The sequence below is a fragment of the Thiopseudomonas sp. SA1F2-1K genome, from assembly GCF_057443035.1.
Window position 1 is genome coordinate 639981 of the sequence record NZ_CM172014.1, and the last position, 113586, is coordinate 753566.

The following is a 113586-nucleotide window of genomic DNA, read 5'->3' on the forward strand; positions in this document are numbered from 1 at the left end:
CCGCTTTTTCCGGTAGGTACTTTTTCAACTTTGCCGCCTTTCTTTAAAAAGGCTGCCATTTTCTTGGCTAAATCATCGCTACTTACTTCAACTTCTTCAGACTTCGTTTTAGCATTTCCACGAGTGTTGCTCATGACGATCCCTCCAGTGAAGACTCAGATGAAGCCGCCATTATAGCAAAAATCTATTTTTAATTCAAAAAATGATAGATTTCATATATTAAAGATGCTAGGCCTTTAGCATAAAGGGTTATTAATTAAGCAAAAACAGAGCCGGAGTGGCTAAAAAATCATCAGCATTCTTGACCTTCAGTCGGCCGCGGCTTATCGTGCGCGCAGAATTTTTGTTTACAAGGTGAAGATCGACTCGTTGCGATCTTCTTAAAAGGGAAGTGAAGCCCAAACTCACGCTGCCCCCGCAACGGTAAATAACTCTAAGGCGCCTCAAAACCACTGGCTGATGCATAGCTGGGAAGGGAGGACACCGCCTGTTATAGCCCGGAGACCTGCCTTGTAGCCGTTGATAGATGTTGCGGAGGGCGACATCGTCATAAGTAGCTGGGCCTGGCCTGGCTATTTGTGTTTTTTTGCCCTCCTCAAAAAGTCACTTTTGAGGACCTGTTACATGAAACGCTCTCGCTTGGCACTTGCCATTGCCGCCTTACCTTTAGTTGCTGCTGCCGAATCTTCGCTGGATTATGAGCAGGCGCTTAAACTCCCCAACACTGTGGTTACTGCTAGCCGCACGGCTCAAGACAGTAAAGAAACCACCGCTGCCGTCACCGTATTTACCCGCGATGATATCGAACGCCTACAGCCGGTTAACGTCGCAGATTTACTAAGCCGAGTGCCTGGGGTGCAGGTGCAGCAAAGCGGTGGTCGGGGAAGTTCGACCAATATTATGATTCGAGGCACCAGTAACGCCCAAAGTTTAGTGTTAGTGGACGGGGTGCGGGTAGGCTCAGCCTCGGCAGGTGGCGCAAGTTTGCAGCACCTTAACCTTGAACAAATTGAGCGCATCGAGGTACTGCGCGGTGCTCGCTCGGCAGTGTATGGTTCAGACGCAATTGGTGGGGTGATTCAAATCTTTACCCGCCGTGGTAGCGAAGGGCTACAAGGCCGAGTACGGGTAGCAGCCGGTAATAAAGGGTTGTGGGAGCGAAGCTTGGGCTTATCCGGCGGCGACCAACAAACGACCTTTAACCTAAGTGCTAGCTTAGATGAGATGAGTGGTTTTGATCGTACTCATAAGTCATTTGATTCTGATGCTGATCATGATGCGTACCGTAACAAAGCCTTTAGCTTTAGCTTGGCCCATGCCTTTACTGATCGGGTGAAAGCTGGGGTTAACTTCTTAGAGCAGCGGGGTAAGGCAGAGTATGACAGTACGTATATGGATTCATCTGAGCCGTATGACAAGTTTACAGTGAGTTCAGTCTCGACTTATCTTGATGTGCAAGCTACTGATCAGTGGAATACAAAGCTAACCTTGGGTCACAGTGAAGATAAGTCTAGTAACTACGATAAGTTGTTTGCAGGCGAGGATGACTTTAATACGTACCGAGACTCTGCTACCTGGTTAAATACATTGACGTTGACAGAACAGCACAGCTTATTATTTGGAGCTGATTACCTCAAAGATAAGTTACGGAGTACAGGGGACTTTACTAAAACCTCGCGCTGGAATCAGGCTGCCTTTATACAGCACAATTTCCGAGGTGAGCTATTCAGTACCGAGCTAGGTTTACGTCACGATAAAAACCAGCAATTTGGCAATAAAAATACTTGGGATGCTGCTTTTACTTTGCCTTTCAATCAGGATCATTCTATAACGCTGTCGTATGCTGAAGGCTTTAGAGCACCTACCTTTAATAATCTATATGGTCCTGTAGGCTGGGGGAGTAACCCAGATTTAAAAGCAGAAAAATCGAAAGGTTATGAGCTGCAGCTACATAGCCAGTTGGCAGAAAATCTACGTTTAGAGGCTTCACTGTACCGTATAAATATTAAAGACATGATTGCAAGTGTGGGTGTTTACCCTAACTCTAAAATGGAAAACGTTGATAAAGCCCGCATCAATGGCTTTGAAGCGTCTTTGCTGCATAAAATTTATGATTTAGATGGCTCATTAAATATCAGCATTATTGACCCCCGTGATCGTAAATCAGGTAAGCAGCTAGGTCGTCTTGCTAAGCGTACGCTGAGTTATGATTTAGATAAACAGTTAGGTGCTTTTGGCGTGGGTGCTACTTGGAAACTAGCAAGTAATAGTACGGACTCATACACTAAAGATAATATTGCAGGTTACGGTACGCTAGATTTGCGGGGCAGCTGGCAAGCCAATGATGAGCTGGGTTTTGATCTGCGTTTAGGCAATATCTTTGATAAAGGTTATACCCGTGCTCAGTATAGCTATCAAGGTAGTAACTATGGCTACCGCGAAGATCCCTTTACCATTCGCTTAGGTTTAACCTGGACACCTAACTTGTAATAGTTCGCTAAGTAAAAAATGGCAGCCCATAAGCTGCCATTTTTTATGCCTAGAATTTGTCGAGCTGGATTAACGGGGCAGTAATAACGACTGATCAATCGCAATAAAACTATCGGCAGCACGCACTAAGGATAATGCGGTCAGCGGCGGCACACCATAAACCACGGTCTGGGTTTGGTGGCGTTGTTTGAGTTTTTCTAGCAGTAAATCAAAATCGCCATCGCCGGAAGCCAATACCAGAGTGTCAGCTAAGGGCGCGTACTCTAGCGCATCTAAGGTGATGCCCACATCCCAGTCGGCTTTAGCGCTGCCATCGGCGCGTTTAACAAAGGGTTTGAGTTTTACCTCAAAACCAATGGCCCGCAAAATATTTTGAAACTGCCGCTGTTTTTCATTGCCGCGTTCGGTGGCATAGGCAATGGCTTTAACCACTTGGCGATTAGCCGTTACCTGTTGCCAAAACTGGTTGTAATCAAAACTGGCTTGATAGGCTTGGCGGGTGGTGTAGTAGATATTTTGCACATCCACCAAAATGACCACTTTTTCCATGCTAAAGATCCTTAAGTAAGCCGCCAGCAACTAGGGGCAGTGGGTTGAGTGCGGCAGGTAAATAAAAAAGCCCGCGGTGAGGCGGGCTTGGTGAGGGCTAGCCCCCTTTGCGCTGCTGTAACAGTAAGCTATTAAAACCACTGGCAGATAAGGTTTTTTGTGCTGCTTTCACTTGATCTTGGCTGGCGTAAGGACCAACTAACACACGGTGCCAAGTTTTATCGGCAACGACCCCTTGTTCAATGCGCACACTTTGGCCGGTCATTAGAATTTGTGCGCGAACACTATCGGCTTTATCGCGGGTAGGGAAGGAGCCTGCTTGTAAGTAGTACAGCGTGGTCGGTTCTGGCTTAGGTTTGGCCGGTGGTGGCGGTGGAGTTTTACCCTCTAAAATCGCCAAGGCTCTTGCAGCATCGGCTTTGCGTGCCTCTTCACGGGCTTGCTCTTGCTTGGCGGCTTCTTCCGCTTTAGTCGGCGCCGGTGGTGCTTTTTCTGGTAAGGCTTCGGCCGGCACAATCACTTCTGACTCAGACAGCAACGTATAAAACTCAAACTTAGGCTTGGTTGTGTCTGGGCTCGGAGCATCTGTTTTGGGCGTAGCAGGTTGAGTTGTGCCTGCGGTTTCATCCGTTGGGCGCTGAATTGCCTCATCACCCGGTTTAAGATTGCTCAGCAAGTTGATCAAAAACATAATCATGCCGCCTAAGGCAATCCAAATAATCGGCGACACAGGTTTTTTCACCGGGGTGGCCGCAGAGCGACTGGCTCCTCTGCGGGCGGTAGTTTTTTTACGGGCAGCCATTGCTTACATACGCTCCAAAGTATTTAAACCGAGTAATTCAAGTCCTTGTTTTAAAGTACGTCCGGTTAAGGCCGCTAGTCGTAGACGACTGTGCTGAGTACTTTCTTGCTCGGCGGTTAAGATGGGACAATTTTCGTAGAAACTTGAGAATTGTCCAGCTAAATCGTACAGGTAGGTGCACAAGGTATGAGGAGTGCCTTTATCGGCAACTTGCTGCAGTACCTCGGCAAAACGCGCCAGACTGCTGGCCAAACTTAGTTCCTGCTCAGCTGCTAATTGCATGCTGCCAGGCAGGGCTGCATCCATAGTTAAACCGGCTTTACGAAACACACTGGCAACCCGAGTGTAAGCGTAGAGTAAATAAGGTGCGGTATTTCCTTCAAAGCTCAGCATTTGCTCAAAGTTAAAGCTGTAGTCGCTGCTGCGGTGTTTGCTGAGGTCAGCATATTTGACTGCGCCAATTCCCACCGCGTGAGCCACTTGTTGCAGCTCATCTTCATTGAGTTCGGGGTTCTTTTGTTTAACTAATTGATAGGCGCGCTGCTCGGCTTCATCTAATAAGTCAATGAGCTTAACGGTGCCGCCATCACGGGTTTTAAACGGACGGCCATCAGCCCCGTTCATGGTGCCAAAGCCCATGTGCTCTAATTGCATCGCTGGGCGTACAAAGCCCGCTAAGCGGGCTAGGCTAAAGACCATTTGAAAGTGCAGTGCTTGGCGTTGGTCAACAAAATACAGTACTCGATCGGCCTGCAGTTGATTATTGCGGTAGCGCATTGCCGCAAGGTCAGTGGTGGAATACAGATAGCCACCATCGGCTTTTTGCACAATGATCGGTAAGGGATCGTTGTCGGCGTTTTTAAACTCATCCATAAACACGCACTGGGCACCGGCATCTTCGGTGAGTAAGCCTTGATTTTTTAGCTCTTGTACAATAGTGGCTAAATCAGGGTTATAAAAGCTTTCACCCTTTACATCGTCCATGCTCAGCTTAACGTCTAAGCGATCATAAACGGCTTGGCAGTGATTGAGTGAGACCTCATTAAAGCGCTGCCATAGGCGCAGGCAATCCTCATCCCCAGCTTGCAGCGCAACTACAAGTTGACGGGCACGGTTGGCAAACTCAGGTGACTCATCAAAGCGTTGTTTCGCTGCACGGTAAAACTCTTCAAGGTCAGCTAACTCAGCTTGGCTATCAGCACCTTGCTCTTGCATATAAGCCAGCAACATCCCAAATTGAGTGCCCCAGTCGCCGACGTGGTTTTGGCGAATGACGTGATCGCCTAAAAACTCTAAAACCCGGGCTACCGCATCACCAATAATAGTTGAGCGTAGGTGGCCGACGTGCATTTCTTTGGCTAAGTTGGGTGAGGAAAGGTCAATCACCACCGTTTCCGCCGGTGATTTTTTAGCAATGCCTAGGTGCTCATCGGCTAAGGCGGCATCAAGGCGCTCGGCTAAGGCTTGGCTATTTTGAAAAAAGTTTAAAAAGCCAGGTCCGGCAATTTGCACTTGGCTAATTTGTGGATCTTGGGGTAGAGCTTGAATAATTTTTTCGGCCAGATCGCGGGGTTTCATTTGCGCCGGCTTCGCCAACATCATCGCAATATTACAAGCAAAATCACCGTGCGCTTTATCGCGGGTGTTTTCTACTTGAATATTGGGAGTCAGCTCCTTCGGTAAAACTCCTTGCTCAGTCAGTTGATTAAGGGCGTGTTGAACGAGATGACGGATGTGGTTTTTCATAAATAGGCTCTAAATAGTCGATGACGCACGATGCTAAAAACGGGCTATTATCGGTGGCTTTGCCCTTGCTCTTCAAGTCGGATTAATTAAAACAGCTCGATTGGGTCAACATCAACAGACCAGCGTACGCTTCGGGCACTGGGTAAAGGCTCTAAATTATGCACTAAGGCGTTCACTAAACGGTGCAATTGGGTGCGCTGGGTACTGAGCAGTAGCAACTGTGCGCGATGGCGGCCTTGGCGGCGCTCCATGGGGGCAGGTACTGGGCCTAGCAATTCAACTTCAGGGCAGTCTAGGCTCAGCTGCAGCTGTTCAGCCAAGGCATGGGCCCGCTCAAGAAATAAATGCCCTTGCTCTGGCTTCACTGATTCTGCGCGCAGTAACACCAGATGACTAAATGGCGGCATCAGGGCGTGGCGACGTTCTTCTAGGGCTTGCTTGGCAAAGGCAAAGTAACCTTGCTCGGTGAGTTGCACCAATAGCGGATGATCGGCAAGGTGGCTTTGGATAATCACACGGCCCGGTTCAGCCGCGCGTCCGGCGCGTCCTGCAACTTGCAGAATCTGTTGCGCCATGTATTCACTGGCGCGAAAATCGGCAGAAAATAATCCACCATCGGCATTCAAAATGGCCACCAAGGTCACTTTCGGAAAGTGATGGCCTTTAGCCAGCATTTGGGTGCCTAGCAAAATACAGGGTTGGCCTTGGTTAATAATTTCAAGCATGCCTTGCAGGGCGCCCTTACGTGCGGTGCTGTCTCGATCAATGCGTAACACCGGAGTATCCGGAAACATAATGGCTAAGCGTTCTTCGGTGCGCTCGGTGCCGCTGCCAATGGGGCGTAAGTCCAGATGCTGACACTTAGGGCAATGGTGTGGACGTGGCTCGATATGGCCGCAGTGGTGGCAGCGTAATTCGTTATAGCGTTGATGCAAGGTTAAGCGAGCATCGCAGGCGTGGCAGTGGCTAATCCAACCGCAGTCGTGGCACATCAAGACTGGAGCAAAGCCACGGCGGTTTAAAAACACCAGCACCTGTTGGCCTGCAGCCAAAGTCTGGCGCATCTCTTTTTGCAGCGCTTGGGAAATACCCGCATCCAGTGGCAAGTGTTTAATATCTAATCGAATAAAACTAGGCTCAGCCGCTTGGCCAGCGCGTTGCGTTAGTCGGAGCAGGGTATAGCGGCCTTGCTCGGCATTGTAGAGGCTTTCTAGGGATGGGGTCGCCGAGCCTAAAACAATTGGAATCTTCGCTTGCATGGCCCGCACAATCGCTACATCACGGGCGTGATAGCGCAAGCCTTCTTGCTGCTTATAGGAGCTGTCGTGCTCTTCATCAATAATAATCAGGCCTAATTTGGGCATGGGAGTAAAAAGCGCCGAGCGGGTACCAATAACAATATCCGCCTCACCGCTGTTCGCTTCGATCCAACCGTCTAAACGCTGGCGATCATTCACTTCAGAATTAAGCAGAGCAACCTTGGCCTTAAAGCGTTGGCTAAAACGCTGAATGGTTTGTGGGCCTAAGTTAATTTCTGGAATTAACACCAGCACTTGCTGGCCTTGGGCCAAGCAATGTTTAATTGCTTGTAGATAAACTTCGGTTTTGCCGCTTCCGGTCACCCCGGCCAATAAGAGCACCTGAAATTGCTGCAATTTATCTAAAATGGCTGCTAAAGCAGCTTGTTGCTGCCCATTGAGCGTTAACTCTGGTTGGGCAAGCGTTGGACGGGGCTTTTGCGCTAGGTTAAATACCTGCTCGCGGCAGACGGCAAGCTGTTTGCTGGCCAGTTTATCGAGCAAGTCTTTGCTTAACCCAAATTGCCCCAGTTGCGTATGGGCAAGACCTTGGGAGTGCTGCAATAGGGTGGCAAGGGCGTGCTGCTGTTTGGGCGCTTTAGCAATGGCAGGATCGGTAACCTGGGCCTCGGGGAGGGCGTGCCAGAAGAGACTAGGTTTTTTGCTGGCGGCTTCGCCTTGGCGCAGTAACACCGGCAACGCCCAGTTAAAGGTATCACCGAGGCTGTGGTGATAATACTTGGCGCTCCATTGGCAGAGGCTAAATAAGCTTTTGGGAATAAGCGGCGTTTGATCGAGCACAGCCACAATCGGTTTTAGTTTATTTTGCGGCACTTCGCTGTGGCTAACCACTTCAACCAAAATGCCAATCAGCTCGCGGTTAGCAAAGGGAACCTTGATTCTAATGCCCGGTTGTAACTGCATGGGATCTACGGCATTACCCGGTAAGTAATCAAAGAGCCGTCGCAACGGTGAAGGTAAAGCAAGACGCAGATACAAAGCAGACACAGTTAACTCCAAACACCGCCAGAGAGCATAAAGCCCACAAAGTGGGCTTTAGTTGAACATCCATGGCGCATGTTAAGCTTCGCTTAGCACATGGGGGGCAAATAGTTCATAGCCGGTTCGGGTGACTAACTCAGATTTAGGCATAATCCTAAAAGCCAAGGTAGATGGGCTCATATGAAACTTATTCTGTTCTTTGTAGCTACTGACCCACATACAGGCAATCAGATTTGAATACTGATCTAGCGGATAGTGCTCAAGATACGCTTGATACACCGGCGCACCGCCATAGTATTCGGTTTCATCATAAAGCAGCTGCTGATTTGCATCGATTACCTGAATCCCATCGCCACCACGTCCCAACGCATCTTTAGCAATGTAACGCTTGCCTGCTAAGCGGCTAGGGTCAAGGTACGTCGGTACTAAGGCAAAGTTGTCGCTGACACTGAGTTCATTGTGTTCAATAAGATCGGTAACAAACGCCAGAAAGCCTTTATTTGACATAAACCAGCGCCAGGCCGGCTCGACAAAGCGCACTTTTTGATACCAGTATTCCCATCCAGTAAAGATCGATGAATGGCCTGATTCGAGTAACTCTTCCCAAGGAATCAGCGCATAGATTAAATCTAGGTTATAGCGTGTGCCATGCTCATCGGTGATATTAAAACTGTTGTCGAGCAACTCAAAGTCCAGCTGATCTTTATTTAAAATAAAGGTTTTGCGCTCTCCCTCTTTTGAGAGCAGGCTGGCCATGTATTCAATGGTGGCGGTATCTTCAGAAACAATATCTAAATTCTCGCCTAATGCGGCAACGGTTCTGGCTTGGCGAAAGCCCTCATTTACCACCGCTTGTGACTCTTCCCAGTGGCTATTAAAGGTATCGCGCTCTAACAGCTCACCGACGGCATTGGTAAAGTACAGGGAGTCGGCGTACATCGAAGGGGTGTCGCCATTAAACTCGATGACTTGCAGCTGACCTTCAGCATTAACCATCATATCAAAGCGCCCTGATACCGCAGGCTGGCGCTCTTGCCAGGTGGCGCGGGCATAGTCGATAAAGTAAGGATGCTTGCTGAGGGTAGGGCCCAGCATCCATTGCTTAATCTGCTCATTGGGCAAACTAAACAGTTTAGTCAGGGCCGTTTCAAACACCTGGCACACTTCGTCCATTTGCGCTTCAAACGACTGGGCGGCGTTGAGGTCGACTTCTAGGGTATTTTGCAGTGAGCGTACTAAGTCAGTGCGGTACTCTTGTAACGACTCATCAGTACAGGTCGCAATGGTGTAGGGAATCTCATGCTCAAAGTAGTCTGCAAGTATTTGCTCAATCTCTGAATCCGAGAGTGCCGAGCCAATGTTACGAATAATGGCGCCCATAGTTTAGCCCCCAAACGCAGAGCGTGAGGTAGAGCGACCAGAATTAGATTTATTAAAGGCCCGTTGGTTGGTGCTGGCTTTACTGCCGGTAGCACGGTTGGATGAAGACACTGAAGAGGCGCGATTAGCACCGCTGGCCATGGATTGTGCGCGGCTGCGGCTTTGTTGATAACCGGCAGCTGAAGTGGTTTTGGATTTGCCCATACCGCTCATGGCGTTGGCAATTAAACTACCTAACAGCACCCCGGTACCTGCAGCGAGCATAGTACTGATAAAACGATCAGAGTCACTGGTGGCGTTCGGGTTTTCACGGATCAGCTCAACCACACGGTTGCCACTTTCATCTTCGGTGAAGTACGCATCAACAATGCTAGGGTCTTTAGCCTGCGCTTCGGCTAAGTAGGCGCGGAGTTCTTCTTGCTCTTCGGTGGTGGCTAAGGGTTCGGCGATGTATTGTTGATCGAAGTTATCGTCATTGCCGCAACCAGCCAAAATCGACAGTGAGGCGGCAAGAATAGAAAGCTTTAAAGTAGATGAAGAATATTTACGCATGAAGAAACCTTTACTAATAGATGTTAGTTAACTAGATGGGGCTATTTTGACAGAGCTCAAGCGAAAAAACACCGACGCTTTAGCTTAAGGCGGATTAGTCGCAGGATTAACGGTAACGATCCATGAGAATTCCGACCCGATTGACATAGGCTTGGGTCTCAGCGTAAGCCGGAATTCCGTTATAGCGCATGACTGCGCCGGGCCCTGCGTTATAGGCCGCCGTGGCTAAGCGGGTGTCATTATTAAAGCGCTTGAGCATTTGCGCTAAATACTTAACCCCACCTTTAATGTTTTGCTCGGGATCATAGGCATCAATGACACCTAACTCAGCGGCCGTGGCTGGCATTAATTGCATTAAACCCTGAGCGCCAACCCGTGAGCGTGCATTGGGGTTAAAAGCCGACTCAGCATGGATGACTGCCTTTACCAAAGCAGGATCAACATTATAGTATTTAGCGTAACGCTGAATGTGATGATCATATTGCTGGGTGTGCAGGGCAGTGGTACGCCAGTTGACGCTAGAGTTCACATTACAGGCGTAGCAATCAAAGCGTAACACTTCAAATTGGGTGTTTTTCGGCCGATTATCGCTAAAGGCAACCACCCCATTGTGGCGGTATTTATAGACGGTGGTGGTACCAGAGCTAGCTTTTGATGAACTTTTGGGCGCATTGGTAAACTCGACGCGACCATCGGCATGCACAATTTTTTGAATTGTACTGGCATGGGCCGTTAGCCACGGCATTAGACCTAGGCAAGCGATGAGAGGTAAGGTGAGTTTCATTGCAGCTTAAGCTTTCCTAGCGCTGTTGAAGCTATATTGTGGGTTAATAGCCAAATCCAGAGAGTGAGCGAAGCAAGCGCTAATTTTAGTCGTTGTGCGCGCGAGGATCAATCACAGTAGCTGTCAGTGTGATGCACAATACCTTTTAACAAGGCTAGCGGATACCTCGAGCCGGCTAAAAAATCATCAATGGTTCTTAAGAGTAGTGGGCTACGCCATAAGGGCTTTAATGCCAGTAATTCTTCACGGGTTAGCCATTGGGGCTGAATAATTTCCGCTGATAATTCGGCATCGGCCATTTGCTTTATTGGTGTGGCCGCAAAACAGACTCGCTGATAAGTGACGCCATTAGCTGCTTGGTAAAGATAGATCCCAATTAGGTGGGTAATAGTAACTTGCCAGCCGGTTTCTTCTAAGGTCTCACGCAGGGCGGCTTGCACTAGACTTTCGTCTTGCTCAAGGTGGCCGGCCGGTTGGTTGATTACCTCTTGTCCGCGACTGATTTCACGTACACATAAGAAGCGATTCGCTTGATGCACCACACAGGCAACGGTGATATGGGGAGTGAATTTCATAGGCGTAGTTAAAGCGTCACAATTACATGGAAGAATGGAGAAAATTGCTCGACAAAAGCAATAATCTTTAGCGAATCTAAGAGCTTACACTAAATGCTAAGTCGATTAAGCCTTAGAGTTTATTTGGACTCTATGGCATAATGAGTCGCTGTTAAAAGCTAGAAAAAATGTAGTGCTTAGAATTTATCACTACATTTGTCCTACAGATAAAGCATGTATCCTTTAAACACAGGCTTTGACTGAAGTAACACGCTAAGGGAGCAGCGTTTAGCCAACGCAAAGCTGAACACTGCATGATCAAGATTTCATCTGTCAGGCTATACGCGTGACAGTAAACGACCACGTAAAGACGGAGTCCAGCATGGGATACCAAAAGATCCAAGTGCCAGCCGGTGACAAAATCACTGTAAATGCCGATATGTCCTTAAATGTACCGAATAATCCAATTATTCCATACATCGAAGGTGACGGAATTGGTGTAGATATTAGCCCTGTAATGATTAAAGTGGTCGACGCTGCAGTAGAAAAAGCGTACGACGGTCAGCGTAAAATTTCTTGGATGGAAGTTTACGCGGGTGAGAAAGCAACTCAGGTTTACGACTCAGAAACTTGGTTGCCACAAGAAACATTAGATGCAGTACGTGACTACGTTGTATCAATCAAAGGTCCGTTAACCACACCAGTGGGTGGTGGTATTCGTTCATTAAACGTTGCATTACGTCAGCAGTTAGACCTGTACGTGTGTCAGCGTCCAGTACGCTGGTTTGACGGTGTACCTAGCCCTGTTAAGCGTCCGCAAGATGTAGATATGGTGATCTTCCGTGAAAACTCAGAAGATATCTACGCGGGTGTTGAGTGGCAAGCGGGTACCCCAGAAGCAGAAAAAGTAATCAAGTTCTTAACCGAAGAAATGGGCGTGACCAAAATCCGCTTCACTGAAGGCTGTGGTATTGGTATTAAGCCTGTTTCTGAGCAAGGAACTAAGCGCTTAGTGCGTCAAGCCCTGCAATACGTAGTGGACAATGATCGTGATTCATTAACCATCGTGCACAAAGGTAACATCATGAAGTTCACTGAAGGTGCCTTCAAAGAGTGGGGTTACGAAGTAGCGCGCGATGAGTTTGGTGCAGAATTGCTAGATGGCGGCCCTTGGATGCAATTCAAGAACCCAAAAACTGGCAAAAATGTTATCGTTAAAGACGCCATTGCCGATGCGATGCTACAACAAATTCTGCTGCGCCCAGCAGAGTACGATGTGATTGCAACCCTTAACCTGAACGGTGACTACCTCTCTGACGCACTGGCAGCAGAAGTAGGCGGTATCGGTATTGCGCCAGGTGCTAACCTGTCTGATAACGTGGCAATGTTTGAAGCAACGCACGGTACTGCGCCTAAGTATGCGGGCCAAGATAAGGTGAACCCAGGTTCATTGATTCTGTCTGCAGAAATGATGCTGCGTCACATGGGTTGGACTGAAGCTGCTGATCTAGTGATCAAAGGCATTAACGGTGCAATCGGTGAGAAAACGGTAACTTACGACTTCGAGCGTTTAATGGATGATGCAACTTTATTATCCTGCTCTGAGTTTGGCGATGCGATGATTGCTAAAATGTAATCTCACTCGTTAGAGTTAAAAACGCCCTGGCTTGTCTGGGGCGTTTTAGTTTGTAATTGAAGAACTTAGGCAGATAGCCGTCACTGAAATAAAAGGTCGTGGTTATGAGTGATGATGATTTTTCTCTGTTTGCCGAGCAAATGCGGGGCGTACGTCGAATCAAGGTGGATCAAGCCGATACTGGTAAAGTTAAGCAAGATCGGCAAAATATTCAGTTAAACCGCCAGCGGGCGCTCACGGCCACCGAAGTAACGGTGGTGGATGGTTTATCAGATCAGTTTATTTTAGATGTCACCCCAGAAGAGGAGCTGTTTTGGAAGCGCGAAGGGGTGCAAGATGCCCAGTTTCGGCGCTTAAAAGCCGGCTTGATTCCCTTTGAAGGGGGGATTGATTTGCATGGAATGCGCGTTGAGCAAGCACGTACGTTGTTGTGGGATTTTTTAGCCGAAGCTAAGCAGTTTGAAGTGCGTTGTGTGCGCATTACCCATGGTAAGGCGGCTAAGCTTGATGGCTCTAAACCCATGCTAAAAAGCCACGTTAATACCTGGCTAAGACAGCATCCACAGGTGCTGGCTTTTTGTTCCTGCCAAGCTAAGCACGGCGGGGCTGGCGCAGTCTATGTGTTACTCAAGCGCAATATGATGGATGGGCGTGAAGAAAGCCTGTTGTAGAATTAAATTGTTCAAATGATTCAGCATTAGCCGTTCTGGGCTTAATCCGTGCTTTTATATAGTTATTTTGCTACGGGTTACCTATACTGGCGCTATTTTATTGGGGAGCGGCGAGTATGTCGGGTAATAGTATTGGGCGGTTGTTTACAGTCACCACCGCCGGTGAAAGTCATGGGCCTGCTTTGGTGGCAATTGTGGATGGTTGCCCGCCTGGCTTGCCTTTATCTACTGAAGATTTGCAGTTGGATTTAGACCGTCGTCGTCCCGGTACTAGTCGCTATACCACTCAGCGCAATGAAGCCGATAGTGTGGAAATTTTATCAGGGGTATTTGAGGGTAAAACCACCGGTTGTCCAATTGGTTTGCTGATTCGCAATACCGATCAAAAGTCTAAAGACTACTCAGCGATTAAAGATTTATTTCGTCCAGCCCATGCTGATTACACCTATCATCATAAATACGGTGAGCGTGATTATCGTGGTGGTGGGCGCAGTAGTGCCCGTGAAACTGCGATGCGTGTGGCTGCAGGAGCGATTGCGAAAAAATACCTAGCGACCCAAGGGATTAAAATTCGTGGCTTTATGAGTCAGTTAGGGCCAATTGAAATTCCTTTTCAAAGCTGGGAGTTTGTTGAGCAAAACCCATTTTTTAGTCCCAATGCTCAATTAGTGCCTGAGCTTGAGCGTTATATGGAGCAGTTACGCCGTGATCAGGACTCCGTGGGAGCAAAGATTACTGTGGTTGCTGAAGGGGTCAAGCCTGGGCTTGGTGAGCCAGTGTTTGATCGCTTAGATGCTGAGCTAGCCCACAGTTTGATGAGCATTAATGCAGTAAAAGGTGTTGAGATTGGTGATGGCTTTGCCAGTGTTTCCCAGCGTGGCACCGAGCACCGTGATGAGCTGACGCCTGCAGGCTTTGTCACCAACCATGCCGGTGGCATTTTAGGCGGCATTTCTTCAGGGCAACCGATTGTTGCACATTTAGCCCTTAAGCCAACCTCAAGTATTACTACGCCAGGCCGCACCATCACCAAAGACGGTGAACCAGTCGAGATGATTACTAAAGGTCGGCATGATCCTTGTGTAGGGATCCGGGCGACGCCTATTGCTGAGGCAATGATGGCAATTACGTTAATGGATCACTTACTGCGTCAACGCGGGCAAAACGCCGAAGTGCAGGTGAGTACTCCCATTTTAACTCAGCAATAATTAGTCAATGGCCCAGCCTGAGTTGCCGTATTGGCGCCTATCAAGCTTTTATTTCTTTTATTTTGCTTTATTAGGCGCCACTGCACCTTTTCTGCCACTGTACCTCGATTACCTTGAGTTTAGTCCCGAGCGCATCGGAGAATTAGTGGCTATCCCGATGTTGATGCGCTGTTTAGCGCCTAATCTATGGGGCTGGCTTGGTGATAAGACAGGGCAACGCTTGCTGATTGTGCGGGTTGGGGCTGCTTGTACCTTAGTTTTTTTTAGCCTGATTTTTTTTCGACAAGATTATTATGGGTTAGCCCTGGTGATGCTGGGGCATGCTTTTTTCTGGCATGCGATTTTACCGCAATTTGAGGTCATCACCTTTAGCCACCTAGGAGCGGACACCGCGCGTTATAGCTCGCTGCGGCTGTGGGGCTCGGTAGGCTTTTTGTTATTTGTAATTGTCTTTGGCTATGTGTTCGCTGGAGTAGGGCTGGGAATTTATCCGCTGACGGTGGTTAGCGTGATGCTGGGGATTTTCCTCAGCAGTTTATTGGTGCCAGAGCCACCAAAGATGCAGTCCAATGAAGCACGCCATCCAGCAAGAAGCTCATTTAAAGACTTTTTACGCGAGTTACAGCAGCCTAAATACTTGGCGTTTTACGGTTTAATTGGGTTAATGCAGCTGTCGCACGGCCCCTACTATACGTTCTTAACTTTGTATTTAGAGCAGTTAAACTATCCAAGAGCTTGGGCAGGATGGTTTTGGTCATTAGGGGTATTGGCAGAAATTGGTATCTTTATGTTGATGCCACGCTTACTGAGTCGCTTTAACCTAAGCCAAGTATTAGTTGCTAGTTTGGCGATTGCCGCTGTGCGCTGGTTAATTTTAGGAACAGCGGCTGAATACCTTGCTTGGTTATTAGTTGCGCAACTGATGCATGCGGCCACCTTTGGTAGCTTTCATGTTGCGGCGATGCAGTTCATTCAAAAAAATATGCCCACGGCATTTCAAGGGCAGGCCCAAGCTTTTTATGTGTCTGCTTCAGGTGCAGGGGCGGCTTTAGGTGCATTATATGCGGGCTATAGTTGGAGCAGCTTAGGCCCTACCGTTACCTATTACATTGCCGCTATTATCGCGCTGCTGGCCGTTGGGCTGGCGCTGCGCTTTTTACCACAGGAGCCGACTTGTGAGTCGATTAATAACCCGTGAAGCCATGGCTCAAGCATTGATTGAGGCCGGTCACTTTTTGTATCAGCAGGGCTGGTCGCCGGCCACTAGCAGTAATTACTCGCATCGGATTAACTCAGAGCAAGCACTGCTAACGGTTTCTGGTAAGCATAAAGGCCAATTAACTGCCGATGATTTGCTGGCGGTGGATTGGCAGGGCGTAAGTTTAGAGCCGGGCAAAAAACCTTCGGCCGAAACCTTGCTGCATACCCAGCTTTATCAGTGGCAGCCAGAAATTATGGCGGTGTTACATACCCATTCGGTGAATGCCACAGTGCTTTCTCGGTTAGAACAGGGTAATCAACTGCTATTAGAGGGCTATGAGCTGCAAAAAGCCTTCCACGGGATCACGACCCATGAATCAACCCTTTACCTGCCAATTTTTGAAAATAATCAAACGATTCCAGAGCTAGCTCAGCAAGTGGCTGCTTGGTTAGCGACTGAGCCTAGCTGCCCTGGGTACCTAATCCGTGGTCATGGTTTATATGCATGGGGGGCCAGTATGCAAGAAACGCTGCGTCACTTAGAAGCGTTTGAATTTTTATTTGCTTGTGAGCTAAAGCTACGAAGCGTGCGTTAATTAATGATTTATACAGTAGGAATTTAGCATGAGTTGCTTAGCTATTTATTTACCGAATGAGCCCATTCAGCCAATTAAACTGCTCAATCATCTAGAAGATATTCAAGTCGAGCTGGGTAAGGTGGGGGTTCGCTTTGAGCAGTGGCAGACGGTTTCAACTATTCAGGCTGGAGCTGAGCCGACAGCAGTATTAGCCGCTTATGCCGAGCCGATTCAGCGCTTGCAGCAAGAGCAAGGCTATCAAACTGTTGATGTAATTAGCATGGATGAAAAGCATCCAGAGCGTGAAGCCTTACGTCAAAAGTTTTTAAGCGAGCATCAGCACGCAGAAGATGAAGTACGGTTTTTTGTGGCCGGCCAAGGCTTATTTAGTTTGCATATTGCAGACTTAGTGTATGTGGTGCTGTGTCGCCGTGGTGATCTGATTTCAGTGCCGGCTGGAGTTAAGCATTGGTTTGATATGGGCGAGCGGCCGCACTTTGTGGCGGTGCGCTTATTTAATAATCCAGAGGGTTGGGTGGCTAACTTTAGCGGTGATGCGATTGCCGATGAGTTTCCGCGGCTTGAGGATTTTTTATGACCATTAAAGCCATTGTCACCGATATTGAAGGCACCACCAGTGCGGTGAGCTTTGTGTTTGAGGTGTTATTTCCTTACGCTAAACAGCATTTACCTGTTTTTTTGCAGAGTCATCAGCAAACAGTAGAAGTGGCGCAACAGATTCAAGCAGTCCGAATCGAGGCCAAAGAGCCTGAAGCTGATTTAGCAAGGGTGACCGAGCTACTGCTGGAGTGGATTGAGCAAGACGTTAAAAGCACGGCGTTAAAAGCATTGCAAGGCATGGTCTGGCAGCAAGGGTATTTATCAGGGGAAATTAAAGGCCATGTGTATCCCGATGCGGTACAGCAATTGCGTGCTTGGCATACTCAAGGGTACCCACTTTATGTTTACTCTTCTGGCTCAGTACAAGCGCAAAAATTAATTTTTGGTTGCTCTGTGGCCGGTGATCTAACGCCATTATTTTCGGGTTACTTTGATACTACCGTAGGGCATAAGCGTGAGGTGGAATCCTATCTGGCCATTAGTCAGCAAGTTGGAGTAGCACCTGAGCAAATTTTATTTTTATCCGATGTAGTACAAGAGTTAGATGCTGCAACTGCCGCAGGAATGCAGGTTTACGGCTTAGCCCGTGAGGGCGGTGTATTGGGCGATTACCCAACAGTGGATAGCTTTGCGCAGATTCAGTTAAGTTAAATCCGAGTGATTTACTGGGTCTTTATTCTTGCACGCAGAGTGCGTACACTAACTGCATTGTTTAAGAGGGTTTATTGATGAGTGAAATTACAATTACTGAGTCAGCTCAAGAATATTTAGCTAACTTACTGAAAGATCAAAATACCCCAGGTATTGGTGTGCGTATTTTTATTACCCAGCCGGGCACACCTTATGCTGAAACCTGCTTAGCCTATTGCCGTCCTGGTGAGCAAAAACCAGAAGATAAACCCATGGCTTTTGCTGAGTTTACCGCGTGGATTGATGGCGTCAGTGAAACTTTTTTAGAAGATGCGGTGGTTGACTATGCCAGCGATCGTATGGGTGGTCAGCTAACCATTAAAGCACCCAATGCTAAGGTGCCAATGATTAATGATGATAGCCCTTTAACTGAACGAGTTAATTACTATTTGCAAACCGAGATTAATCCCGGTTTAGCTAGTCATGGTGGGCAGGTAAAGTTAATTGATATTGAGGATGGGGTGGTGATTTTACAGTTTGGTGGCGGTTGCCAGGGCTGTGGTCAGGCAGATTTTACCCTTAAAGAAGGGATTGAAAAAACCTTGCTTGAGCGTATCCCAGAGCTTAAAGGGGTGCGTGATGTAACCGATCATTCTAATCGTGAAAACGCTTATTACTAGTGGCTGTGCCTTAGCTTAACTAGAATAACCCGCGCCCTGCCATGCAGGGCGTTTTTGTAGCTGCTAACTAAATCTAGTAACTAATTGAATTGTAATGTATTTTGTATGACTAACTCAGGAGGCTAAGCATCGCTATAAGCTAAGCAAGCAGTGCCGAGTGCTCAAGAGTAGGCTGACCTCAAAGGCCTAGTGCAATCCTAGATGGAGGCTGTCATGACTAAATCAGAATTAATTGACCGGATTATTAACCAGCATCCGCATTTAATGGTGCGTGATGTGGATCAAGCGATTAAAGAACTGTTGGAGTTGATGTCAAAAACGTTAGCTCAAGGCGAGCGCATTGAAGTGAGAGGGTTTGGTAGTTTTTCATTAAATTATCGAGCCCCACGTATGGCGCGCAACCCTAAAACGGGTGAGCGAGTGCCTTTGGCGGCTAAGTACGTGCCGCACTTTAAGCCCGGCAAAGAATTACGCGAGCGAGTGAATGACTAAGCCAGACGAACATAAAGTCACTGCTGCTATACTGCCAGTGGTGAACTAACCTTTAGCGCAGAATGAGCAGATAGGACGGATGATGAAAAAGTTTAAACAAGTTATTTTGTTAGTGGTGGCACTGCTGTTAGCAGCGGTGGTGATTTTATTTATCTTAGAGAACCGTGCGCCAGTTAGTGTGCATCTCTTTAAATACAGCACACCTGAATTACCAGTTGCTTTGTATATCACTTTTTCTCTAATTTTGGGCTTGATTTTAAGCCCGATATTTACTTGGTTACCGCTTAGTCGTTTGCGTTTGAGTAATCGTAAACTACGTAATGAAGTAAAAACTTTAACTGAACAAAATCATGCCTTAACTAAGCGGTTAGTGCAGCCCACGACTGCAGAGTTAATTGTGGTTGAAAAACCATAAATAATCCTTTGATTTGCGCTTGGTTACAGAGTTTTAACTGAACTTTTATGCTTATAAACAGCCTTTATCTGTACGAATTACACAACAGAATGCAATAGGGAAGGACTATGAAGAAATTACGTTATGCTGGACTTTCGCTAGCAGTGGCATTAGCCGTTGCTGGTTGTAACGCAGGGTTTGGCACCAAGGACAGTAACAGCCAGAATGCTCCTGAGCAGAAAGTATCAGCTAGTAAAGTTACGCCTCTAGCCTGGGATAAAACCCAGCCCTTTGCGAGCTTTAATGCATCTCAAGCCGAGCAGCAGCAACAAGTGAATTATGTGCTGCAAAATGCTCAGCGTTTAGAGTTAGAAAAACTCTATATTGCCGCTAATACCGCCTTTAAGTTAGAGCGTTTAGAGGATGCAGGGTTACTATTTTATGCGGCAATTTTACGCACTGAATCTGATATTGATAAGTATCCGCCAGCGGGTAAGGGTGAAGCCTCGCCTGTGCCTTATCTGAATTTTTTAGCAGTGAATAGTGCGGCACGCATCGATCAGGCCTTATCGTTTAACCCTGATCAATATGACGCTGTGCTAAAGCGGTTTTCCGCTTGGAACTGTCAAGCGCCGAGTGATTATAAGCCGAGTTGGGAATACTCAGCAGTCAACCCCAATGCGGAGTCTTGTGAGGTAATTAAGCGTAAGCGCGTAGTTCCTATGCAACGTTTAGCTAAGTTGTTTACTAATCCAGAGTATCGCGCCAATGTGGAAAAACTGCGGGATTACTTGATGTTAGATCAACAGCAGCAAATGCAAGAACAAGCGATCGCGACACGTAATCAACGTTTACAAAGCATGCTAGATTATGAAAAACAGCAAAATACCCCAGGTATAGCGGCTGCATTATTACGCAGTCAACAGCAGGATGGACAAGAAACCAAGCAATAAAAGCTAAGTCTAAGTAAAGCGTCACTCGATCAATTAAAAAGCGGTGATTACCGCTTTTTAATTAGATATTTAGAGGTGAATCTAGTGATTCATTGCTTATCGTTTAAGCAAGGCCGGTTTCTCGTCAGGCGCGTTAAACAGTAAAAACAAAGCAGTTAAAATTTCAGGGATTTGCTCAATCATACTGTCAACCAACTCATCATCCTTTAAGAAATCGGCAAACTCTGGTTCATCATCAAATAAACCAGAGGCGACCATGATCGGGAGCAAGAGCTCACTGACTTCATCTTCTGATTTAGCAAACCATGCTTGTTCTTCCATAAACACGCCCTCCATAAAGCCAATGCACCAGCTGCGCAGGTCACTGAGATCTGGGTCGTCGCCAAGATACAGCTCGCACGGCAACTCCATATCGTCATCGCTGGCTAGTTGACGCGCAATCTGATTTTTTAGCTGAACTAACGCATCTTCAATTTGGGCTTTCTCATTGGCATCTTGATAAGCGGGTTCTTCAGCAAATAGCTCATCAATCCATTCTCGTTGCGGCATCTTTACCGGAGAAATGCACAAGGCGGTTAAGTAGCCATTAGACGCCATAAAATCGAGCGCTTCATCATGCAGGTCGTCGGCGTCTAGAAAAACTTGCAGTTGGTTTAGTTGCTCAGAAAAAGACATGTAATGCTACCTAGTGGTTTGAAAATTGAATGTAGATGCTGATTGTAGTCGAGCACCCGCTGTAGGGCTAGAGAAAAGCATAAATAGCCGTTATTCCGGTTTTCTGCTCCAGCCCATGCGAACTAAGGCCTCGATAATTTGCTCGGCTGTTTGCTCACCCAATAAACGAGCAATGGTTTCACCATCAGGGTGAATCAGGTAAGTGACTGGCAAGCGATCCGTCGCTTCTAGGCGAAAACGAGCAGCGGGGTCCTCTTGAAAAACCCTAAACTGAATGCCCATTTGCTCGCTGGCTTGCTTTAAAAAATCACCTTGGAGTTGATCATAATTAACCCCAAATACTTTGACGTTACTGGCCGCTAAGGAGTCAGCCAGTTGGTTGAGTTGAGGAATTTCTCGCCGGCAAGGTGCACACCATTCTGCCCAGTAATTAATGACCAGCCAGCGCCCGGCTAAATCAGTCACCAAAATGGGCTCACCCGTTTGATCGTTACCCATATCAAGAGGTTGCATGCAGGCTGATAACAGTAAGGCTATGCAGCCGAGCAGTAACTTTTTCATCCAAAAGTCATCCTATAAGTGCTAGATGGGAAGGCATAGTGTAAAACGATTGGCGAATTTCTTCAGGGGCGAGGCACCTTAGCGGATTAAACGGTAGAATAGCTATAACAATTTAACTAAGCCTTTACGTAAGCTAAGAACACACTTTAGGAGGCACTATGAGCGACATTATTTTGTATCATAATCCACGCTGCAGTAAGTCACGGGCGGCCGTTGAGTTTCTTGCAGAACGGCAGATCACGCCAGAAGTGGTGCTATATCTTGAGCAGCCGTTAAGCGAATCGCAGCTGACTGAACTATTAAGTAAGTTGGGCATGAGTGCACGGGAGTTAATGCGTAAAGGCGAAGCCATTTATCAAGAGCTTAATTTAGCCAATCTTGAGTTATCGGAGCAGCAATTGATTCAAGCGATGGCGGCGCATCCTAAACTGATTGAACGCCCCATTTTAGTGGTTGGTGAGCGCGCAGTGATTGGTCGTCCCACTGAAAACTTTGTGGAGATTTTGCCGTGACTACGCCCTATGTTTTAGTGTTGTATTACAGCCGCTTTGGGGCAACCGCAGAAATGGCCAAATACATTGCCCGTGGTATTGAACAAGCAGGGATTGAAGCCCGAATTAGAACAGTGCCGGCTGTTTCTACAGAGTGTGAGGCGGTGGCACCGAGTATTCCAGCAGAGGGCGATATTTATGCCAGCTTAGAAGATCTGCAGCATTGCGCAGGCTTGGTGCTAGGCAGCCCGACTCGGTTCGGTAATATGGCAGCGCCGCTTAAATACTTTTTAGACGGCACCAGTAGTTTGTGGCTGACCGGTGCTTTAGTGAATAAGCCCGCGGCAGTGTTTACTTCGACCTCAAGCTTACATGGCGGGCAGGAAACAACGCTGCTGAGTATGATGTTGCCTTTGCTGCACCATGGCATGTTAATTACCGGGGTGCCCTACAGTGAACCGGCTTTACTCAATACGCAAGCGGGTGGCACACCCTATGGCGCCAGTCATTTAGCTGGAGCAGATTCTAAGCGTGCGCTTGATCAAGATGAAATTGCTATCTGTAAAACCTTAGGTGAGCGGGTTGGGCATCTTGCCCGACAGTTGGAGCGATAAAATGGCTAAGGCTAAAAAAGCGTTACCTTCGCTAGAGTGGCTGCAGCCACGGCTTAAACTAAGCCATCGCTTGAGCATTATCTTTGTTCTAGGTTTAGTGGTTTTATTGGCAGTGTGGAATTTGTTTTATGCCAATCTGCATGGGGCCCGTACTTGGGTCATTATGCTGATTGAATTAGTGCCACTGGCGATAGTTTTGCCCGGAATTTTGCTGGGCAATGCACGGGCCCATGCCTGGATGTGTTTTATTGTTAACCTGTACTTTATTAAAGGAGTAGTTGCGACGCTAGATCCCAGTCGTTTTTGGCTAGGGATGATTGAGATCTTATTGAGTGTGGGGTTATTTGTGAGTGCTATGCTCTATACGCGCTGGCGTTTTCAATATAACCGCAAACTGCAGGGCGAGTAATCTAGAGTTTCAACCAGCGAGCAGTTAGTTCGCTGGTTGAAACTCTGTGTTATTAGTTGCCTTCGAGGTAGCGCTCTACGTCTAACGCAGCCATACAGCCAGCACCGGCCGAGGTGATGGCTTGACGATACACATCATCTGCGACATCGCCTGCGGCAAATACACCGTCGATACTGGTTGCTGTGGCGTTACCTTCGCGGCCGCTTTTGACTACCAAGTAGTTATCTTTCATTGCAAGTTGGCCTTGGAAGATATCAGTGTTTGGGGTGTGGCCAATGGCAATAAAGATTCCAGTAATGCTCAGCTCACTATGACTGCCATCATTATTTAGTAAGCGCACCCCGGTAACTCCACGGTTATCGCCCAGCACTTCTTCTACTTGAGCATTAAGTTTTAACTCAATTTTACCTTCAGCAACCTTGGCTTGTAGTTTGTCTTGCAGAATTTTTTCTGCGCGGAAGGTATCGCGACGATGGATTAAGGTGACCTTTTCGGCGATGTTGGCTAAATACAGCGCTTCTTCGACGGCTGTATTCCCGCCACCCACCACTGCCACCTGTTGCCCACGATAGAAAAAACCATCACAGGTAGCGCAAGCTGAAACACCTTTACCCATAAATTGCTCTTCTGAAGGTAGCCCTAAATAGCGGGCACTGGCACCGGTGGCAATAATCAGTGCATCACAGGTGTAACTGCCACTATCACCAATTAAAGTAAAAGGCTTTTCTTGTAGCTGCGCCGTATGAATATGATCAAAAACTATTTCTGTTTCAAAACGTTCGGCGTGTTTTTGCATGCGCTCCATTAAAGCCGGACCGGTCAGTCCTTCAAAGTCTCCTGGCCAGTTATCTACTTCAGTGGTAGTGGTTAGTTGGCCGCCAGCTTGCAGGCCAGTAATCAGTAGTGGTTTGAGGTTTGCTCTAGCTGCATAGACCGCCGCGCTATAGCCAGCAGGGCCTGAACCTAAAATAATGACACGTGCATGACGAGTTGTAGACATTAAAACACTCCAAAAATAAAGATAAATCCTAGTGCTGCAGCCGTTAGGGCAGGGAGCAGCTAATAACTAATGATGTGTCGCTGATCCACTTTTTGCTTTGATACTTAAACGTTTAGGTTAAGCAAGTATTAACCGTTCCCGTAACAAACCGCAGCTAAAGCCTGTACATGCAGTTATTCTAACAAAATCAGGAGTCAGGCATAATTAGCCCTCTAGATTACACCAATGCTTATCGATAAAAAGGCGCTGATACCGATTGTCGCAGGCTATAACCGCATAAGGATAAACCCATGAGTACACCGGTACTAAGTGGCCCTGAGTATTTCAAACGGGGCTTTAGCTACATTAAACAACCCGGCTTGCGCCGCTTTGTGGCGATTCCACTGCTGATTAACCTGAGCTTTTTTATTGCTATGGTGTACTACTCAACGCATTTTTTTAACAGCTGGCTTGCTCGCTTAATGGCGACTATTCCCAGTTGGTTGAGCTTTCTTGAATACCTGATGTGGCCTATTTTTGTATTACTGATTGTGTTGGTGATTTTTTTTACCTTTACCACCTTGGTCAATTTAATTGCCGCGCCTTTTAATAGTTTTTTATCGGAAAAAGTTGAAGTAATCGAGCGTGGTGAAGATCATTTTCCGCCTTTTGATACTGCTGAGTTGCTGGCGATGGTGCCACGCACCATGGCGCGGGAGCTGCGTAAGTTGGCGTATTTTTTACCACGAGCGCTGGGCTTATTAATTTTATCTTTTATTCCTGGGGTTAATATTTTAGCCGCACCACTATGGCTGCTGTTTAACATTTGGATGATGGCAGTGCAGTACATTGACTACCCAGCGGACAATAACAAACTGGCTTGGAACGATATGCTGCATTGGTTACGGGCAAAGCGCTTACAAAGTTTAAGTTTTGGTGGCATTACTTATTTGGCCATTATGGTGCCCATTTTTAACTTACTGGCAATGCCAGCAGCTGTGGCTGGCGCTACCTTATTTTGGGTACATGAAGAAGGACGGATTTTACCACCAGTAAAATCTACTGAGTGATTTGAGAGCTAGAGGTGGTGAGTCAGGAGTTGACGGGTAAAACGAAAAAAACTCTAACGACTGATGATTTTATCATTTGGAGCGCTTACTAGATTGCTTTAACTTTGGTTATGAAAATTTGAAATTATATAGCCAAAGATAATAAATTATGCGCTTTACTCGTTCAAGCTACAGATTAATTGCCGTCGCATTACTCAGCATTATGCAGTTTTGGATTATTTACCCAATCACCGAGTAATGCATCGGGCAACCATTTTGGGCGATAGGCCTTATTAGCTGGGTATCTAAGCCCTGGGCGCGACCAAAATAAGTCAGGCCCAGGGCTGAGCCATTATAGGCGCAGTATTTTCTCGCTGGGTTCAACCACCGAGGTAGGGATATTGAGCTTTTTCCCGTAAATGACCGCATAGGTCAGCACGTTATGTACGTACAAGCGCGTTTCATCAAAGGGAATGGTTTCCGCCCAGACATCATAGGGTAAGTGCTCAGCGCCACGTAGCCATTGGCGAACTCGTCCAGGGCCGGCGTTATAGGCCGCAGAAGCCAAGACTCGGTTACCATTAAACTGGCTAGCCACTTGATTTAAATAAGCAGTACCTAGCTGAATATTGGTGCTGGGGTTGAGCACCTGGGCATTGGAGGGCAGATTGATTTGGTAGCGTTTTGCTGTTTCACGGGCAGTAGCGGGCATTAATTGCATTAAGCCTAAAGCCCCGGCGTGCGAGCGAGCATCTTCCATAAAACCACTTTCTTGGCGCGTAATCGCCATAGCCCAGCTGGGGCTAATTGATTGGGCCTTGGCGTATTGAATCAAGCTGCTTTTGTAGGGAGTAGGGAAGCGAATCACTAAGTCGTCTAAGTGTTTGGCGAGGCCTAGTCCGCGAATGGCAGGAAAATACCAATTCATATTAAACGCCAGTTGCGCTTGTGCTTTGAGTTGTTCGGCTGACAGTTGGGAGCCAACGTGATACCACTCGCGTCTGGCATCAATCACTTCACCTCGGGCATAAAACTCTTGCGCGCGCTGAGTGCCAGGTAAGGCCTCCAGCGTTTTTAGTGTCGATTGACTGGCTTTAACGGGAATATGCGTCAGTACATAGGGTTGATGTAAAAAATCTGCGGCGAGAAAACTATAAAAATCCCGCTCTTGGGGAATGGCATTAAATAGCGGAGTGATCTGTTGGCTACGTGGATTGGCCAGCTGTTCGGTACGGGCTAACCAATAGCGCCAGCGATTGGTCTCGGCCAGATGTTGCGGAAAACGTTTAATTAATTGGTGCGCCTCAGACCAACGCTCTAGCCTAAGTAAAAGTCGGGTGCGCCATTCGGTTAAGCTGTCATCTTTTAGCTCGGGGTCATAGGTGGCCATGATGGGTAGGGCTTGGGCATCAAAGCGCTTGGCTAGGGTCAAAGCCACGGTACGGGAGACGCTGAGTTGCTGCTCGGGGGAGAAGCTAAATTGTCGGCTGTAGTCGGCGAGTAAGGGGATAGTGGTTTCAGGGCTTTGTCTGGCTAAGCGAGTGAGGCTAGCTAAGACAATTTCTCCCATCAGTGGGTGATTACTGGCAAATTGAGCACGGTCATTGAGGCGCTCGGGATTTTTACTTACCGCAATCAGTAATTGTGCCTGATTGTGGCTGTAGGCGAGCTGTTTAACTAAGTAATTAGCCAGCCCATAGTTACGTGCTTGAACCGCTAGCTTTAACCGCTCCCAGCGTTTCTCTTCAGTTTGTAAGCCAGCATCTTGCCAGGCTGCAAATAATGGATCGCAAGCATTGGGCTGCGATTGGCCACTTAGCCAAAGTTGGTCAGCTAAGGCAAAGGCTTGTTGTTTACGGCCTTGATAGAGATGGGACTGACCGCTTAGGCAGTCCAGCTCGGTAAAGTTAAGCTCTGCTGAGTAGTAGCGATCAAAGGTTTTCCAGTCGTAATTTTTCGCTAAATTACGCAGCCAGCGTAGTTTCAGCCAACGACTTTGGGGTAAATCATCGTGCGCCTTTAAAAAACGCTCTACTTCTTGCGTGCTGGCGCTATCTAGGCGCAAGCTGAGTTCTTCATAAGCCAAATAAGGGGTTAGTGGATAGTTTTTTAGTTGGCGCTGATTGGCCAAATACACCGTTGGATCTTTTTTATCCATGGCTGCTTTGGCTTGAGTATAAAGACTGCGCTGGCTGCTAATTGATGCCGCGCTAGCTGGCAGGCTAGTGAGCACTAAGCTACTGGCTAAACACAGGGTATAAAACGAAAGGGCAGCTTTATGCATGATAAAACCCTAATAAATTAACAAAGATGCAGCTAGCTTAACGGCTCCGTAGCAGGGTTAAAAGAGGAGATGATGAAGAGTAGGGGATTACTTTAGGGAGCAACAGATAGTGGCTCCCTAAGCTTTGATTAGACTAGTGGGTGTTCACAGGTAAGTAAGCGGCAATGGATTGCCAAAGCGGTAGGGCAATCAGCCGCCCAGTTGCCGTTAGCATGCAACGCTGGTCAGTTAGGTTTACCAGTTGTGCTTCGCTGAGCAGCGTAAGATGCTGCATTAACTGATAAAACGCCGTACTTTGTGCAGGGCTAAAGGCGTGCTGTAACTGAGTCAGTGTCAACTGATATTGGCAGAGCCAGGCTTGCTGTAAATCTGCCTGGTATTGTTCGCCGCTAGTTAGGGGCTGAGTGCGAGTAATACTTAGCTGTGGGGTGAGTGATAAAGCCAAATAATGGGCCATAGATGCAGTGTTAGCGCCTTCAAACTGTTGAATGCGGGTAACAGCTCCGACTCCGACCCCAATTTGATAACTTTTCTGGTGAGCGGTATAGCCCTGTTCAGCATGGGCTAAAAAGCCTTCTTCGTAAGCAATGGTTAGATCATCATCGCCTAAACTGAACTGTCCATTGCCTAGGTGGGTATAGTCGGCAGCGGTAAAGGTACTGAGTGCGCCAGAAAGATAAGGGCTGACGCTCAACTCAGCGTTAGCCGTTGCTGTTTGGGCAATAAATTGCAGGCGATCAGGCATTAACCAAGACAACTCATCCAGTAGGGGTTGCCAGTTTTCTAGTTTACTATCGTATTGGGGATAAAAAATCTGGCAGCCGATACTACGAAACTGAAAAGTACGCGCCGCTTCAATTAAGCGTCGGACATGGCGTAGCGGGTTTAACCCAGAGTGATCATTTAAATTAATACCAAGGGTGACATGGTTAAAGCCGATCTGGTGCAACTTAGAAATATCGCCCCAGTCATAACGGGCAGGATCTAAGGTGATGTGGTAATCATTAAAAAAATCGGTCTGTAGGCACAGCTTCTGCTCGATAAAATTCATTAACTCACCGAGTTGCGCGAGAGATAGAAAGTGACTGGAGCCATGTACTTCTAACTGTTTGATTACATTATGCTGGCTGAGCTGACTGGCGATTAAGGTTAGTTCGTTTTTTAGCGCTTGCAGATAGTCATGGCTAGAAGCAAGTGAAGCCACGCGTGGTGTAGTGGTAGTACAGCAGGAGCACGGGGTTTGGCAGCTAGGCAAGTAAATTTGTAAGCTAATCGGATGCTGGGTATCACGAGTATTGCGCAGTGCACGGTAGAGCGCCAACGAGTGGGGGGAATGAGAGGCTTTGGCAATGGCTAAGCGTGGCTTAGTCTTAGACGTCATCCAAGAAAATAAAGACTGCATAGATCAACACTCTGCTGCTGTTGTTATTTGAAGTCAGGCAACAGTAATCAAGCCTTGGTCGGCCCTTGTTGATTTGCATCAAGCGTCATTAGTCCGCCCGCTGCTGGGGGCTAGCGTTCTATTATTTGTTGATATGTGTCAGCTTTAATGGCCCATCAACCACATTTGATGTGGGCCGGGCAGGGTCCAAAGACCAAATAGAATTAACAGTAAGCCACTGAAAATACGCACCGCTTGGCGTTGTAAAAATTGCTTTAATTGTTCAGCAGCAAGTCCAGAAATAATTAATACCGGCCAGGTACCTAAGCCAAATAGCACCATTAATAAGCCACTATGTAGCGCATTACCTTGGCTGGCTGACCAAATTAAGGTGCTATACACCAAGCCACATGGCAGCCAGCCCCATAATGCGCCAAGGAGAATTGCTTTAGGTAAGCTGGTTACAGGTAATAAACGTTTGGTTAGGGGTTGAATATAGCGCCAAAGGTGTTGTCCTGCGCGCTCAAGGCGATTTAAACCAAACCACCAGCCGGCTAAATATAAGCCCATGGCAATGAGTAATAAAGCGGCAAAGATACGCAGCCCTAAAGCCAAAGGACTATTTTGTAGTGCCCAGCCACCTAGACCAAAAAGCACGCCAGCGATACCGTAGCTGCTCACACGACCGAGGTTATAACCCAGTAACAGCTTAAAGCGTTGAGCTTTGTGCTCGGGAGGAATGGCCATGGTTAATGCTCCCATTAAACCACCGCACATGCCAATACAGTGGCCGGCACCTAATAAACCAATGATGAGAGCTGAAGCGATTAACGGTAGGCTCAGCATGAAAATTACTCTTTCGTAACCGTTTTATGCTTCGCCGCTTGCTCATTAGAGTGATTAAGCGAGGCATTGGCTTGGGTGTGTTTGGGGTCTTCGTCATCAAATAAAATGCTATGGGCGGGGCCATCTAAGTCTTCGTATTGGCCATTATCGACCGCCCAAAAAAACAGCCGAATCACCACTGCAACAATAATTACTGCGGCTGCGACCATGACATAGAGCGCAATCATAATGTCTCCTAAGTGGTTTGAATGCGAGTTAAACGTAGCGCATTTAACACAACCAGTAATGAGCTAACAGACATTCCGATGGCTGCCCAAAAAGGCGTTACCCAGCCCACAGCAGCAAAAGGAATCACCAGCCCATTGTACAGGGTTGCCCAGCCGAGGTTTTCAATAATTATGCGGCGGGTTTTTTTCGCCACCGTTAAGGCATCGACTAAGGTGCTAAGGCGGTTGGAGAGTAAAATGGCATCAGCACTGGTTTTGGCTAGGTCAGTGGCGCTACCCATGGCGATACTGATATCGGCAGCGGCCAGTACCGGCACATCATTCACTCCATCTCCGAGCATCAAGACACGCTGCCCTTGACTGTGCAACTGTTCCAATACCGCCAGTTTTTGTGCTGGTGTTAAACCTGCTTGAGCATGCTTGATGCCTAATTGTTCGGCAATTTTAGCCACCATCGGTGAGCTATCACCCGATAGTAAGTAGGTGTTCCAACCTTGTTGATGGCAAGCATCAATCAGTTGTTGAGCGTCTTCACGCAGTTGATCATTTAATACAAACCATGCCAAGACCTGACGTTCATCGCCTAATAGCAGCCATTGACCTTCACTGTGTAAGGTCAATGGCGGTGTTTGCTGACTTAATTCGCTGACAAAGTCAGCGCGGCCAATGCGATAGGTTTGGCCATTAATCTGACCTTCTAAGCCTAATCCTGGAAAACTGGTGACCTGCTCTGCATTAAGCGCTGAGCGACCAAAGGCGCGGGCAATAGGGTGTTCTGATTGACTTTCAAGGGCCGCTGCTATGGCAATGACTTGTTGCTGTGAATACTCGCCAAGAGGATGGATCTCTGCCAGCTTGAGTTTGCCCTCAGTTAAGGTGCCGGTTTTATCAAAGATCACCGTATCAATGTGCTTTAACCCTTCTAGCACATGGCCGCGGGTGAGTAACAAGCCGAGCTTATGCAGGGTGCCAGTGGCGGTGGTCAGCGCGGTCGGGGTGGCCAAGGATAGGGCGCAGGGGCAGGTCGCTACCAGCAGTGACAACACCACCCAAAACGCCCGCTGGCTGTCAATTTGTAGCCAGATTAAACCCACACTGAGCGCAATTAAAAGTACACAAATTAAGAACCACTGGGCAAAGCGATCAGCTAACTCAGCAATTTTAGGTTTGGCACTTTGGGCGCGCTCTAGAAGGCGCACAATCGCTGACAGCCGAGTGTTATCACCGAGTGCTTTAACCATCACAGTCAGTGGCCCTTCAACATTTAAAGTGCCCGCAGTGACTGCTTCGCCAGCTTGTTTAGGCAGGGGCAAATATTCGCCAGTCAGTAACGACTCATCAATACTGGACTGGCCTTCGATAATGACGCCATCGGCAGGAATTAGGTGGCCTGGAGGAATAATGACACGGTCATCAATGGCTAACTCTTTCAGTAATACCCGTTGGGTTTGTTGGTTTTCATCGAGTCGTAAACACGAGGTGGGCAGCAGATTAACCAGCTGTGCGGTGGCGGCAGAGGTGCGCTCGCGGGCCCGTTTTTCTAAGTAACGGCCAGATAATAAAAATAGCGCAAACATACCGCAGGCATCAAAATATAACTCGCCTTGCCCCGTTAAGGTGGACCAAATACCAGCAAGATAAGCGCCACCAATTGCCAGTGATACCGAAACATCCATGGTGAGGTGACGGGTTTTAATATCACGCCAAGCGCCTAAGAAAAACTCACTACTGCAATAAAAAACAATAGGTGTGGTAAGAATTAAACTGGTCCAGCGTAAAATAGTGTCAAAACCTGCGGACAGGTCAATATTAAACTCAGGCCAAGTCGCCATAGTGGCCATCATCACCTGCATCCACAGTAAACCTGCGACACCGACTTTACGTAATGAACGTTTATTTTCTGCTGCCATGCGCTCAGTTGCGGTATCTGCTTGCCATGGATGGGCCACATAACCAATTTGATGAATCTTTTGCAGCAGCGTCGAGAGGGGGACTTGCTGTTGATTCCAGCGAATATGTAGCCTGTGATTTGAGACATTGAGCCGTGCTTCAGCCACACTCGATTCTTCGCGCAGATGTTTTTCAATTAGCCACCCACAAGCTGCGCAGCTGATGCCTTCAATCAGTAATTGGGCTTCACTTAAGTCGCCTGAGTGTTGCACAAAACTTTGTTGTAAATCAGCGCGATCAAGGAGCAATAATTCATCAGGAATGACGGCTGGCAAAGTTTCGGGGTTAGCTGAAGGTTCACTGCGATGCTGGTAATAGCTTTCGAGTCCATTTTCAACAATGGCTGTAGCCACACCTTGACAGCCAAGGCAGCAGAATTGGCGCTCTTGTTGCAAAACGGGGTAATGAAAATCACTGTGAGCTGGAATCGGCAGCCCACAGTGGTAGCAGGATGGCGTGGTGGTCATGCAACTAAGTCAAAGGGTAGGCGCACGCGGTTACTCTTCGCCTAACAAAATTTTACTCGAGAAGGTAACGTTCTCTTCTTCAAATAGACGCCAAGTGGCTTCTTGTTCTTTACCCAAAACTTCAACCATACGGCGTCCCGTTACATCATCGTCTGCTAATAAGCCACGATACAGACCGGGCTGATCAGGTAATGCTTGCAACACGATGCGCCGATCACGTTCAGGCTGGGTAGGGGAAATCAAGGTCAGCTCTAAATAGGGCGGCTGGCTTTCCCCTTCAAGGGTAAGTAAGGCTTCGCCGCGCTCTTGATCTAACGTCAGTTCTGCTTGAATCTTCAAGCTAGTAGCTAAGGATTCACGCTCGAGCGAGCGGTTAATTCCTTTACCCGCATCATAGTAGTTATCGACTACTAGGCTGGGTGGGTTTTTTAGCGAGATAAATAGCAGCGACAGTCCGAGTACAACGGAGGTGCTGAGTAACCCTAGGATAAACCACACCCAAGGCTCTTTGTACCAAGTGGATTTGGTCTGATCGGACTGTTGCATACTTACCTCTTTAACTAACGGAGAACGGCTGGCCCTAAAAAGCGGCTGCTGGTGCTGCGCTTAATTGTGGCGTCGTCTTCCGCTTCAACGTGGAATGTAATTTCATTAGCGCTTGAAGGCAGGTCTTCCGGAGCTACCGAAATAGATACCGGCACTGAAAGGAGTTCACCTTCAGCAGCTTTTACACTACTGCGACCTTCTAACTGAATGCCAGGTAAGCCTTCTGCGGTAATTTTAAATGAGTGTTCAGCCTGGGCTTTGTTAATAATCACCAAAGTATAAACGTTTTCGATCCGGCCCTGACGATTTTCACGGAACTGGGTGCGGTCTTTAATTACGTTAAACTCAACCAGTGGGCGGTTGATTACGGTGTAGGTAAACAAGCTCGCCATGGCGGTGAGGGCGAGAGCATACCCAATTAAGCGTGGGCGCAGCACTTTAGTCTTCTTACCCGACAGGTTGTGTTCAGTTGTGTAGCTGACTAAACCGGGCTCGTAGCCCATTTTCTCCATGATGCTGTCACAGGCATCGACACAAGCGGCGCAACCAATGCAGGCAATTTGCAGGCCATCTCGAATATCAATACCCGTAGGGCAGACGTGTACGCATAGCTTACAGTCGATACAGTCACCTAAGCCTTGAGCTTGGTAATCAGCCCCTTTTTTCCGCGGGCCACGTTTTTCACCACGGGCTTCATCATAGGAAACAATCAGCGTGTCTTTGTCAAACATGACGCTTTGGAAGCGTGAGTAGGGACACATATAAATACATACTTGTTCGCGTAACCAGCCAGCAAATAAGTAGGTAAAGAAGGTGAAAAAACTAACCCAGAAATAGGCCCAGCCACTGGCTTGTCCAGTGAGCAAATCTTTGGGCAGTTCTCGGATCGGCGTAAAGTAACCGACAAAGGTTAAGCCCGTGCCTAAGCCAATTAACAGCCAAAGGCTATGCTTAGCGAATTTGCGCAGGAATTTATTGGCCGACATTGGTGCTTTATCGAGCTTCATGCGTTGGTTGCGATCACCTTCAGTGATCTTTTCCACCCACATAAAAATCCAGGTCCAGACGCTTTGTGGGCAGGCATAGCCACACCAGACACGGCCGGCAAACACAGTAATAAAAAATAGGCCAAAAGCACAAATGATCAGTAGCCAAGCCAAGAGCACAAAGTCTTGTGGCCAGAAGGTAGCGCCAAAAATATAAAATTTGCGCTCGGGAAGGTTCCACCAAACGGCTTGGCGACCATTCCATTGCAACCAAACGGTGCCTAAAAATAAAACAAATAAAACGATGCCAGCACTGATGCGGACGTTGCGGAATAAACCAGTAAATGAGCGGGTGTAGATAGCATTACGCTTGGCATATAGCTCGGGGCCTTGATGCTCTTCTGGCGTAACGTTTTTTACGGGAATTTTATCAGTCATCAGGAGTACCACGGTGTTGTAAAACAATCTGGCCAGCTTAACGCTGGCCAGAATAAAAGTAACTACCTGTACATGATACGCCGACTACTGGAGTGCGGCGCGCGACGGCATGTCGCAGTAACTTAGTTCTCAGTATTACCTTGAGACAAGCTATACACGTAAGCAGCTAACAGGTGTACTTTGTCATTGCCTAAGAACTCTTCTTGAGCAGGCATGTGACCGTTACGACCCTCACGGATGGTTTTTTGTACCATCTCGAAGCTGGAGCCATACAGCCAGATATCATCGGTTAGGTTAGGCGCGCCTAAAGCGTGCATACCTTTACCTTCTGGACCGTGACAAGCGACACAGGTGGTTGAGAAAACTTGCTTACCGGCTTCAAGGTCAACCCCTTCTGGGTTCTTCAGGCCAGAAAAGCTGCGCACATAAGCGGCTACGTTTTTCACACCATCTTCACCAATCGCATCTTTCCAGCCAGGCATTACTGCGTTACGGCCTTTGAGGATGGTGGTTTTAATCACGTCAGGCTGACCGCCCCAGATCCAGTCGTCATCGGTTAGGTTAGGGAAACCATAGGCACCTTTGGCATCCGAACCGTGGCATACCGCACAGTGAGAAGCAAATAGGCGACCACCCATTTTTAGCGCTTCCTCATCTTTTGCCACTTCAGTGATTGGCATCTCAGCATATTTAGCAAAGATAGGGCCGTATTTCTCATCGGCTTTAGCCATTTCTTTTTCCCATTGTTTGGCGGCAGTCCAACCACCTTCGTAACCGGGTAACACGCCTTTCCAAGTACCTAAACCTGGGTAAAGGACGAGGTAACCCGCAGTGAAGATGAAGGTTGCCACAAACAACATAAACCACCAGCGTGGAAGAGGGTTATCGTACTCTTCAATGCCGTCATACACATGACCGAGCTTATGGTTGTTAGCATCAGGTCTTTGTCCCTTACGCGTGGCAAAAATTAGCCAGATAAGGGCTACCAAAGTCCCGATGGTTAATACAGAAATATAACCACTCCAAAAAGAAGTCATTGGTTTTTGCTCCTGGAAGTATCTTGGTCTAGCTTACCTGAATCGGACTGTTCGTCAGCGAAGGGTAAGTTAGCCGCATCTTCAAAACTCGACTTCTTTTTACCGAAAACCCAGTATAAAAGGCCGACAAACGCAATGAAGACGATGAGCGTGCCTAAGCCGCGAATAGTTCCGATTTCCATTTATGCTTACCGTTTATTCTTAATTGAAGTTCCAAGTACCTGTAGGTAAGCCACAATGGCTTCCATCTCAGTCTTGCCTTTTACGTTAGCTACTGCGCCATCAATGTCTTCATCGGTGTATGGAACACCTAACCAGCGCATGGCTTTCATCTTGGCGACTGTGTCTTTACCATCTAACTTGTTTTCCACAAGCCATGGGTAAGCAGGCATTTTAGATTCAGGTACCACGTTACGTGGGTTGTACAGGTGCGCACGGTGCCAGTCATCAGAGTAACGACCACCAACACGAGCTAAGTCTGGACCTGTACGCTTAGAACCCCATAGGAATGGGTGCTCATACACGCTTTCGCCAGCCACAGAATAGTGACCATAACGCTCAGTTTCTGCGCGGAATGGACGAATCATCTGTGAGTGGCACTGAACGCAACCTTCACGGATATAGATATCACGGCCTTCAAGTTGTAGTGCGGTGTACGGCTTTAGACCTTCCACAGGCTCATTCACTACGTCTTGGAAGAACAAAGGAACAATCTGGGTGAGGCCACCAATACTGACAGCGATCACCATGAAAAAGGCCAGAAGACCAATGTTCTTTTCAAGAAGTTCATGCTTAGACATTATTAATGAGCTCCTTCTACAGTGAAACGGCTAGCAGCTTCAGCTTCTTCACGTGAGGCTGAGCGCACGGTACGCCAAGTGTTATAGGCCATGAAGAACATACCTAATAAGAAGAAGGCACCGCCGATCATGCGAACAATGAAACCGTAGTGACTGGACTCAAGCGCTTGAACGAATGAGTACGACAGGGTTCCATCTTCGTTAACGGCACGCCACATTAGACCTTGCATAATACCGTTGACCCACATCGAGGCGATGTAGAGTACGGTACCAATAGTGGCTAACCAGAAGTGCAGGTTAATTAAGCCAACGCTATGCATTTGCGTGCGACCGAAAACGCGTGGGATTAAGTGGTAAAGCGAACCGATAGAAATCATCGCTACCCAACCTAATGCACCGGCGTGTACGTGACCTACGGTCCAGTCAGTGTAGTGCGACAGAGCGTTTACAGTTTTGATAGCCATCATTGGGCCTTCGAAGGTAGACATACCGTAGAAAGCTAATGAAACGACTAAGAAACGTAAGATAGGATCCGTGCGCAGTTTATGCCAAGCACCGGAGAGGGTCATCATACCGTTGATCATACCGCCCCATGAAGGCGCTAGTAGAATCAAGGACATTACCATACCTAAGGATTGTGCCCAGTCTGGCAGTGCGGTGTAGTGCAAGTGGTGCGGACCGGCCCAAATGTAAAGGGTGATCAGTGCCCAGAAGTGCACGATCGACAGGCGGTAGGAGTAAATCGGACGATTAGCTTGCTTAGGTACGAAGTAGTACATCATGCCTAAGAAGCCGGTGGTCAGGAAGAAACCTACAGCGTTGTGACCATACCACCACTGAACCATGGCATCTGTAGCGCCAGAGTACATGGAGTAAGATTTAAAGAAGGTAACAGGGATCGAAATGTGGTTCACGATATGTAGCATTGCGGTCACAATAATGAACGCACCGTAGAACCAGTTACCCACATAAATGTGCGAAGTTTTACGCTTGACGATAGTGCCAAAGAAGACTATGCCGTAGCTCACCCAAACAATCGCTAGCAGAATAGCGATTGGCCACTCTAATTCAGCGTATTCTTTAGTGGTGGTGTAGCCTAAAGGGAGCGTAATAGCTGCAAGCACAATAACCGCTTGCCAGCCCCAGAACGTAAAGGACGCCAGTTTGTCGCTGAATAAGCGAGTTTGTGAAGTGCGTTGTACCACATAATATGAGGTAGCAAAGAGCGCACATCCACCAAAGGCGAAAATTACGGCGTTAGTATGCAATGGACGTAAACGTCCAAAGCTTGTCCAAGGAAGATCAAAGTTAAGTTCTGGCCACACTAATTGCGCGGCGATCAGAACGCCCATGCTCATTCCTACAATGCCCCAGACCACCGTCATTATGGCGAACTGGCGTACGACCTTGTAGTTATAAGCAGTCTGTTCGATTGCTGTACTCATGCTAAAGATTCCACGGTTAATGGAGTTTTTGGGGTTACGTTTCGTAATGGGGCGGTTAAGCATCCTTTATGCCCCTAACTAAAACAGTGCTAATACAATTAGCGGGCTGTATTTAAACTAACTGACTAGAAAAAGTCTTGCGGTAGGTCAGCTAAATAGCCAATGCCATCTGGCACCGGCAAAAAACGACCGACTGCAACGATTCCTAACGATTAATTTATGGTCAGAGGTTAAAACCCATTACTTGCGGGCGCTATATTAGCCTATCTAGCGGGTGACGTCATGAGTAGTTACAAATATCCTTTTGTCGCCTAGGTTTTTTAATTGTTTTTTATTTGAGGTGACTATGTCACAGTCGTCTTTGGTGTTATTAGATCAGCCAAGTACTGGCAGCGTACAGGCTAACCTATTGTTAGCGCATGGGGCGGGAGCGCCGATGGACAGTGATTTTATGCAGCAGCTGGTGGCCGAGCTAGTAAAGCATGATTTACGTGTACTGCGCTTTGAGTTTCCTTATATGCAGGCGCGTAGAAACCAAGGGCAGCGCAGACCGCCTAATCCTATGCCAGAATTGCAGCAGTACATGCTAGAGGAGCTGGCGAGGCAAATGCAGCATTTTTCTGAGCCTTGGTTGTTAGCAGGAAAGTCGATGGGGGGACGGGTAGCGAGCAGAGTGGTCTCTCAGTCTAAGGCGCTAGGGGCGATTGCTTATGGTTATCCTTTTCATCCTATAGGTAAACCCGATAAGCTGCGAACGGAGCATTTGCCAGAGTTAACTAAGCCATTGTGTGTGATTCAAGGTGAGCGTGATCGCTTAGGTGCAAAAACGCTTATCGCGGCAATGGACTTGGGTGACAAGGTCAGTATTGATTGGTTAGTTGCAGCCGATCATGATTTAAAACCCTTGCAGCGCAGTGGTCTGACTCAGGCACAGCACTTGCAGCGTGCAGCTGCAGTTAGTAGTGAATTTATTCAGCGCTGTATAAAGAATAATAAGACGAATAAACAATAAGAGAGGTAAACAGTATGGTGGCGCAGCAGGTGGCTTTTTTAGGTTTGGGAGCGATGGGTTTTCCCATGGCGGGGCATTTAGCACGGCAAGGGCATCAAGTGACCGTATATAACCGCACTTTAAGTAAGGCGCAGGCTTGGCAGGCGGAATATCAAGGGCAGGTTGCTGCAACTCCAGCAGAAGCCGTGCGTGCAGCTGAAGTGGTATTTATTTGTTTTGGTGATGACGCCTCGCTAGTGGAATTGTTTACTGCTGAGCAGGGTGTGCTCGCTGGAATTCAGCCAGGTACACTGGTGGTTGATCACACCACAGCTTCTGCTGCCGCGGCTATACAGTTGGCAGAATTGCTGGCGGAAAAACAGGCGCGCTTTTTAGATGCCCCCGTTTCTGGTGGGCAAGATGGTGCAAAAAAAGGCTGTTTAACGGTGATGGTGGGTGGTGATGCAGCAGATTTAGCCAAGGCTCAGCCACTGCTGGCAGCTTATGCGCAAAAAGTTGAGTTGATGGGCGAGATTGGCAAGGGGCAGCTGACCAAAATGGTCAATCAGATTTGTATTGGCGGTTTGTTGCAGAGTTTAGCTGAAGCGATTCATTTTGCCGAGCAAGCAGGCTTAGATGTTGAGAAAGCCATGGCGGTGATTAGTAAAGGGGCGGCGCAGTCGTGGCAAATGGAAAATCGTCATCAAACCATGAGTGCGCGGCAGTTTGATTTTGGTTTTTCAGTTAACTGGATGCGCAAGGATTTCTCTATGGTGCTGGAAGAGGCGCGGCGTAATGGGGCGTCCTTACCAATTACCGCCTGTGTGGATCAGTTGTATGCTGAAGTCCAGCAGCTGGGCGGTGGGCGGATGGACACTTCGGCGTTAATGCTGCGCTATAAAAAGGCGGACTGATGGAGTGCCGAGTAGGATGTGGGGCGTGTTGTATCGCCCCATCAATTACCCAGCCTTTACCAGGTATGCCGCAAGGTAAACCAGCTGGGGTGCGTTGTGTAAATTTGGATGAACATAACTTGTGTCAATTATTTGGTACCAGTCAGCGCCCTGATTTTTGCGGTGGTTATCAAGCCGAGTTGGCGTTGTGCGGCGAAACAGCTGCGCAAGCACTGCAACTGATTGGTGCTTTAGAGTTGGCAACGGCTTAAGACTAAAGTTAAGGAGTGACTATTGAGTCTCTTTGTATTTTCTTGTGACTAAACTCTATGATTTATTCATCACCTAATGTGATTGGTTGAAAACAGGAGAATAACAATGTTTAAGAAAGTCATCGCTGTGACTGCTTTAACGCTAGTGGCTGGTACGGCGTTAGCTAATGAGTGGAAAGAAGAAAAAAACGCTGATGGAGTTCAGGTTTTTTTAAAGCAAGAAGCGGGTTCTAAATATAAAGCCTATCGTGGCGTCACTGTAATCAATGCCAGTTTAGATAAAGTGCTAGCGGTGCAGGCAGATGCCGCTAACTCCTGTCAGTGGATTCATGAGTGCAGCTCGCTGAAGGTGCTGAAAAAAGAAGGGCCTAGTGTTTGGACCTATACCCAGTTCTCTACCCCTTGGCCAGTTACACCGCGGGATTCGGTATTGAAAGTGACTGAGTCTAAGCAGGGCGACGAGGTAGTGCGCAAAATCGAAGGCTTGCCTAGCTATCAGCCTGAAACTAAAGGCTATGTGCGGGTAGCTAAGGTTGATGGTTATTGGAAGTTTAAGCCGTTATCGGCTAATCAAACCCAGGTGACCTATGAGGTGCATACTGATCCAGGTGGTAGTGTGCCGGCGTGGTTAGCTAATAAGTTTGTGGTTGAGGCGCCTTTTAATACCTTAGTTGGCATGCGCAATGCTGCGCAAAAGTAAGGCTTAAGCAAATTAGTGCTATTAAAAAACCCAGCCATTTGGCTGGGTTTTTTCGTGGAGTGCGTTTAAATTAGCGCTTTTCAAGATCCACATAGTCGCGCTGCGTATAGCCAGTGTATAACTGACGAGGACGACCAATTTTATAAGGGCCTGAGAGCATTTCAGTCCAGTGTGAGATCCAGCCCACAGTGCGTGACATGGCGAAAATCACTGTAAACATGCTGGTTGGAATACCAATAGCTTTCAGGATAATGCCAGAGTAGAAGTCAACGTTCGGATAGAGGTTGCGCTCTTTGAAGTAGGGATCGTTGAGTGCGTACTCTTCCAGTTTCATTGCCAGCTCTAGCTGTGGATCATTGATGCCCAGCTCTGCTAGTACTTCGTCACAGGTTTCTTTCATAACTTTGGCGCGAGGGTCAAAGTTTTTGTAAACGCGGTGACCAAAGCCCATTAGCTTAAATGGATCATTTTTGTCTTTGGCTTTAGCGATGAACTTGTCGATGTTAGAGACATCGCCAATTTCGTCGAGCATGCGTAATACTGCTTCGTTAGCGCCGCCGTGAGCAGGTCCCCACAGCGCGGCAATTCCGGCTGCAATACAGGCGAACGGGTTAGCACCAGAAGAGCCAGCTAAGCGTACAGTTGAAGTGGACGCGTTTTGCTCGTGGTCAGCGTGCAGAATAAAGATACGATCCATTGCGCGCGCTAAGGCAGGGCTGATCGGCTTAATTTCTGCTGGGGTGTTAAACATCATATGCAGGAAGTTTTCTGCATAGTTTAGGTCATTCAGTGGGTACATAATGGGTTGGCCCATTGAGTACTTGTAAACCATTGCCGCAATCGTCGGTAACTTGGCGATTAAGCGGTGTGCAGAAATTTCGCGATGCTTTGGATCATTAATATCTAAAGAGTCGTGGTAGAAAGCCGAGAGCGCACCAACGATGCCGCACATAATAGCCATTGGGTGAGCGTCACGGCGGAAGCCGTTGAGGAATGACTTGATTTGCTCGTGCACAATGGTGTGACTGGTGATGGTGTCGTCAAACTTGGCTTTTTGCTCAGCGGTCGGTAATTCGCCGTTTAGCAATAAGTAGCAGGTCTCAAGGTAGTCTGAGTGTTTGGCGAGCTGCTCAATCGGATAGCCGCGGTGTAACAAAATACCTTTATCACCATCAATGTAGGTGATCTTTGACTCGCATGAAGCGGTAGACATAAATCCTGGGTCGTAAGTGAAGTGGTCACTTGCAATTAGATTACGCACGTCAATTACGTCTGGACCCATTGTGCCGCTAAGAATTGGCAGTTCTACGGGGGCATTGCCCTCGATGATTAGCTGCGCTGTTTTGTCAGCCATGTGGCCTCCTAGTTATGCTTTAGTATCATCACGGCCCCCCACGCAGGGCCCGCAACATAATAGTGTGATTGACTCGATTGTCAATTTGAAGCGATAAAACACTGCTAAAGAGGTATGTCGCTTAAATAATATCAGGTATAGATATTTACGTTAATTGTCAAAAGCATGCAATCAACTTTTAGGTGTATGGATTCACGTTGTCATTTGGTGTGGATTTACCCTATACTGCGTGACGGACCTATATCAGCGTGAGCTGTGTATATAGGTTCAAACATCCATAATGGTAATCGGTTTTAAACCGTACTAAACCAACAACATGCCCTGTGGTTTGGGGCTCTCTAAGTGTGAATACGCCGTGAATAGCCAACGACCTGTAAACCTAGATCTTAGGACTATAAAACTCCCAATCACTGCTTACTCATCCATTCTGCACCGTATTTCCGGTGTGATCTTGTTTTTAGGTATTGCAATTTTGCTGTACGGATTGCAAAAGTCCTTAGCCTCAGAACAAGGTTTTGCTGAAGTCAAAGAATGTTTGGCATCGCCGCTGGCGAAGTTTGTCGTTTGGGGTCTTCTTTCTGGCCTCTTGTATCACTTGACAGCTGGTATCCGTCACTTGATTCAAGATATGGGCATCGGTAATACGCTGGAAGGCGGTAAATTAGGTGCCAAGATTGTGTTCATCGTAGCTGCAATCTTAATTGTTCTGGCAGGAGTCTGGATATGGTAACTAATGTAACTAACTTCTCGCGCTCTGGTCTGTTTGACTGGATGGCGCAGCGAGTATCAGCCGTTGTTCTAGCCGCCTATGCCGTATTTTTGCTCGGCTTTATTATTGCTAATCCCAATATGGGCTACGCTGAGTGGCAAGGTTTATTTGCTAACTCTGCGATGCGCATTTTTAGCTTGCTCGCTTTAGTCTCACTGGGCGCGCACGCATGGATCGGCATGTGGGCAGTAACTACTGACTACTTAACACCAATGACTCTAGGCAAATGGGCAACAGGAGTACGCTTCTTAGTTCAGGTGCTGTGCGGAATGTTAATGTTCGTACTGTTCGTCTGGGGCGTACAGATTCTGTGGGGAATGTAATTCATGGCTGGTATTCGTACTCTTTCTTATGACGCCATCATTGTCGGTGGCGGCGGTGCAGGTATGCGCGCTTCGCTGCAACTTGCCCAAGGTGGTCACAAGACCGCAGTAGTAACTAAAGTTTTCCCAACTCGCTCACATACCGTATCGGCGCAAGGTGGTATCACCTGTGCAATTGCTTCGGATGATCCAAACGACGATTGGCGCTGGCACATGTACGATACCGTCAAAGGTTCCGACTATATCGGTGACCAAGATGCTATCGAATATATGTGCTCTGTAGGCCCTGAAGCAGTATATGAGCTTGAGCATATGGGTTTACCTTTCTCACGTACTGAGAAGGGCCGTATTTATCAGCGTCCATTCGGTGGTCAGTCAAAAGACTTCGGTCGTGGTGGCCAAGCGGCACGTACCTGTGCTGCTGCTGACCGTACAGGACATGCGCTGTTACACACGCTTTATCAAGGTAACCTGCGTGCAGGAACTGAGTTCCTTAACGAGTGGTACGCAGTTGATTTAGTGAAAAACCAAGATAACGCGGTAGTGGGTATCATTGCGATCTGCATTGAAACCGGTGAGACCGTATTTATCCGCGCTAAAGCTGTGGTATTAGCTACGGGTGGTGCGGGTCGTATCTATTCCTCAACGACTAACGCCTTAATCAACACCGGAGACGGTGTGGGTATGTCGCTGCGCGCTGGTTATGCGATGCAAGACATGGAAATGTGGCAGTTCCACCCAACCGGTATTGCTGGCGCAGGTGTGTTAGTAACTGAAGGGTGCCGTGGTGAAGGTGGTTACCTGATCAACAAACACGGTGAGCGTTTCATGGAGCGCTACGCGCCCAATGCTAAAGACTTAGCTGGCCGTGACGTTGTTGCACGCTCAATGGTTAAAGAAATTTTGGCCGGTAACGGCTGTGGCCCGAATGGTGACCACGTATTACTGAAGCTGGATCACTTAGGTGAAGCTACTTTACACAGTAAGTTGCCAGGTATTTGTGAGCTGTCAAAAACTTTTGCTCACGTTGACCCTGTTTACGCGCCAATTCCAGTAGTACCAACCTGTCACTATATGATGGGCGGTATTGCGACCAATATTCACGGTCAAGCTATCCAGCAAGATGCCAACGGTAATGATCAAATTATTGAAGGCTTGTTTGGTGTGGGTGAGGTGACTTCAGTATCGGTTCACGGTGCTAACCGTTTAGGCGGTAACTCCTTGCTCGACTTAGTTGTGTTTGGTCGTGCAGCGGGGCTCTACTTAGAGAGCGCCTTACGTGAGGGCGTTGAAGCACGCTCTGCTAGTCAGTCAGATGTTGAGCAGTCACTTGAGCGTTTAGCTAAGCTCAATGAGCGCACTACGGGTGAAGAGGTTGCACCTTTACGTCGTGAGTTGCAAAACTGCATGCAGAACTACTTTGGTGTGTTCCGTACCGGCGAATACATGCAAAAAGGTATTCAAGAACTATCTGATCTGCGTGAGCGCATCGAAAACGTTAAAATTAACGATAAGAGTGGCGCATTCAACACTGCACGTATTGAAGCGCTTGAGCTGCAAAACTTATTTGAAGTGGCTGAAGCGACTGCAATTTCTGCAGAAGCACGTAAAGAATCGCGCGGTGCCCACGCTCGTGAAGACTACGAAGAGCGTGATGATGAGAACTGGTTATGCCATACCATGTACTTCCCGCAAGAGAAGCGTGTGGGTAAACGTGCAGTAAACTTATCACCAAAAACCGTTCCAGCCTTTGAGCCTAAAACTCGTACTTATTAAGGGTAATCGATATGTCGCTGCCCAAGACATTAAAAGTTAGCGTTTATCGCTATAATCCGGAGCAAGATAAAGCCCCGGCCATGCAAACGTTCGATGTAACGATTGATGGGAAAGATATGATGGTGCTAGATGTTTTAGCACTAATCAAAGAACAAGACGAAGGCTTTGCTTATCGCCGTTCGTGCCGTGAGGGCGTATGTGGCTCTGATGGAATGAACATGGCGGGTAAAAACGGCCTCGCTTGTATCACACCTTTGTCATCCGTGGTAAAGGGCGATGCATTAGTCATTCGTCCATTGCCTGGTTTGCCAATTATTCGTGACCTCGTAGTAGATATGAGCATTTTCTACCAGCAGTATGAGAAAGTGCAGCCATTCCTACAGAACAACACACCTGCGCCTAGTATTGAGCGCTTACAGACACCTGAGCAACGTGAAAAGCTCGATGGTCTGTATGAGTGCATCTTATGTGCGTGCTGTTCAACGAGCTGTCCATCATTCTGGTGGAACCCTGATAAGTTCTTAGGCCCTGCAGCCTTGCTGCAAGCCTATCGTTTCTTAGCAGATAGCCGCGATACGCAAACCCAAGAGCGTTTAGCACGTTTAGATGATCCCTTTAGTGTGTTCCGTTGCCATAACATTATGAACTGCGTGAACGTATGCCCTAAAGGATTGAACCCAACGCGTGCGATTGGCCATATCCGCAACATGTTGTTGCAGAGCGGAACTTGATCCAAAAAAATAAACCCTGCTAAATACGCTGATATACCTGTATTAGCAGGGATAATGAAAGCAGTGCTTATCCAGCACTGCTTTTACGAACATGACGACCAGCAGGAGCCTCTGGGTAAAGCTCAGACTATCTGCGGGATTCGTAGTGGCTTTATCGAAGTCGCTGCAATTGACTTCTATAGTCACTAGTTTCCTTACCGGTAGAGGCTCCTTATCCAAGGGTGACCTAGCATGCAAGAAAGCGTAATGCAGCGCATGTGGAGTAGCGCACATCTATCCGGTGGGAACGCTACCTATGTGGAAGAGCTATACGAACTCTACCTGCACGATCCAAACTCTGTGCCGGAAGAGTGGCGCACTTATTTTGATAAGCTGCCTGCCACAACAGGTGGTAGCACAGATGTCTCGCACTCAACAGTGCGTGATCAGTTTATCTTATTGGCTAAAAATCAACATCGCGCTCAGCCTGTTTCTGGTGCGGCAGTTAGTTCTGCCCATGAGAAAAAGCAAGTAGAGGTGTTGCGTTTAATTCAAGCCTATCGTATGCGCGGTCATCAGGCTGCTAAGCTCGATCCGTTAAATATTTGGGTGCGTCCAATGCAGCCTGATTTAACGGTTAGCCACTATGGCTTAACTGATGCCGATCTAGATAGCACGTTCCAAACCGGTGATTTAAACATTGGCAAGGAAACTGCCACTTTACGTGAAATTCAAGAAGCACTTTACAAAACTTACTGCGGTACCATTGGCGCAGAATTTACCCATATCGTAGATTCTGAACAGCGTCGCTGGTTTCAGCAGCGTTTAGAAAGTGTTCGTAGCCGTCCAACTTTTAGTCCAGAAGCTAAAGAGCACTTACTTGAGCGTTTAACTGCGGCTGAAGGCTTAGAAAAATATTTAGGCACTAAATACCCAGGTACTAAGCGTTTTGGTCTTGAGGGTGGCGAAAGTTTAATCCCATTAGTTGATGAGATTATTCAGCGTTCTGGCTCGTACGGCGCTAAAGAAATCATGATCGGAATGGCCCACCGCGGTCGTTTAAACGTGTTGGTGAATACCTACGGGAAAAACCCACGGGATCTGTTTGATGAGTTCGATGGTAAGCGAGTAGAAGGCTTAAGCTCGGGTGACGTTAAATATCACCAAGGTTTCTCATCCAACGTAATGACACCAGGTGGTGAAGTACACTTAGCGCTTGCGTTTAACCCATCACACTTAGAAATTGTTTCGCCAGTAGTTGAAGGTTCGGTGCGGGCTCGTCAAGATCGTCGCAATGACCCCTTAGGCGATAAAGTGGTGCCGATTACGATTCACGGTGACTCTGCATTTGCTGGTCAGGGTGTGGTGATGGAAACTTTCCAGATGTCACAAACCCGCGCCTATAAAACTGGTGGCACGATCCGTATCGTGATTAACAACCAAGTGGGCTTTACTACCAGTAATCCAGAAGATACCCGTTCAACCGAGTATGCAACGGATGTTGCAAAAATGGTTGAAGCACCGATTTTGCACGTTAATGGTGATGATCCAGAAGCGGTGTTATTTGTGACCCAGCTCGCAGTTGATTACCGCATGCAGTTTAAGCGTGACATTGTGATCGACCTGGTTTGCTATCGTCGCCGTGGTCACAACGAGGCGGATGAGCCAAGCGGTACTCAGCCATTGATGTACCAAAAAATCACTAAGCAGCCAACTACCCGCGAGCTCTATGCTCAGCAATTAGTAGCTGAAGGTGTGCAAACTGAGGCTCAGGTGGAAACCTACATTAACGAGTACCGTGATGCATTAGATAACGGTTTACACGTCGTTAAGAGCTTAGTGAAAGAACCTAATAAAGAGCTGTTTGTAGACTGGCGCCCCTACTTAGGGCATGCCTGGACGGCGCGTCACGATACCAGCTTTGACCTGAAAACCTTGCAGGATCTAGCATTAAAGATGCAAGAAGTGCCTGAAGGGTTTGTGGTGCAGCGTCAAGTATCCCGTATCTTAGAAGACCGCCGCAAAATGGCGCAGGGGGCACTGCCTTTAAACTGGGGCTTTGCTGAAACTGTTGCCTACGCCACCTTATTGTTTGAAGGTCATCCGGTACGTATGACCGGCCAAGACGTAGGCCGTGGGACCTTCTCACACCGCCATGCGAACTTGCATAACCAAAAAGATGGTGAAACCTATACTCCACTGAAAAACCTGTTTAAAGATCAGCCACGTTTTGATCTGTATGACTCGTTTTTATCAGAAGAGGCAGTGTTGGCTTTTGAGTACGGCTATGCCAGTACCATGCCTAATGCCTTAGTGGTGTGGGAAGCGCAGTTTGGTGACTTTGCCAACGGTGCCCAGGTGGTGATTGACCAGTTTATTACCAGTGCTGAAACCAAGTGGGGCCGTCTATCAGGGCTCACTATGCTGTTACCTCATGGTTATGAAGGTCAAGGCCCTGAGCACTCATCGGCACGTCTAGAGCGCTTCTTACAGCTATGTGCTGAGCACAATATTCAGGTGTGTGTACCTACTACGCCAGCTCAGGTGTATCACATGTTACGTCGTCAAGTGATTCGCCCACTGCGTAAGCCGTTAATTGCCTTAACGCCAAAATCGTTGCTGCGTCATAAATTAGCCACTTCAACCTTAGAAGATTTAGCTAATGGTTCTTTCCAAACCGTGATCAGTGAGATTGATCAGTTAGAAGCGGATAAGGTTGAGCGAGTGGTGATCTGTAGCGGTAAGGTGTACTACGATTTACTCGAAAAACGCCGCGAAGAAGGGCGCAATGACATTGCTATTATTCGTATTGAGCAGCTTTACCCATTCCCTGAGGATGATTTGCTGCAAGAAATGAATAAATACCCGAACTTAAAACAGTTTGTGTGGTGTCAAGAAGAGCCGATGAACCAAGGTGCTTGGTATTGCAGCCAACATCACATGCGTAATGTAGCCCGTGCCTATGGCCAAGGACTGGATCTGGCCTATGCTGGTCGTGATGCTTCTGCTTCGCCAGCTTGTGGTTACCCATCACAGCATGCTGAAGAGCAGCAAGCCCTATTAGAAGCAGCATTTAACGTAACTATTTAACGTAAGTGGCTGTCACAGGACAGCCGCTTTTACGTATTTGAATTGAGTAGGAATTTGATTATGGCGATTGAAATTAAAGCCCCCGCATTTCCAGAGTCGGTAGCCGATGGCACGGTAGCAACTTGGCACAAACAACCCGGTGATGCTGTTAAGCGTGACGAACTGATTGTTGATATTGAAACTGACAAAGTAGTGATGGAAGTTTTAGCTGAAGCGGATGGCGTTTTAGTTGAAATTGTTAAAAATGAAGGCGACACCGTATTAAGCAATGAAAAGCTTGGTGTGTTAGATGAAAACGCCACAGCGGCAGCTCCTGCTGCTGCAGTAAGCGCACCGGCTGAAGCAGCAGCGCCAGCGGCTAGCCAAGAAGCCATTTTGTCGCCAGCAGCACGTAAAATTGCTGCAGAAAATGCGTTAGATCCAGCTTCTATTGCTGGTACGGGCAAAGATGGCCGAGTAACCAAAGAAGACGCAGTAAGCGCTGCAGCAGCGAAGCCAGCGGCAGCACCAGCAGCGGCAACTAGCGTACCGGCAGCGATGGTGGCACAAGGTGATCGCGTTGAAAAACGTGTACCTATGACGCGTCTGCGGGCGAAAGTTGCTGAGCGTTTAGTTGAGGCACAATCAAGCATGGCGATGTTAACCACCTTTAACGAGGTGAACATGAAGCCAATTATGGATCTGCGTAATAAGTACAAAGATCTGTTTGAGAAAACCCACAACGGTACACGTTTAGGCTTTATGTCGTTCTTTGTTAAAGCGGCCACTGAAGCACTTAAGCGTCAGCCTGGGGTCAACGCCTCAATCGATGGCAAAGACATCGTCTATCACGGCTACCAAGATATTGGGGTTGCGGTATCAAGTGATCGCGGCTTAGTGGTTCCAGTATTGCGTAATGCCGAGTTTATGAGCCTTGCTGAAATTGAAAGCACCATTCGCGAGTACGGCTTAAAAGCCCGTGATGGCAAGCTGACTATCGAAGAAATGACGGGCGGTACCTTCACCATTTCTAACGGTGGTGTGTTTGGTTCGCTACTGTCAACGCCGATTGTTAACCCACCGCAGACTGCGATCTTAGGCATGCACAAGATCCAAGAGCGCCCAATGGCGGTAGACGGTGAAGTGGTTATTTTACCAATGATGTATTTAGCGCTGTCTTATGACCACCGCTTAATCGATGGTAAAGAAGCCGTGACATTCTTAGTCACAATGAAAGACCTGTTAGAAGATCCAGCGCGTTTATTACTGGATATCTAAACTTTGAAACGCAGCTAGCTTGCTAGCTGCGTTGTTCTTTTGCTTACACTTAACAGGTAAGAACATGTCAGATAAATTTGATGTAATCGTAATTGGTGGCGGCCCTGGTGGTTATGTGGCTGCGATTAAAGCTGCGCAACTGGGTTTAAAAACTGCTTGCGTAGAAAAATATATTGGCCGCGACGGCAAGATGGCATTAGGTGGCACCTGCTTAAACGTAGGTTGTATCCCTTCGAAAGCACTGTTAGACAGCTCATGGAAGTTCCATGAAGCGCAGTCGAGCTTTAGTGTGCACGGGATTGCGGTTGAAGGTTTAAAAATGGATGTTCCGGCGATGATTGGTCGCAAGGACAACATTGTTAAAAATTTAACCGGTGGTATTGCTGCGTTATTTAAAGCCAATGGTGTAACTGCCATCGCCGGACACGGTAAGTTACTGGCCAATAAGCAAGTGCAAGTCACCGCAGAAGATGGCTCAAGCACTGTGTATCAAGCTGATAACGTAATTATTGCCGCAGGTTCTAAGCCAATTGATATTCCACCGGCACCGGTTGATCAAGAGGTGATTGTTGACTCAACAGGCGCTTTGGATTTCCAAGCTGTACCTGAGCGCTTAGGTGTGATTGGCGCTGGTGTGATTGGACTAGAGCTAGGCTCGGTCTGGGCACGCTTAGGAGCCAAAGTCACTGTGATTGAAGCACAAGAGAAATTCTTGCCTGCAGTAGACGAGCAAGTTGCCAAAGAAGCTCAAAAAGTCTTAACCAAACAAGGTTTAGAGATTCGTTTAGGTGCGCGCTTAACTGGCAGTCAAGTGGCTAATGGTGAAGTTACCGTTAACTTTACTGATGCCCAAGGCGAGCAGCAGCTGACCTTTGATAAGTTGATTGTCGCTGTAGGTCGTCGCCCAGTAACAGAAAATCTACTGGCTGAGGACAGCGAAGTTACCTTAGATGAGCGCGGCTTTATCTACGTTGATGAAACCTGTGCTACCAGCGTGCCCGGTGTATACGCCATTGGTGATGTGGTACGTGGCCCGATGTTAGCGCATAAGGCTTCGGAAGAAGGCATTATGGCCGCTGAGCGCATTGCTGGCCGTAAAGCCCAGATGAATTATGACTTAATCCCGAGCGTGATCTATACCCATCCAGAAATTGCTGGTGTAGGTAAGACTGAGCAGCAGCTTAAAGCAGAAGGGGTGGCGGTTAATGTGGGCGTATTCCCCTTTGCTGCCAGTGGCCGTGCGATGGCAGCCAATGATACCAGTGGTTTTGTCAAAATCATTGCCGATGCCAGTACGGATCGTGTACTAGGTGCCCATGTGATTGGCCCAAGTGCTGCTGAATTAGTGCAGCAAGCAGCAATTGCCATGGAGTTTGGTACCAGTGCCGAAGATTTAGGGTTGATGGTGTTCTCTCACCCAACCTTATCGGAAGCTTTACATGAAGCGGCTTTAGCCGTTAATGGCGAAGCGATCCACGTTGCTAACCGTAAAAAACGCTAGGCGCATCTGGGGTAAACCAAAACGGGCAGCTCACGGAGGTGCCCGTTTTTTTATGGGCAAAATAGCCGCAATAAATTTGATGTGAAATTTGATGTGCCGCAAAACCCAAGCCGGGATAAGCGGTCACACTTGCTATCTGTATTAGACCTTAGTAGGTTTTGCATAGGCTTTGCTAATAACTAGCGAAAGTGCTTTCAGCCATCAGCAATAGGACGGTGTTAATGAATCTTCATGAGTATCAAGCCAAGCAACTATTTCGTGAATTTGGCATTCCGGTCTCCCGTGGGGTTGCAATTGATACCCCAGAACAAGCAGCAGCGGCTTGCCATGAATTGGGTGGTGAGCGTTGGGTCATTAAAACCCAAGTGCATGCTGGTGGGCGAGGTAAAGCAGGTGGCGTGAAATTAGTTAGTAGCCCGCAAGATGCTGAAAGTTTTGCCAGTCAATGGTTAGGTAAACGCTTAGTGACCTATCAAACCGACGCTGAAGGGCAGCCCGTCAATAAAATGTTGGTTGAGCAGTGCAGTGATTTTAGTCGTGAACTGTATTTAGGGGCTGTGATTGATCGAGCCAAGCAGCGAATTGTCTTTATGGCCTCGACTGAAGGGGGCGTTGAAATTGAAAAAGTTGCTGCAGAGCAGCCGGATAAAATCTTAAAAGCAGAGATTGATCCATTGTTGGGTGCGCAGCCTTTTCAAGGGCGAGCGTTAGCCTATCAGTTAGGTTTAGTGGGTGATCAAGTTAAGCAGTTTACTCATTTATTTACTAAGTTAGCGGCCTTATTTGTACAGTACGATATGGATCTACTGGAGGTTAATCCGCTGGTGCTGAAAACTGATGGCAATCTGCTGTGTTTAGATGCCAAAGTGAGCATTGATAGTAACGCGCTGTATCGTCAAGCTAAAATGCGAGCTTTTCAAGATCCATCGCAAGAAGACCCACGGGAACAGCATGCTGCGCAGTATGAGTTAAATTACGTAGCACTCACTGGTGATATTGGTTGCATGGTCAATGGTGCAGGGTTGGCCATGGGCACCATGGATATGATCAGTTTGCACGGTGGCTTTCCGGCAAACTTCTTAGATGTGGGCGGCGGTGCGACTAAGGAGCGAGTCAGTGAAGCGTTTAAAATTATTTTATCGGATCAGCAAGTAAAAGCAGTGCTAGTGAATATCTTCGGTGGTATTGTGCGCTGCGATATGATTGCTGAAGGGATTATTGGCGCGGTGCAAGAGGTTGGGGTAAAGGTGCCGGTGGTGGTGCGGCTAGAAGGTAATCATGCTGAGACGGGGCTTAAGGTATTAGCTGATAGTGGCCTAAATATTATTGCCGCCCAGGATTTATCCCAGGCGGCCGCATTAGCAGTAAAAGCCACTAAGGAGCAAGCATGAGCATTTTAATTGATCAACACACTAAGGTGATTTGTCAGGGCTTTACCGGCGCACAAGGCACTTTTCATTCTGAGCAAGCGATAGCTTATGGCACGCAAATGGTGGGTGGCGTCACGCCAGGTAAAGGCGGGACGATGCACTTAGGTTTACCGGTGTTTAACACGGTGGCTGAAGCCGTGGCAGCCACTGGAGCTACTGCTTCGGTGATCTATGTGCCGGCCGCATTTTGTAAGGACTCTATTTTAGAAGCTGCCTTTGCCGGAGTAGAGCTAATTGTTTGTATTACCGAAGGTATTCCAACGTTGGATATGCTGGAGGTTAAGCTTAAGTGCGATGAGTTAGGTGTACGCTTAATTGGTCCGAACTGTCCTGGGGTGATTACCCCAGGACAGTGTAAAATAGGCATTCAACCAGGTTCTATTCATTTGCCTGGTAAGGTTGGAATTGTTTCACGCTCTGGTACCTTAACCTATGAAGCGGTGAAGCAAACCACCGATGCCGGCCTTGGTCAGTCAACCTGTGTGGGAATTGGCGGTGACCCTATTCCGGGCAGTAGCTTTGTTGATATTTTGCGTTTATTTCAAGCAGATCCGCAAACCGAAGCTATCGTGATGATTGGTGAAATTGGTGGCACCGCCGAAGAAGAGGCTGCGGCTTTTATTAAGGCACATGTGACCAAGCCTGTGGTGTCTTATATTGCAGGTGTCACCGCGCCTGCAGGTAAACGTATGGGCCACGCCGGAGCCATTATTTCAGGCGGAAAGGGCACAGCTGAAGAAAAGTTTGCCGCCCTTGAAGATGCTGGAGTTAAAACCGTACGATCTCTTGCGGGAATCGGCCAAGCCTTAGCAGAAGTTACGGGCTGGGAGCTGAAGAACGCATAAGTTTCAAACCGTGCCTTTGTTATAATTTAAAGCCACCTACCCGGTGGCTTTTTTGGTGCCAAACATTCAGACCCCGAGTGATTTTGCCACCTGTCTATTTGCGCTTACCCAGCGCCTTCTTGATCCATCAGTTAACTTGGGATGAGTTAATACTCCATGATCACTGCGCAGCTTAGGATGAGTGCACGGTATATTACAGCGGTTTCTGCATGTCTCGTTTAAACAAGGGTGAATTATTGGCGTTGGGGTTTATGACCTTTGCGCTATTTTTGGGTGCCGGCAATATTATTGTTCCTGCCGCAGTCGGCATTAACGCCGGCGATCAACTGTGGTTGGCAGCGCTTGGTTTTTTATTAACTGGGGTGGGGCTGCCACTATTAACTGTGGTGGCGCTGGCGCGGGTCGGTGGCGGCATGGCGCAGCTCACCAGTCCGATGGGCAAAGTGGCCGGCACGCTATTGGCGATTGCGGTGTATTTATCAATTGGCCCGCTGTTTGCTACACCGCGGACGGCGGTGGTGTCATTTGAAATTGGCGTGGTGCCCTTTAGTGACGATAGTGCTTGGGCTTTGCTTATTTACTCCACGCTGTACTTTGCGTTAGTTACCTATCTGGTGTTAACCCCAGGCCAGGTGTTAGATCAGGTGGGGAAAATCATTACCCCAATTTTACTACTGGCATTAGTGGTGTTAGGTGCTGCCGCAATTTTTGCTCCAGCAGGACAGGTATTAGCGCCTGAAACGGCGTATCAAGCCAATCCCATTGTTAAAGGTTTTTTAGAAGGCTATCTGACCATGGATGCCTTGGGGGCGTTGGTTTTTGGGGTGGTGATTGCGACCGCGATTCGCAGCCAAGGAGTGACTGATCAGCGCTTAGTTACCCGTTACTCAATTATTGCTGGGATTATTGCTGCGCTAGGCTTGAGCTTGGTGTATTTGGCGCTCATTTACTTAGGCGCCACCAGCCATACTATTGCCCAGGTTAGCGATAATGGCGGACAAATTTTAGCCGCTTATGTACAGCACACCTTTGGCCCTATTGGTAACTTACTGCTAGCGATTGTGATTACTTTGGCTTGTTTAACCACTGCCACGGGTTTGTTGATTGCCTGCGGTGAGTATTTTAGCCGCTTAACAGGTTTTTCTTATAAAACAGTGGCCTTGGTTTTTATTGTGTTTAGCTGGGGAGTGGCGAACCAAGGTTTATCGCAGTTATTAAAATTTTCCGAGCCAGCGTTGGTTGGGTTGTATCCACTGGCGATTGTCTTGGTATTACTTAGTCTAGCCAATCGTTATTGGCGTTCAGAGTCACTGATTATGAGCAGTTGTCTTGGCTTAACCTTGGTGTTTGGTATTTGTGATGGGCTAAAGGTGGCCGGTTTAGGGCAGTGGGTACCAGAGGTCATGCAACAGTTGCCCTTCGCCGCGCAAGGCATGGGCTGGGTATTGCCGGTAGTGATTCTGCTATTTGTGTTGGTGGCCTCTGAGCGCTTACTAGGATCCCATAAGTCTGGTGCTGCCTTGTAGTTTGGACCACTGAATAAACACTAACGAAAAAGCCCCTTTAATCAGAGCCATCTAATAGATGGCTCTGATGTGATATTGAACGTTACTGCTGTTCACGCTCAATGGCTCGATAGCCAATATCTTTACGATAGAACGAGTCTGGCCAGTGAATTGTTTCCGCCAGCTTATAAGCATTGGCCTGTGCTTCGGCAACCGTGTCACCAAGCGCGGTGGCACAGAGCACCCGACCACCGTTTACGGTCACCTGCTGATCCACTAGCTGAGTGCCGGCATGAAACACCTTGCCTGGCAGTTGTGCTGCTTGCTCTAAGCCCGTGATGACGTCACCTTTACGGTAATCCGCAGGATAGCCGCCAGCTGCAATCACCACCCCTAGACTTGGGCGCGGATCCCACTGCGCTTCTACCTTATCTAAGGCTTTGGCCAGTGCCGCTTCAATCAAGAGAATAATACTGGACTCAAGGCGCAGTAAAATTGGTTGGGTTTCAGGATCACCGAAGCGACAGTTGTATTCGATAATTTTTGGAGCACCGGATTGATCAATCATCAAGCCCGCATACAAAAAGCCAGTGTAAACGTTGCCTTCAGCAGCCATGCCGCGCACGGTTGGGTAAATGATTTCATCCATTACCCGCTGATGTACGTCAGCCGTCACTACAGGTGCGGGAGAATAAGCACCCATACCGCCAGTGTTAGGGCCAGTATCGCCATCGCCAACTCGTTTGTGGTCTTGGCTAGTAGCCATTGGCAGTACGTTTTCGCCGTCGACCATGACGATAAAACTGGCTTCTTCACCGTCTAAAAAGTCTTCAATCACCACGCGCGAGCCGGCATCACCAAAGGCGTTGCCGGAGAGCATATCGGTAATGGCGTCTTCTGCTTCTTGCAGGGTCATGGCGACGATTACGCCTTTACCAGCGGCCAAACCGTCGGCTTTCACTACAATCGGTGCGCCTTTTTTGCGGACATAGGCCAGTGCTTCATCGACTTGGGTGAAGTTAGCGTAATCTGCAGTAGGGATATTGTGACGAGCTAAAAAGTCTTTGGTGAACGCTTTGGAGCCTTCCAACTGAGCCGCTTTAGCCGTTGGGCCGTAGATTGGCAGATTGCGTTCGCGGAATAAATCCACCACACCTGCTACCAAGGGGGCTTCCGGGCCAACAATGGTTAAGGCCACTTGGTTAGCTGCAGCAAAGTCAGCCAGCTGTTCAATGGCTAACACATCAATTGCTACGTTTTCGCACTTAGGCTCAGTGGCGGTACCGGCGTTACCGGGAGCTACGAATACTTTAGTCACGCGTTGATCTTGCGCGGCTTTCCAAGCGAGTGCATGTTCGCGCCCGCCATTACCAATAATTAGAATATTCATCAATTAAACTCCAAAATTAATGGCGGAAGTGGCGCATGCCAGTAAAGACCATAGCGATGCCGGCTTCATCAGCAGCAGCAATCACTTCCTCGTCACGCATTGAGCCACCTGGCTGAATGACTGCTCGAATACCGGCTTTAGCAGCATTATCAATGCCATCCCGGAACGGGAAGAACGCATCGGAGGCCATCACCGCGCCTGGCACTTCAAGGCCGGCGTGTTCAGCTTTAATTCCAGCGATACGCGCGGAGTTGACACGGCTCATTTGGCCTGCGCCAACGCCGATGGTTTGACGGTTTTTAGCATAGACAATGGCGTTAGATTTAACGAACTTGGCCACTTTCCAAGCAAAAATCAGGTCATGGATTTCAGCTTCGCTGGGTGCGCGCTGGGTAACGATTTTTAAGTCGTCGGCGGTAATCATGCCGATGTCACGGCTTTGGACTAATAAGCCGCCGTTAACTCGTTTGAAGTCCCAGCCAGCTGCACGTTCTGCTGGCCACTCACCGCACTCAAGTAGACGCACGTTAGCTTTAGCGGCTACCACTGCGCGCGCTGCAGCTGAAATTTTTGGAGCGATAATCACTTCCACAAACTGACGCTCAACAATGGCTTGGGCAGTATCGCCATCTAGTTCGCGGTTAAAGGCAATAATCCCGCCAAAGGCTGACTCGCTATCAGTGGCATAGGCGAGATCATAGGCTTTACGGATACCGCCCTCAGCCTCTGGAACAACTGCTACACCGCATGGGTTAGCGTGCTTAACAATGACGCAAGCCGGTTTAGTAAAGCTTTTGACGCACTCTAACGCTGCATCCGTATCGGCAACGTTATTGAAGGACAGCGCTTTACCTTGTAATTGCTTGGCGCTAGCGACCGAAGCTTCAATGGAGTTGGCTTCAACATAGAAAGCCGCCTGCTGGTGCGGGTTTTCGCCGTAACGCATGTCCTGGGCTTTAATAAACTGGGTATTAAAGGTGTTAGGGAAATCGCTGCGCTGTTCGGTGCTGAGTTGCTCGGCGCTTTGATCAATGGTGCCAAGGTAGTTGGCAATCATGCCGTCGTAACTGGCAGTGTGCTCAAAGGCCTGTAGGGCTAAGTTAAAGCGCTCGGCGTAGGTTAATCCGCCTTGTTTAAGGCTATCGATAATCCCCGCGTAGTTGGCTGCATTGACCACAATGGCTACGTCCTTGTGGTTTTTAGCTGCACTGCGAACCATGGTTGGGCCGCCAATATCAATATTTTCAATGGCATTGGCTAGATCGCAATCGGGGTTAGCTACGGTGGCAGCAAACGGATAAAGGTTAACGGCAACTAAATCAATTGGGGTAATGCCATGCTCAGCCATAACCGCTGTGTCTTTATCGCGACGCCCTAAAATACCCCCATGGATTTTGGGATGCAGCGTTTTAACGCGGCCATCCATCATTTCTGGGAAGCCGGTGTAGTCTGCTACTTCAATTGCCGGCACCTGATTATCTTTAAGCAGTTTGTAGGTGCCGCCAGTGGAAAGAATTTCTACGCCAAGGGCGCTGAGTTGCTGGGCAAACTCAACGATACCTGTTTTATCAGACACGCTGATCAGGGCGCGACGTACAGGTAGACGAGTGGTTTGGTCTGTCATGGATAGTCCTAATAGTTACGCTGCTTCAGAGCAGTAAAAGAAAAAGATGCACTTAACAAGACTTACAGTAAGTTATGTTGCTTGAGTTTTTTACGCAGCGTGCCGCGGTTTAACCCCAGCACTTCCGAGGCTTTAGTTTGGTTGCCTGCAACATATTCCATTACGGTGGCTAACAGCGGCGCCTCTACTTCGTTGAGTACCAAGTTGTATACATCTGTGACGTCGGCGCCTTCTAAATGCATAAAGTAGTCGCGCATAGTGCTTTCAACGCACTCACGTAAGGTGATGTTATTGGAAACGGTGTGAGGGGCAGTGGAAATTGTATCTGTCACCGAAGTTGTCTCGCTATCAAAGTTCGTGTTGTGTAATGTCATGCCGCTACCTTTAAACCTTGAGCATAAAGCGTTTGAAAGAAGTCTTGCACCTGCGCAGATTGCGCCTGCGGGCACTCCAGCTGATTAAAGTGGGATCTAAAGGCTTTAGCGTCGGGGTAGTCAGCTAAGTACCATTGCACATGTTTACGGGCAATGCGTAATCCTAAATGCTCACCGTAAAACTGATGCAATTCGGTGAGGTGTTGTAAAATCGTTTGTTCTACCTTAGATAAAGCTAAGGCAGGGGCCAGCTGGCCAGTGCGTAAATAGTGATTAATCTGCTGAAATAACCAAGGTTTACCTTGGGCCGCTCGACCAATCAGTAAGCCATCAGCTTGGGTGTAAGCTAAAACATAGTGCGCTTTTTCTGGGCTATCAATATCACCATTCGCCAATATCGGAATTTTTCGCTGCTGTTTCACTAAGGCAATAGTGTCGTATTCAGCACAGCCTTTGTACAGCTGATTACGGGTACGGCCATGGATGGCTAATGCACTGATTCCTGCGTCTTCGGCGATTTTGGCGATTTGAGGAGCATTTTTATGGCTTTCGTCCCAGCCGGTTCTGATTTTTAATGTGACCGGTACTGTTACGGCGTTGACCACCGCAGTTAAAATATCTGCCACTAATAATTCATCTTGCATTAAGGCAGAGCCGGCGGCTTTATTACACACCTTTTTTGCCGGGCAACCCATATTGATATCAATAATTTGCGCACCGATTGCTACACATTGCTGCGCGGCATGGGCCATCATTGCCGGATCATTGCCGGCAATTTGGACTGCGCGTGGCTCGGGGTCATCAGGGCGAATCAAGCGTAGACTCGATTTTCGACTATCCCACAAAGAGGTATCACTGGTAAGCATTTCGGCCACCACCATTCCTGCTCCCCACTGGCGGCACAGCTGGCGAAAAGGTCGATCGCTGACACCTGCCATAGGCGCTAAAATTAAGCGGCTAGCCAACATATAGGGACCAATATGTAGCTTTGACATTTAATAAGCCTATGTAATCGGGGGAGTAAAGGAGGGTACTGGGTAAAAAGAGACGGCATCATACCCGTTTTGTCGGCTTTTATAAAGTCAGTTTGGCTGAAAAATGAGCAGTTTGTTTAGGCTTAATAAAAGCTCATTTGGTACTGCGTGGCTTCTGCGCCTAAGTCTACTACATTCAAAGCGATATGGATTGGAGTTGCAGTAGGCATGTTAATTGCCCCACTTAGCTCTCCTGATAGGTAGTCTTTGGGTTTAAAGCTTAAAGTTAATAATGTGTGTCCTTGAGAGTTTTTAAAACGAAGTGACAAGCTAGGAAAAGGTTGTTTGAAAGTCGCTTGATTTTCTATGACGGCATTGAGTTCTAAAGTTGCAGGCTCTGTGGGGTGTGGGCGCACACTTAAGCTGTGAATAATAACTTTCTGTAGATCGACTAATGGTGGAAGTTCGCAATTTGTAATTAAACAGAAATAACCGAGTGCTGGTCGTAGTGCTGAGTGCTCTGCGAGCGAGGCTAAATTAGCGTAGCTCCACTGTAGTAGTAACAATATGGTGGCCAGTAGTGATCCTGCGCACCATAGTCTAGTTTGACGTTTAGTTGAAACTGGCTGATTTAAGTTTAAGGGAGTGTCGAAATGGAAGTCACTGGAAATATTAGGGCGGATTGGTGGCGATGGTAAATGAGAGGAAGTATTGGTTGCATTATTAGTAGTTGCTTTGTTTTCGCCATTAAAGAAAGGCATGTCGTCCCAATACAGCTCAGGCGCTTGTAAGATATGTTGGTTTTTCGTTTGGTGCAAATGCTGCTCTTGAAGTGATTGGAAGTCTTGACTGTAATCAATTTGATCAAGACTAGATATATTAAATGATGGTCTGGAGTCTCTTTTTGAGCTGTTGACTTGAGGGAGTGTCGCTTGATGATACGCTAGGTTATTATCTATTAGTTTTTCTAAGCTTGGAGCTGGCGTAAGCTGAGGAGTATTAGCTTCAAGTTGCTTATAAATGCCCTGAAGTAAGCAGTCACAATGAGGGCATTGTACCGGATGGGAATGCCCCGGCAAACCTATGGGGGGGTTTGCTTTAAACTGCAAGTTACAATCTGGGCATTCAAATAAAGGAGCTGTAGTCATAGCCGTTTTGTACCTTAGCAACAATCAATGAAAGTCCGTCAACATTAATAGATTTAAGCTTTTCGCGTACCTGAAATTAGCACCCAACCCTCTTGCTCTACGGTGGGATCCAGCTCAAATAGCTCGGCGTACGCCGCGCGCACTTCTGCGGCTTGTTCGGCCAAAATACCTGATAAGGCCAAGCGGCTGCCAGGGCGGGTATAGCTGCTGATCACCGGCGCTAAACTGACTAAAGGGCCGGCCAGAATATTAGCCACGACGGTATCAAAGTGTCGTGTAGGCATGGCTTCTGGCAAGTAGAGTTCAAAGGCGCTATCAGCAATTTGGTTGCGCTTGGCATTATCACGGCTAGCTTCAAGGGCTTGGCTATCAATATCGGTGCCAACTGCTTGTGTGGCGCCGAGCAATAAGCCAGCAATCGCTAAAATTCCAGAGCCACAGCCAAAGTCCAATATTTGTTGGCCGGTTAACGGCTCACCATCTAACCATTGTAAACACAAGGAGGTGGTAGGGTGGGTGCCAGTACCAAAGGCTAGCCCTGGGTCTAATAAAATATTAACTGCGCTTGGGTCAGGGGCTTCATGCCAGCTAGGAACGATCCATAAGCGCTGGCCAAACTGCATCGGATGAAACTCATCCATCCAGCTGCGCTCCCAGTCTTGATCTTCAATTTCTTCAAAGGCTAGGGTTGGGACAGTCTCACCATATAAAGCTAATAAAGCTGTCACTTGTTGCTCGGTAGCCGGTTGTTCGAATAGGGCTAATAAGTGTGTATGTTGCCAGAGAGGGGTAGTGCCAAGATCAGGCTCATAGATGGGTTGATCAGCGCCGTCAATAAAGGTCACTGAAACAGCACCCACTTCGAGCAGGCGATCTTCCCATTTAGTGGCTAATTCAGGGGTAATAGAAAGGCGAACTTGGAGCCAGGACATAGGATTACTCATGCTCAGAGGTGTATTCAGGTGCTGGGCTGGCGTCAGCTGTTGTGGCTGCGCTGGCTAGCTGTTGCTGTAATTGATACAGGTTCTGCACGGGATAGGCGTACTGCTGGATTAAAAAAGGTTGATGCTCCACGGGGCAGCTGGCTAAACGTTCAGCCCAAATGCTTTTTGCTTTGGCAATCTCTTCAGCGCTAAAAACCTGTTCAGCACTAGGCACTAGCAGTTGTTGGTCGCGCGCTTGCCACTGGTGCCAAGCGAAATAGTGCACGGGAAATAAACGGTAGTGACTAATAATTTCTTGGTCAATATATTTAGCAAGGGCTTTGGTGTCGGTAAAGGGCTGAGTAATTGGATCACTAAAGTGGATGTGCACACGGCCTTTATAGCCAGTAATGCCAAGGGCGATGCTTTGGTCATCTTCACCGGGTTGCTTGGTGTACTCGCCGGTGGTGGCTAAAATGTACAGTTCCCGCGCTTTGGCTAAATCACAAGGATCATATTCATAGCTAATAGCAATTGGAATCAGGCTCAGTGACTGCACCACCTCGCTAAAGGCTTCATCTTTACGGCTAATATGCAGCATTTTTAAAATGGCGGAATCGGTACGATCGTTACCGTCTTTAGCGCGACCTTCGGCTTGGGCAATCCACACTGATTGTCGGTCTTTGGTGATGGAGTGGTTGATATAGGCTGAAAGTTGTTGAAAAGCCTCAAGTTTCTCTTTGCGTCCAGTCACTGAGCGGCGCACGATAAAGCTTTTGTTTAGGCGCATTAAGTCGCTAACAAAGGGGCGTTGCAGCAGGTTATCGCCAATCGCAATCCGCGGCGTATCTAGCTGGTATTGAAACATGGCGTAGGTCGCTAGAGCCGGATCCATCACAATATCGCGGTGATTTGAAATATACAGGTGGGCGGTATCAGCAGTTAATCGTTCCATGCCACTGAGGGTGATGCCGTCAGTGACTTGCTCAATACTTTTTTCGATATAGTCCTCAATTAAACGCTGCAGCTGTTCAATTGAATGAATCAGGCGGGATTTCTCTTTTAACTGCCAAGAAATAATAGGCCGAATCAGCCAGCCGGCTACCTTTGCCAGTTTGGGGAAGCGGTAGTTAGCAATAGCTTGTAGAAACTCGGGATCATGCAGCAGACGAGTGAGCACCGTAGACAATTCAGAGTTGTCATAGGGGCGAATATCATCAAATTGGCCCATCATTCTCTCTTTCAAAGTTGTGTTAAGCAGCCGATTGACTTGGCTGACTGCCGGTAGCCGGCAGTGTAAAGTTGGAGGATAACAGCATATAAAAAAGTGCTCTATGTTACGCTGTTCAGCAACTATTGTGTACGTCTGACGCATTTTTATGCGTTGCTGCTCAAGTAATAGGCCTCGGTTAAGGCCAAAATTTAGCTATGAGCGAGTGATAAAATGAGGGCTATAAATGCAGTGCGTGTATGAGCCAGTTGACTTATTTCAGGCCGAGTTACTGTTAGGTATGTTGCGTAATGAAGGCATAAGTGCGCATTTAGTAGGGGCTGATTTAGTTGGTGGAATGGGGGAGTTACCGGCTTTAGGCTTGCTGCGTTTAATGGTTCCAGATCAGCAGGCAGAGAAGGCGCAACAAATGATTGAGCATTATTTATCTGCCACACCTTGTATTGATGACGAGCTGGATGAGCAGTTAGCTATTAGTCAGCCGGGCAGCTTGTTATGTTAATCCTAGGCAGGATAAGTATTGGGAGTTTACTGTGAGTCAACGCTTTGGCTTATTTCGCTGGGATGAGCAATTGGCGGCGCTGCCAGGTTTTCCTGAGCATCTGCGGGCGCACTGGAACTTAACCCCGAAAAAACAGATTTTGATTCTACGGCAGGCAGCTGAGCAAGTAATAGCTGAGTGTGCGTATTGGGGCTTTACCCCTAGTTGGATGCAAGACTTGTCACGGGCCAGTGCCCATGCTCGTTCTGAAACGGTGGCTTCGCAGCCATTATTTAAGCAGGCATTTGCCAAGCAGCGCTGTGTGATTCCGGCCAATGGTTTTTTTGAGTGGCGCGGTAAAGGCAAGCAAAGCAAGCCTTTTTGGTTGCAGCAACAGGCAGCCGAGCTGATGTACTTTGCTGGGATCTATACCGTATTTCAGGTGCAAGAGGTGAGTTATGTGAGTGTGGCTATGCTAACTCAGGCTGCAGCTTATTTGCGGCGTCCGGTTATTTTGACTGAGCAACAAGCTCGGGAGTGGATTGATCCGCAAGCTGATTTAGCAGCGCTGCAAGCGATGCTGTCGCTGCCATCGTCAATCACATTATTTGAGCGACGTGTGACTCCGCTAGTGACCGATCCTGAGTATGATGGGATTCGTTGTTTGGCTGAAGCTTAGCCGGTAAGCGTTATTGCTCTTCGTAAAAGCCTGACTCGACCAATTCACTGAGGGCCGCAATGGCCTCTTGTTGCGCTTCGCCTTTGGCGGTAATCACGATTTGCTGCCCTTTGGCCGCCGCCAGTAGCATTAAAGATAAAATATTTTTACCGTCTACCAGTTGCTCTAGCGAGGTGCCTGCTTGTATCTCGCAGGGAAAGCGGCGGGCTAGTTCAACAAACTTCATGGAGGCGCGCCCATGTAAGCCGCGTTGGTTAACAATAGTGAGCTGGGTTGTGAGCATAGGAATTAGTGCTTTGCATGCAGATCGCGATGTCTAATTTGTAAGTTGGGCAGCTTGCCATCCAGCGCTTTAGCTAATTGATCCACCAAATACACTGAACGGTGGCGGCCACCTGTGCAGCCAATGGCGACCGTGACATAGGCGCGATTGCTATCGGCGATGCGGGGTAACCATTTGCTTAAGTAAGCGTAGAGATCGGCGTACATTTCGCCTACTTCAGGCTGCTGGGCAAAGTATTCGTGTACCGGCGCGTCTTGGCCGCTATAGGCGCGCAATTCTGGTTCCCAATAAGGGTTAGGCAAACAGCGCACATCAAACACTAAGTCCGCATCAATTGGTAAGCCTCGTTTAAAGCCAAAAGACTCTAATAAAATCGAGGTGGTAGGTTCGGGTTTATCCAGTAACCGTAACTTAATGCAGTCGGCTAGCTGGTATAAATTAAGTTGCGTGGTATCAATGGTTAGGTCAGCTAGCTGCGCAATAGGCGCCAGCATCTGCTTTTCTGCCTCAATCGCCTCCGCTAACGACAGTGAACCTTTAGTCAACGGATGACGGCGGCGCGTTTCAGAAAAACGTTTAAGTAAGCTGGCATTGCTCGCATCCAAGTACAGCACATCACAATCAATATTGCGTTGCTTGATTTGTGCTAGCAGTTGCGGCAGTTGCTCTAACTGATGCGGTAAATTTCGCGCGTCAATTGACACTGCAACCTGTTGAGTAGCAGGGTCATTGGCCAGTAGGGTATTTTCTACCAGATTAAGCAGTAGCTCGGCGGGTAGATTGTCAATGCAGTAAAAGTTGTTGTCTTCTAGTACCGCTAGCGCTGTACTTTTTCCTGAGCCCGATCGACCGCTGACAATAACCAGCTGCATAGCTATACCTCAAGTAAGGATTGAGCATTAATAACTGTTTGATAGAGTGCCTGACTGCTGGAAGCGGAGCGCAGTTGCTCGCAGACTTCGGGCTGATTTAAGAGTTGAGCCACTTGGCGTAACAGCTCAAGGTGTTGATCAGTTGCATCGTCAGGAACCAGTAAGACAAAGAATAAGTCCACCGGTTCACCGTCAATCGCGTCAAAATCGACTGCTGTTTCTAGTTGCAGTAGGGCGCTGATCGGGGTGCTGCAGCCTTCCATGCGGCAGTGGGGGATAGCAATGCCATCGCCAAAGCCGGTAGAGCCTAGGCGCTCTCTGGCAATTAAGTTTTCGTAGAGGGTGTCTTCATCAAGTTGAGGACAGTCGCTTACGATTAAGGCAGCAATTTGTTCAAGGACACGTTTTTTGCTGCCACCCAGCGCGTTGACTTGGCAACGGCTGGGGGTCAGGATTTGTTCTAATCGGATCATGTGAGGTTAGTGCTCAACTGCACCTTTATTGCGATCAAGTAACTTTTCTTTGTGCTTAATCAGTTGACGGTCTAGCTTATCGACCAAGAGATCGATAGCTGCATACATATCCTCGTGCTCTGAGTTAGCAACCACTTCGCCGCCAGCAATTAAAATAGTGGCGTCGATTTTTTGCTTTAGTTTTTCAACACTCATAACAACACGAGCGCTGGTGATTTTATCAGAGTGTCGCTCAAGCTTGGCAAATTTATCGTTTACATAGTTTTTCATCGCTTCGGTTACGTCTAACTGATGACCAGAAATATTAACTTGCATAGGACTCTCCTTTTTGCTCTTAGAAAGAGGTCTAGAGGCTAGACCTCGTAGTTATTACACTCTTTTTAATTTCTATGTTGCTTTACTGTACTCTAAATTAACCTGTTGTGGGGTTAAAAGCGTTGCTTTCGGTCACTAGACGAAGGGATGTCTAGGCTTTCGCGGTATTTAGCCACAGTACGCCGTGCGACATTAATTCCTTCAGCTTCTAGAAGGTTTGCTAACTTGCTGTCACTTAAGGGTTTTTTGGGATCTTCTTGCTTAATCAGTGCTTGAATTTTGGCTTTGATTGCAATTGAGGAAGAGTCTTCTCCATCAAGGTTGTTGACATGGCTGGAGAAAAAGTACTTCAACTCATAAACCCCAAATGGAGTATGCATATATTTTTGTGCGGTGGCACGCGAAATGGTGGATTCGTGCATCTCTAGCACCTCGGCCACATCGGCTAATACCAGAGGCTTCATATATTGCGCGCCACGCTCAAAAAAATCATATTGAAACTCTAAAATCGCGTTGGCTACTTTAAGAAGCGTTTCGCCACGGTTTTGTAAACTGCGGATAAACCAGCGGGCTTCTTGCAATTGCTGATTAACAAAGCCTTGCCCTGTGTTGCCTGGCGCTAGACTTGAAGGTTGACTCAGCCGAATCCGCGGTAAGCTATTGGGGTTGAGTTCAACTTGCCAGCGATCTTGTACTTTGCTCAAAATCAAATCAGGCACGATATATTCAGTGCTAGCGGTTTCATACTGCAAGCCAGGCTTAGGATCGAGTGTTTTTAGCAGATTAACAATTTGGCTGAGCTGCTCTTGATTAATCCGCATGCGCCGAAGCAGAGGAGATAAGTCTTTTTCGCCTAGATAGTTTAGGTACTTACTGCAGAGTAACTGGGCTTGAGCAAGCCACGGAGTGGTTTCGGGAAGCTGAGCTAACTGCAAGCTCAGACACTCGCCTAAACTTCGCGCAAATACCCCTACAGGTTCAAACAACTGCAGCTGTTGCAATAATGATTCGGCTTCACTCTGACTAAGGTCAGTGAGTTGGTGCTGCAGTTGTTGCAGTAACTGCTCCCAGCTATCAATAAAGTAACCCGCCTCGTTAAGGTTATCGATTAAGGCGAGGGCGGCTACTTGCTGCTTATTAGATAGCTTAAGTAAGTTCAGTTGCCACAGTAAGTGGTCTTTTAAACTGGTGTCAGAGGCTGTATTAGCCCCATAGTCCCAGTCTTCATCGCTCGTACTTGGTAAATGGCTGGCGCTGGTTTGGTAAACATCGTCCCAGCTGGTATCAAGGGCCAGTTCGGTTGGAATTTTTTCTTCCCACTCTTGGGTCTCGGAGTGATCCGTATGGAGACTGTCTGGTTCTTGTTGGTTGGTGGTTTTTTCTGCCGGCGAGGAAGTGTCTAAGGCCTGTTCTTGAAAAGAGAACTCTTCATGCTCATCCACCGACTCGAGTAGGGCATTGCTTTCTAGCGCATCTTGAATCTCTTGCTGCAAATCCAGTGAGGACATTTGCAATAAACGGATCGCTTGTTGCAGCTGGGGCGTGAGCGCTAGTTGTTGAGAAGTAGAAAGAGTGAGCGAAGCTTTCATGAGTACAGAATCCGATTAAAGTAGCCATTAGCTTAAGCAAGATACATGCCTAAACAATACTACCTTTAGCGCTTTTAAAGCAAAGCGCCGGTTGTAAGCTGTGCGCTAGTTTTATTGTCTTGTTTCTTGTGTTTGGCAACTCAGAGCAAAATACCTATTTTTCTGTTTAAGTGTTTGATAATTAAGAGAATTTAAAATAAAGTTTGCGTTAGTGATTTACCTGTGTATAATGGCTCTCGCGGGATGGAGCAGCTTGGTAGCTCGTCGGGCTCATAACCCGAAGGTCGTCAGTTCAAATCTGGCTCCCGCAACCAGATACTAAAGCCCTAACTTTCAATAAGTTAGGGCTTTTTTTATGCCTGCGATTCCTGCCTTAAAAACCGCCTAAAAAACCTCTGTGATACTTCTGTGACGTATGTGTGACAAATCGCTCATACCAAATTTTACTAACTCAGTAAAAACGACCTTAAGTCTTTTTTTACACCATCTAAAATCTTATTTTTCCTACATATTACTGTGCCATCCTTGGCCATTTCCCGCCTATTCTGTCTTGACTGGTAAGTACTCCAACCAATCACTGAACTCACATTGAAATAGCTTGCATAGCTTGTCGAGAGCATCGAGCTCAATACGCTGCGCGGTTTCTTTATAAAGAAGAGTCACCGTATTTCGATTAATGATGGCTGTTCAATACAACTTGCCAAAGCGCGCTCAGGATTGTGTGTTTATCGGTGGCTTATGCATGACATTGGTAAAGTGCTGATGCATTACAACACCGGCAATGACAATAAAACGGGAGTTAATGGGGCTCTTCGCATTTGAGGGTGTGGAAAAAATCTGACCGGCTGGAAAAGGTGCCGGGGAACTTGGAAAATGTAAGCTCCTACACCAACAAAAACCAAGCCCCCGACATGAGCAATCTTACCTTTTCCAGCCCAGACCTTTCCAGCTTTTGCCAACTAAATATCCTCGGCCTGACTGCCACTGGACAACATCTTTGTGCAGAACGCGCCGTCATCGAATGCCGTTTCACCAAAGCACCTGAGCCGTGCCCCAAGTGCGGTGCTGCTGGCGTTTCACGCGGCACGGTCGATAGGTATCTTGCTCACACACCTTACGGGCAACGGCCAACTACATTGTTGCTGCGTATTCGGCGTTGGCGTTGTATTTGCGGCTGCTTCTGGCACGAAGATACCAGCAGTGCTGCGCCGCCACGCGCAAAGCTTTCCCATGGAGCGATACGCTGGGCATTGGCTGCCATCGTGCTGGATGACTTGTCGGTATCCCGTGTTGCGAGCCATCTGGACGTTGCCTGGCACACCGCCAATAGCGCTATTATCAACGAAGGTCAGCGCCTGCTTTTTAATGACTCGACACGTTTTGACGGTGTGACCGTGCTGGGCGTGGATGAGCATGTCTGGCGGCATACAAGCTGGGGTGACAAGTACGTCACCATCGTGGTTGACCTTACGCCCGTGCGTAACAAAACTGGGCCGGCCCGCTTGCTCGATGTGCTGGAAGGCCGCTCCAAACAAGCCTTTAAACAGTGGCTGAACAATCGTCCCAAGGCTTGGCGTGACCAGATTGAAAGCATTGCCATGGACGGTTTTACGGGGTTTAAATCTGCGGCACAAGAAGCCTTGCCCCAAGCCCAAACCGTGCTGGATCCCTTTCATGTGGTGCGCTGGGCAAGCAACATGCTGGATGAATGCCGCCGGCGTGTGCAACAAGACGTCCTAGGCCGTAGAGGGCGTAAAAACGACCCGCTCTACAAAAGCCGTCGAACGCTGCTGACCCGGATCAGCTACCTGTCTGACGCCAACAAAAAGCAACTGTTCCAGCTGTTTGCAGATGAGCACCACCTCGAAGTGGATTGCACTTGGAACATGTACCAACGGGTGGTCAGCGCCTACAACGAGCCGGATCGAAGGCGTGGTAAAAAACTCATGGAAGAGGTCATAAATATCATTACAGCCAGTGACTTGCCCAAAGCGCTCATCGAGGTGAAAGGCTTGGGAAAAACGCTGAAAAAATACGCGGATAGCATCCTGGCCTACTTCGACCGACCAGGAACCAGCAACGGACCTACAGAAGCTATCAATGGTCGGCTAGAACACTTGCGAGGCACTGCTTTGGGCTTTAGAAATTTAACCAACTACATCGCCAGGTGCCTGCTGAAATCCGGAGGGTTTAGAAACCAGCTACACCCTTAAATGCGAAGAGCCCATTTAAATGGGAAAATAGTGCAAAAGATAACGCTGCTGTACATGTTGTAATTATTGGCTTGTCTGCAAACCCCGCTGTTAAAAAACTCTTTAAGTTAGTTGGTGGAGAGTGGCATCCAAAATTAGTGTCAAATATCAGCCCTTATCTGCATGAAGGAAGTAATACAATTTCCCTTCCAAGGCGAAAACCACTGTCATGTGTAGCAGCTTTTGCAAATGGAAGTATTGCCGCAGACGGTGGGCATTTGATTTTGAATGCTCATGAAAGAGAGCATCTCATTGAAATAGAGCCTGAATCACAAAAATGGATTAGAGAATACCAGGGAGCTGAAGATGTGCTATCTGGAAGAACACGTTATTGCCTGTGGTTGGTTGATTGCACTAAAGAGCAGCTTCAAACCATGCCAGAAGTAGATGCTCGTGTAGAGCGAGTACGTCAAACTCGTCTAGCAAGTGCCAAGCTTCAGACGCAAAGAAAGGCTGAAACAGCACATCTTTTTACAGAGATAAGGCAGCCGAAAGAAGGTGACTATCTTGCTATACCGCGCACATCCTCAGAAACTCGCGACTATATACCAATCTCTTATAAAAACAGCTCAGTAATTGCTAATAACGATTTGCAGATAGTACCTGATGCTACCCTCTACGAGTTCGGTATCCTCACCTCTGAAATGCATAACGACTGGATGCGTACCGTAGCTGGACGATTAGAAAGTCGTTACCGTTATTCAGCCACTCTGGTTTACAACACTTTCCCTTGGCCTAATGTGACCGAGCCCAAGCGTAAGCATATTGAGTCTTTAGCTGAAGAGGTTTTACTTATCCGTGAGGATTACCCAGATAAGACCTTAGCGCAGCTGTACGACCCGGACATCATGCCCGAGCCTTTATTACAGGCGCACAAGAATTTAGATCGTGCGGTAGAGGCGTTATATAGAGAGAAGCCATTCCGTGATGCTTCCGAGCGCTTAGAGCATCTATTTGCCCGCTATGAAAAGTTAATTGCGGCAGAGAAAGAACAGGCGTTGGCAAAAAAGAAAAAGGGGAGTAAGTCGTAATGGCTAATTTGTTGACCGTTAATTACAAACAAACCGGCAAAAGCTCAAATCTCAATGCTATGGGCATGCGTGAAATGCAAGCGCGTGCTTATGAGGCACGTGATGCCCAGTACTTACTACTTAAAGCGCCACCCGCATCGGGTAAGTCGCGCGCACTGATGTTTTTAGGGCTAGATAAGCTCCATAAACAAGGGTTGAAAAAGGTCATTGTTGCTGTGCCTGAAATGTCGATTGGTGGCTCGTTTAAAGATACCAAGCTGACTGATGGCAGCTTCTTTGCCGACTGGGTTGTCCAGCCGAGTTATAACCTGTGCATTCCCGGTGGCGAGAGCAAAAAGGTTGAAGCGTTTATTCGTTTTTTAGCTGACCCGCACGCCAGTATCATTATCTGTACTCATGCCACATTGCGTTTTGCATACCAGAAATTACAGCCTGCAGACTTTAACAATACGCTACTGGCTATTGATGAGTTTCACCACACCTCTGCTGAGGGGGATAACCGTCTTGGCGAGTTAATTGACGGCGTGATGAAAGGTTCTAATGCCCATATTGTGGCCATGACTGGTTCATATTTCCGTGGCGACGCCGTACCTATTCTGCTGCCAGAAGATGAAGAACAGTTCACCCAAGTCACTTACTCGTACTATGAGCAGTTAAATGGCTACCAGCACTTAAAATCCCTCGGTATTGGCTACCACTTCTACACTGGTCGCTACCTTGATGCTTTGCATGAAGTGCTGGATACCAGCAAGAAAACCATCATCCATATCCCTAACGTCAACTCGGTCGAGTCCACTAAGGACAAATACTCGGAAGTGGATCATATTCTCGATGTGATTGGCGATGTGGTTGAGAAGGATATGCAAACCGGCATCATCACCGTGCGCACTAAGGATGGCAGACTCTTAAAAGTCGCAGACCTTGTTGATGACAACCCAATGCGAGTTGAGATACAAAACTATCTGCGTAGTATCAACAAAGCCGAAGACATGGACATTATCATTGCGCTGGGTATGGCAAAAGAAGGCTTTGACTGGCCTTGGTGCGAGCATGTTCTAACGATTGGTTATCGGTCATCTCTGACAGAGATTGTGCAGATTATTGGTCGAGCTACCCGTGACTCAGAGGGTAAAACGCATGCGCAGTTCACTAACTTGATTGCCCAACCTGATGCCGAGGATGACGATGTAAAAGTTTCAGTCAACAATATGCTTAAAGCGATCACTGTGTCGCTATTGATGGAGCAGGTGCTAGCGCCAGCGATTAACTTTAAGCCGCGCTCCAAGATGAAGCTGGGTGAAATGGTTGCGCCGGGTACAGTCATTATTGAAGACAGCTCTGCGCCGGTATCAGACAAGGTTGTTAAAGCGCTTGAGAACATGGACAACATCAAGGCTGCCATTTTGCAAACACCTGAAGTAATAGCACCAGCCATTACAGGTAATGATGACACTGAAGTGCTTGCGGAGGTTGCTATCCCCAAGGTGATCGAAAAGCTATATCCCGACATGGATGTAAGCGAGGTGCAAACGGTTGCCGATGCGGTTTATACGTCTATGGCCATTCAATCTACAGGTGGCCTATTTGATGAGACTGATTTACCGGCTGGTGCTGAGATTGCAGACGAGCCAGCTGATTATAAAGCGCCAATAACAGGTGAATCTTCTGCATCTAGTAAAGAGCCAAAGAAAAACCGCAAGTTTGTGCTAATTGGTAATAAATTTGTGAATATTGAACACCTGAATATCGACTTGATACGTGAGGTCAATCCATTTCAGGGTGCTTATGAAATTCTTTCTAAGTCTGTGACAACCACTGTTTTGAAAACCATTCAGGATACGGTTATTGGTATGCGCACCAATATGACCGAGGAAGAGGCTGTGATTCTTTGGCCGCGTATCAATGACTTTATAAAGGAAAAGAAACGTGAGCCGTCAGCGTCTTCCAGCGATGTCCATGAACTGCGCTTAGCTGAAGCGCTGGCTTATATCAAACGTAAAGCGCAAGAGCGTAAGGCGCAGGTTCAGCAATCATAGGGAGGTGTCTATGCTGTCAATTAAGCATGGTAAGCGTAAGAAACTATCGTTGGATGATATTTTTAATGGTCCAGATGAGTTTGGCCTTTTAAATGTTAAAGCTAAAAAAGTCAGTGGTGGCGCCTCGCTTGAGGTGTCTAAGTTTGAAGAGGTTAATGCCTTTATCGATAAAGAGGGGCGTCAACCAAATGCTGAGGGTGAGCTGGCAGAGAAGTTACTAGCTCGCAGACTGCAAAGTTATATCGATAATACGGACATGTATCCGGTATTGAGCTCATACGACCGGCACAACCTGCTAACCAATAAGGTACCAGCACCACACAGCACCACAGAGCCTTTTGCCCTAGATGCGATTGAATCAGGTGATGACAGTACGGTTGAGTCTTGCGAAGCAGAACAACCAATCTGTGCTGAAGAAGTTACCAGTCTCGATGATATTTTCAGCAGCGATATATTTGCGCAGTTGGATCACGGTGATCAAAGCTTGTTTGATATGACGCATGTGCCATTAACGTCTGATAGAGATATGCCTGATGAAATTGCACAGCAAACCCACTGCGCTGATTTTTATAAGTTTGAAAGTATCTTTAAAGACATTCAGGCCAAGCTAAAATCGGGTGAGTTACAGCACGTTCACTTCCAAAAAGAGCTACAGATACGTAAGGGTGATGCGTTTATCATGGATGGTGTCCTTTGCTTGATTGATGAGGTCGGCGAGTATAAAGAAGACAATTTTGGCCGCCCTAATCCAAGGTTGCGAATCATTTTTGAAAACGGTACTGAGTCAAACCACTTGCTGCGCTCGTTTGGCCGTAGGATGTATAAAGACAAAACCAGCAGGCGCATTATCCAAGATGCAGATTCGGTAGTAGATGCTTTTAATAATGTTAGCCACAAAGACAAACGAGTTGGCCAAATCTACTTTGTCACCACAATGAGTGATAACCCAGCTCTACGTGCAATACCGAATTTAATTAAAATCGGCTATACCGAGCAGACAGTTGAAGAGCGAACCAAAAACGCTGAGCGTGATACAGCGTTTCTTGAAGCCCCAGTGAAAATACTGGCCTCAATGGAGTGTTACAACTTGAATCCAAATAAGTTTGAATCACTCATCCATGGCTTCTTATATGCGCAACGCTTGAGAATGACGCTGGTTGGTCGGGACGGAAAAAGCTACCATCCGAATGAATGGTTCTCTGTTTCTTTAGAAGATGCCATGGAGGCTGCTAGGCGCATTATTGACGGCAGCATTGTCAAGTACCGGATGGATAACACCACTGGAAGATTGGTACGAAAGGCTGGTTTGGAATAAATGGTGTGATTCAAAGTGATTACTGCCAGCACAACCTCAACAATCTACAACTTAATTTGACAGACACCGGTTCGGCAGGCAGCGAAAGTCATGAATGTCGGCTGAGCTAAGTTATTACCGGCCGACAGGGCGCTGACCAGTAAGGCGCTTTAAATAGCCTATGAAAGCCTAAAGGAGTTATGTCTCATAGCGATCAAAGCAGTCATTATACGAGCCGTAAATTCCGGCAAACGCTCTGGCAGTGCCAAATCAAACAGAGCATGAGTCGACGCGGCAACTGCTGGGATAACGCGCCAATGGAATGCTTTTTTAGAAGTTTAAAAGTTGAATGGATGCCAACTTATGGTTACTACGCATTTACCCAAGCGCAGTGTCATATCGTTAAGTATTTAATCTGGTATTACAGCCAGCTAAGGCCTCATCAATATAATGGTGGCATGAGTCCAAATAAAGCTGAGGAAAATTACTGGATTAACTATAAGTCGGTGTGACCACTACAAGCATTGATCTATGCAAGCTATGAAGGCAGCTATGATTAAAGTAATGGAATAAGATCAACTCGACTTGTTAAAGAAGTAACCCGCGAAGGTGGTTAGCTAATAAACTTGCCTGCTCGCTATCTGTGTTGCTATCTTGTCTGAAATAACACACGCTTTTCCGGACAATAATTTATCATGATAAGGCCTAAAAGCATTGAAAATACTGTGCTTTATAGAATATACGGTAATGGTAGGGGGTGGTCTTTTTCTAGAAAAGATTTTGCCACCCTTGGCGAGCCCGGAACCATTGATCGAGCCTTAAGCCGTTTAGCTGACAAAGGCGTTATTCGTCGCGTAATGCGCGGTCTTTACGATTATCCTGCCTATAGCAAACTGCTTAAAAAAGAACTCAGCCCCGACATCGATCAAGTTGCACATGCGCTCGCGCGTAAGTTCGGCTGGCAGATTCAAGTCTCAGGTAATGCCGCGCTCAATATGATGGGCTTATCGACGCAAGTGCCGACTCAGTATCTGTATTTAAGTGATGGCCCGAGTAAAAGCTATCAGGTGGGTAGCAGAACAATTGAGTTCAAAAAAACGCGCTTTACTCAGCTGGGCTTAAAGTATCAGCAAAGTGAAATATTGGTGCAGGTCATTCAGGCTTTAGGTGATCAGCCATTCACCACAGAGCAACAGAATAAAATTCGTAATTATTTAGCTGCCACTAGCGGTATTAAGGATGTGGTTGAAAGTGGCGAGTTATCAGAATTACTGGTAAAACGGATTTTAAAAGACACCCAGTATGTGACGGGCTGGATCGTGCAACGTATTCGTCAGGTATTGTTAAGCAAGGACGCACAATGAAAACTATCGCCAAACTTACAGAGCGAGAACGCAGAGAGCTGTTCAGTGAAACTGCTAGCGCTATGAATATCACCGCTGCTGCGGCTGAGAAAGATTTTTGGATATGCTGGGTTTTATTGCATTTATTTGAAGATAAGCAACTTAGTCATTGTTTACGCTTTAAGGGCGGAACGAGTCTTTCTAAGTGCTATAACGCCATTGAACGGTTTTCTGAAGATATCGATCTGATTTTAGACTGGACACAGCTAACAGAAGAAAACCCAGAAGCAGCGCGCAGTAAAACCAAACAGGAGCGGCTTAATCAAGCGATTAACGCGCAATCAAAAAGTTATATTGCAGGCACCTTACTGCCTCGTTTGATCGAGCTAATGGGTGATACCTGTGAGTTATTTATTGATACTGATGATCCTCACACGATTAATATTGCTTATCCTCAAGCTTTTGTCTCGACATACTTAAGACCGCAAGTTCGTTTGGAGATTGGACCGTTGGCGGCGATGCTGCCTATGGAATGGTGTGAGGTAGAGTCTTATGCCGCAAAGTATTTTCCAGCTGTATTTAAGCAGACTCACATCTCTGTGCCGACCATCCTTGTGGCGCGCACATTTTGGGAAAAGCTGACTATCCTACATGCAGAAGCGCACCGCCCAAGTGATAAAACATTGCCCAGTCGTTATGCTCGCCACTATTACGATGTGTACAAACTGCTTAAAACGGGCTTGTCGCAACAGGCGCTTGAGCAAGTGAACTTGTTAAAGGAAGTTGTGACCTTTAAACAAAGGTTCTACCCTAGTGGTTGGGCTAATTATCAATGCGCTACTTTAGCCGGTTTGTTATTGCAACCGTCTGAGGTTCATATAGACGCATTAAAAGCTGATTACGAGCAGATGCAAGAAATGCTATTTGGTGAAAAGCCCAGTTTTGAAGATATTATTAAAGCTCTAATAGATTTGGAATGCCAATTACGAACGCTTGCGGAAGAGACTGTAATTAAATCTGTGTAACTGTTTATCATTGACCCCTAACGGGAAGGATAAACAGACGATGAACAAAAAAGACCTCGAAGCCTTTGCACGCGAAGCGGCAAAAGGTATTAAAACTGAAAAAGACCTGACAGACATGCGAGCCATGCTCACCAAAGTAATGGTTGAAGCAGCGCTTAGCGTTGAGCTTGACGAGCATTTAGGCTATCGCAAGCACGAGCAGTCCAGCTCAGAAAACAGCCGCAACGGTGTCACGCGCAAAACCGTGCGCACTGAAGACGGCCAGTTTGAGCTGGATACGCCACGTGACCGACAAGGTGATTTTGAACCGCAGCTGGTGAAAAAGCACCAAACTCGCTTTACCTCGATGGATGATAAAATCCTTTTTCTCTATGCCCAAGGCATGACGACACGAGAAATTGTCGATACCTTCAAAGAAATGTACGGCGCAGATGTGTCTGCAAGCCTCATATCTAAAGTCACTGATGCCGTTATTGATCAGGTAGTTGAGTGGCAGTCACGGCCACTGGATGCGGTTTACCCCATCGTTTATCTGGACTGCATTGTGGTTAAAATCCGCCAAGATAAGCATGTTATCAACAAAGCCGTTTATCTTGCTCTAGGCGTGAATATGGAAGGCCAAAAAGAGCTATTAGGCTTATGGCTGTCTGAAAATGAAGGCGCTAAGTTCTGGCTTAATGTGCTCACTGAGCTTCAAAATCGGGGCGTAAAAGATATATTAATTGCCTGTGTTGACGGGCTAAAAGGCTTCCCTGATGCCATTAATGCGGTCTTCCCTGAGACTCAAATTCAGCTTTGTATCGTTCACATGGTACGCAACTCAGTCAAATATGTGCCCTGGAAGGACTACAAGGCCGTCACCGCCGAGTTAAAGCAAATATACCAATCAGTCACCGAAGAAGAAGCCTTGCTCGCCCTGAGCCAATTTGCTGAGCACTGGGACGACAAGTACCCACAAATCAGCAAGTCATGGCGGACGCACTGGCATAACCTCAATACCCTGTTCAATTATCCTGCTGATATCAGAAAGGTGATTTACACCACCAACGCCATTGAATCGCTGAATAGCGTGATCCGCAAAGCCATCAAAAAACGTAAACTGTTCCCAACCGATGACTCGGCTAAGAAAGTCATCTATTTGGCAATCCAAAATGCGTCCAAGAAGTGGACCATGCCGATCAGAGATTGGAAACCGGCATTGAATCGATTTATGATTGAGTTTGAAGACCGCTTAAAAGATTATATTTAACCTTGGCAGTTACACAGAATCATTTACAGGGTCTTGCGGAAAAACATGAGTTGCGTTAACCGCATTGATCTTTCTCTATCTTTAGTAGCACCACTTAGATGAGATGAGTCATATTATGCAGCCCTCTTCGCATACTCGGAAGGGACTTGGTAATCCAGTGGGCTCACAACTTGCTCTCACAGTGGCTCAAAAACTATCAGTTTACTGAGCCACTCTATCTTCTTACCCCCACCACAATTACATTCCCGGATGCTTGATCCCAAGGCTGAATACTGTGGTAGTTGTGTTCGAATAAATGCACCTCAAAGTAAGGTTGTAAAATCTCCAGCAATTGCTCGAAGCTAACCGCGACCATGGTGTGTTGATCGTGCCAGTGATGCAGCTGCTGATTTTGGCAGCTGATCTGAATTTTTAGCTGTTGCTGCTGGCCTTGGCCGCTGTAGTGCCAAGCGGACTGAAAGCTTAATACCCCATCGGCATGAACTGTGCTGTAGCTGGCTACCAGTTGGTTGTCAATTTTGTCTTTATTGACCGCGTTAAAGCAAAAAACACCACCACTGGCTAAGGCGTTATAGGCTTGCTGGATGCAGGCGGTGAGCTTGGCCAGAGTGGCATTGTAGTGAATGGAATAAAGAAAGCAGGTAATTAAGTCTTGTTGGTCGGCTAAGACAAATTCACTCATATCTTGCAGGTGAAAGCGCGCTGTCGGGCAGCGTTGTTGCGCGCGATCCAGCATGGGCTGGTTGATATCTAAGCCTTGGGATTGAAAGCCAGCAGCTAAAAAATGCTGCACATGGGCACCAGTGCCACAGGCTAGATCTAAATGCCGCTGGCCACCATTGCCAAAAATCTGATTAAGGCGGCGTACCGCATCACTTTGAGCTGGGTAATCAATCTCAGCGCAGAGCACATCATAGTAATGTGAGAGATCAGTGTATAAAGCGGTCGTAGACATAGCGGCGCGCCATTCAAAGGGAATTTTGGACAGCGCATACTAAGCTAAATCTAAGATTTTACTAGCCTTCAACTAACAAATAATCAACCTCCTTAATCGCTGGCTAATCGGGTTAAACTAACGCCGAGTTAAGACTGCTAATGACGAGGTTTAAGGCGGGCTGATGGCATATAAATTAGGCATGTTTTATTTAGGTGGCGGCGCCACTGGCGCTAACTTAGAGCTGCATGATCTACAGTTTGTAGCGGTAGAAACAGTTGAGCAGGCTTATCCGCGCTTAAGGCAGGCATGGGTGGGGGACAAACATAAGTTGCACCTAGATGGTTATAGCTGGATTACTTGGGCGGATGGTTACGCTGTGAGTTTGAGTAAGAACAAGCCAGAAGGCCGGTTAAAGTTGTTTTTTGTCAATGTCGGAGGCTATCGCCAAGGGCAGTTGGCAGAGCTGCACGAGTTTGCCTTGTTTGTAGCTGAAACGCCCGAGCAGGCTAAGCAAAAAGCCCTTGAGCAACTCTTGCTAGGGGCGGACTTAAAGCATAAAGACAACCTGAAAGCGGTGGAGCATTGTCTGCTGCTTGAGTTATTTGATCAGTATTATGTGCACCTAACGCCGGATAGCAGCGGTCAGCCTGATCTGCCAGCTTGGCAAGGCTATCATCGACTCTAAAAGGGCTCAGAATTTTGAGCGTTACTCAACTAATACATAGAAACTGCTTTGGAGTTGTTGCTCATGCTATGGCTTGAAGGGATAGCAGTGTTGCTAGGACTGAGCTCGGTCACCCTGATGGCGCGCCAAAATCCGTTGGCTTGGCCGATAGGTTTGGCCATGGTGGTGTTATATAGCTTGATTTTTGCTCAAACGCGGCTGTATTCAGAAATGCTATTACAGCTGATTTATGCCGTGCTGCAGCTTTATGGTTGGTGGCAATGGCTGTATGGCGGAGCTCAACAGCAGCCGCGGCGCGTGACTCGCTTGCCTGCTGCTCAGATGGGGCGTGATTTACTGTTGGGGGCGCTGATTAGTTTATTGCTAGGCGGGGTAATGCTGACCTTGACTGATGCGCGCTTGCCTTGGGTGGACGCAGCGTTAACTGGTTTTAGTTTGGTCGCACAGTGGTGGATGGCTCAAAAGCGGGTGCAATGCTGGAATTTATGGTTGCTGCTAGATCTGTTATATGTGCTGATGTTTAGTTTAGCTGAACTGTATTTAACGGCGGGACTGTACCTAGTGTTTTGTGGCTTGGCGTTGTATGGAAGGCAACAATGGCGTAAGGAGTTAACCCAATGCGCGTCGTAGTGCTAAGTGGCCCAGAATCTTCGGGGAAAAGTCGATTAACCGCGTGGTTGCAGCAGCAGTTTTCAGCCGTGCGGGTGGATGAATATGTGCGCACTTTTATTAGCCAAAAACAGCGAGATACCTGTTACTCAGACATTAGTTTGATTGCCGCAATACAGTTCGCCCAGGAGCTGGCTGCCCGGGCGCAGCAACCCAAGTTATTGCTTTTGGATACCCATCTGTTAAGCAACATGCTTTGGAGTCGTACTCTGTTTGATGATTGTCCGGCTTGGATTGAAGCCGCGTTGCTGTGCGAACACTATGACTTAACGCTGCTGTTGTCACCTCAAGGTATGCCCTGGCAGGCCGATGGAATGCGTTGTCAACCACAGCTCGCTGAGCGGCAGCAGTTTTTTCAGCAGGCTAAAGACTGGTTGGTGAGCCATGAGCAGCCGTATCAGGTGCTTACTGGTGATTGGCCGCAGCGCCAACAGCAAGCCTATCTTGCGGTGCAACAATTATTGCAGGCTTAATACAGTGCGCGGCAATGGGCTCAGCAGCGCTGGATCAAGGGCGGGGCTATAAACTATTTGGCTAGCGATTGCCTAGTGTGTTCTCGAACGTAAGTGTTTAGACTTAGCGCTGATTATTAAGTATTAAGTAAAAAGCCCTTAGTCGAATGGGAGAGTAGGCGGGATGTCGATTACACAGCAACACTTATTTGCAACGCAGTTAGCGCAATTGTCTCGGGCGTGGCGCGCTGAGTTAGATAAGCGTTTGCAGGGGCTTAATTTATCTCAGGCACGCTGGTTAGTGCTGTTGCATTTAGCGCGTTTTGAACAAGCACCCACCCAAAGCGAGTTGGCACTTGAAGTTGGGGTTGAAGGTCCCACCTTAGCCCGTTTACTTAGCGCCTTGCAGGCGGAAGGTTTAGTCGAGCGTAAGGCCGCGCTAGAAGATCGCCGCGCCAAGCATATTTATCTAACCGAGCTGGCTAGGCAGCGCATCGAGCAAATTGATGGCATTGCCGCAGACTTACGTGCGCAAGTGTTTAAGGGGATTAGCGCTGAGCAGCTAGAGTTATGTCAGCAGTTACATCAAACCATGTTGGTGAACTTAGAAAGTGTCAATGTACCGTGATTTAGACATGATGCAAAAACACTATGGCGCCCGCTATAAGACGTGGCTGCTCAGTGTATTGCTATTGGGCAGCATGGTGATGGTGCTGTCGTCTACCAGTATCAACGTGGCGCTTCCAGAAATTATGAATCAGTTTCACATGGGGCGCTCCATGGCGCAGTGGCTGGTCACTGGTTTTTTGGCAGCGATGACTTCTGGATTATTACTGGCGGCTTGGATTCAAGCGCGGATTGGTGCCCAGAATACCGTACAGTTAAGTATTGGCGTATTTTTGATGGCCTCAGTGTTAGCTTTGATTGCTACCGAGGGCTGGCAGTTGATTGCGTTGCGGATTATTCAAGGGGCCTGTGCGGGGATTATTCAGCCGCTGGCCACCGTACTAATTTTTAGAGTGTATAAAGATGGCCGTCGTGGGCGGGCGCTGGGTATTTATGGCTTAGGCTTAATGATCGCGCCAACTGTGGGACCGACCATCAGTGGTTATCTGGTGGATGCCTATGGGTGGATGGCGGCATTTTGGCTGCCGATGCCGGTATGTGTGTTGCTGCAGGTGGTTGGGCCGCTATTGCTGCCCAATGACCGTGAGCCTGAGGCTAAACGTTTAGATGTGCTGGCCTTGGTGTTGTTAACAGTTTCGTTATTTGCCGGCTTAGGCGGGTTAGCTGAGGCCCAATTACAGAATTGGGACAGCCCTTGGGTTTATGGGCCAATTGCGTTAGCTTTTGCCTGTTTAATAGGCTTTTTTGTGGTCACTCTCGGTAAAGAAAATGCGCTATTGCCCTTAGATTTGTGGCGTATTCCGGCTTATCGTCGGGCCAGCTGGATTGCTTTGGCTTTAGGTATGGGCTTGTATGCCTCTACTTATTTTATTCCCCTGTTTTTACAAACTGTTGGCGGCTTTACCGCTGGGCAGTCAGGGCTTATTTTACTGCCAGCGGGGATCTTTTTGGGCTGCGCCTCGTATATCAGTGGCTGGCTCTGTGATCGGGTGAACTTTGCCTGGATTTTAATTATCGGCTTACTGTTGTTTGCTTTATCCAAGGCGTGGTATGGCCTGTGGGGCGTGAGCAGTGGTTACTGGTGGTTGTGTATCTGGGCGGCGATTGGCCGTGCTGGGATGGGGTTATTGGGGCCTGCGATTAATACCGTTTCTTTAGAAAACTTAACTTCAGCTCAGCTGGCTCAAGGCGCCAGTGGGATTACCTTTGTGCGTCAGCTGGGGGGCGCCTTTGGGATTAACTTGCTCACGGCATTTTTAGAGTGGCGCTTTGAGGTGCGTGGCGGTACTCCTGAGGCCGACAATCAAGCCTTTGAAGAAACCTTCTGGTTGATGGGGTTGGCATTTGCTTTAGCTTTATGGCCTGCCTGGCGATTGCGACCAGGCCCGCTGAATCGCGCCGAACTGCGCTATCAAAAGTACCAAGACCGCTTGAGTGCAAAGCAAGCAACTGAGAATACCGCAACCGCAGCGCAGCTCAACACAGATAGCGAGAGTGCCAGCAGCGATATAAGCACAGACAGGCAAGTGGACTTAGCAGCGGATGCAGAATCACAGGCTGAGGTGGTCACAGCGCATGAGGAGTTAGGTGAACTGGCGCTGGATGATGAGCTAGCTGAACCGGCTGTAACTCTAGAGCAGGCCGACCAGTCTAAGTCGAGCGAGCAAAACGAGTTACCCGCTCAATCAACTCCTTGAGTCAACCCCGTCGCATCATTGACCAAAATGCGTGACAAGCCCCGTACTTCTAGTGCAGGGAAGGATAGCGCTGGGAGGCGTTAGCCTCCCTTAATGCGGTCGGGCTTGTTGCTCAATGTATTGTCTAATCACTGAAATAGGAGCACCACCCACACTTCCCGCGTAGTAGCTGGGACTCCAGAGCGCGTTTTTCATGTATGCAGGTTTAACCAGCTCAGGGTGTAACAGTTTGAGCCTCCGGCTCGACACCCCTTTCAAACTATTCACCAGTTTCGATACCGATACTTTCGGTGGAAAGTTCACCAGCAGGTGAACGTGGTCGGCTTCGTCATTGAATTCCACTAACTCCGTTTCAAAGTCCGTACACACGCTGCGAAAGATACTTTCCAGCGACCTAAGATGATTATCGGCAAACACAGCGCCACGGTACTTCGTAATAAAGACCAAGTGAGCATGAAGATCAAAAACGCAGTGTCAGCCTGTTCTATATGTATTGTTTTTTCTCATAGACCAAATATAATCGAAAGCATGAAGCAGACCAAGACTTTAAAAGTTCGAGTTAAAGATAAGCACCGACCACTGCTAAATAACATGGCGCGGTCGGTGAACTTTGTCTGGAACTATGTGAACGAACTTAGTCACCGCTCAATCAAAGAGCGTGGCGTGTTTTTGTCTGCCTACACTATCCAGAAGTACACGCAGGGTGTGCACAAAGAGCTGGGATTGCATAGTCACACGGTGCAGAAGGTAGGTGCTGAGTACGCTACGCGCCGCAGACAGTTCAAGAAATCACGCCTTAGTTGGCGCAAGTCTGGCGGTGTACGCCGCTCACTGGGCTGGATACCGATCAATACAGGCATGGCCAAATGGAAGAATGGTCAGGTTTATCACAACGGCCACTACTTCAACGTATGGGACAGCTACGGTCTGTCACAGTATACGTTCAAGTCTGCCTCGTTCAACGAGGATGCCCGTGGCCGCTGGTACTTCAATGTGGTGGTTGAAGTTGATGTAGTGATGCCCAAGGGACAAGACTGTATCGGTATTGATCTTGGCTTAACCGACACAGCCACCTGCTCGGACGGCACAAAGCTGGAGGCGGGTCGCTTCTATCGCGGTCTTGAGGAAAAATTAGCCATAGCACAACGGGCTAGAAATAAAACTCAAGTCAAAACCATTCACGCCAAGATTGCTAACCGTAGAAAAGATACGCTGCACAAGTTCAGTCGCACGTTGGTCAACCGCTGCGGTGAAATCTATGTCGGCAATGTCAGTAGTTTAAAACTCGTTAAAACCAAGATGGCCAAGTCAGTGTTGGACGCTGGCTGGGGTCAATTAAAAACAATGCTGAAGTATAAAAGCGATCACGCTGGCATTGTTTTTAAGGAAGTGAACGAGGCATACACCACCCAAACCTGTAGCTGTTGTGGCGCACTGCCCGATAGCAGGCCGAGAGGTATCGCAGGGCTTGGAATAAGAGAATGGATGTGCAGTGCGTGTGGTGTCACGCACAGCGACCGCGATGTAAACGCGGCCAAGAACATTCTCGCGGTCGGGCATGGCCGTCTAGCTGTAGGAATCCCCGCCCTTTAGGTCGGGGAGGATGTCAATTAAATTAGATAAATCTCTTATTGATAGACAAACACACTACACTTAATACCCATTATGTTAAAAACGACAGGATTCATGAAAATCATCAGAATTGTGCAGGATGGTTCACCTATCGATTAGATATGGGGTCTGAAGGCCAATAGAACGAAAACGTACGTTAGTGAAGTAACTGTCTGATATATCGAAACATAATGTACATTGGAAAACGCCATCAAAACGGTGTCTTTTTAATCGAAAATTGGCACTTAACGGACTTTCTTGTCTACTAATCGATTTTTCAGACGATAATTTTCCTCTTACCGTACGTTTTCGTACGGTTGGACCTCAAACCCCTTTGAGCGTGGCAAGCTGCACAAAGGGATAGGGCGGCACCAGAGAAAAATCACTCAGGGTCAATGCCAGCGCTTCGTTAATACAGATGTAGGTGTTCCACAGGGTAGCCAGCAGCATCCTGCGATGCAGATCCGGAACATAATGGTGCAGGGCGCTGACTTCCGGTGCCAGCAGATATTTTGGCAGTTTGCCTTGGATCAGAGCCATCTGACGCAGGGCTAGTGCAGCCGGATAGTCAATAGCTACCGGCAGCGGTGCGGACTGTTGTAACTCAGAATAAGAAATGAGGCCGCTCATGGCGTTGACTCTCAGTCATAGTATCGTGGTATCACCGGTTGGTTCCACTCTCTGTTGCGGGCAACTTCAGCAGCACGTAGGGGACTTCCGCGTTTCCAGACTTTACGAAACACGGAAACCGAAGACCATTCATGTTGTTGCTCAGGTCGCAGACGTTTTGCAGCAGCAGTCGCTTCACGTTCGCTCGCGTATCGGTGATTCATTCTGCTAACCAGTAAGGCAACCCCGCCAGCCTAGCCGGGTCCTCAACGACAGGAGCACGATCATGCGCACCCGTGGCCAGGACCCAACGCTGCCCGAGATGCGCCGCGTGCGGCTGCTGGAGATGGCGGACGCGATGGATATGTTCTGCCAAGGGTTGGTTTGCGCATTCACAGTTCTCCGCAAGAATTGATTGGCTCCAATTCTTGGAGTGGTGAATCCGTTAGCGAGGTGCCGCCGGCTTCCATTCAGGTCGAGGTGGCCCGGCTCCATGCACCGCGACGCAGCGCCGGCAGGCAGAGCAAGTAGAGGGCAGCGCCTGCAATCCATGCCCACCCGTTCCACGTTGTTATAGAAGCCGCATAGATCGCCGTGAAGAGGAGGGGTCCGACGATCGAGGTCAGGCTGGTGAGCGCCGCCAGTGAGCCTTGCAGCTGCCCCTGACGTTCCTCATCCACCTGCCTGGACAACATTGCTTGCAGCGCCGGCATTCCGATGCCACCCGAAGCAAGCAGGACCATGATCGGGAACGCCATCCATCCCCGTGTCGCGAAGGCAAGCAGGATGTAGCCTGTGCCGTCGGCAATCATTCCGAGCATGAGTGCCCGCCTTTCGCCGAGCCGGGCGGCTACAGGGCCGGTGATCATTGCCTGGGCGAGTGAATGCAGAATGCCAAATGCGGCAAGCGAAATGCCGATCGTGGTCGCGTCCCAGTGAAAGCGATCCTCGCCGAAAATGACCCAAAGCGCGGCCGGCACCTGTCCGACAAGTTGCATGATGAAGAAGACCGCCATCAGGGCGGCGACGACGGTCATGCCCCGGGCCCACCGGAACGAAGCGAGCGGGTTGAGAGCCTCCCGGCGTAACGGCCGGCGTTCGCCTTTGTGCGACTCCGGCAAAAGGAAACAGCCCGTCAGGAAATTGAGGCCGTTCAAGGCTGCCGCGGCGAAGAACGGAGCGTGGGGGGAGAAACCGCCCATCAGCCCACCGAGCACAGGTCCCGCGACCATCCCGAACCCGAAACAGGCGCTCATGAAGCCGAAGTGCCGCGCGCGCTCATCGCCATCAGTGATATCGGCAATATAAGCGCCGGCTACCGCCCCAGTCGCCCCGGTGATGCCGGCCACGATCCGCCCGATATAGAGAACCCAAAGGAAAGGCGCCGTCGCCATGATGGCGTAGTCGACAGCAGCGCCGGCCAGCGAGACGAGCAAGACCGGCCGCCGCCCGAAACGATCCGACAGCGCGCCCAGCACAGGTGCGCAGGCAAATTGCATCAACGCATACAGCGCCAGCAGAATGCCATAGTGGGCGGTGACGTCGTTCGAGTGAACCAGATCGCGCAGGAGGCCCGGCAGCACCGGCATAATCAGGCCGATGCCGACAGCGTCGAGCGCGACAGTGCTCAGAATTACGATCAGGGGTCTGTTGGGTTTCACGTCTGGCCTCCGGACCAGCCTCCGCTGGTCCGATTGAACGCGCGGATTCTTTATCACTGATAAGTTGGTGGACATATTATGTTTATCAGTGATAAAGTGTCAAGCATGACAAAGTTGCAGCCGAATACAGTGATCCGTGCCGCCCTGGACCTGTTGAACGAGGTCGGCGTAGACGGTCTGACGACACGCAAACTGGCGGAACGGTTGGGGGTTCAGCAGCCGGCGCTTTACTGGCACTTCAGGAACAAGCGGGCGCTGCTCGACGCACTGGCCGAAGCCATGCTGGCGGAGAATCATACGCATTCGGTGCCGAGAGCCGACGACGACTGGCGCTCATTCCTGAAGGGCAATGCATGCAGTTTTCGACGGGCGTTGCTCGCTTATCGCGATGGCGCGCGTATTCATGCCGGGACGCGGCCAGCCGCGCCGCAGATGGAAAAAGCCGACGCGCAGCTTCGCTTCCTTTGCGATGCTGGCTTTTCGGCAGGTGACGCGACCTATGCGTTGATGGCAATCAGCTACTTCACCGTCGGCGCTGTTCTTGAGCAGCAAGCTAGCGAGGCAGACGCCGAGGAGCGGGGCGAAGATCAGTTGACCACCTCAGCGTCTACGATGCCGGCGCGCCTACAGAGCGCGATGAAAATCGTCTACGAAGGCGGTCCGGACGCGGCATTCGAGCGAGGCCTGGCTCTCATCATCGGCGGTCTTGAAGGGATTGTGTAGGTAAGTTCTTACTTGGGAAGTAAGCTTTCAAGCAAGGCTTCAAGGGTATTGAAGCGCTCTTGGTCGGTATTCATTGGCACTTGAAATTTAAACACTGTACTGCCTTCAAACTTATAGCGGTTGGGCTGAGTTTGAATCAGTTTGATCAGCTGCATTGGATCTACCGGAGTCTTGCTAGAAAACTCTAATTTGCCGCCTTGTGGGCCCGCATCAATTTTAATAATTCCCAGCTTATCGGCCAGTAATTTTAATTCTGTTACTCGCACTAAATTTTTGGCAGGTTCTGGCAGCAAACCAAAACGATCAATCATCTCCACCTGTAAGTCTTTGAGTTGCTCGTGGTTCTCTGCCGAGGCAAGACGTTTGTACAGTGTCAGACGAGTTTGTACATCGGGCAGATAGTCATCAGGAATGAGCGCTGAGACCCGTAAGTTCACTTCAATTCCCGCATCTAAAGGCTGATCGAGGTTAGGTTGCTCACCTTTTTGAATGGCTTTGACCGCGCGCTCGAGCATTTCCATGTACAAAGTAAAGCCGACGGACTGAATTTCACCGCTTTGACCATCCCCGAGTAACTCTCCAGCGCCACGAATCTCTAAGTCATGGGTGGCTAGAATAAAGCCAGCGCCTAAGTCTTGAGCGTTGGCAATGGCTTCGAGCCGTTTTTTGGCGTCCTCGGTAATTTTTTTCTCGTTCGGCGTCAGAAGGTACGCATAGGCCTGATGATGGCTGCGGCCAACGCGTCCACGCAGCTGGTGTAGTTGTGCTAAGCCAAACTTATCGGCACGCTCGATAATAATGGTGTTGGCGCTCGGCACATCAATTCCAGTTTCAATAATGGTGGTGGCGACTAATACGTTAAAACGCTTGTGATAAAAATCATTCATCACTTGCTCAAGCTCGCGCTCACGCATTTGCCCATGGCCAATGCCAATACGGGCTTCAGGTACTAATGCCGCGAGCTCTTCGGCACACTTTTCGATGGTTTTTACATCATTATGCAGATAATAAACTTGGCCACCGCGCAGCAGCTCACGCAGTAAAGCTTCTTTAACAATGGCATCTTGTTGCGGCATAACAAAGGTACGCACTGATAAGCGCCGAGCCGGTGGCGTGGCAATAATCGAGAGGTCACGCATGCCAGCAAAGGCCATATTCAAGGTGCGCGGAATCGGCGTAGCCGTTAGGGTTAAAATGTCCACTTCACTGCGCAGTGCCTTCAGTTGTTCTTTTTGCCGCACGCCAAAGCGGTGTTCTTCATCAATAATGACTAAGCCTAAATTATTAAACTTAATATCGCTTTGCAGCAGTTTGTGGGTACCAATTAAAATATCTACCTTGCCTTCGGCGAGTAGTGCGGCGGCAGCTTGGGTTTCTTTAGCAGTTTTAAAACGGCTCATCACTTCAACTTTTACCGGCCAGTCGGCAAAGCGGTCGCGAAAGCTATTATAGTGTTGCTGGGCAAGCAGGGTAGTAGGCACTAAGACTGCCACCTGTTTACCACTTTGAATCGCAATAAAGGCCGCGCGCATAGCCACTTCAGTTTTACCAAAGCCCACATCACCACACACTAAGCGATCCATTGGTTTACCGGCCAACATATCGCTGCGCACGGCATCAATGGCTGCTTGTTGATCAGGCGTTTCTTGGTAAGGAAAAGCGGCGCTAAAGGTGGCGTAATCGGCGCCGGGGTTGGCAAAGGCAAATCCTTTGCGAGCAGCGCGTCTGGCGTAAATATCTAACAGCTCAGCTGCCACATCGCGTACTTGTTCGGCAGCTTTACGCTTGGCTTTTTGCCACTGCTCTGAACCTAAGCGATGTAAGGGGGCTGTTTCATCATCACTGCCGCTGTAGCGTGCGATTAAATGCAAGTTAGCTACAGGTACGTACAGTTTAGCCTCATCGGCATATTCCAGTAACAAAAACTCAGTGGCTTGATTGTCAATTTCTAAGGTGGTTAGCCCTAAATAACGTCCCACACCGTGATCAATATGAACAACGGGGGCACCTTCACGCAGCTCAGTTAGATTGCGGATAGTATGCTCATTTTGTGTCGCATTGCTGCTTTTTCGCTGCTTGCGCTGCTGGACAAATTTTTGTCCAAGTAAGCTGCTTTCGGGAATGATGCTAAGGGCTTCAAGACTCAGCTCTTCAACCAATGGCGCCAAGCCTATGCAAACACGATCGCTGTGGGTGAGAAAATCTTTCCAGCTTTCAACCGAAGTTGGTTTCAGTTTAATGCGTGCCAGCAACTCTAAAAGAACTTCGCGACGACCCGCGGTTTCAGCGGTAAAGAGTACTCGGCCTGAGGTTTGCTCGATAAACTGGCGTACTGCTGCTAAGGGCTCTGCACTACGGGACTCGATGGCGAGCTCAGGGAGCGGCAGGGTGTCAAACACTTCGCGGCCAACACCTGGCTCAATCGCTTCTTGATGCACAATGATGCGTGGCCAGTTTTTAAGCTTGGCAAAGTACTCTTCCGTTGGAACAAATAGTTCGTTTGGCGGCAGAATTGGGCGCTCAATATCGCCTTTACGATCTTCGTAGCGAGTACGTGCATCTTGCCAGAATTGATTAGCGGCTTGCTCAACCCCGGGCAGGGAAAAGACCTGGGTGCTATCGGGTAGATAGTCAAATAAGGTGGCGGTGTGCTCAAAAAAAAGCGGCAGATAGGCCTCAATGCCGGCCGGCGTAATGCCATTCGATAAGTCTTGGTAGATTGGGCAACGCCTAAAATCCACATCAAAGCGTTCACGAAAGCGATTCCGAAAGGCTTTAATAGCTTCCTTATCCAGCGGGAACTCGCGAGCGGGTAGCAGATTGATATTGCTGACTTGTTCTAGCGAGCGCTGCGTTTCAGGGTCAAAGGTGCGTAAGGTGTCGACTTCATCATCAAATAAATCAATGCGAAACGGTAGCTCCGAGCCCATCGGAAATAAGTCAATAATCGATCCGCGAATCGCATACTCGCCGTGCTCGTATACCGTATCAACGCACTGGTAACCTGCTTCAGTCAGTTGATGGCGCAGTTGCTCTGCATCGAGCGTTTGCCCAGTCTTTAAGACCAAGCTTGAACCCAGTAGAAACTGAGTAGGGGCTAGGCGATAGAGCGCGGTATTAATCGGAACAATTAAGACGCCTTGCTTAACCTGGGGCAATTGATACAAGCTAGCAATACGCTGCGAAATAATATCCTGGTGCGGAGAAAACACATCGTAGGGCAGGGTTTCCCAGTCAGGAAAATGCAAAATTGGTAGCTCTGGGGCGAACCAGCTGAGTTCTTCTTGCAGTAGCTGTGCGTTTTGGCTGGTATCTGTCAGCAATAACGTTAGGTGTTGTGCAGCTTTGGCTGCCTCACTAATAGCTAAAGCACGGCTGGCGCCACGTAGGTTACCCCACTGCTGACGACCGGCATTGGAAGAGATGTTAGGTAAGGGTAATACGGGCACAATAAATACTTTACTTGGCTAAAAAGCCTGATTGTAACCAGCTGTTAGGGCGCTTGCTAGGAGAGATTGCTGTGAGATTGGCGCGCGGTTTGTGCTTAGAGCTTGATGCTTTTGTTTAGTATGCCGATAATATAGCCCTCTTTTAACTAACAGATATAGGTGTTGCCTGTGACTCAGCAAACTGACCAGTGCCTTAATGAGTGGATTGATCGTGAAGCCATCGCCGAAGCAATGATCCCTTTAATCGGCCAGTTGTACCGTAATAATAATGTAGTTACATCTATTTATGGTCGCGGCCTAATCAATCGCTCGGTCATTTCAATTCTTAAAACTCACCGCTTTGCCCGTCACCGTATTGGTGAAGGCGCTGAGTTAACGGTACGTGAAACCTACCCCATTTTAAAAGCCATGAGTGAGTTGGCGCTGGGCAGTGCTTCAGTTGATATCGGTAAGTTAGCGGTTAAGTTTAAGCAGGAAGGTCAGGGCCGCTCGATTGAAGAGTTTGTCAAAGCTGAGCTAGCACCTGTAGTTGATAAGCAAAACGAAAACAAACACCAGGGCAAAGATGTTGTGCTGTATGGTTTTGGCCGTATTGGTCGTTTGTTAGCGCGTATCCTGATTGAGAAAACCGGTGCCGGTGATGGCTTACGTTTACGCGCGATCGTAGTGCGCAAGGGTGCTGAAAATGATCTAGAAAAGCGTGCCAGCTTATTGCGCCGTGACTCTGTACATGGCTCATTTGATGGCACCATCGTCATTGATGAAGAAAATAACACCATCACCGCTAACGGTAATCTGATTCAGGTGATTTACTCCAATGACCCTGCGTCAGTGGATTACACCCAGTACGGCATTCAAGATGCGTTATTGATTGATAACACCGGTATCTGGCGTGATGAGAAGGGCTTAAGCCAGCACTTACAATGCCCAGGCATTGACCGTGTGGTTTTAACCGCGCCAGGTAAGGGTGAGCTGAAAAATATTGTACACGGGGTGAACCACGCTGAGATTAGCGCCGATGATAAAATCATCTCTGCTGCCTCGTGCACTACTAACGCCATTGTGCCGGTGTTAAAAGCGATCAATGATAAGTTTGGCATTGAAAATGGTCACGTTGAAACTGTGCACTCGTTCACTAACGACCAAAACTTAATTGATAACTTCCATAAAGGCAGTCGTCGTGGTCGCGCTGCTACGTTAAACATGGTGTTAACAGAAACTGGTGCGGCAACTGCAGCAGCTAAAGCCTTACCGGTGTTAAAAGGTAAGCTGACCGGTAACGCGATTCGCGTTCCTACGCCTAACGTATCCATGGCGATTTTGAACCTGAACTTAGGTAAGAGCACTACTCGCGAAGAAATGAACGAGTACCTTCGTCAAATGGCGATGCACTCTGAGCTGCAAAAGCAAATTGACTATGTGTGCTCACAAGAAGTGGTATCCACTGACTTCGTAGGTTCACGCCATGCGGGTGTGGTTGATGCGGAAGCGACCATCTGTAACGACAATCGCTTAGTACTCTATGTGTGGTACGACAACGAGTACGGTTACAGCTGCCAGGTTATTCGTGTTGCTGAAGATATTGCAGGAGTAAACCCACCTGCATTTCCTCAGTAATCAGCTGATAAGTTAGCTGAGTCGTGTAAACGGGAGCTTTAGGGCTCCCGTTTTTTTAGAGATTTTGTCGTAACGTAGCTAAAAGGTCTTATTGCTCGATTAATTGAGCTTTTTACTAGCAAGACTAGCCGTTGCATCTCTATAATTGGTGGGATTAATTTTTAGGTGTTGGAACTATCGGGGCTAATAGTATTTAGCCGCGGCAGATTCAATAAATTATAAAGACTTAAAATCGTGGTTAGGCAGTCCTATGATCAGAATAAAGCGTGGGCTTGATTTGCCCATGACTGGTTCGCCGGAGCAGCGTATTGAAAACGCTAAACCGGTGACTTCAGTCGCCGTCATAGGCTTCGACTATAACGGTATGAAGCCAACGATGGAGGTGAAAGAAGGAGACCGGGTTAAGTTAGGTCAAGTTCTATTCACTGATAAAAAAACGCCTGGCGTGGTGTATACAGCACCCGGAGCAGGGGTAGTAAAGGCCGTTAACCGTGGTGAGCGCCGTGTATTTCAGTCAGTAGAAATACAATTAGAGGGTGATGAGCAAGAAACGTTTGCACAGTACAGCCCAGAGCAATTAAGCGCGCTGACCAGTGAGCAAATCCGTGAGAATTTGCAGCAGTCAGGATTATGGACTGCCTTTCGCACTCGCCCTTATAGCAAAGTGCCAGCCGTTGATAGCACGCCCAGCTCAATCTTTGTCAATGCGATGGATACCAACCCATTAGCAGCTGATCCAGCGGTTGTGCTGAAAGAGTACGCCACTGAGTTTGAGCAAGGGCTAGTGATTTTAGCGCGCTTAGCCAAAGTGTTTTTATGTAAAGCGCCCGATGCGGTGATTCCGGGTGAGAAAACCAACGGCGTTACCACTGAAAGTTTTGCCGGACCGCATCCTGCGGGTTTAGCGGGCACGCATATCCATTATCTTGATCCGGTTAGCGCCACTAAAACAGTGTGGACTATTGGTTATCAAGACGTGGTAGCGATTGCTAAACTCTTTACTACCGGCCAAATTTGGACAGAGCGCGTGGTTGCTTTAGCTGGACCTGTAGTGAAACAACCGCGTTTAGTTCGTACGCGTTTAGGTGCGAATTTGGCTGAAGTTACGGCCGGTGAACTAGAAGGTGAGAGCAACCGAGTGATTTCGGGCTCCGTCTTTGGCGGTCGTACCGCCCGTGGCGTCTGTAACTATCTAGGTCGTTACCACACCCAAGTTTCGTGCTTGCACGAAGGTACCGAGCGTCAGATGCTGCATTATATGCGTCCAGGCGTTGATAAGTTCTCGACCTTAAACATCTTCATTTCTAAGTTGTTTGCCGGTAAAAAGTTTGCTTTTGATACCAGCACTAACGGCAGTCCGCGGGCGATGGTGCCAGTGGGTAACTACGAGAAAGTCATGCCGCTAGATATTTTGCCCACGCAATTACTTCGCGCGCTAATCGTCGGTGATACCGAAGTCGCGCAGCAGCTGGGTTGCTTAGAGTTGGATGAAGAAGATCTCGCGCTGTGTACCTATGTGTGTGCAGGTAAGTACGAGTACGGCCCGATTCTACGGGATAACCTAACTCGCATTGAGCAAGAGGGATAATCATGGGATTGCGCGCTTTATTAGATAAAGTAGAGCACCACTTTGAAAAAGGTGGTAAGTACGAAAAGTGGTACGCGCTCTATGAAGCCTTCGATACCTTTTTGTATCGTCCTGGCAGTGTTACTAAAACCACCGCTCACGTACGGGATGGCATTGACCTCAAACGTATGATGATCACAGTGTGGATGTGTACCTTCCCAGCCATGTTCTTTGGTATGTGGAACGTTGGTTACCAAGCTAACCAAGTCTTTGCTAACTCACCAGAGTTATTTGCCAGTGCTCAAGAAACTTGGCGCATTGCTTTAACTGCGATGCTAGCAGGTTTTGATCCGAGTAATTGGTGGGACAACATTGTCCAAGGGGCCACTTGGTTTGTGCCGATTTACTTGGTGACTTTCGTGGTGGGTGGTTTCTGGGAAGTGTTATTTGCCAGTATCCGTAAACACGAAGTTAACGAAGGCTTTTTCGTTACCTCAGTGCTTTTTGCTTTAATCGTTCCTCCTAGCATTCCGTTATGGCAAGTGGCCATCGGTATTAGCTTTGGGGTGGTGATTGGTAAAGAAGTATTTGGTGGTACCGGTAAAAACTTCTTAAACCCTGCATTAGTTGGTCGTGCTTTCTTGTTCTTTGCTTACCCTGCACAAATCTCTGGAGATGCAGTGTGGACAGCAGTGGATGGCTTTGCCGGTGCTACAGCGCTGAGCTTAGGTGCAGAAGGTGGCTTAACTAACATCATGGATAATGGTGTGAGCTGGATGAGTGCCTTTATTGGTACGACTCAAGGCTCAATTGGTGAAACCAGTACGCTAGCTATCTTTATTGGTGGTGCAGTCCTACTCCTAACCCGTATTGCCGCTTGGCGAATTGTGGCTGGGGTAATGCTTGGGATGGTTGCACTCAGTACGTTATTCAACTTTATTGGCTCTGATACCAACCCCTTATTTGCTATGCCATGGTACTGGCACTTAGTGGTCGGTGGTTTTGCTTTCGGTATGATTTTCATGGCAACTGACCCTGTGTCAGCGTCAATGACCAATACCGGTAAGTGGATCTTTGGTGCCTTAATTGGCGCGATGGCGGTCTTAATTCGTGTGGTGAACCCTGCGTTCCCTGAAGGCATGATGCTAGCAATTTTGTTTGCTAACTTATGTGCACCACTGATTGACCACTTTGTGATTCAGGCCAACATTAAACGGAGGCTCGCACGTAATGTCCAGTAAGAAAGAATCGACTGTACGTACACTTGTTGTTGCTCTCTTAGTCTGTTTAGTGTGCTCGGTATTCGTTGCCGGCGCTGCGGTGGCACTCCGCCCAATTCAGACTGAAAACAAAGTGTTAGATAAACAACGCAGTATTCTAGCGATTGCCGGTCTAGGCGATGCCAGTCTCTCTGCTAGTCAGGTGAAAGAGCTGTTTGATACTCGCGTTAAAGCACGGGTAGTTGATCTGGAGACCGGTAAATTTACCGATCAGTTTGACGCTGAAAGCTTTGATCCACTAGCGGCATCCAAAGATCCTGCGCTGTCTAAAGGTTTAACCAGTACTGAAGACATTGCTTCAATCAAACGTCGTGAGAATTATTCAACGGTGTACTTGGTGGAGCAAGATGGCAAGCTCGATAGCGTAGTGATTCCAGTACGTGGATACGGTCTGTGGTCAACCTTGCATGGCTTTATGGCACTTAAAGGTGATCTGAATACTGTGGCTGGCTTTGGTTTTTATCAGCACTCAGAAACCCCAGGTTTAGGTGGCGAAGTGGATAATCCTAAGTGGGTTGCACAATGGTTAGATAAAACTGTGTATGACGCTCAAGGTCGCGTGGCGTTGGACATCGTTAAAGGCAACGTTGATCCAAGCAGTCCACAGGCGATTCACCAAGTGGATGGCTTAGCCGGTGCTACTTTAACCAGTAATGGGGTGGAACACCTCTTACAGTACTGGTTGGGTGAAAGCGGTTTCGGTCAGTTTATTGAGAATCTGCGCAGAGGGGAGGCTTAATTAAATGGCTAAGCCAACAATTAAACAGGTTCTACTGGATCCTATTTTTAACAATAACCCCATCGGCTTACAGATTCTGGGAATCTGTTCGGCGCTGGCGGTAACCTCGAACTTAAAAACAGCGTTAGTGATGTCGGTAGCCTTAACTTTAGTTACGGCTTTCTCTAACTTGTTTATTTCGATGATTCGCTCACAAATTCCTAGCTCTATTCGGATGATTGTGCAGATGGTCATTATTGCCTCTTTGGTGATTGTGGTCGATCAGGTGTTAAAGGCCTACGCTTATTCATTGTCGAAGCAGCTATCGGTATTCGTTGGCTTGATTATCACCAACTGTATCGTTATGGGCCGGGCAGAAGCATTTGCGATGGCTAACCCACCCGTGCTGTCATTCTTTGATGGTATTGGTAACGGTTTAGGCTACAGCGCAATGCTGATTGTGCTCGGTATCGTACGGGAGCTATTTGGTGCGGGTAAGTTAATGGGCTACACCATTTTCCCAGTAATCAATGACGGCGGTTGGTATTTACCGAACGGTATGTTGTTACTGCCTCCTTCTGCATTCTTCTTGATTGGCTTATTTATTTGGGCCTTAAGAATGTGGAAAAAAGATCAGGTCGAGCAGCCAGACTTCCGTATGGCACCCCATAGCCCAGAGAAGGAGGCGTACTAATGGAACATTATTTAAGTTTGTTCGTTAAGGCAGTCTTCGTTGAGAACATGGCGCTGGCCTTCTTCTTGGGGATGTGTACGTTTATTGCCATCTCGAAGAAAGTTGAAACCGCGATTGGTCTTGGGATTGCAGTGGTTGTGGTGCAGACCATTACTGTGCCAGCTAACAACCTAATTTATACCTACCTACTCAAAGACGGTGCGTTGGCTTGGGCCGGCCTGCCTGATGTTGACCTGAGCTTCTTAGGCTTATTGAGCTACATCGGGGTGATTGCGGCGATCGTGCAGATTATGGAAATGCTGCTGGATAAGTACGTACCTTCGCTGTATAACGCGTTGGGTGTGTTCTTGCCCTTAATTACCGTGAACTGCGCCATCATGGGCGGTACCCTGTTCATGGTTGAGCGTGATTACAATCTGTCTGAAAGTGTGGTGTATGGTTTAGGTTCAGGTTTCTCCTGGGCGTTAGCCATTGCTCTGCTTGCAGGTATCCGTGAAAAGCTTAAATACAGTGATGTGCCAGTGGGATTACAAGGGTTAGGTATTACCTTTATCACTATTGGCCTAATGTCGCTGGGCTTTATGTCATTTTCTGGCGTACAGCTATAAGGAGGCGAGATAATGAATTACGAGATTTTCCTCGCTATTGGTATGTTTACCGCGATCGTGATTGCCTTGGTGATCATGATTCTGGTGGCGCGGGCGAAACTGGTTAACAGTGGCGATGTTTCCGTTGAGATCAATGGCGAGCGGACGATTACTGTGCCTGCCGGTGGCAAGCTGTTGCAGACTTTAGCCTCAAATAATATTTTCTTATCCTCAGCCTGTGGCGGTGGTGGCACCTGTGCCCAGTGTAAGTGTGTAGTGGAAGAAGGCGGCGGCGATATGCTGCCGACAGAAGCGTCGCACTTTACTCGCCGTGAAGCGAAAGAGGGCTGGCGTTTATCTTGTCAGGTTTCAGTGAAGCAGGACATGAAAATTGAAGTGCCAGAAGAAGTCTTTGGCGTGAAAAAGTGGGAGTGTACGGTTGAGTCTAACCCGAACGTAGCCACCTTTATTAAAGAGCTAACCTTGCGTTTGCCAGAAGGTGAAAACGTTGACTTCCGCGCCGGTGGTTATGTGCAGCTAGAATGCCCACCCCACACCGTGCACTACAAAGATTTTGATATCCAGCCTGAATTCCATGCTGACTGGGATAAGTTTGATATTTGGCGCTACTCATCGACCGTGGATGAGACGGTAATCCGTGCTTATTCGATGGCTAACTACCCAGAAGAAAAGGGCATGGTGAAGTTCAATATTCGTATTGCCACCCCCCCTCCAGGACGTGATGATTTGCCAGCAGGGCAGATGTCCTCTTGGGTATTTAGCTTGAAGCCAGGCGATAAAGTGACTGTTTACGGACCCTTTGGTGATTTCTTTGCTAAAGACACTGATGCTGAAATGGTCTTTATCGGCGGTGGTGCAGGGATGGCGCCGATGCGCTCACACATCTTTGACCAGTTAAAGCGTTTGCACTCAACGCGCAAAATGAGTTTCTGGTACGGTGCACGCTCGATGCGTGAAGCCTTCTATATTGATGAGTACGATAAGCTGCAAGCAGAAAATCCAAACTTCGAGTGGCATTTAGCCTTATCTGATCCGTTACCTGAAGATAATTGGGATGGACCAACCGGCTTTATTCACAATGTGCTGTATGAGAATTACTTAAAAGATCACCCAGCACCTGAAGATTGTGAGTACTACATGTGCGGGCCGCCAATGATGAACGCGTCGGTGATCAAGATGTTAGAAGATCTTGGGGTGGAGCCAGAAAACATTCTGCTCGACGACTTCGGAGGTTAAGGTGCGTAGACATTTGGTAGTTGGATTGGTTATCGCTTTGGGGTTTGGCTTAACCGCCTGCACCCCTAAAGAGCGCATTGAAACGCTACAAGGCCCAACTATGGGCAGTACTTATACGGTAAAATATGTTCGCGGGCCGAACATGCCAGCGCCGGATAAAGTGAATGTAGAGTTACAAAGCATTCTTAACCAAGTTGACCGCCAAATGTCGACCTACCGCGCAGACTCAGACTTGTCTGAGTTTAACCGTCTGCCAGCAGGCTCTTGCCAAACCATGCCAGAGCCTGTCTTACAACTAGTGCGTTACGGTCAGCAACTGGCTGAAAGTAGTGGCGGTACCTTTGACCTAACCATTGGGCCTTTATTGGATGTATGGGGCTTTGGCCCTCATAGCCGTGGCCGAGTACAACCCAGTGCAGAGCAAATTGAACAAGCGCGTTCGCGCGTAGGCTATCAATACCTAAAGATTGAGCAAAATCAGCTGTGTAAAGAAAAAGCCCTAGAGGTGGACCTTAACAGTATTGCTGCCGGTTACACCGTTGATCAGGTGGCTGAACGTTTTCAATCTTTAGGTATTGACAGTTATATGATTGAGATTACCGGTGAGCTAAAAGCCGCTGGTAAAAAGCCCGACGGCAGTGCCTGGCGCATTGCTATTGAAGAGCCTAACTTAGAAGGGCAGCGGATTGTCCAGCGAATCTTACCGATTGATGGCTTAGGGGTTAATACCTCGGGGGACTACCGCAATTATTATGAAGAAAATGGGCAGCGTTTTTCCCATACCTTAGATCCTAATTTAGCGGCTCCCATTCAGCATAAATTAGCTGCGGTTACAGTAATTGATCCCTCAACCTTAGCAGCTGATGCCTTAGGTACCTTATTGTTAGTATTGGGCCCTGATGCCGGTAAAGCTTACGCTGAGCTACATCAGATTGCCGCACTGTTTGTAAGTCGTGTCGATGAGGGTTTTGTCACCGAAACAAGCAGTGCATTTGATCAGTTATTTCCAACAGGAGAGCAACCATGAGTGGTATTGCGCTGTTTTTAGTGGTATTTGCGGTAATGGCGTTAGTCATTTTAGGCATGTCAGTTGGAGTTATTGCTGGGCGTAAACCTATTGCAGGTTCTTGCGGTGGAATTGCTAACTTAGGCATTGAAAAAGAATGTTCTATCTGTGGTGGGGTGCGGGAAAAGTGCGAAGAAGTTACCCGTGATCAGGCCGTAGCACAGACTCAGTCTGAGGCCTTGGCCTATGACGCTGCTGCTAAAACTCGTTAATTGAATCGAAGTCATCTTATTTATTGTGCTGTGAGAAAGAGCAGCTGACGAAGGAGTCACAATGGCAGTTTATAACTACGATGTGGTCATTTTAGGATCGGGTCCAGCCGGTGAGGGAGCTGCAATGAATGCGGCTAAAGCTGGACGTAAAGTGGCTGTGGTTGAAAGCCGTGGAGTAGTGGGTGGCAGTAGTACGCACTTAGGTACTATTCCATCTAAAGCATTACGTCACTCAGTGCGTCAAATTTTACGTTTTAACACTAACCCTATGTTCCGCCAAATTGGCGAGCCGCGTTGGTTCTCTTTTCCGGACGTACTGAAAAGCGCTGAAAGCGTGATTAAGCGTCAAGTGGCATCGCGCACCGGTTATTACGCGCGCAATCGGATTGATGTGTATTTTGGTACCGCAAGCTTTGCCGATGAGCACAGCATTGATGTGGTTGGTCCGAGTCGTGTAGAAAAACTGGTGGCTAACCAGATTATTATTGCTACCGGTTCACGCCCGTATCGTCCGGCAGATATTGATTTTAGTCACCCGCGGGTTTATGACAGTGATACCATTTTAAATCTTAGCCACACGCCGCGTCGGTTAATTATTTATGGCGCTGGGGTGATCGGTTGTGAGTACGCTTCGATTTTTAGTGGTTTAGGGGTGCTGGTTGACTTAATTGATACCCGCGATCAGCTGCTGAATTTCTTGGATGATGAAATTTCCGATGCCTTAAGTTATCACTTGCGTAATAACAACGTACTGGTTCGTCATAATGAAGAGTATGAGCGGATTGAGGGCACTGAGAACGGCGTCATTCTGCACTTAAAATCTGGCAAGAAAATTAAAGCCGACGCTTTACTCTGGTGTAACGGTCGTACCGGTAATACTGACCAACTGGCTTTAGAGAACGTAGGCTTAACCGCCAATAGCCGTGGCCAAGTAGAAGTTGATGAGTATTACCGCACCGCAGTGCCGAATATTTATGCAGCCGGTGATGTGATTGGCTGGCCGAGTTTATCCAGTGCCGCTTACGATCAAGGTCGTTCAGCTGCCGGTAATATTGTAGACAATGAGAGCTGGCACTTTGTAGATGATGTACCTACCGGTATTTATACCATTCCTGAAATTAGCTCGTTGGGTAAAACCGAAGCAGAGCTCACCAAGGATAAGGTGCCGTATGAGGTGGGTAAGGCTTTCTTTAAGAGTATGGCCCGTGCACAAATTTCCAGTGAACCTGTGGGGATGCTGAAGATTTTGTTTCACCGTGAAACCTTAGAGATTTTAGGGGTGCATTGCTTTGGCTATCAGGCCTCAGAGATTGTGCATATTGGTCAGGCGATTATGAATCAGCCGGGCGAGTTAAATACCCTTAAGTATTTCATTAATACTACCTTTAACTTCCCGACCATGGCTGAAGCCTATCGAGTTGCAGCCTTTGATGGGCTTAACCGCCTTTTTTAATCGGCTCCGATAAGTGGCCTGAGGGTATCGGAGCAGCTTTACAGGAGCAGTTTAACGACTCCCGAGTGTGGCACTGGCCAAACCGGGAAAGTCTGTAATCAGGCTGTCTACTCCCATGTTAGCGAGCCTTAGCATTTGCTTAGGCTCGTTGACTGTCCAGAGTGAAAGGTGCAAACCTTTTGCTTTACTGCGCTCCACTAGGCGCGATGTGCAGAGTTTCCAATTTAAAGCCAGCAGTTCACAATTATAGCGTTTAGCTATCGCTAGGGGATCTTGCCAGCGCCACTCTACGACGCAGCCTCGACTTAACTCCGGCGCCCATTGCATCGCGGCGTGCAGTACTTGATGGCTAGCGGAGGTGAGGGTGACTCGCTCTGTGAGTTGATAGCGTTCTACTAAGTTTTTTACCGCCAGTACCGTGGCTTTGGCCTGAGCACGGGCAACGCCTTTAATTTCCAATTGCCAATGCTCAAATGCGCACTGTTGAAACAGTTGTTCAAGGGTTGGAATTGGGCAATAAGGCGGGGTGGCCGCTTGGGGGTAAGCTCGATTAAAATTAGCACTGGCATCTAACTGGCTGAGTTCGGTTGAGGGTTTGGCTGCCAGCGTGCCGGTCTGGCCTGTGGTGCGCTTTAATGTGGCGTCATGAAATACCATCAGTACACCATCTTGAGCCAGGCGTAAATCAAGCTCACAGTGGGTAACGCCTTGGGCTAGGCAGTGCTGAAAGCTAAATAAGGTGTTCTCCGGCGCTTCGCCTTTAGCGCCGCGGTGTCCATAGATAATTGGCATAGTGGTCTCTAATGAAGAGTAGCGATAAAGCGGCTGACAGCGAGTGAGATATCGGCCGAGTTCAGTTAGTATAGCCCAGTCTTTTTAGCAGATTTGTCGATCAGCCTAAACTTGTTAAGGGCTAAGGTGGTCACAAGGGCTTCGCCGAAAACATTGAGTTGGCTTTTACAACGGAAGGGTTTTATGTTTCGACCATTAGCACTTTTTATTGGTGCACGTTATACCCGCGCTAAACGGCGCAATCATTTTATTTCATTTATCTCTTTGACCTCAATGATTGGCTTGGCACTGGGTGTGCTGGTGATGATTTTGGTACTTTCAGTGATGAACGGTTTTGACCGAGAATTACGGACGCGGATTTTGGGGATGGTGCCCCATGCTACTGTCAGTGGTCAGCAGCCGATGGCCGATTGGCAGCACGTAGGTGAGCAGATTTTAAAACATCCTGAAGTGGCTGCAGTGGCGCCTTTTACTCAGCTGCAAGGCATGCTCAGTCACTCGGGCAGTGTGCAGCCGGTGATGGTTAATGGGGTTGATCCAGAGTTTGAAAATAAGGTCTCGATTATTTCCGAACACATGCAGCTGGGCCAGTTAGAAGATTTACGCAGTGGTGAGTTTGGAATCATTATTGGTGAGCTTACCGCACGTCGGTTTGGCGTCGGCGTGGGTGAGAAAATTACCTTTGTGTTACCTGAGGCCTCAATTACGCCAGCGGGTGTCTTTCCACGGCTAAAGATGTTTACGGTGGTTGGCGTGTTCAAGGTCGGAGCAGAGTTAGATAGCTCCTTGGCATTGATTAACGTGCAAGATGCTGCACGTTTAACGCGCTGGCCCACTGATCGGGTAGAAGGCATCCGTTTAAAACTGAATGATTTGTTTAGTGCGCCGCGAGTAGCGCGCGAGATTGCTTTTAGTTTACCTCAGAGTGATCTGTACCCCAGTGACTGGACGCGTAGCCACGGTAACTTATTCCAAGCGATTAAAATGGAAAAAACCATGATTGCTTTACTGCTATTACTAATTGTAGCAGTGGCCGCATTCAATATTATTTCCACTCTCGTGATGGTGGTTACTGACAAGAAAGGTGATATTGCAATCTTGCGTACCTTGGGTGCCTCGCCTTGGCAGATTATGGGCATCTTTATGGTGCAAGGCAGTTTAATTGGCGTAGTCGGCACCCTGATTGGTGGTGTATTGGGCGTCATTGCTGCCCTGAATGTCACGGCCTGGGTAGCAGGGTTAGAGAAATTGTTGGGCTATCAGTTTTTAAGCAGTGATGTGTATTTTATTAGTTATTTGCCCTCTGAGTTATTAGTGGAAGATGTGGTGTTAATCTGTACTGCGGCATTGTCTTTGAGCTTTTTAGCAACGATCTATCCTGCATGGCGTGCATCGCGTACGCAGCCAGCCGAGGCCTTACGTTATGAGTAATAATGCTTATGTTTTAGAGTGTCGTGGGTTGGTTAAATCCTATGCCGAAGGCCCGCAAGCGGTTGAGGTGTTAAAAGGTGTTGAGCTACAGATTCAAGTCGGTGAGCGGGTAGCTATTATTGGTGCTTCTGGCTCGGGTAAAACCACCTTGCTGCATATGCTTGCGGGTTTAGATACGCCAACAGCTGGCAGTGTCTGGTTAGCTGGCGCTGAGTTATCAGCTTTATCAGAGGCGAAACGCGGTCAGCTGCGTAATCAAGCGCTGGGCTTTGTCTACCAGTTTCACCATTTGCTGCCTGAGTTTAATGCCTTAGAAAATGTCTGTATGCCCTTGTTAATTGGTAAGCAACCCATTAGCCAAATTAAACAAGCTGCAACTGAGCTATTAGAGCGGGTGGGTTTGGCTAAACGTATGACCCATAAGCCGGCTGAATTATCTGGTGGTGAGCGGCAGCGGGTGGCTATTGCCCGGGCACTGGTTAATCAGCCGCAGTTGGTGTTGTTAGATGAGCCGACGGGTAACTTAGACCAAGCCACAGGGCAAAGTATTCAGGCCTTGATGCTGGAATTATCTAAGCGTTTAGGCACCGCATTTTTGGTGGTGACCCATGATCCTGAGTTAGCCAAACGTATGGATCGAGTGTTAAAACTTGAGGCGGGTCGCTTAGTGGATGTAACAGCAGAGTTGTAATAGATCTGCAGGCAATAAAAACCGCGCCTCAAGCGCGGTTTTTATTGCCTGTTATAGAGCTTAGTAGTTGGCTTGTTGTAAGGCGGCGATACGCACTTCAAGCGGCGGGTGGCTCATTAACAAGCCCGCCAGTCCTTGTTTCAGGTCACCACTAATACCAAAGGCAGCCAAGGTGCCAGGCATTTCTTGGGTAATCTGCTGTTGCTGCTCATGCAGTAAATGATCAAGGGCAGAAATCATCGCGCCAGTACCGGCTAATTGTGCGCCTATAGCATCTGCACGGTACTCGCGCTGGCGGGAGAACCACATAGTAATCATGCTAGCCAGCAAGCCAAACACTAACTCGGCAATAATTACCGAAATGTAATAGCCCATACCGCGGCCTTCTTCGTTTTTAAATACCACGCGATCAATAATATCGCCGACAATTCGGGCAAAGAACATCACAAAGGTGTTAACTACGCCTTGTAACAGAGCCATGGTCACCATGTCGCCATTAGCAATATGGCCGATTTCGTGGGCCAGGACCGCTTCGACTTCTTCCCGAGAAAAACGCTCGAGCAAGCCCTCACTGACACCCACCAGCGCATCATTTTTATTCCAGCCGGTAGCAAAGGCATTGGAGTCATAAGAAGGAAAGACGCCCACCTCAGGCATACCAATCCCTGCTTCTTGGGCTAGGCGCTCGACGGTATTCAGCAGCCACTGCTCATGTTGGTTGGCAGGTTGTTCAATCAGATAAATACCTGTGGTGCGCTTTGCCATCCATTTGGATAAAAAGAGCGAAACAAACGCGCCGACCATGCCAAATACCGCACAGAACACTAAAAGGTTGCCGTAGTTAGCACCCGTGTAGCGGTCTACACCAAGTAGCTTTAAGGTGATGCTGGCTACGAATAGGACGGCTAAGTTAGTGAGTAAAAATAGACCAACACGCAACATCGTTTAACTATCTCCAGAGAGCGTAAAATTAACTGAATATATAGATTGGGATTAAATGCGCAACCACAAGAGTATGGATAAATGTTTCTTTATACCGAGCTGTCTTTGCCGAAGAAGTAGGTAAAGACAGCTAAGGGGTATGGTTTACTGACGGTAGGTGCTTAAGAAGTTGCCAATGCGTTTAATCGCCTGCTCTAAGTCATCGACTCGAGGCAAGGTAACCACGCGGAAATGGTCAGGATTAGGCCAGTTAAATGCCGTGCCTTGGACAATTAATAACTTTTCTGAAAGCAAAAGATCTAAGGCAAACTTTTCATCGTTGTAGATAGGACAAACCTTAGGATCAATCCGTGGGAAAGCGTAGAGCGCCCCCATCGGTTTTACGCAGCTGACACCAGGGATATCATTCAGTAACTCCCAAGTGCGGTTGCGTTGCTCCAGTAGACGGCCTTGGGGCAGTACCAAGTCATTAATACTCTGATAGCCACCGAGCGCGGTTTGAATGGCATGCTGCGCCGGCACGTTGGCACAGAGGCGCATGTTGGCCAGAATATCCAAGCCCTCAATATAGCTGCGAGCATTATGTTTAGGTCCCGTCACTACCACCCAGCCGGAGCGAAAGCCAGCTACCCGGTAAGACTTAGATAAGCCGTTGAATGTAAGGCAGAGTACATCCGGGGCTAATGAAGCGGTGCTGACGTGCTGTGCTTCGTCATAGAGAATTTTGTCGTAAATCTCATCGGAGAAGATTACGAGGTTATGTTGTCGTGCCAGCTCAACAATTTGCTCAAGCAATTCTTTGGAGTACACCGCACCGGTTGGGTTGTTGGGGTTAATTAAGACAATCCCTTTAGTGTTGGGGGTGATTTTAGCTTTGATATCGGCAATATCCGGAAACCAGCCTGCTTGCTCGTCACACAGGTAATGCACAGGGGTACCGCCAGCTAAACTGGTGGCTGCGGTCCAGAGCGGGTAATCTGGGGCTGGCAGTAAAATCTCATCACCGTTATTTACTAACGCTTGGAGAGTCATCACAATCAGTTCAGAAACACCATTACCGAGATAGATGTCTTCAATTCCAACACTAGGCATGCCTTTTTGTTGGTAGTACTGCATGACTGCTTTGCGAGCGCTGAATAAGCCTTTAGAGTCGCTATACCCTTGAGCGGTAGGTAAGTTGCGAATGACGTCCTGTAAGATTTCTTCCGGGGCCTCAAAGCCAAAAGGAGCGGGGTTGCCGATATTCAGTTTAAGAATACGGTGGCCTTCATCCTCTAAGCGTTTGGCATGTTTAAGCACGGGTCCGCGGATGTCATAACAAACATTAGCGAGCTTATTCGATTTGCTGTACTGCATGATCCTAATATCCGGTTTTAATATAAAGAGGCGCACTCAAGGCGCAAAATGAACCGCAGTCACGGCAGGGCGATTGGGCAGTGTCAGACCACGGAAATAATGAGCTCTATCATACGACCGAAAAATATATTTCGAAAGGGATAGAAGCAGAAGAAAATCAATATAAAAGGAAAATCTCGTGAAAAAAGTAGAAAAGACGTTAGAAAATTGGCGTGAAACTTTATCTGACGAGCAATTTCGTGTGTGTCGCTTAGCAGGAACAGAAAAACCTTTCACTGGGGAGTACTTGCAACCTAAGTCTAGCGGCCGTTACCTTTGTGTGTGCTGTGGGCATCCATTATTTGCCGCGGCTACACAATATGACGCGGGTTGTGGTTGGCCCAGTTATACTGCACCCATTAACCCGCAGGCGGTATGGGAACGTGAGGACTTAAGTCATGGCATGCAGCGGATCGAAGTTTTGTGTCAAGGTTGTGATGCGCATTTAGGTCATGTGTTTCCCGATGGGCCAGCGCCAGGTGGCTTGCGCTATTGCATTAACTCGGTAGCCTTAACCTATCAGCCCTGATTGGGCAGCTTGTATTATCAGTGTAACGGGAGCGACAACCCATGAGTGGACAGTTAGATAGTTTTTTAAAGCAAGCCAAACGTTTGCTCAAGCGGGTAGAGCCTTTATTACCTCCAGAGCGAGTGGCCATTGACTGGCAGTTGTGCAAGGCGGCACGTTGGCAGCAAGTGGGGCGCTTTGGGCAACTAGTGCCGATGGCGGTTAATTTATCGTTGCAACTTGATGACTTACAAGGATTAGAGCAGCAACGCATGGCGCTGCAGCGTAATACCTTACAGTTGTTGCAGGGCTATCCGACTAACCACGCGCTGTTATGGGGCGCGCGTGGCACCGGTAAATCTTCTTTAGTGCGGGCTTTATTGGCGGCTTATGTTGATCAAGGGCTGCGCTTAATTGAAGTTGAACGTGAAGGGTTGGAGCAGTTGCCGCGGATCGTTGAAGGATTGGCTGGTTTGCCTTATAAATTTATTGTGTTTTGTGATGACCTATCTTTTGAGGCGGGCGAGGGGGATTATCGGATCCTCAAAAGTGTATTGGATGGATCCCTTGAGCAGGCGCCTGACAACGTGGTGCTGTACGCTACCTCTAACCGTCGTCATCTGGTGCCAGAGCGTCAGGCTGATAATGCCAATTGGCAACAAGTGGATGGCGAGATTCATCCCAGTGAGGCGGTAGAAGATAAAATTGCTTTATCCGATCGTTTTGGCTTGTGGCTTTCTTTTTATCCCTTTACTCAAGCGCACTACCTTGAGGTGGTGTATCACTGGATTGCGCACTGGGCTGCGCCTACCGGTTTAGTCTGGGAGCGTAGTCAAGCAACCGATTTGGCTGCCATTCAGTGGGCGACCCAGCGTGGCAACCGTAACGGACGCTGCGCCGCACAGTTTGCTAAGTTTTGGGTCGGTCAGCAGTTATTAGATCAGGCGTTAGCCGCGGCGGAGCAAAATCCATAGCTGCGCTTGGTGGAGATGATCGCAGGTGAATGTTGCCTGCGATCAACAGCGGGTTGAGTTAGTGGTTTTACTCGGCAATTCGAACCCTAGCTAAGTTGACTCGATTATCTTTAACTTCTAGGGTTTCAATATAATAAGGCCCAATACGCAGGCAAACAGAGCCATCAGGAATGCTTTCGAGTATTTCAGTGATTAAACCATTGAGAGTTTTCGGGCCGTCGCTAGGCAGTTCCCATTCTAGGGCCTTATTGATTTCGCGAATATAAGCCGCGCCATCAATAATATGGCTGCCGTCGTTTTGACTGCGAATTTCCATCTCATGAGGGTTATCTTGGTGGCTAAAATCACCGACGATCTCTTCCAAAATATCTTCCAAGGTAACAATCCCTTCCACATCGCCGTACTCATCAACCACAATCGCAATGCGGCGTTTATTTTGCTGAAAGTTCAGTAATTGAGTCGAGAGTGGAGTGCTTTCAGGAATAAAGTAAGGTTCGTTACAGGCACTTTGCAAATCGTTGTGAGTCAGCTTATTGAGGGTGAGCAAGCGGGCAATTTGCCGCATATGGATCACCCCAATGATTTGGTTGATATTTTCACGGTACAGCGGAATACGGGTGTGAGTCGTGGTGCGCAGCTGCCAAATAATGGTATCGAGATCGCTGTCTAAATCGATGCCAAAGACCTCATTACGGGGAATCATAATGTCATTCACCGTCACCTTCTCCAGATCAAGAATACCTAGTAGCATATCTTGGCGGTTGCCAGGTAATTCTTGTCCGGCTTCGCGTACCACGCTACGCAGCTCTTCAGTAGATAAGCTATCTGAGCCACGTTGTTTGGGATCAACGCCCATTAAGCGCAATAAACCATTGCTAATGGCGCCAGTCAGCCACACCACGGGAGCGAGGAGTTTCATCAGTAGCTGTAAAATATGGCTGGCAGGATAGGCGATCATTTCTGGACGCAGTGCGGCGAGGGTTTTGGGGGTGATTTCACCAAAAATCAGCACAATAATGGTCAGACCGGCAGTGGCAATCGCCACCCCAGCATCTCCCCATAGATCGACGGCGACAATGGTGGCTATCGAGGCGGCAAGAATATTAACCACGTTATTACCGACCAAAATAGTGCCCAGTAGACGATCGGGTTTGCTCAGTAAATTAGCCGCACGTCGCGCACCTTTGTGGCCTTCACGGCTTAAATGGCGTAGGCGGTAGCGATTGAGGCTGAGAATTCCGGTTTCTGAGCTGGAGAAAAACGCCGAGCAAATAATCAGGAAAATAAGTAGCCCAATGAGGTAGCCAATTGGCAAACTGTCCACTGTAGATAACGCCTCAAATATTTAAAATAAATTCACGTACCAGTTTACTGCCAAAATAGGCCAGCATCAGTAAGCAAAAACCGGCTAGGGTCCAGCGAATCGCGGTATGGCCACGCCAGCCTAATTGATGTCGACCCCACAGTAGTACCGCAAATACCATCCACGCCATCACCGCCAGAGAGGTTTTATGGGCCAGATGCTGGGCAAAAATATCTTCTAAGAACATCCAGCCCGAAGCGAGGGATAAGGATAAAAGAATCCAGCCTGCCCATAAAAAAGCAAAGAGTAGCTTTTCCATGCTCTGCAAGGGAGGAAAGTGCTTAATGAGTTTAGAGACAGGACGTTTGCGCAGTTGCTGCTCTTGAATTAACAGAACGAGCGATTGCAACACGGCAATGGTGATCATGCCGTAGGCTAAGACTGACAGTAAAATGTGGCATAAAATACCAGGCTCTTCATTGATTAACTGTACAGTACCTTGGGGCAGGGCAATGGTGCTTAGTACCAACAGCGCGCTTAAGGCAAATAGGGGTGCTAACAACACCCGAATCGGCATCAACCAACTGCCAATCAAGGTGAGCAGCACCACTGCCGCAGCAATTAAGCTGGCCGCATGGCTAAAGCTAAGCAGCAGCCCTTGCTCGGTTAGCAGTTGCGGCATCAGGCCAGACAAGTGGGCCAGTAGCCCAAGTATACCTAGGCTATTAAAAACAACTGGCCGAATCGCCTGGCTACGCCACAGATTAATCCCGTGATACAGACTGGCAGCTAAGTAAAGGAAAATAGCTGCCCAGTTGAATAGCGAAATGGACATAGCACCTATATCAGTCAACGAAAGAAAGTTAAGTATAAAGCAAGCTACGTGCACGGAAACAGTTATTTACTAGGGAATTTCCTCAAACACGCAGACTTATAGCGCAGTATTCTATATGATGTCAGCTCCGTTAGTTAAGAATAGATTGCAAAGACGAATAACCTTTGACAGTTATAGTCTTCAACAATAGAATACCGCGCCTATGATGAATGGTCCGATTCCTCCTCACGTTGACCCGCGTAAATATGCTGACCGTGAAATTACCCTTAAAGGTGAAATTGCGCTAGCTGAATTTGCCCGTGTCTGCGATTTGCTTAGCAGTGATGCCGGTTCTGTACAGGTAACGCTGGAGTTTCGCCGTGATGAGCAAAAAGTTGCATTATTGCATTTGACGCTTCAATCCACTGTGCAAATGATTTGCCAGCGTTGCTTAGGTGATGCGGCTTTGCCGGTTGAGGCTGAGTGCACCTATGCGATGGTTTGGCCAGGTACTGATGAATCACAGTTACCTAAAGGTTATGATGCACTGGAAGTAGATGAGGAGCCGTTAGCGCTTTATCCTTTAATTGAGGATGAGTTGCTGCTAGCACTACCGATTATTCCGATGCATCCGCTTGAAGATTGTCATCCAGTCGAACTCGACTCATCCATTGTGGGTGAGGAAGTTCAAGAATCTAACCCGTTCAGTATCCTTGCGCAATTAAAAAAGCGCGATCCAAACGTTTAGGAGTTAATCACAATGGCTGTTCAGAAGAACAAAGTATCACGCTCAGCGCGTGACATGCGTCGCTCTCACGATGCATTAACCGAAAAAACTTTAACTGTTGAAAAAGCAACAGGTGAAGTGCGTCTGCGTCACCACGTATCTGCTGATGGCATGTACCGTGGCCGTCAAGTAATTAACAAGGCCGCTGCTGAGTAATTTTGTCAGCCCTTGTTGTTGCTGTTGATGCAATGGGCGGGGACTACGGTCCCCGCTGTACTGTTCCCGCTTGCCTCGATAGCTTAAAAAAAAATCCTGCGTTACATATCCATCTCGTTGGCCAGCAGGAAGCCATCGAACAAGAGCTTCTGCTCTATCCTAAAGCTGATACTTCCCGCTTAACTTTGCATTTTGCAACTGAATCCATCGCTATGGATGCAGTGCCTTCGGCCGTCTTGCGTCATCACGCTGATACCTCCATGGGGGTGGCGCTAGAGCTGGTAAACTCTGGTCGTGCCCAGGCGGTGGTGAGTGCGGGCAATACCGGTGCCTTAATGGGCCTATCTAAGCTGATTTTGAAAATGATTCCGGGTATTGTTCGGCCTGCAATCATGACGGCAATTCCCACTCGTACCGGTAAATCGCATTTGTTAGACCTAGGCGCCAATGTGAACTGTACCGCTGAGCATCTTTACCAATTTGCCTTGTTAGGTGCGCTAACCACTGAGGCTTCTGGTTTACGGCGGCCTAAAGTAGCGCTGTTAAACGTGGGGCGTGAGCAAATTAAAGGCAACTCGCAAGTTAAAGAGGCGCACGAGTTACTTAAGGGTTTAAGTAGTATTAATTACATTGGCTATATTGAAGGCGATGATATCTTTGCTGGAGTGGCGGATGTGGTGGTGTGTGATGGCTTTGTCGGCAACATTTTGCTAAAGGCTACCGAAGGGCTAGCGCAAATGATTGGCGGGCGTATTCGTCAAGAGCTCGGGCGTGGCATTCGGGCTGGCCTGCTGGCCTGGTTGGCAGCGCCAGTATGGCGTGCGTTGCAAAAAGATCTGGCGCCTGAGCGTTATAACGGTGCTGGAATGCTGGGATTAAATGGCATTGTGATTAAAAGTCATGGCGGTGCTAAGCGCGAGGCTTTTCAGTATGCGATTAAAGCTGCGGTGCAGGCAATTGAAGAAGATTTACCAAGTTATTTACAGCAGCACCTGCACCCCTTACTGGAAAAATGTGACGGCGAGAAGGCTGCGTGCATCGAATAGCTAATTGTAGTGACTGCCTAGTCGTGGCAAACTGCGCCGCTGAATTTATTGAGTGAAGGTTTTTATGTCTGCGAATCTTGCATTTGTCTTTCCTGGTCAAGGCTCACAAGCGGTAGGAATGCTGGCTGAAATTGCTCAGCAACATAGCCAAATCCTACACACGTTTGCCGAAGCATCCGACAGCTTAGGTTATGATTTATGGGCGTTGACCCAGGCTGGCCCGGCGGCGAGCTTGAATCAAACCGATAAAACCCAGCCCGCAATTTTAACCGCTTCAGTTGCATTATGGCGTTTATGGCAGGCTAATAGCTCGGTATTGCCAGCTTTTGTTGCAGGTCATAGTTTAGGTGAGTACTCGGCGTTAGTGGCGGCGGGCAGTTTGTCATTGGCAGAGGCCGTCAAGTTAGTTGAGCGTCGTGGCCAGTTAATGCAGCAGGCGGTGCCTGAGGGGACCGGCGGTATGGCGGCTATTTTAGGCTTGGATGATGCCGACGTGCAGGCCGCTTGTGCTGAATCAGCTCAAGGTGAAGTGGTCAGTGCGGTAAACCTTAACGCACCAGGTCAGGTAGTCATTGCAGGTGCAGCAGCAGCAGTAGAGCGGGCGATTGAAGCCTGTAAAGCGCGCGGTGCTAAGCGTGCCATGCCTTTGCCTGTCAGCGTGCCCTCCCATTGCGCATTAATGCAGCCAGCAGCAGAACAATTTGCTGAGTCGTTAGCTGCAGTGCAATGGCAGCAGCCAAGTATTCCGTTAGTACAGAACGTAACAGCTGAAGTGGCTACCGATCTTGCTGCATTAGAGCAGAATTTATTGGCTCAATTATATAGCCCGGTCCGTTGGGTCGAAACCATGGTGTTACTGGATGCTGAAGGGGTTTCCCAGGTGGTTGAGTGTGGTCCAGGCAAAGTGTTGTCGGGACTGAATAAACGCTGCATCAAAGGGGTGAGTACCTTTAACTTAGATACCCCTGAGGCCTTTGCCGCAACGTTAGCTGCATTGGCTTAAGCAATAGGAGAGAAATCATGAGTTTGCAAGGTAAGGTGGCATTAGTTACCGGCGCGAGCCGCGGTATTGGGCAGGCAACTGCATTGGAATTAGGGCGTCAAGGTGCGATTGTCATTGGCACTGCCACCTCAGCTAGCGGTGCGGAAAAAATTACCGCAGTCTTGCAGCAGCAAGGTATTGAGGGAGTCGGTTTGGTGTTGGATGTCTGTCAGCCAGAGTCGGTGGCAGAGGTATTAAAAACCATCCAAGACAGCTATGGTGCACCACAGATTTTAGTGAATAACGCAGGCATTACCCGAGACAATTTAATGCTGCGGATGGGGGAAGAAGATTGGCAGTCAGTTATTGATACTAACCTTAATAGCTTGTTTCGCTTATCCAAAGCCGTGCTACGGGGTATGAGTAAAGCCCGTTGGGGACGGATTATTAATATCAGCTCCGTAGTCGGCTCAATGGGTAATGCCGGGCAAGCTAACTATGCCGCAGCTAAAGCCGGTGTAGAAGGTTTTGGCCGTGCCTTAGCGCGCGAAGTCGGCTCACGTAATATTACTGTTAACGCAGTAGCGCCAGGTTTTATTGATACTGATATGACCCGTGAATTACCAGAAGCGCAGCGTGATGCACTAAAAAGCCAGATTCCACTGGCGCGCTTAGGTGAGGCCCAAGAGATTGCCGATACCGTGGCTTTTTTAGCTTCAGATAAAGCGGCTTATATTACAGGGGCTACAATTCCTGTGAATGGCGGCATGTATATGAGTTAAAATGA

112 protein-coding genes, 1 tRNA gene, 4 pseudogenes and 1 riboswitch (1 of these 118 cut by a window edge) are annotated in these 113586 nt (G+C 48.1%); of the genes and pseudogenes, 70 read left to right on the top strand and 47 right to left on the bottom strand.

What is annotated here, in order from left to right:
• Nucleotides 1-134, bottom strand: partial view of a hypothetical protein gene (locus AC2T15_RS03015; RefSeq protein ID WP_053100015.1) — the 5' portion only. It extends 73 nt beyond the left edge of the window; the window shows 134 of its 207 coding nt (coding positions 1-134); its start codon is at nt 132-134; its stop codon lies off the left edge, out of view.
• A gap of 201 nt (nt 135-335) precedes the next feature.
• A riboswitch (cobalamin riboswitch) is annotated at nt 336-527 on the top strand.
• 97 nt (nt 528-624) lie between these two features.
• Here AC2T15_RS03015 and AC2T15_RS03020 point away from each other — a divergent pair.
• On the top strand, nt 625-2490 hold the full coding sequence (locus AC2T15_RS03020; protein ID WP_486778692.1) for a TonB-dependent receptor domain-containing protein: 1866 nt from the start codon (nt 625-627) through the stop codon (nt 2488-2490).
• Nucleotides 2491-2559: 69 nt separating this feature from the next.
• On the opposite strand, the gene AC2T15_RS03025 is transcribed toward AC2T15_RS03020, so the two are convergent.
• The 8 genes from AC2T15_RS03025 to AC2T15_RS03060 form a co-directional block, all read right to left on the bottom strand.
• Nucleotides 2560-3039, bottom strand: coding sequence for a LabA-like NYN domain-containing protein (locus tag AC2T15_RS03025; RefSeq protein WP_486778693.1), 480 nt, complete (start codon nt 3037-3039; stop codon nt 2560-2562).
• Between the two features lie 97 nt (nt 3040-3136).
• Entirely contained in the window at nt 3137-3841 is a 705-nt protein-coding gene (locus tag AC2T15_RS03030) for an SPOR domain-containing protein (protein ID WP_486778694.1), read from the bottom strand.
• Nucleotides 3842-3844: 3 nt separating this feature from the next.
• Nucleotides 3845-5587 carry an arginine--tRNA ligase gene (gene argS / locus AC2T15_RS03035; protein ID WP_486778695.1) on the bottom strand — a complete coding sequence of 581 codons (1743 nt, stop codon included), beginning with the start codon at nt 5585-5587 and terminating at the stop codon, nt 3845-3847.
• Nucleotides 5588-5673: 86 nt separating this feature from the next.
• Complete coding sequence (locus AC2T15_RS03040) at nt 5674-7893, bottom strand: primosomal protein N' (RefSeq protein ID WP_486778696.1); 2220 nt, start codon at nt 7891-7893, stop codon at nt 5674-5676.
• Between the two features lie 72 nt (nt 7894-7965).
• Nucleotides 7966-9267: a glutathionylspermidine synthase family protein gene (locus tag AC2T15_RS03045; RefSeq protein ID WP_486778697.1), complete on the bottom strand. Its 1302-nt coding sequence runs from the start codon at nt 9265-9267 to the stop codon at nt 7966-7968.
• Between the two features lie 3 nt (nt 9268-9270).
• Nucleotides 9271-9819, bottom strand: a complete 549-nt coding sequence (locus AC2T15_RS03050; RefSeq protein ID WP_486778698.1) for a hypothetical protein — start codon at nt 9817-9819, stop codon at nt 9271-9273.
• A gap of 106 nt (nt 9820-9925) precedes the next feature.
• Nucleotides 9926-10603 (bottom strand): lytic transglycosylase domain-containing protein, encoded by a 678-nt coding sequence (locus tag AC2T15_RS03055; RefSeq protein WP_486778699.1) that lies wholly within the window; start codon nt 10601-10603, stop codon nt 9926-9928.
• Nucleotides 10604-10710: 107 nt separating this feature from the next.
• Nucleotides 10711-11178 carry an NUDIX hydrolase gene (locus AC2T15_RS03060; RefSeq protein WP_486778700.1) on the bottom strand — a complete coding sequence of 156 codons (468 nt, stop codon included), beginning with the start codon at nt 11176-11178 and terminating at the stop codon, nt 10711-10713.
• A gap of 361 nt (nt 11179-11539) precedes the next feature.
• Here AC2T15_RS03060 and icd point away from each other — a divergent pair, with 361 nt between their 5' ends.
• The 11 genes from icd to AC2T15_RS03115 all read left to right on the top strand — a co-directional run bounded on the left by icd (nt 11540) and on the right by AC2T15_RS03115 (nt 20220).
• Complete coding sequence (icd, locus tag AC2T15_RS03065) at nt 11540-12793, top strand: NADP-dependent isocitrate dehydrogenase (RefSeq protein ID WP_053100003.1); 1254 nt, start codon at nt 11540-11542, stop codon at nt 12791-12793.
• 104 nt (nt 12794-12897) lie between these two features.
• The gene (locus AC2T15_RS03070) at nt 12898-13464 is read left to right on the top strand and encodes a Smr/MutS family protein (protein WP_286637688.1); all 567 of its coding nucleotides are present in this window, start codon (nt 12898-12900) and stop codon (nt 13462-13464) included.
• A gap of 116 nt (nt 13465-13580) precedes the next feature.
• Nucleotides 13581-14672, top strand: a complete 1092-nt coding sequence (gene aroC, locus AC2T15_RS03075; protein WP_486778701.1) for a chorismate synthase — start codon at nt 13581-13583, stop codon at nt 14670-14672.
• A gap of 7 nt (nt 14673-14679) precedes the next feature.
• Nucleotides 14680-15870 (top strand): MFS transporter, encoded by a 1191-nt coding sequence (locus AC2T15_RS03080; protein ID WP_486778702.1) that lies wholly within the window; start codon nt 14680-14682, stop codon nt 15868-15870.
• 4 nt (nt 15871-15874) lie between these two features.
• Nucleotides 15875-16468 carry a methylthioribulose 1-phosphate dehydratase gene (locus tag AC2T15_RS03085; protein WP_486779005.1) on the top strand — a complete coding sequence of 198 codons (594 nt, stop codon included), beginning with the start codon at nt 15875-15877 and terminating at the stop codon, nt 16466-16468.
• 28 nt (nt 16469-16496) lie between these two features.
• Complete coding sequence (locus AC2T15_RS03090; RefSeq protein ID WP_486778703.1) at nt 16497-17048, top strand: 1,2-dihydroxy-3-keto-5-methylthiopentene dioxygenase; 552 nt, start codon at nt 16497-16499, stop codon at nt 17046-17048.
• Nucleotides 17045-17722 (top strand): acireductone synthase, encoded by a 678-nt coding sequence (gene mtnC / locus AC2T15_RS03095; RefSeq protein ID WP_053105872.1) that lies wholly within the window; start codon nt 17045-17047, stop codon nt 17720-17722. Before AC2T15_RS03090 ends, mtnC begins: the two co-directional genes overlap by 4 nt.
• 77 nt (nt 17723-17799) lie before the next feature.
• The gene (nfuA, locus tag AC2T15_RS03100) at nt 17800-18381 is read left to right on the top strand and encodes a Fe-S biogenesis protein NfuA (protein ID WP_053099987.1); all 582 of its coding nucleotides are present in this window, start codon (nt 17800-17802) and stop codon (nt 18379-18381) included.
• Nucleotides 18382-18594: 213 nt separating this feature from the next.
• Nucleotides 18595-18873: an integration host factor subunit beta gene (locus AC2T15_RS03105; protein ID WP_053099985.1), complete on the top strand. Its 279-nt coding sequence runs from the start codon at nt 18595-18597 to the stop codon at nt 18871-18873.
• A gap of 82 nt (nt 18874-18955) precedes the next feature.
• Nucleotides 18956-19288 (top strand): LapA family protein, encoded by a 333-nt coding sequence (locus AC2T15_RS03110; protein WP_486778704.1) that lies wholly within the window; start codon nt 18956-18958, stop codon nt 19286-19288.
• A gap of 107 nt (nt 19289-19395) precedes the next feature.
• Nucleotides 19396-20220 (top strand): hypothetical protein, encoded by an 825-nt coding sequence (locus tag AC2T15_RS03115; RefSeq protein WP_053099970.1) that lies wholly within the window; start codon nt 19396-19398, stop codon nt 20218-20220.
• A 96-nt stretch (nt 20221-20316) separates the two neighbouring features.
• On the opposite strand, the gene AC2T15_RS03120 is transcribed toward AC2T15_RS03115, so the two are convergent.
• On the bottom strand, nt 20317-20895 hold the full coding sequence (locus tag AC2T15_RS03120) for a YecA/YgfB family protein (protein ID WP_053102667.1): 579 nt from the start codon (nt 20893-20895) through the stop codon (nt 20317-20319).
• Between the two features lie 90 nt (nt 20896-20985).
• Nucleotides 20986-21456: a TlpA family protein disulfide reductase gene (locus tag AC2T15_RS03125; protein ID WP_053102666.1), complete on the bottom strand. Its 471-nt coding sequence runs from the start codon at nt 21454-21456 to the stop codon at nt 20986-20988.
• A gap of 158 nt (nt 21457-21614) precedes the next feature.
• On the opposite strand from AC2T15_RS03125, the gene arsC reads away from it, so the two are divergent.
• The 3 genes from arsC to AC2T15_RS03140 are packed head-to-tail and all read left to right on the top strand — an operon-like array spanning nt 21615 to nt 22970.
• A complete protein-coding gene (gene arsC, locus AC2T15_RS03130; RefSeq protein ID WP_486778705.1) occupies nt 21615-21968 on the top strand; it encodes an arsenate reductase (glutaredoxin) in 354 nt (117 codons plus the stop codon).
• Nucleotides 21965-22561 (top strand): NAD(P)H:quinone oxidoreductase, encoded by a 597-nt coding sequence (gene wrbA / locus AC2T15_RS03135; RefSeq protein ID WP_053102664.1) that lies wholly within the window; start codon nt 21965-21967, stop codon nt 22559-22561. The genes arsC and wrbA overlap by 4 nt, the downstream gene beginning before the upstream one ends.
• Nucleotide 22562: 1 nt before the next feature.
• The gene (locus tag AC2T15_RS03140; protein ID WP_053102663.1) at nt 22563-22970 is read left to right on the top strand and encodes a DUF2069 domain-containing protein; all 408 of its coding nucleotides are present in this window, start codon (nt 22563-22565) and stop codon (nt 22968-22970) included.
• Between the two features lie 52 nt (nt 22971-23022).
• On the opposite strand, the gene trxB is transcribed toward AC2T15_RS03140, so the two are convergent.
• Nucleotides 23023-23970 (bottom strand): thioredoxin-disulfide reductase, encoded by a 948-nt coding sequence (gene trxB / locus AC2T15_RS03145; protein ID WP_053099941.1) that lies wholly within the window; start codon nt 23968-23970, stop codon nt 23023-23025.
• Nucleotides 23971-24260: 290 nt separating this feature from the next.
• Here trxB and cysZ point away from each other — a divergent pair, with 290 nt between their 5' ends.
• Both cysZ and AC2T15_RS03155 read left to right on the top strand, forming a co-directional pair.
• Nucleotides 24261-25019, top strand: a complete 759-nt coding sequence (gene cysZ, locus AC2T15_RS03150; protein ID WP_486778706.1) for a sulfate transporter CysZ — start codon at nt 24261-24263, stop codon at nt 25017-25019.
• Nucleotides 25020-25205: 186 nt separating this feature from the next.
• Nucleotides 25206-25295, top strand: a pseudogene (locus AC2T15_RS03155) (taurine dioxygenase); the annotation flags it as partial.
• A 55-nt stretch (nt 25296-25350) separates the two neighbouring features.
• On the opposite strand, the gene AC2T15_RS03160 reads toward AC2T15_RS03155, so the two are convergent.
• The 11 genes from AC2T15_RS03160 to ccoN all read right to left on the bottom strand — a co-directional run bounded on the left by AC2T15_RS03160 (nt 25351) and on the right by ccoN (nt 37405).
• Entirely contained in the window at nt 25351-27282 is a 1932-nt protein-coding gene (locus tag AC2T15_RS03160; protein WP_486778707.1) for a transglycosylase SLT domain-containing protein, read from the bottom strand.
• A 133-nt stretch (nt 27283-27415) separates the two neighbouring features.
• Nucleotides 27416-28684: an oxygen-independent coproporphyrinogen III oxidase gene (locus AC2T15_RS03165; protein WP_486778708.1), complete on the bottom strand. Its 1269-nt coding sequence runs from the start codon at nt 28682-28684 to the stop codon at nt 27416-27418.
• 144 nt (nt 28685-28828) lie between these two features.
• The gene (locus AC2T15_RS03170; protein WP_053099934.1) at nt 28829-29509 is read right to left on the bottom strand and encodes a sulfite exporter TauE/SafE family protein; all 681 of its coding nucleotides are present in this window, start codon (nt 29507-29509) and stop codon (nt 28829-28831) included.
• Nucleotides 29510-29514: 5 nt separating this feature from the next.
• Nucleotides 29515-29736 (bottom strand): cbb3-type cytochrome oxidase assembly protein CcoS, encoded by a 222-nt coding sequence (ccoS, locus tag AC2T15_RS03175; RefSeq protein WP_053099932.1) that lies wholly within the window; start codon nt 29734-29736, stop codon nt 29515-29517.
• An 8-nt stretch (nt 29737-29744) separates the two neighbouring features.
• Nucleotides 29745-32153, bottom strand: coding sequence for a heavy metal translocating P-type ATPase (locus tag AC2T15_RS03180; RefSeq protein WP_486778709.1), 2409 nt, complete (start codon nt 32151-32153; stop codon nt 29745-29747).
• A gap of 30 nt (nt 32154-32183) precedes the next feature.
• Nucleotides 32184-32699, bottom strand: coding sequence for a FixH family protein (locus AC2T15_RS03185; protein WP_053102653.1), 516 nt, complete (start codon nt 32697-32699; stop codon nt 32184-32186).
• Between the two features lie 14 nt (nt 32700-32713).
• Nucleotides 32714-34123 carry a cytochrome c oxidase accessory protein CcoG gene (gene ccoG / locus AC2T15_RS03190; protein WP_053099927.1) on the bottom strand — a complete coding sequence of 470 codons (1410 nt, stop codon included), beginning with the start codon at nt 34121-34123 and terminating at the stop codon, nt 32714-32716.
• 122 nt (nt 34124-34245) lie between these two features.
• Nucleotides 34246-35160: a cytochrome-c oxidase, cbb3-type subunit III gene (ccoP, locus tag AC2T15_RS03195; protein ID WP_286592862.1), complete on the bottom strand. Its 915-nt coding sequence runs from the start codon at nt 35158-35160 to the stop codon at nt 34246-34248.
• A complete protein-coding gene (locus AC2T15_RS03200; RefSeq protein WP_053099923.1) occupies nt 35157-35342 on the bottom strand; it encodes a CcoQ/FixQ family Cbb3-type cytochrome c oxidase assembly chaperone in 186 nt (61 codons plus the stop codon). Before AC2T15_RS03200 ends, ccoP begins: the two co-directional genes overlap by 4 nt.
• 6 nt (nt 35343-35348) lie before the next feature.
• The gene (gene ccoO, locus AC2T15_RS03205; RefSeq protein WP_053099921.1) at nt 35349-35960 is read right to left on the bottom strand and encodes a cytochrome-c oxidase, cbb3-type subunit II; all 612 of its coding nucleotides are present in this window, start codon (nt 35958-35960) and stop codon (nt 35349-35351) included.
• A 2-nt stretch (nt 35961-35962) separates the two neighbouring features.
• On the bottom strand, nt 35963-37405 hold the full coding sequence (gene ccoN / locus AC2T15_RS03210) for a cytochrome-c oxidase, cbb3-type subunit I (protein WP_053101886.1): 1443 nt from the start codon (nt 37403-37405) through the stop codon (nt 35963-35965).
• Between the two features lie 346 nt (nt 37406-37751).
• On the opposite strand from ccoN, the gene AC2T15_RS03215 reads away from it, so the two are divergent.
• The 4 genes from AC2T15_RS03215 (at nt 37752) to AC2T15_RS03230 (ending at nt 40261) form a co-directional block, all read left to right on the top strand.
• Nucleotides 37752-38417, top strand: a complete 666-nt coding sequence (locus tag AC2T15_RS03215) for an alpha/beta family hydrolase (protein ID WP_053099919.1) — start codon at nt 37752-37754, stop codon at nt 38415-38417.
• 14 nt (nt 38418-38431) lie between these two features.
• Nucleotides 38432-39310: an NAD(P)-dependent oxidoreductase gene (locus tag AC2T15_RS03220; protein ID WP_486778710.1), complete on the top strand. Its 879-nt coding sequence runs from the start codon at nt 38432-38434 to the stop codon at nt 39308-39310.
• Entirely contained in the window at nt 39310-39561 is a 252-nt protein-coding gene (locus AC2T15_RS03225) for a YkgJ family cysteine cluster protein (RefSeq protein ID WP_053099914.1), read from the top strand. The genes AC2T15_RS03220 and AC2T15_RS03225 overlap by 1 nt, the downstream gene beginning before the upstream one ends.
• A 100-nt stretch (nt 39562-39661) precedes the next feature.
• On the top strand, nt 39662-40261 hold the full coding sequence (locus AC2T15_RS03230; RefSeq protein WP_373332726.1) for an START domain-containing protein: 600 nt from the start codon (nt 39662-39664) through the stop codon (nt 40259-40261).
• 70 nt (nt 40262-40331) lie between these two features.
• Here the strand turns inward: AC2T15_RS03230 and gltA are convergent, their stop codons facing one another.
• The gene (gltA, locus tag AC2T15_RS03235) at nt 40332-41615 is read right to left on the bottom strand and encodes a citrate synthase (RefSeq protein ID WP_486778711.1); all 1284 of its coding nucleotides are present in this window, start codon (nt 41613-41615) and stop codon (nt 40332-40334) included.
• A 316-nt stretch (nt 41616-41931) separates the two neighbouring features.
• Between gltA and sdhC the strand changes: the two genes are divergently transcribed.
• From sdhC to brnQ, 10 genes are all read left to right on the top strand, one after another.
• Nucleotides 41932-42345 (top strand): succinate dehydrogenase, cytochrome b556 subunit, encoded by a 414-nt coding sequence (gene sdhC / locus AC2T15_RS03240; protein ID WP_173568171.1) that lies wholly within the window; start codon nt 41932-41934, stop codon nt 42343-42345.
• Nucleotides 42339-42707: a succinate dehydrogenase, hydrophobic membrane anchor protein gene (gene sdhD / locus AC2T15_RS03245; RefSeq protein ID WP_053099908.1), complete on the top strand. Its 369-nt coding sequence runs from the start codon at nt 42339-42341 to the stop codon at nt 42705-42707. The genes sdhC and sdhD overlap by 7 nt, the downstream gene beginning before the upstream one ends.
• A gap of 3 nt (nt 42708-42710) precedes the next feature.
• On the top strand, nt 42711-44483 hold the full coding sequence (gene sdhA / locus AC2T15_RS03250; protein WP_286637652.1) for a succinate dehydrogenase flavoprotein subunit: 1773 nt from the start codon (nt 42711-42713) through the stop codon (nt 44481-44483).
• An 11-nt stretch (nt 44484-44494) separates the two neighbouring features.
• A complete protein-coding gene (locus AC2T15_RS03255; RefSeq protein WP_053099904.1) occupies nt 44495-45214 on the top strand; it encodes a succinate dehydrogenase iron-sulfur subunit in 720 nt (239 codons plus the stop codon).
• Between the two features lie 231 nt (nt 45215-45445).
• A complete protein-coding gene (locus AC2T15_RS03260; RefSeq protein ID WP_486778712.1) occupies nt 45446-48283 on the top strand; it encodes a 2-oxoglutarate dehydrogenase E1 component in 2838 nt (945 codons plus the stop codon).
• Between the two features lie 60 nt (nt 48284-48343).
• Nucleotides 48344-49540: a 2-oxoglutarate dehydrogenase complex dihydrolipoyllysine-residue succinyltransferase gene (gene odhB, locus AC2T15_RS03265; RefSeq protein ID WP_486778713.1), complete on the top strand. Its 1197-nt coding sequence runs from the start codon at nt 48344-48346 to the stop codon at nt 49538-49540.
• Between the two features lie 64 nt (nt 49541-49604).
• The gene (gene lpdA / locus AC2T15_RS03270; protein WP_486778714.1) at nt 49605-51041 is read left to right on the top strand and encodes a dihydrolipoyl dehydrogenase; all 1437 of its coding nucleotides are present in this window, start codon (nt 49605-49607) and stop codon (nt 51039-51041) included.
• Between the two features lie 221 nt (nt 51042-51262).
• Nucleotides 51263-52432 carry an ADP-forming succinate--CoA ligase subunit beta gene (gene sucC, locus AC2T15_RS03275; protein ID WP_486778715.1) on the top strand — a complete coding sequence of 390 codons (1170 nt, stop codon included), beginning with the start codon at nt 51263-51265 and terminating at the stop codon, nt 52430-52432.
• Nucleotides 52429-53316 carry a succinate--CoA ligase subunit alpha gene (sucD, locus tag AC2T15_RS03280; RefSeq protein ID WP_486778716.1) on the top strand — a complete coding sequence of 296 codons (888 nt, stop codon included), beginning with the start codon at nt 52429-52431 and terminating at the stop codon, nt 53314-53316. The genes sucC and sucD overlap by 4 nt, the downstream gene beginning before the upstream one ends.
• A 209-nt stretch (nt 53317-53525) precedes the next feature.
• On the top strand, nt 53526-54842 hold the full coding sequence (gene brnQ / locus AC2T15_RS03285) for a branched-chain amino acid transport system II carrier protein (RefSeq protein WP_486778717.1): 1317 nt from the start codon (nt 53526-53528) through the stop codon (nt 54840-54842).
• Between the two features lie 82 nt (nt 54843-54924).
• Here the strand turns inward: brnQ and purD are convergent, their stop codons facing one another.
• The 7 genes from purD to AC2T15_RS03320 all read right to left on the bottom strand — a co-directional run bounded on the left by purD (nt 54925) and on the right by AC2T15_RS03320 (nt 62485).
• Nucleotides 54925-56211 (bottom strand): phosphoribosylamine--glycine ligase, encoded by a 1287-nt coding sequence (gene purD / locus AC2T15_RS03290; protein ID WP_486778718.1) that lies wholly within the window; start codon nt 56209-56211, stop codon nt 54925-54927.
• A 16-nt stretch (nt 56212-56227) separates the two neighbouring features.
• The gene (purH, locus tag AC2T15_RS03295; protein ID WP_486778719.1) at nt 56228-57835 is read right to left on the bottom strand and encodes a bifunctional phosphoribosylaminoimidazolecarboxamide formyltransferase/IMP cyclohydrolase; all 1608 of its coding nucleotides are present in this window, start codon (nt 57833-57835) and stop codon (nt 56228-56230) included.
• A 62-nt stretch (nt 57836-57897) separates the two neighbouring features.
• Nucleotides 57898-58209, bottom strand: coding sequence for a DNA-binding transcriptional regulator Fis (gene fis, locus AC2T15_RS03300; protein WP_053101525.1), 312 nt, complete (start codon nt 58207-58209; stop codon nt 57898-57900).
• Complete coding sequence (gene dusB, locus AC2T15_RS03305; RefSeq protein ID WP_486778720.1) at nt 58206-59204, bottom strand: tRNA dihydrouridine synthase DusB; 999 nt, start codon at nt 59202-59204, stop codon at nt 58206-58208. Before dusB ends, fis begins: the two co-directional genes overlap by 4 nt.
• A 122-nt stretch (nt 59205-59326) precedes the next feature.
• On the bottom strand, nt 59327-60331 hold the full coding sequence (locus AC2T15_RS03310; RefSeq protein WP_486778721.1) for a DUF3426 domain-containing protein: 1005 nt from the start codon (nt 60329-60331) through the stop codon (nt 59327-59329).
• Between the two features lie 53 nt (nt 60332-60384).
• Nucleotides 60385-61263 carry a 50S ribosomal protein L11 methyltransferase gene (prmA, locus tag AC2T15_RS03315; protein ID WP_286592850.1) on the bottom strand — a complete coding sequence of 293 codons (879 nt, stop codon included), beginning with the start codon at nt 61261-61263 and terminating at the stop codon, nt 60385-60387.
• Nucleotides 61264-61267: 4 nt separating this feature from the next.
• Nucleotides 61268-62485, bottom strand: coding sequence for a 1-acyl-sn-glycerol-3-phosphate acyltransferase (locus AC2T15_RS03320; protein ID WP_486778722.1), 1218 nt, complete (start codon nt 62483-62485; stop codon nt 61268-61270).
• Nucleotides 62486-62711: 226 nt separating this feature from the next.
• Between AC2T15_RS03320 and AC2T15_RS03325 the strand changes: the two genes are divergently transcribed.
• Together AC2T15_RS03325 and AC2T15_RS03330 are read left to right on the top strand one after the other, a co-directional pair.
• Nucleotides 62712-62987 (top strand): putative signal transducing protein, encoded by a 276-nt coding sequence (locus AC2T15_RS03325; RefSeq protein ID WP_053101528.1) that lies wholly within the window; start codon nt 62712-62714, stop codon nt 62985-62987.
• Between the two features lie 31 nt (nt 62988-63018).
• On the top strand, nt 63019-63645 hold the full coding sequence (locus AC2T15_RS03330; RefSeq protein WP_486778723.1) for an SOS response-associated peptidase: 627 nt from the start codon (nt 63019-63021) through the stop codon (nt 63643-63645).
• Nucleotides 63646-63655: 10 nt separating this feature from the next.
• Here AC2T15_RS03330 and AC2T15_RS03335 read toward each other — a convergent pair whose 3' ends face one another.
• The 5 genes from AC2T15_RS03335 to AC2T15_RS03355 all read right to left on the bottom strand — a co-directional run bounded on the left by AC2T15_RS03335 (nt 63656) and on the right by AC2T15_RS03355 (nt 67177).
• Nucleotides 63656-63928, bottom strand: coding sequence for an HPr family phosphocarrier protein (locus tag AC2T15_RS03335; RefSeq protein WP_286638130.1), 273 nt, complete (start codon nt 63926-63928; stop codon nt 63656-63658).
• Nucleotides 63929-63933: 5 nt separating this feature from the next.
• Nucleotides 63934-64800 (bottom strand): RNase adapter RapZ, encoded by an 867-nt coding sequence (rapZ, locus tag AC2T15_RS03340; RefSeq protein WP_486778724.1) that lies wholly within the window; start codon nt 64798-64800, stop codon nt 63934-63936.
• A 2-nt stretch (nt 64801-64802) separates the two neighbouring features.
• Nucleotides 64803-65273, bottom strand: a complete 471-nt coding sequence (gene ptsN, locus AC2T15_RS03345) for a PTS IIA-like nitrogen regulatory protein PtsN (RefSeq protein WP_486778725.1) — start codon at nt 65271-65273, stop codon at nt 64803-64805.
• A gap of 6 nt (nt 65274-65279) precedes the next feature.
• The gene (gene hpf / locus AC2T15_RS03350) at nt 65280-65588 is read right to left on the bottom strand and encodes a ribosome hibernation-promoting factor, HPF/YfiA family (RefSeq protein WP_053101533.1); all 309 of its coding nucleotides are present in this window, start codon (nt 65586-65588) and stop codon (nt 65280-65282) included.
• A gap of 113 nt (nt 65589-65701) precedes the next feature.
• Nucleotides 65702-67177, bottom strand: coding sequence for an RNA polymerase factor sigma-54 (locus AC2T15_RS03355; protein ID WP_486778726.1), 1476 nt, complete (start codon nt 67175-67177; stop codon nt 65702-65704).
• 237 nt (nt 67178-67414) lie between these two features.
• On the opposite strand from AC2T15_RS03355, the gene AC2T15_RS03360 reads away from it, so the two are divergent.
• Nucleotides 67415-67491 (top strand) — tRNA-Met (locus AC2T15_RS03360).
• A gap of 226 nt (nt 67492-67717) precedes the next feature.
• Here the strand turns inward: AC2T15_RS03360 and AC2T15_RS03365 are convergent.
• On the bottom strand, nt 67718-67858 hold the full coding sequence (locus AC2T15_RS03365) for a helix-turn-helix domain-containing protein (protein ID WP_486779006.1): 141 nt from the start codon (nt 67856-67858) through the stop codon (nt 67718-67720).
• Nucleotides 67859-68088: 230 nt separating this feature from the next.
• On the opposite strand from AC2T15_RS03365, the gene AC2T15_RS03370 reads away from it, so the two are divergent.
• From AC2T15_RS03370 to AC2T15_RS03410, 9 genes and pseudogenes are all read left to right on the top strand, one after another.
• The gene (locus tag AC2T15_RS03370; RefSeq protein WP_486779007.1) at nt 68089-69390 is read left to right on the top strand and encodes an ISL3 family transposase; all 1302 of its coding nucleotides are present in this window, start codon (nt 68089-68091) and stop codon (nt 69388-69390) included.
• 14 nt (nt 69391-69404) lie between these two features.
• Nucleotides 69405-69482, top strand: a pseudogene (locus AC2T15_RS03375) (DNA methyltransferase); the annotation flags it as partial.
• Nucleotides 69483-69527: 45 nt separating this feature from the next.
• The gene (locus AC2T15_RS03380; RefSeq protein ID WP_486779008.1) at nt 69528-70460 is read left to right on the top strand and encodes a type IIL restriction-modification enzyme MmeI; all 933 of its coding nucleotides are present in this window, start codon (nt 69528-69530) and stop codon (nt 70458-70460) included.
• A complete protein-coding gene (locus AC2T15_RS03385; RefSeq protein WP_486778727.1) occupies nt 70460-72496 on the top strand; it encodes a DEAD/DEAH box helicase in 2037 nt (678 codons plus the stop codon). The genes AC2T15_RS03380 and AC2T15_RS03385 overlap by 1 nt, the downstream gene beginning before the upstream one ends.
• A gap of 10 nt (nt 72497-72506) precedes the next feature.
• Nucleotides 72507-73811, top strand: a complete 1305-nt coding sequence (locus AC2T15_RS03390) for a GIY-YIG nuclease family protein (RefSeq protein WP_486778728.1) — start codon at nt 72507-72509, stop codon at nt 73809-73811.
• A 164-nt stretch (nt 73812-73975) separates the two neighbouring features.
• Nucleotides 73976-74302, top strand: a pseudogene (locus AC2T15_RS03395) (integrase core domain-containing protein); the annotation flags it as partial.
• Between the two features lie 213 nt (nt 74303-74515).
• Nucleotides 74516-75154, top strand: a complete 639-nt coding sequence (locus AC2T15_RS03400) for a DUF6088 family protein (RefSeq protein WP_486778729.1) — start codon at nt 74516-74518, stop codon at nt 75152-75154.
• A complete protein-coding gene (locus tag AC2T15_RS03405; RefSeq protein WP_486778730.1) occupies nt 75151-76158 on the top strand; it encodes a nucleotidyl transferase AbiEii/AbiGii toxin family protein in 1008 nt (335 codons plus the stop codon). The genes AC2T15_RS03400 and AC2T15_RS03405 overlap by 4 nt, the downstream gene beginning before the upstream one ends.
• 40 nt (nt 76159-76198) lie before the next feature.
• Nucleotides 76199-77407 carry an IS256 family transposase gene (locus AC2T15_RS03410; RefSeq protein ID WP_486778731.1) on the top strand — a complete coding sequence of 403 codons (1209 nt, stop codon included), beginning with the start codon at nt 76199-76201 and terminating at the stop codon, nt 77405-77407.
• A gap of 214 nt (nt 77408-77621) precedes the next feature.
• On the opposite strand, the gene AC2T15_RS03415 is transcribed toward AC2T15_RS03410, so the two are convergent.
• Entirely contained in the window at nt 77622-78362 is a 741-nt protein-coding gene (locus AC2T15_RS03415; RefSeq protein WP_286592844.1) for a class I SAM-dependent DNA methyltransferase, read from the bottom strand.
• Between the two features lie 163 nt (nt 78363-78525).
• On the opposite strand from AC2T15_RS03415, the gene AC2T15_RS03420 reads away from it, so the two are divergent.
• The 5 genes from AC2T15_RS03420 to AC2T15_RS03440 all read left to right on the top strand — a co-directional run bounded on the left by AC2T15_RS03420 (nt 78526) and on the right by AC2T15_RS03440 (nt 82474).
• The gene (locus AC2T15_RS03420; RefSeq protein WP_486778732.1) at nt 78526-79029 is read left to right on the top strand and encodes a DUF1543 domain-containing protein; all 504 of its coding nucleotides are present in this window, start codon (nt 78526-78528) and stop codon (nt 79027-79029) included.
• A gap of 63 nt (nt 79030-79092) precedes the next feature.
• Nucleotides 79093-79659, top strand: coding sequence for a nicotinamide riboside transporter PnuC (pnuC, locus tag AC2T15_RS03425; protein ID WP_486778733.1), 567 nt, complete (start codon nt 79093-79095; stop codon nt 79657-79659).
• Nucleotides 79647-80171, top strand: a complete 525-nt coding sequence (locus AC2T15_RS03430) for an AAA family ATPase (protein WP_486778734.1) — start codon at nt 79647-79649, stop codon at nt 80169-80171. The genes pnuC and AC2T15_RS03430 overlap by 13 nt, the downstream gene beginning before the upstream one ends.
• Before the next feature lie 163 nt (nt 80172-80334).
• Nucleotides 80335-80778 (top strand): MarR family transcriptional regulator, encoded by a 444-nt coding sequence (locus tag AC2T15_RS03435; RefSeq protein WP_486778735.1) that lies wholly within the window; start codon nt 80335-80337, stop codon nt 80776-80778.
• Entirely contained in the window at nt 80768-82474 is a 1707-nt protein-coding gene (locus AC2T15_RS03440) for a DHA2 family efflux MFS transporter permease subunit (RefSeq protein WP_486778736.1), read from the top strand. The genes AC2T15_RS03435 and AC2T15_RS03440 overlap by 11 nt, the downstream gene beginning before the upstream one ends.
• Nucleotides 82475-82564: 90 nt before the next feature.
• On the opposite strand, the pseudogene tnpA reads toward AC2T15_RS03440, so the two are convergent.
• Nucleotides 82565-82981 (bottom strand): annotated as a pseudogene (gene tnpA, locus AC2T15_RS03445) (IS200/IS605 family transposase).
• 21 nt (nt 82982-83002) lie between these two features.
• Here tnpA and AC2T15_RS03450 point away from each other — a divergent pair.
• Nucleotides 83003-84067 (top strand): RNA-guided endonuclease InsQ/TnpB family protein, encoded by a 1065-nt coding sequence (locus AC2T15_RS03450; RefSeq protein ID WP_053099499.1) that lies wholly within the window; start codon nt 83003-83005, stop codon nt 84065-84067.
• 342 nt (nt 84068-84409) lie between these two features.
• On the opposite strand, the gene AC2T15_RS03455 is transcribed toward AC2T15_RS03450, so the two are convergent.
• On the bottom strand, nt 84410-84715 hold the full coding sequence (locus AC2T15_RS03455; RefSeq protein ID WP_009873361.1) for a site-specific integrase: 306 nt from the start codon (nt 84713-84715) through the stop codon (nt 84410-84412).
• A gap of 265 nt (nt 84716-84980) precedes the next feature.
• Between AC2T15_RS03455 and AC2T15_RS03460 the strand changes: the two genes are divergently transcribed.
• Entirely contained in the window at nt 84981-85109 is a 129-nt protein-coding gene (locus AC2T15_RS03460; protein ID WP_001260374.1) for a type VI secretion protein, read from the top strand.
• Nucleotides 85110-85164: 55 nt separating this feature from the next.
• On the opposite strand, the gene tet(A) is transcribed toward AC2T15_RS03460, so the two are convergent.
• Nucleotides 85165-86355, bottom strand: a complete 1191-nt coding sequence (gene tet(A), locus AC2T15_RS03465; RefSeq protein WP_047706567.1) for a tetracycline efflux MFS transporter Tet(A) — start codon at nt 86353-86355, stop codon at nt 85165-85167.
• Nucleotides 86356-86460: 105 nt separating this feature from the next.
• Here tet(A) and tetR point away from each other — a divergent pair, with 105 nt between their 5' ends.
• Complete coding sequence (tetR, locus tag AC2T15_RS03470) at nt 86461-87078, top strand: tetracycline resistance transcriptional repressor TetR (RefSeq protein WP_486779009.1); 618 nt, start codon at nt 86461-86463, stop codon at nt 87076-87078.
• Between the two features lie 8 nt (nt 87079-87086).
• On the opposite strand, the gene mfd is transcribed toward tetR, so the two are convergent.
• Entirely contained in the window at nt 87087-90527 is a 3441-nt protein-coding gene (gene mfd, locus AC2T15_RS03475) for a transcription-repair coupling factor (protein WP_486778737.1), read from the bottom strand.
• 168 nt (nt 90528-90695) lie between these two features.
• Here mfd and AC2T15_RS03480 point away from each other — a divergent pair, with 168 nt between their 5' ends.
• From AC2T15_RS03480 to sthA, 10 genes are all read left to right on the top strand, one after another.
• Nucleotides 90696-92144, top strand: coding sequence for a glyceraldehyde-3-phosphate dehydrogenase (locus tag AC2T15_RS03480; protein ID WP_053101555.1), 1449 nt, complete (start codon nt 90696-90698; stop codon nt 92142-92144).
• A 250-nt stretch (nt 92145-92394) separates the two neighbouring features.
• Complete coding sequence (locus AC2T15_RS03485) at nt 92395-93732, top strand: Na(+)-translocating NADH-quinone reductase subunit A (RefSeq protein WP_486778738.1); 1338 nt, start codon at nt 92395-92397, stop codon at nt 93730-93732.
• 2 nt (nt 93733-93734) lie between these two features.
• Nucleotides 93735-94952, top strand: coding sequence for an NADH:ubiquinone reductase (Na(+)-transporting) subunit B (locus tag AC2T15_RS03490; RefSeq protein WP_053101557.1), 1218 nt, complete (start codon nt 93735-93737; stop codon nt 94950-94952).
• Entirely contained in the window at nt 94942-95730 is a 789-nt protein-coding gene (locus AC2T15_RS03495) for a Na(+)-translocating NADH-quinone reductase subunit C (protein ID WP_053101558.1), read from the top strand. The genes AC2T15_RS03490 and AC2T15_RS03495 overlap by 11 nt, the downstream gene beginning before the upstream one ends.
• A 4-nt stretch (nt 95731-95734) precedes the next feature.
• Nucleotides 95735-96403 carry an NADH:ubiquinone reductase (Na(+)-transporting) subunit D gene (locus AC2T15_RS03500; RefSeq protein WP_053101559.1) on the top strand — a complete coding sequence of 223 codons (669 nt, stop codon included), beginning with the start codon at nt 95735-95737 and terminating at the stop codon, nt 96401-96403.
• Complete coding sequence (gene nqrE, locus AC2T15_RS03505) at nt 96403-97011, top strand: NADH:ubiquinone reductase (Na(+)-transporting) subunit E (protein ID WP_053101560.1); 609 nt, start codon at nt 96403-96405, stop codon at nt 97009-97011. Before AC2T15_RS03500 ends, nqrE begins: the two co-directional genes overlap by 1 nt.
• Before the next feature lie 9 nt (nt 97012-97020).
• Nucleotides 97021-98247: an NADH:ubiquinone reductase (Na(+)-transporting) subunit F gene (gene nqrF / locus AC2T15_RS03510; RefSeq protein WP_486779010.1), complete on the top strand. Its 1227-nt coding sequence runs from the start codon at nt 97021-97023 to the stop codon at nt 98245-98247.
• Between the two features lies 1 nt (nt 98248).
• Complete coding sequence (locus AC2T15_RS03515; RefSeq protein WP_414820317.1) at nt 98249-99274, top strand: FAD:protein FMN transferase; 1026 nt, start codon at nt 98249-98251, stop codon at nt 99272-99274.
• Nucleotides 99271-99525: a (Na+)-NQR maturation NqrM gene (gene nqrM / locus AC2T15_RS03520; RefSeq protein ID WP_053101562.1), complete on the top strand. Its 255-nt coding sequence runs from the start codon at nt 99271-99273 to the stop codon at nt 99523-99525. Before AC2T15_RS03515 ends, nqrM begins: the two co-directional genes overlap by 4 nt.
• Before the next feature lie 61 nt (nt 99526-99586).
• A complete protein-coding gene (gene sthA, locus AC2T15_RS03525; protein ID WP_053101563.1) occupies nt 99587-100978 on the top strand; it encodes a Si-specific NAD(P)(+) transhydrogenase in 1392 nt (463 codons plus the stop codon).
• A 51-nt stretch (nt 100979-101029) separates the two neighbouring features.
• Here the strand turns inward: sthA and AC2T15_RS03530 are convergent, their stop codons facing one another.
• A complete protein-coding gene (locus AC2T15_RS03530) occupies nt 101030-101770 on the bottom strand; it encodes a glycerophosphodiester phosphodiesterase (RefSeq protein WP_486778739.1) in 741 nt (246 codons plus the stop codon).
• A 183-nt stretch (nt 101771-101953) separates the two neighbouring features.
• On the opposite strand from AC2T15_RS03530, the gene AC2T15_RS03535 reads away from it, so the two are divergent.
• A complete protein-coding gene (locus AC2T15_RS03535; RefSeq protein WP_486778740.1) occupies nt 101954-103201 on the top strand; it encodes a lipoprotein-releasing ABC transporter permease subunit in 1248 nt (415 codons plus the stop codon).
• Nucleotides 103194-103892 carry a lipoprotein-releasing ABC transporter ATP-binding protein LolD gene (lolD, locus tag AC2T15_RS03540; protein ID WP_486778741.1) on the top strand — a complete coding sequence of 233 codons (699 nt, stop codon included), beginning with the start codon at nt 103194-103196 and terminating at the stop codon, nt 103890-103892. The genes AC2T15_RS03535 and lolD overlap by 8 nt, the downstream gene beginning before the upstream one ends.
• Before the next feature lie 60 nt (nt 103893-103952).
• On the opposite strand, the gene htpX is transcribed toward lolD, so the two are convergent.
• The gene (htpX, locus tag AC2T15_RS03545; protein WP_486778742.1) at nt 103953-104834 is read right to left on the bottom strand and encodes a protease HtpX; all 882 of its coding nucleotides are present in this window, start codon (nt 104832-104834) and stop codon (nt 103953-103955) included.
• 144 nt (nt 104835-104978) lie between these two features.
• A complete protein-coding gene (locus AC2T15_RS03550) occupies nt 104979-106190 on the bottom strand; it encodes a pyridoxal phosphate-dependent aminotransferase (protein ID WP_486778743.1) in 1212 nt (403 codons plus the stop codon).
• A 178-nt stretch (nt 106191-106368) separates the two neighbouring features.
• On the opposite strand from AC2T15_RS03550, the gene msrB reads away from it, so the two are divergent.
• The gene (gene msrB / locus AC2T15_RS03555; RefSeq protein WP_053101569.1) at nt 106369-106758 is read left to right on the top strand and encodes a peptide-methionine (R)-S-oxide reductase MsrB; all 390 of its coding nucleotides are present in this window, start codon (nt 106369-106371) and stop codon (nt 106756-106758) included.
• A gap of 41 nt (nt 106759-106799) precedes the next feature.
• On the top strand, nt 106800-107711 hold the full coding sequence (locus tag AC2T15_RS03560) for an ATP-binding protein (protein WP_053102167.1): 912 nt from the start codon (nt 106800-106802) through the stop codon (nt 107709-107711).
• 67 nt (nt 107712-107778) lie between these two features.
• Here the strand turns inward: AC2T15_RS03560 and AC2T15_RS03565 are convergent, their stop codons facing one another.
• Together AC2T15_RS03565 and AC2T15_RS03570 are read right to left on the bottom strand one after the other, a co-directional pair.
• The gene (locus AC2T15_RS03565; protein ID WP_486778744.1) at nt 107779-109035 is read right to left on the bottom strand and encodes an HlyC/CorC family transporter; all 1257 of its coding nucleotides are present in this window, start codon (nt 109033-109035) and stop codon (nt 107779-107781) included.
• Between the two features lie 13 nt (nt 109036-109048).
• Nucleotides 109049-109849: a cytochrome C assembly family protein gene (locus tag AC2T15_RS03570; protein ID WP_486778745.1), complete on the bottom strand. Its 801-nt coding sequence runs from the start codon at nt 109847-109849 to the stop codon at nt 109049-109051.
• 202 nt (nt 109850-110051) lie between these two features.
• On the opposite strand from AC2T15_RS03570, the gene AC2T15_RS03575 reads away from it, so the two are divergent.
• From AC2T15_RS03575 to fabG, 5 genes are all read left to right on the top strand, one after another.
• Complete coding sequence (locus AC2T15_RS03575; RefSeq protein ID WP_053101573.1) at nt 110052-110576, top strand: YceD family protein; 525 nt, start codon at nt 110052-110054, stop codon at nt 110574-110576.
• A 12-nt stretch (nt 110577-110588) separates the two neighbouring features.
• On the top strand, nt 110589-110771 hold the full coding sequence (gene rpmF / locus AC2T15_RS03580; RefSeq protein WP_053101574.1) for a 50S ribosomal protein L32: 183 nt from the start codon (nt 110589-110591) through the stop codon (nt 110769-110771).
• Nucleotides 110772-110773: 2 nt separating this feature from the next.
• On the top strand, nt 110774-111817 hold the full coding sequence (plsX, locus tag AC2T15_RS03585; protein ID WP_080995460.1) for a phosphate acyltransferase PlsX: 1044 nt from the start codon (nt 110774-110776) through the stop codon (nt 111815-111817).
• A 64-nt stretch (nt 111818-111881) separates the two neighbouring features.
• The gene (gene fabD / locus AC2T15_RS03590; protein ID WP_053101576.1) at nt 111882-112820 is read left to right on the top strand and encodes an ACP S-malonyltransferase; all 939 of its coding nucleotides are present in this window, start codon (nt 111882-111884) and stop codon (nt 112818-112820) included.
• Between the two features lie 17 nt (nt 112821-112837).
• The gene (gene fabG, locus AC2T15_RS03595; RefSeq protein ID WP_486778746.1) at nt 112838-113581 is read left to right on the top strand and encodes a 3-oxoacyl-ACP reductase FabG; all 744 of its coding nucleotides are present in this window, start codon (nt 112838-112840) and stop codon (nt 113579-113581) included.
• Nucleotides 113582-113586: the final 5 nt, after the last annotated feature.

What these genes read in the sequence shown, in the direction of transcription:
- AC2T15_RS03020 (WP_486778692.1), top strand. Translation starts at nt 625, where the DNA reads ATGAAACGCTCTCGCTTGGCACTTGCCATTGCCGCCTTACCTTTAGTT.
- AC2T15_RS03025 (WP_486778693.1), bottom strand. Translation starts at nt 3,039, where the DNA reads ATGGAAAAAGTGGTCATTTTGGTGGATGTGCAAAATATCTACTACACC.
- AC2T15_RS03030 (WP_486778694.1), bottom strand. Translation starts at nt 3,841, where the DNA reads ATGGCTGCCCGTAAAAAAACTACCGCCCGCAGAGGAGCCAGTCGCTCT.
- argS (WP_486778695.1), bottom strand. Translation starts at nt 5,587, where the DNA reads ATGAAAAACCACATCCGTCATCTCGTTCAACACGCCCTTAATCAACTG.
- AC2T15_RS03045 (WP_486778697.1), bottom strand. Translation starts at nt 9,267, where the DNA reads ATGGGCGCCATTATTCGTAACATTGGCTCGGCACTCTCGGATTCAGAG.
- AC2T15_RS03050 (WP_486778698.1), bottom strand. Translation starts at nt 9,819, where the DNA reads ATGCGTAAATATTCTTCATCTACTTTAAAGCTTTCTATTCTTGCCGCC.
- AC2T15_RS03055 (WP_486778699.1), bottom strand. Translation starts at nt 10,603, where the DNA reads ATGAAACTCACCTTACCTCTCATCGCTTGCCTAGGTCTAATGCCGTGG.
- AC2T15_RS03060 (WP_486778700.1), bottom strand. Translation starts at nt 11,178, where the DNA reads ATGAAATTCACTCCCCATATCACCGTTGCCTGTGTGGTGCATCAAGCG.
- icd (WP_053100003.1), top strand. Translation starts at nt 11,540, where the DNA reads ATGGGATACCAAAAGATCCAAGTGCCAGCCGGTGACAAAATCACTGTA.
- AC2T15_RS03070 (WP_286637688.1), top strand. Translation starts at nt 12,898, where the DNA reads ATGAGTGATGATGATTTTTCTCTGTTTGCCGAGCAAATGCGGGGCGTA.
- aroC (WP_486778701.1), top strand. Translation starts at nt 13,581, where the DNA reads ATGTCGGGTAATAGTATTGGGCGGTTGTTTACAGTCACCACCGCCGGT.
- AC2T15_RS03080 (WP_486778702.1), top strand. Translation starts at nt 14,680, where the DNA reads ATGGCCCAGCCTGAGTTGCCGTATTGGCGCCTATCAAGCTTTTATTTC.
- AC2T15_RS03085 (WP_486779005.1), top strand. Translation starts at nt 15,875, where the DNA reads ATGGCTCAAGCATTGATTGAGGCCGGTCACTTTTTGTATCAGCAGGGC.
- AC2T15_RS03090 (WP_486778703.1), top strand. Translation starts at nt 16,497, where the DNA reads ATGAGTTGCTTAGCTATTTATTTACCGAATGAGCCCATTCAGCCAATT.
- mtnC (WP_053105872.1), top strand. Translation starts at nt 17,045, where the DNA reads ATGACCATTAAAGCCATTGTCACCGATATTGAAGGCACCACCAGTGCG.
- nfuA (WP_053099987.1), top strand. Translation starts at nt 17,800, where the DNA reads ATGAGTGAAATTACAATTACTGAGTCAGCTCAAGAATATTTAGCTAAC.
- AC2T15_RS03105 (WP_053099985.1), top strand. Translation starts at nt 18,595, where the DNA reads ATGACTAAATCAGAATTAATTGACCGGATTATTAACCAGCATCCGCAT.
- AC2T15_RS03110 (WP_486778704.1), top strand. Translation starts at nt 18,956, where the DNA reads ATGAAAAAGTTTAAACAAGTTATTTTGTTAGTGGTGGCACTGCTGTTA.
- AC2T15_RS03115 (WP_053099970.1), top strand. Translation starts at nt 19,396, where the DNA reads ATGAAGAAATTACGTTATGCTGGACTTTCGCTAGCAGTGGCATTAGCC.
- AC2T15_RS03120 (WP_053102667.1), bottom strand. Translation starts at nt 20,895, where the DNA reads ATGTCTTTTTCTGAGCAACTAAACCAACTGCAAGTTTTTCTAGACGCC.
- AC2T15_RS03125 (WP_053102666.1), bottom strand. Translation starts at nt 21,456, where the DNA reads ATGAAAAAGTTACTGCTCGGCTGCATAGCCTTACTGTTATCAGCCTGC.
- arsC (WP_486778705.1), top strand. Translation starts at nt 21,615, where the DNA reads ATGAGCGACATTATTTTGTATCATAATCCACGCTGCAGTAAGTCACGG.
- AC2T15_RS03140 (WP_053102663.1), top strand. Translation starts at nt 22,563, where the DNA reads ATGGCTAAGGCTAAAAAAGCGTTACCTTCGCTAGAGTGGCTGCAGCCA.
- trxB (WP_053099941.1), bottom strand. Translation starts at nt 23,970, where the DNA reads ATGTCTACAACTCGTCATGCACGTGTCATTATTTTAGGTTCAGGCCCT.
- cysZ (WP_486778706.1), top strand. Translation starts at nt 24,261, where the DNA reads ATGAGTACACCGGTACTAAGTGGCCCTGAGTATTTCAAACGGGGCTTT.
- AC2T15_RS03160 (WP_486778707.1), bottom strand. Translation starts at nt 27,282, where the DNA reads ATGCATAAAGCTGCCCTTTCGTTTTATACCCTGTGTTTAGCCAGTAGC.
- AC2T15_RS03165 (WP_486778708.1), bottom strand. Translation starts at nt 28,684, where the DNA reads ATGCAGTCTTTATTTTCTTGGATGACGTCTAAGACTAAGCCACGCTTA.
- AC2T15_RS03170 (WP_053099934.1), bottom strand. Translation starts at nt 29,509, where the DNA reads ATGCTGAGCCTACCGTTAATCGCTTCAGCTCTCATCATTGGTTTATTA.
- ccoS (WP_053099932.1), bottom strand. Translation starts at nt 29,736, where the DNA reads ATGATTGCGCTCTATGTCATGGTCGCAGCCGCAGTAATTATTGTTGCA.
- AC2T15_RS03180 (WP_486778709.1), bottom strand. Translation starts at nt 32,153, where the DNA reads ATGACCACCACGCCATCCTGCTACCACTGTGGGCTGCCGATTCCAGCT.
- AC2T15_RS03185 (WP_053102653.1), bottom strand. Translation starts at nt 32,699, where the DNA reads ATGCAACAGTCCGATCAGACCAAATCCACTTGGTACAAAGAGCCTTGG.
- ccoG (WP_053099927.1), bottom strand. Translation starts at nt 34,123, where the DNA reads ATGACTGATAAAATTCCCGTAAAAAACGTTACGCCAGAAGAGCATCAA.
- ccoP (WP_286592862.1), bottom strand. Translation starts at nt 35,160, where the DNA reads ATGACTTCTTTTTGGAGTGGTTATATTTCTGTATTAACCATCGGGACT.
- AC2T15_RS03200 (WP_053099923.1), bottom strand. Translation starts at nt 35,342, where the DNA reads ATGGAAATCGGAACTATTCGCGGCTTAGGCACGCTCATCGTCTTCATT.
- ccoO (WP_053099921.1), bottom strand. Translation starts at nt 35,960, where the DNA reads ATGTCTAAGCATGAACTTCTTGAAAAGAACATTGGTCTTCTGGCCTTT.
- ccoN (WP_053101886.1), bottom strand. Translation starts at nt 37,405, where the DNA reads ATGAGTACAGCAATCGAACAGACTGCTTATAACTACAAGGTCGTACGC.
- AC2T15_RS03215 (WP_053099919.1), top strand. Translation starts at nt 37,752, where the DNA reads ATGTCACAGTCGTCTTTGGTGTTATTAGATCAGCCAAGTACTGGCAGC.
- AC2T15_RS03220 (WP_486778710.1), top strand. Translation starts at nt 38,432, where the DNA reads ATGGTGGCGCAGCAGGTGGCTTTTTTAGGTTTGGGAGCGATGGGTTTT.
- AC2T15_RS03225 (WP_053099914.1), top strand. Translation starts at nt 39,310, where the DNA reads ATGGAGTGCCGAGTAGGATGTGGGGCGTGTTGTATCGCCCCATCAATT.
- gltA (WP_486778711.1), bottom strand. Translation starts at nt 41,615, where the DNA reads ATGGCTGACAAAACAGCGCAGCTAATCATCGAGGGCAATGCCCCCGTA.
- sdhC (WP_173568171.1), top strand. Translation starts at nt 41,932, where the DNA reads ATGCCCTGTGGTTTGGGGCTCTCTAAGTGTGAATACGCCGTGAATAGC.
- sdhD (WP_053099908.1), top strand. Translation starts at nt 42,339, where the DNA reads ATGGTAACTAATGTAACTAACTTCTCGCGCTCTGGTCTGTTTGACTGG.
- sdhA (WP_286637652.1), top strand. Translation starts at nt 42,711, where the DNA reads ATGGCTGGTATTCGTACTCTTTCTTATGACGCCATCATTGTCGGTGGC.
- AC2T15_RS03255 (WP_053099904.1), top strand. Translation starts at nt 44,495, where the DNA reads ATGTCGCTGCCCAAGACATTAAAAGTTAGCGTTTATCGCTATAATCCG.
- AC2T15_RS03260 (WP_486778712.1), top strand. Translation starts at nt 45,446, where the DNA reads ATGCAAGAAAGCGTAATGCAGCGCATGTGGAGTAGCGCACATCTATCC.
- odhB (WP_486778713.1), top strand. Translation starts at nt 48,344, where the DNA reads ATGGCGATTGAAATTAAAGCCCCCGCATTTCCAGAGTCGGTAGCCGAT.
- lpdA (WP_486778714.1), top strand. Translation starts at nt 49,605, where the DNA reads ATGTCAGATAAATTTGATGTAATCGTAATTGGTGGCGGCCCTGGTGGT.
- sucC (WP_486778715.1), top strand. Translation starts at nt 51,263, where the DNA reads ATGAATCTTCATGAGTATCAAGCCAAGCAACTATTTCGTGAATTTGGC.
- sucD (WP_486778716.1), top strand. Translation starts at nt 52,429, where the DNA reads ATGAGCATTTTAATTGATCAACACACTAAGGTGATTTGTCAGGGCTTT.
- brnQ (WP_486778717.1), top strand. Translation starts at nt 53,526, where the DNA reads ATGTCTCGTTTAAACAAGGGTGAATTATTGGCGTTGGGGTTTATGACC.
- purD (WP_486778718.1), bottom strand. Translation starts at nt 56,211, where the DNA reads ATGAATATTCTAATTATTGGTAATGGCGGGCGCGAACATGCACTCGCT.
- purH (WP_486778719.1), bottom strand. Translation starts at nt 57,835, where the DNA reads ATGACAGACCAAACCACTCGTCTACCTGTACGTCGCGCCCTGATCAGC.
- fis (WP_053101525.1), bottom strand. Translation starts at nt 58,209, where the DNA reads ATGACATTACACAACACGAACTTTGATAGCGAGACAACTTCGGTGACA.
- dusB (WP_486778720.1), bottom strand. Translation starts at nt 59,204, where the DNA reads ATGTCAAAGCTACATATTGGTCCCTATATGTTGGCTAGCCGCTTAATT.
- AC2T15_RS03310 (WP_486778721.1), bottom strand. Translation starts at nt 60,331, where the DNA reads ATGACTACAGCTCCTTTATTTGAATGCCCAGATTGTAACTTGCAGTTT.
- prmA (WP_286592850.1), bottom strand. Translation starts at nt 61,263, where the DNA reads ATGTCCTGGCTCCAAGTTCGCCTTTCTATTACCCCTGAATTAGCCACT.
- AC2T15_RS03320 (WP_486778722.1), bottom strand. Translation starts at nt 62,485, where the DNA reads ATGGGCCAATTTGATGATATTCGCCCCTATGACAACTCTGAATTGTCT.
- AC2T15_RS03325 (WP_053101528.1), top strand. Translation starts at nt 62,712, where the DNA reads ATGCAGTGCGTGTATGAGCCAGTTGACTTATTTCAGGCCGAGTTACTG.
- AC2T15_RS03335 (WP_286638130.1), bottom strand. Translation starts at nt 63,928, where the DNA reads ATGCTCACAACCCAGCTCACTATTGTTAACCAACGCGGCTTACATGGG.
- rapZ (WP_486778724.1), bottom strand. Translation starts at nt 64,800, where the DNA reads ATGCAGCTGGTTATTGTCAGCGGTCGATCGGGCTCAGGAAAAAGTACA.
- ptsN (WP_486778725.1), bottom strand. Translation starts at nt 65,273, where the DNA reads ATGATCCGATTAGAACAAATCCTGACCCCCAGCCGTTGCCAAGTCAAC.
- hpf (WP_053101533.1), bottom strand. Translation starts at nt 65,588, where the DNA reads ATGCAAGTTAATATTTCTGGTCATCAGTTAGACGTAACCGAAGCGATG.
- AC2T15_RS03355 (WP_486778726.1), bottom strand. Translation starts at nt 67,177, where the DNA reads ATGAAAGCTTCGCTCACTCTTTCTACTTCTCAACAACTAGCGCTCACG.
- AC2T15_RS03370 (WP_486779007.1), top strand. Translation starts at nt 68,089, where the DNA reads ATGAGCAATCTTACCTTTTCCAGCCCAGACCTTTCCAGCTTTTGCCAA.
- AC2T15_RS03385 (WP_486778727.1), top strand. Translation starts at nt 70,460, where the DNA reads ATGGCTAATTTGTTGACCGTTAATTACAAACAAACCGGCAAAAGCTCA.
- AC2T15_RS03390 (WP_486778728.1), top strand. Translation starts at nt 72,507, where the DNA reads ATGCTGTCAATTAAGCATGGTAAGCGTAAGAAACTATCGTTGGATGAT.
- AC2T15_RS03405 (WP_486778730.1), top strand. Translation starts at nt 75,151, where the DNA reads ATGAAAACTATCGCCAAACTTACAGAGCGAGAACGCAGAGAGCTGTTC.
- AC2T15_RS03410 (WP_486778731.1), top strand. Translation starts at nt 76,199, where the DNA reads ATGAACAAAAAAGACCTCGAAGCCTTTGCACGCGAAGCGGCAAAAGGT.
- AC2T15_RS03415 (WP_286592844.1), bottom strand. Translation starts at nt 78,362, where the DNA reads ATGTCTACGACCGCTTTATACACTGATCTCTCACATTACTATGATGTG.
- AC2T15_RS03420 (WP_486778732.1), top strand. Translation starts at nt 78,526, where the DNA reads ATGGCATATAAATTAGGCATGTTTTATTTAGGTGGCGGCGCCACTGGC.
- pnuC (WP_486778733.1), top strand. Translation starts at nt 79,093, where the DNA reads ATGCTATGGCTTGAAGGGATAGCAGTGTTGCTAGGACTGAGCTCGGTC.
- AC2T15_RS03430 (WP_486778734.1), top strand. Translation starts at nt 79,647, where the DNA reads ATGCGCGTCGTAGTGCTAAGTGGCCCAGAATCTTCGGGGAAAAGTCGA.
- AC2T15_RS03435 (WP_486778735.1), top strand. Translation starts at nt 80,335, where the DNA reads ATGTCGATTACACAGCAACACTTATTTGCAACGCAGTTAGCGCAATTG.
- AC2T15_RS03440 (WP_486778736.1), top strand. Translation starts at nt 80,768, where the DNA reads ATGTACCGTGATTTAGACATGATGCAAAAACACTATGGCGCCCGCTAT.
- AC2T15_RS03450 (WP_053099499.1), top strand. Translation starts at nt 83,003, where the DNA reads ATGAAGCAGACCAAGACTTTAAAAGTTCGAGTTAAAGATAAGCACCGA.
- AC2T15_RS03455 (WP_009873361.1), bottom strand. Translation starts at nt 84,715, where the DNA reads ATGAGCGGCCTCATTTCTTATTCTGAGTTACAACAGTCCGCACCGCTG.
- AC2T15_RS03460 (WP_001260374.1), top strand. Translation starts at nt 84,981, where the DNA reads ATGCGCACCCGTGGCCAGGACCCAACGCTGCCCGAGATGCGCCGCGTG.
- tetR (WP_486779009.1), top strand. Translation starts at nt 86,461, where the DNA reads ATGACAAAGTTGCAGCCGAATACAGTGATCCGTGCCGCCCTGGACCTG.
- AC2T15_RS03485 (WP_486778738.1), top strand. Translation starts at nt 92,395, where the DNA reads ATGATCAGAATAAAGCGTGGGCTTGATTTGCCCATGACTGGTTCGCCG.
- AC2T15_RS03490 (WP_053101557.1), top strand. Translation starts at nt 93,735, where the DNA reads ATGGGATTGCGCGCTTTATTAGATAAAGTAGAGCACCACTTTGAAAAA.
- AC2T15_RS03495 (WP_053101558.1), top strand. Translation starts at nt 94,942, where the DNA reads ATGTCCAGTAAGAAAGAATCGACTGTACGTACACTTGTTGTTGCTCTC.
- AC2T15_RS03500 (WP_053101559.1), top strand. Translation starts at nt 95,735, where the DNA reads ATGGCTAAGCCAACAATTAAACAGGTTCTACTGGATCCTATTTTTAAC.
- nqrE (WP_053101560.1), top strand. Translation starts at nt 96,403, where the DNA reads ATGGAACATTATTTAAGTTTGTTCGTTAAGGCAGTCTTCGTTGAGAAC.
- nqrM (WP_053101562.1), top strand. Translation starts at nt 99,271, where the DNA reads ATGAGTGGTATTGCGCTGTTTTTAGTGGTATTTGCGGTAATGGCGTTA.
- sthA (WP_053101563.1), top strand. Translation starts at nt 99,587, where the DNA reads ATGGCAGTTTATAACTACGATGTGGTCATTTTAGGATCGGGTCCAGCC.
- AC2T15_RS03530 (WP_486778739.1), bottom strand. Translation starts at nt 101,770, where the DNA reads ATGCCAATTATCTATGGACACCGCGGCGCTAAAGGCGAAGCGCCGGAG.
- AC2T15_RS03535 (WP_486778740.1), top strand. Translation starts at nt 101,954, where the DNA reads ATGTTTCGACCATTAGCACTTTTTATTGGTGCACGTTATACCCGCGCT.
- lolD (WP_486778741.1), top strand. Translation starts at nt 103,194, where the DNA reads ATGAGTAATAATGCTTATGTTTTAGAGTGTCGTGGGTTGGTTAAATCC.
- htpX (WP_486778742.1), bottom strand. Translation starts at nt 104,834, where the DNA reads ATGTTGCGTGTTGGTCTATTTTTACTCACTAACTTAGCCGTCCTATTC.
- AC2T15_RS03550 (WP_486778743.1), bottom strand. Translation starts at nt 106,190, where the DNA reads ATGCAGTACAGCAAATCGAATAAGCTCGCTAATGTTTGTTATGACATC.
- AC2T15_RS03560 (WP_053102167.1), top strand. Translation starts at nt 106,800, where the DNA reads ATGAGTGGACAGTTAGATAGTTTTTTAAAGCAAGCCAAACGTTTGCTC.
- AC2T15_RS03570 (WP_486778745.1), bottom strand. Translation starts at nt 109,849, where the DNA reads ATGTCCATTTCGCTATTCAACTGGGCAGCTATTTTCCTTTACTTAGCT.
- AC2T15_RS03575 (WP_053101573.1), top strand. Translation starts at nt 110,052, where the DNA reads ATGATGAATGGTCCGATTCCTCCTCACGTTGACCCGCGTAAATATGCT.
- rpmF (WP_053101574.1), top strand. Translation starts at nt 110,589, where the DNA reads ATGGCTGTTCAGAAGAACAAAGTATCACGCTCAGCGCGTGACATGCGT.
- fabD (WP_053101576.1), top strand. Translation starts at nt 111,882, where the DNA reads ATGTCTGCGAATCTTGCATTTGTCTTTCCTGGTCAAGGCTCACAAGCG.
- fabG (WP_486778746.1), top strand. Translation starts at nt 112,838, where the DNA reads ATGAGTTTGCAAGGTAAGGTGGCATTAGTTACCGGCGCGAGCCGCGGT.